This window comes from Chryseobacterium sp. KLBC 52 (genome assembly GCF_003347605.1).
GTDB lineage: Bacteria > Bacteroidota > Bacteroidia > Flavobacteriales > Weeksellaceae > Chryseobacterium.
The window spans coordinates 229848-345190 of record NZ_QDFZ01000003.1; the positions used below are offsets into that span (position 1 = coordinate 229848).

The 115343-nt window shown below is 37.6% G+C and carries 102 protein-coding genes (2 of these 102 cut by a window edge); 47 read left to right on the plus strand and 55 right to left on the minus strand.

The annotated features are described in order from the left end of the window. Positions 1-332, plus strand: partial view of a sulfurtransferase gene (locus DDF69_RS04365; RefSeq protein WP_114819693.1) — the end only. It extends 505 nt beyond the left edge of the window; 332 of the gene's 837 nt are visible here — the last part of the coding sequence; its start codon lies off the left edge, out of view; the stop codon is at positions 330-332. 51 nt (positions 333-383) lie between these two features. On the opposite strand, the gene DDF69_RS04370 is transcribed toward DDF69_RS04365, so the two are convergent. From DDF69_RS04370 to DDF69_RS04420, 11 genes are all read right to left on the minus strand, one after another. After that, entirely contained in the window at positions 384-710 is a 327-nt protein-coding gene (locus tag DDF69_RS04370) for an SUF system Fe-S cluster assembly protein (protein WP_034691980.1), read from the minus strand. Positions 711-713: 3 nt separating this feature from the next. Then, positions 714-1415, minus strand: coding sequence for a 3'-5' exonuclease (locus DDF69_RS04375; protein ID WP_114819694.1), 702 nt, complete (start codon positions 1413-1415; stop codon positions 714-716). 19 nt (positions 1416-1434) lie between these two features. Continuing rightward, a complete protein-coding gene (locus DDF69_RS04380; RefSeq protein ID WP_034691975.1) occupies positions 1435-1782 on the minus strand; it encodes a tRNA-binding protein in 348 nt (115 codons plus the stop codon). Then, positions 1779-2288: a hypothetical protein gene (locus DDF69_RS04385; RefSeq protein WP_114819695.1), complete on the minus strand. Its 510-nt coding sequence runs from the start codon at positions 2286-2288 to the stop codon at positions 1779-1781. Before DDF69_RS04385 ends, DDF69_RS04380 begins: the two co-directional genes overlap by 4 nt. A gap of 126 nt (positions 2289-2414) precedes the next feature. Further along, positions 2415-3425: a trypsin-like serine peptidase gene (locus tag DDF69_RS04390; RefSeq protein WP_114819696.1), complete on the minus strand. Its 1011-nt coding sequence runs from the start codon at positions 3423-3425 to the stop codon at positions 2415-2417. Between the two features lie 73 nt (positions 3426-3498). Beyond that, positions 3499-4344 (minus strand): caspase domain-containing protein, encoded by an 846-nt coding sequence (locus DDF69_RS04395; RefSeq protein WP_114819697.1) that lies wholly within the window; start codon positions 4342-4344, stop codon positions 3499-3501. A 263-nt stretch (positions 4345-4607) separates the two neighbouring features. Beyond that, positions 4608-5252 (minus strand): response regulator transcription factor, encoded by a 645-nt coding sequence (locus DDF69_RS04400; protein ID WP_114819698.1) that lies wholly within the window; start codon positions 5250-5252, stop codon positions 4608-4610. Continuing rightward, a complete protein-coding gene (locus DDF69_RS04405; protein ID WP_114819699.1) occupies positions 5249-6019 on the minus strand; it encodes a sensor histidine kinase in 771 nt (256 codons plus the stop codon). The genes DDF69_RS04400 and DDF69_RS04405 overlap by 4 nt, the downstream gene beginning before the upstream one ends. Positions 6020-6032: 13 nt before the next feature. After that, entirely contained in the window at positions 6033-6677 is a 645-nt protein-coding gene (locus DDF69_RS04410) for a hypothetical protein (protein ID WP_114819700.1), read from the minus strand. A 13-nt stretch (positions 6678-6690) separates the two neighbouring features. Then, positions 6691-7236 (minus strand): hypothetical protein, encoded by a 546-nt coding sequence (locus tag DDF69_RS04415; RefSeq protein ID WP_114819701.1) that lies wholly within the window; start codon positions 7234-7236, stop codon positions 6691-6693. A gap of 455 nt (positions 7237-7691) precedes the next feature. After that, positions 7692-8516 carry a universal stress protein gene (locus tag DDF69_RS04420; RefSeq protein ID WP_114819702.1) on the minus strand — a complete coding sequence of 275 codons (825 nt, stop codon included), beginning with the start codon at positions 8514-8516 and terminating at the stop codon, positions 7692-7694. Positions 8517-8745: 229 nt separating this feature from the next. On the opposite strand from DDF69_RS04420, the gene DDF69_RS04425 reads away from it, so the two are divergent. The 12 genes from DDF69_RS04425 to DDF69_RS04480 all read left to right on the plus strand — a co-directional run bounded on the left by DDF69_RS04425 (position 8746) and on the right by DDF69_RS04480 (position 26493). Then, on the plus strand, positions 8746-9864 hold the full coding sequence (locus tag DDF69_RS04425; RefSeq protein WP_114819703.1) for a sensor histidine kinase: 1119 nt from the start codon (positions 8746-8748) through the stop codon (positions 9862-9864). Then, positions 9861-10625: a LytR/AlgR family response regulator transcription factor gene (locus tag DDF69_RS04430; RefSeq protein WP_114819704.1), complete on the plus strand. Its 765-nt coding sequence runs from the start codon at positions 9861-9863 to the stop codon at positions 10623-10625. The genes DDF69_RS04425 and DDF69_RS04430 overlap by 4 nt, the downstream gene beginning before the upstream one ends. Positions 10626-10898: 273 nt before the next feature. Further along, positions 10899-12020 (plus strand): efflux RND transporter periplasmic adaptor subunit, encoded by a 1122-nt coding sequence (locus DDF69_RS04435; RefSeq protein ID WP_114819705.1) that lies wholly within the window; start codon positions 10899-10901, stop codon positions 12018-12020. 29 nt (positions 12021-12049) lie between these two features. Then, complete coding sequence (locus DDF69_RS04440) at positions 12050-15208, plus strand: efflux RND transporter permease subunit (RefSeq protein ID WP_114819706.1); 3159 nt, start codon at positions 12050-12052, stop codon at positions 15206-15208. Beyond that, a complete protein-coding gene (locus DDF69_RS04445) occupies positions 15195-16610 on the plus strand; it encodes an efflux transporter outer membrane subunit (protein ID WP_114819707.1) in 1416 nt (471 codons plus the stop codon). The genes DDF69_RS04440 and DDF69_RS04445 overlap by 14 nt, the downstream gene beginning before the upstream one ends. 256 nt (positions 16611-16866) lie before the next feature. After that, positions 16867-17445: a DUF4840 domain-containing protein gene (locus DDF69_RS04450; protein ID WP_114819708.1), complete on the plus strand. Its 579-nt coding sequence runs from the start codon at positions 16867-16869 to the stop codon at positions 17443-17445. Positions 17446-17500: 55 nt separating this feature from the next. Then, positions 17501-18115: an RNA polymerase sigma factor gene (locus DDF69_RS04455; protein ID WP_306595907.1), complete on the plus strand. Its 615-nt coding sequence runs from the start codon at positions 17501-17503 to the stop codon at positions 18113-18115. Beyond that, the gene (locus DDF69_RS04460) at positions 18108-19505 is read left to right on the plus strand and encodes an outer membrane beta-barrel protein (protein ID WP_114819710.1); all 1398 of its coding nucleotides are present in this window, start codon (positions 18108-18110) and stop codon (positions 19503-19505) included. The genes DDF69_RS04455 and DDF69_RS04460 overlap by 8 nt, the downstream gene beginning before the upstream one ends. Positions 19506-19544: 39 nt before the next feature. Then, entirely contained in the window at positions 19545-20507 is a 963-nt protein-coding gene (locus DDF69_RS04465; RefSeq protein WP_114819711.1) for a T9SS type A sorting domain-containing protein, read from the plus strand. A 452-nt stretch (positions 20508-20959) separates the two neighbouring features. Further along, on the plus strand, positions 20960-22495 hold the full coding sequence (locus DDF69_RS04470) for a YifB family Mg chelatase-like AAA ATPase (protein WP_114819712.1): 1536 nt from the start codon (positions 20960-20962) through the stop codon (positions 22493-22495). Positions 22496-22935: 440 nt separating this feature from the next. Continuing rightward, entirely contained in the window at positions 22936-26043 is a 3108-nt protein-coding gene (locus tag DDF69_RS04475) for a non-ribosomal peptide synthetase (RefSeq protein WP_114819713.1), read from the plus strand. A 159-nt stretch (positions 26044-26202) separates the two neighbouring features. Beyond that, a complete protein-coding gene (locus DDF69_RS04480; protein ID WP_114819714.1) occupies positions 26203-26493 on the plus strand; it encodes a hypothetical protein in 291 nt (96 codons plus the stop codon). A 219-nt stretch (positions 26494-26712) separates the two neighbouring features. Here DDF69_RS04480 and DDF69_RS04485 read toward each other — a convergent pair whose 3' ends face one another. The 3 genes from DDF69_RS04485 to DDF69_RS04495 all read right to left on the minus strand — a co-directional run bounded on the left by DDF69_RS04485 (position 26713) and on the right by DDF69_RS04495 (position 30834). Then, on the minus strand, positions 26713-27939 hold the full coding sequence (locus DDF69_RS04485) for a spondin domain-containing protein (protein WP_114819715.1): 1227 nt from the start codon (positions 27937-27939) through the stop codon (positions 26713-26715). Positions 27940-28072: 133 nt separating this feature from the next. Beyond that, positions 28073-28549 (minus strand): YdeI/OmpD-associated family protein, encoded by a 477-nt coding sequence (locus tag DDF69_RS04490; protein ID WP_114819716.1) that lies wholly within the window; start codon positions 28547-28549, stop codon positions 28073-28075. A gap of 80 nt (positions 28550-28629) precedes the next feature. After that, positions 28630-30834 carry a S46 family peptidase gene (locus DDF69_RS04495; RefSeq protein WP_114819717.1) on the minus strand — a complete coding sequence of 735 codons (2205 nt, stop codon included), beginning with the start codon at positions 30832-30834 and terminating at the stop codon, positions 28630-28632. Between the two features lie 86 nt (positions 30835-30920). Between DDF69_RS04495 and DDF69_RS04500 the strand changes: the two genes are divergently transcribed. Further along, positions 30921-31355 carry an META domain-containing protein gene (locus DDF69_RS04500; RefSeq protein ID WP_114819790.1) on the plus strand — a complete coding sequence of 145 codons (435 nt, stop codon included), beginning with the start codon at positions 30921-30923 and terminating at the stop codon, positions 31353-31355. A 103-nt stretch (positions 31356-31458) separates the two neighbouring features. Here the strand turns inward: DDF69_RS04500 and DDF69_RS04505 are convergent, their stop codons facing one another. The 4 genes from DDF69_RS04505 to DDF69_RS04520 all read right to left on the minus strand — a co-directional run bounded on the left by DDF69_RS04505 (position 31459) and on the right by DDF69_RS04520 (position 35740). Next, positions 31459-31875 (minus strand): hypothetical protein, encoded by a 417-nt coding sequence (locus DDF69_RS04505; RefSeq protein WP_114819718.1) that lies wholly within the window; start codon positions 31873-31875, stop codon positions 31459-31461. A gap of 6 nt (positions 31876-31881) precedes the next feature. After that, positions 31882-34404 (minus strand): beta strand repeat-containing protein, encoded by a 2523-nt coding sequence (locus tag DDF69_RS04510; protein ID WP_114819719.1) that lies wholly within the window; start codon positions 34402-34404, stop codon positions 31882-31884. A gap of 6 nt (positions 34405-34410) precedes the next feature. Continuing rightward, the gene (locus DDF69_RS04515; RefSeq protein WP_114819720.1) at positions 34411-34884 is read right to left on the minus strand and encodes a T9SS type A sorting domain-containing protein; all 474 of its coding nucleotides are present in this window, start codon (positions 34882-34884) and stop codon (positions 34411-34413) included. A gap of 148 nt (positions 34885-35032) precedes the next feature. Further along, a complete protein-coding gene (locus DDF69_RS04520) occupies positions 35033-35740 on the minus strand; it encodes a LytR/AlgR family response regulator transcription factor (RefSeq protein ID WP_228411921.1) in 708 nt (235 codons plus the stop codon). 195 nt (positions 35741-35935) lie between these two features. On the opposite strand from DDF69_RS04520, the gene hflX reads away from it, so the two are divergent. From hflX to DDF69_RS04565, 9 genes are all read left to right on the plus strand, one after another. Beyond that, on the plus strand, positions 35936-37159 hold the full coding sequence (hflX, locus tag DDF69_RS04525) for a GTPase HflX (protein ID WP_114819721.1): 1224 nt from the start codon (positions 35936-35938) through the stop codon (positions 37157-37159). After that, the gene (locus tag DDF69_RS04530; protein ID WP_114819722.1) at positions 37159-37794 is read left to right on the plus strand and encodes a DUF4919 domain-containing protein; all 636 of its coding nucleotides are present in this window, start codon (positions 37159-37161) and stop codon (positions 37792-37794) included. The genes hflX and DDF69_RS04530 overlap by 1 nt, the downstream gene beginning before the upstream one ends. Positions 37795-37814: 20 nt before the next feature. Further along, entirely contained in the window at positions 37815-39101 is a 1287-nt protein-coding gene (locus DDF69_RS04535) for a cation:proton antiporter (protein ID WP_114819723.1), read from the plus strand. Positions 39102-39109: 8 nt separating this feature from the next. Further along, positions 39110-39826, plus strand: a complete 717-nt coding sequence (locus tag DDF69_RS04540) for a DNA alkylation repair protein (RefSeq protein WP_114819724.1) — start codon at positions 39110-39112, stop codon at positions 39824-39826. Positions 39827-39959: 133 nt separating this feature from the next. Beyond that, a complete protein-coding gene (locus DDF69_RS04545) occupies positions 39960-40628 on the plus strand; it encodes a hypothetical protein (protein WP_114819725.1) in 669 nt (222 codons plus the stop codon). Between the two features lie 17 nt (positions 40629-40645). Further along, positions 40646-42664, plus strand: coding sequence for a hypothetical protein (locus DDF69_RS04550; protein WP_114819726.1), 2019 nt, complete (start codon positions 40646-40648; stop codon positions 42662-42664). Then, positions 42665-43903 carry a hypothetical protein gene (locus DDF69_RS04555; protein ID WP_114819727.1) on the plus strand — a complete coding sequence of 413 codons (1239 nt, stop codon included), beginning with the start codon at positions 42665-42667 and terminating at the stop codon, positions 43901-43903. 28 nt (positions 43904-43931) lie between these two features. Further along, a complete protein-coding gene (locus DDF69_RS04560; protein ID WP_114819728.1) occupies positions 43932-44270 on the plus strand; it encodes a DUF6122 family protein in 339 nt (112 codons plus the stop codon). Between the two features lie 66 nt (positions 44271-44336). Continuing rightward, positions 44337-45407, plus strand: coding sequence for a calcium:proton antiporter (locus DDF69_RS04565; RefSeq protein ID WP_114819729.1), 1071 nt, complete (start codon positions 44337-44339; stop codon positions 45405-45407). A gap of 98 nt (positions 45408-45505) precedes the next feature. Here DDF69_RS04565 and DDF69_RS04570 read toward each other — a convergent pair whose 3' ends face one another. Further along, a complete protein-coding gene (locus tag DDF69_RS04570; RefSeq protein ID WP_114819730.1) occupies positions 45506-45886 on the minus strand; it encodes a group III truncated hemoglobin in 381 nt (126 codons plus the stop codon). Between the two features lie 200 nt (positions 45887-46086). Here DDF69_RS04570 and DDF69_RS04575 point away from each other — a divergent pair, with 200 nt between their 5' ends. The 4 genes from DDF69_RS04575 to DDF69_RS04590 all read left to right on the plus strand — a co-directional run bounded on the left by DDF69_RS04575 (position 46087) and on the right by DDF69_RS04590 (position 49348). Beyond that, positions 46087-47079, plus strand: coding sequence for a hypothetical protein (locus DDF69_RS04575; RefSeq protein WP_114819731.1), 993 nt, complete (start codon positions 46087-46089; stop codon positions 47077-47079). 270 nt (positions 47080-47349) lie between these two features. Beyond that, a complete protein-coding gene (locus DDF69_RS04580; RefSeq protein WP_114819732.1) occupies positions 47350-48321 on the plus strand; it encodes an ion channel in 972 nt (323 codons plus the stop codon). Next, a complete protein-coding gene (locus DDF69_RS04585) occupies positions 48322-48810 on the plus strand; it encodes a YkgJ family cysteine cluster protein (RefSeq protein ID WP_114819733.1) in 489 nt (162 codons plus the stop codon). Positions 48811-49045: 235 nt separating this feature from the next. Then, entirely contained in the window at positions 49046-49348 is a 303-nt protein-coding gene (locus DDF69_RS04590) for a hypothetical protein (RefSeq protein ID WP_114819734.1), read from the plus strand. 43 nt (positions 49349-49391) lie between these two features. On the opposite strand, the gene DDF69_RS04595 is transcribed toward DDF69_RS04590, so the two are convergent. From DDF69_RS04595 to DDF69_RS04610, 4 genes are all read right to left on the minus strand, one after another. Beyond that, positions 49392-49760 carry an iron chaperone gene (locus DDF69_RS04595; protein ID WP_114819735.1) on the minus strand — a complete coding sequence of 123 codons (369 nt, stop codon included), beginning with the start codon at positions 49758-49760 and terminating at the stop codon, positions 49392-49394. 131 nt (positions 49761-49891) lie between these two features. Continuing rightward, the gene (gene gdhA / locus DDF69_RS04600; RefSeq protein WP_079243812.1) at positions 49892-51250 is read right to left on the minus strand and encodes an NADP-specific glutamate dehydrogenase; all 1359 of its coding nucleotides are present in this window, start codon (positions 51248-51250) and stop codon (positions 49892-49894) included. Between the two features lie 190 nt (positions 51251-51440). Further along, positions 51441-52550 (minus strand): DNA-processing protein DprA, encoded by a 1110-nt coding sequence (dprA, locus tag DDF69_RS04605; protein ID WP_114819736.1) that lies wholly within the window; start codon positions 52548-52550, stop codon positions 51441-51443. Between the two features lie 33 nt (positions 52551-52583). Continuing rightward, complete coding sequence (locus DDF69_RS04610) at positions 52584-53351, minus strand: rhomboid family intramembrane serine protease (RefSeq protein WP_114819737.1); 768 nt, start codon at positions 53349-53351, stop codon at positions 52584-52586. A 251-nt stretch (positions 53352-53602) separates the two neighbouring features. Here DDF69_RS04610 and DDF69_RS04615 point away from each other — a divergent pair, with 251 nt between their 5' ends. Further along, positions 53603-54529 (plus strand): DUF3078 domain-containing protein, encoded by a 927-nt coding sequence (locus DDF69_RS04615; RefSeq protein WP_114819738.1) that lies wholly within the window; start codon positions 53603-53605, stop codon positions 54527-54529. A 228-nt stretch (positions 54530-54757) separates the two neighbouring features. Beyond that, complete coding sequence (locus DDF69_RS04620; protein ID WP_114819739.1) at positions 54758-55681, plus strand: DUF3078 domain-containing protein; 924 nt, start codon at positions 54758-54760, stop codon at positions 55679-55681. Positions 55682-55753: 72 nt separating this feature from the next. Here DDF69_RS04620 and sufD read toward each other — a convergent pair whose 3' ends face one another. The 4 genes from sufD to DDF69_RS04640 form a co-directional block, all read right to left on the minus strand. Further along, on the minus strand, positions 55754-57061 hold the full coding sequence (gene sufD / locus DDF69_RS04625; RefSeq protein ID WP_114819792.1) for a Fe-S cluster assembly protein SufD: 1308 nt from the start codon (positions 57059-57061) through the stop codon (positions 55754-55756). Between the two features lie 159 nt (positions 57062-57220). Next, positions 57221-57964, minus strand: a complete 744-nt coding sequence (gene sufC, locus DDF69_RS04630; protein ID WP_114819740.1) for a Fe-S cluster assembly ATPase SufC — start codon at positions 57962-57964, stop codon at positions 57221-57223. Positions 57965-58204: 240 nt separating this feature from the next. Continuing rightward, a complete protein-coding gene (gene sufB, locus DDF69_RS04635; RefSeq protein ID WP_114819741.1) occupies positions 58205-59653 on the minus strand; it encodes a Fe-S cluster assembly protein SufB in 1449 nt (482 codons plus the stop codon). A gap of 83 nt (positions 59654-59736) precedes the next feature. After that, the gene (locus DDF69_RS04640; protein ID WP_027372006.1) at positions 59737-60066 is read right to left on the minus strand and encodes a HesB/IscA family protein; all 330 of its coding nucleotides are present in this window, start codon (positions 60064-60066) and stop codon (positions 59737-59739) included. Positions 60067-60278: 212 nt separating this feature from the next. Between DDF69_RS04640 and DDF69_RS04645 the strand changes: the two genes are divergently transcribed. Then, a complete protein-coding gene (locus tag DDF69_RS04645; RefSeq protein ID WP_114819742.1) occupies positions 60279-61217 on the plus strand; it encodes a GLPGLI family protein in 939 nt (312 codons plus the stop codon). Positions 61218-61229: 12 nt separating this feature from the next. Continuing rightward, positions 61230-62084 carry a GLPGLI family protein gene (locus tag DDF69_RS04650; protein ID WP_114819743.1) on the plus strand — a complete coding sequence of 285 codons (855 nt, stop codon included), beginning with the start codon at positions 61230-61232 and terminating at the stop codon, positions 62082-62084. 66 nt (positions 62085-62150) lie between these two features. Here DDF69_RS04650 and DDF69_RS04655 read toward each other — a convergent pair whose 3' ends face one another. The 13 genes from DDF69_RS04655 to DDF69_RS04715 form a co-directional block, all read right to left on the minus strand. Further along, positions 62151-63014, minus strand: a complete 864-nt coding sequence (locus tag DDF69_RS04655) for a neutral zinc metallopeptidase (protein ID WP_114819744.1) — start codon at positions 63012-63014, stop codon at positions 62151-62153. 65 nt (positions 63015-63079) lie between these two features. Further along, on the minus strand, positions 63080-65158 hold the full coding sequence (locus DDF69_RS04660; RefSeq protein WP_114819745.1) for an alkaline phosphatase family protein: 2079 nt from the start codon (positions 65156-65158) through the stop codon (positions 63080-63082). 169 nt (positions 65159-65327) lie between these two features. Continuing rightward, positions 65328-65846 carry a 6,7-dimethyl-8-ribityllumazine synthase gene (ribH, locus tag DDF69_RS04665; RefSeq protein WP_114819746.1) on the minus strand — a complete coding sequence of 173 codons (519 nt, stop codon included), beginning with the start codon at positions 65844-65846 and terminating at the stop codon, positions 65328-65330. A 3-nt stretch (positions 65847-65849) separates the two neighbouring features. After that, positions 65850-66557 (minus strand): tetratricopeptide repeat protein, encoded by a 708-nt coding sequence (locus DDF69_RS04670; protein ID WP_114819747.1) that lies wholly within the window; start codon positions 66555-66557, stop codon positions 65850-65852. A 228-nt stretch (positions 66558-66785) separates the two neighbouring features. Continuing rightward, positions 66786-67322: an adenine phosphoribosyltransferase gene (locus tag DDF69_RS04675; RefSeq protein WP_114819748.1), complete on the minus strand. Its 537-nt coding sequence runs from the start codon at positions 67320-67322 to the stop codon at positions 66786-66788. 3 nt (positions 67323-67325) lie between these two features. Beyond that, positions 67326-68522 (minus strand): hypothetical protein, encoded by a 1197-nt coding sequence (locus tag DDF69_RS04680; RefSeq protein ID WP_114819749.1) that lies wholly within the window; start codon positions 68520-68522, stop codon positions 67326-67328. Positions 68523-68638: 116 nt separating this feature from the next. After that, positions 68639-69655, minus strand: coding sequence for a hypothetical protein (locus DDF69_RS04685; RefSeq protein ID WP_114819750.1), 1017 nt, complete (start codon positions 69653-69655; stop codon positions 68639-68641). A gap of 117 nt (positions 69656-69772) precedes the next feature. Beyond that, entirely contained in the window at positions 69773-71104 is a 1332-nt protein-coding gene (locus tag DDF69_RS04690; protein ID WP_034691800.1) for a hypothetical protein, read from the minus strand. A gap of 8 nt (positions 71105-71112) precedes the next feature. After that, the gene (locus tag DDF69_RS04695) at positions 71113-71802 is read right to left on the minus strand and encodes a c-type cytochrome (RefSeq protein ID WP_034691797.1); all 690 of its coding nucleotides are present in this window, start codon (positions 71800-71802) and stop codon (positions 71113-71115) included. Position 71803: 1 nt separating this feature from the next. Continuing rightward, a complete protein-coding gene (locus DDF69_RS04700) occupies positions 71804-72325 on the minus strand; it encodes a DUF3341 domain-containing protein (protein WP_027371993.1) in 522 nt (173 codons plus the stop codon). Beyond that, positions 72312-73709, minus strand: a complete 1398-nt coding sequence (gene nrfD / locus DDF69_RS04705) for an NrfD/PsrC family molybdoenzyme membrane anchor subunit (RefSeq protein ID WP_034691792.1) — start codon at positions 73707-73709, stop codon at positions 72312-72314. The genes DDF69_RS04700 and nrfD overlap by 14 nt, the downstream gene beginning before the upstream one ends. A 25-nt stretch (positions 73710-73734) precedes the next feature. Then, positions 73735-76794 carry a TAT-variant-translocated molybdopterin oxidoreductase gene (locus tag DDF69_RS04710; RefSeq protein WP_114819751.1) on the minus strand — a complete coding sequence of 1020 codons (3060 nt, stop codon included), beginning with the start codon at positions 76792-76794 and terminating at the stop codon, positions 73735-73737. Between the two features lie 23 nt (positions 76795-76817). Then, positions 76818-78176, minus strand: a complete 1359-nt coding sequence (locus tag DDF69_RS04715) for a c-type cytochrome (RefSeq protein WP_047426932.1) — start codon at positions 78174-78176, stop codon at positions 76818-76820. A 184-nt stretch (positions 78177-78360) separates the two neighbouring features. Here DDF69_RS04715 and DDF69_RS04720 point away from each other — a divergent pair, with 184 nt between their 5' ends. After that, entirely contained in the window at positions 78361-78918 is a 558-nt protein-coding gene (locus DDF69_RS04720) for an SPOR domain-containing protein (protein WP_114819752.1), read from the plus strand. Between the two features lie 54 nt (positions 78919-78972). Here DDF69_RS04720 and DDF69_RS04725 read toward each other — a convergent pair whose 3' ends face one another. The 6 genes from DDF69_RS04725 to DDF69_RS04750 form a co-directional block, all read right to left on the minus strand. Then, complete coding sequence (locus tag DDF69_RS04725; RefSeq protein WP_228411922.1) at positions 78973-80250, minus strand: DUF6080 domain-containing protein; 1278 nt, start codon at positions 80248-80250, stop codon at positions 78973-78975. 74 nt (positions 80251-80324) lie between these two features. Then, positions 80325-81188: a T9SS type A sorting domain-containing protein gene (locus tag DDF69_RS04730; RefSeq protein ID WP_114819753.1), complete on the minus strand. Its 864-nt coding sequence runs from the start codon at positions 81186-81188 to the stop codon at positions 80325-80327. Between the two features lie 86 nt (positions 81189-81274). Next, on the minus strand, positions 81275-82816 hold the full coding sequence (locus DDF69_RS04735) for a protein adenylyltransferase SelO (RefSeq protein WP_114819754.1): 1542 nt from the start codon (positions 82814-82816) through the stop codon (positions 81275-81277). A gap of 75 nt (positions 82817-82891) precedes the next feature. Next, positions 82892-85270, minus strand: a complete 2379-nt coding sequence (locus tag DDF69_RS04740) for a transglycosylase domain-containing protein (protein WP_114819755.1) — start codon at positions 85268-85270, stop codon at positions 82892-82894. Positions 85271-85276: 6 nt separating this feature from the next. After that, positions 85277-85741, minus strand: a complete 465-nt coding sequence (locus DDF69_RS04745) for a gliding motility lipoprotein GldH (RefSeq protein ID WP_114819756.1) — start codon at positions 85739-85741, stop codon at positions 85277-85279. Beyond that, the gene (locus DDF69_RS04750) at positions 85734-87131 is read right to left on the minus strand and encodes a stage 0 sporulation family protein (RefSeq protein WP_114819757.1); all 1398 of its coding nucleotides are present in this window, start codon (positions 87129-87131) and stop codon (positions 85734-85736) included. The genes DDF69_RS04745 and DDF69_RS04750 overlap by 8 nt, the downstream gene beginning before the upstream one ends. 465 nt (positions 87132-87596) lie before the next feature. On the opposite strand from DDF69_RS04750, the gene DDF69_RS04755 reads away from it, so the two are divergent. From DDF69_RS04755 to DDF69_RS04775, 5 genes are all read left to right on the plus strand, one after another. Then, positions 87597-88835: an OmpP1/FadL family transporter gene (locus tag DDF69_RS04755; RefSeq protein WP_114819758.1), complete on the plus strand. Its 1239-nt coding sequence runs from the start codon at positions 87597-87599 to the stop codon at positions 88833-88835. 12 nt (positions 88836-88847) lie between these two features. Beyond that, positions 88848-90407, plus strand: coding sequence for a G-D-S-L family lipolytic protein (locus DDF69_RS04760; protein WP_114819759.1), 1560 nt, complete (start codon positions 88848-88850; stop codon positions 90405-90407). Positions 90408-90492: 85 nt separating this feature from the next. After that, a complete protein-coding gene (locus tag DDF69_RS04765) occupies positions 90493-91431 on the plus strand; it encodes a ribose-phosphate pyrophosphokinase (RefSeq protein ID WP_114819760.1) in 939 nt (312 codons plus the stop codon). A gap of 56 nt (positions 91432-91487) precedes the next feature. Continuing rightward, positions 91488-92135: a 50S ribosomal protein L25/general stress protein Ctc gene (locus tag DDF69_RS04770; RefSeq protein WP_114819761.1), complete on the plus strand. Its 648-nt coding sequence runs from the start codon at positions 91488-91490 to the stop codon at positions 92133-92135. A gap of 263 nt (positions 92136-92398) precedes the next feature. Next, the gene (locus DDF69_RS04775; RefSeq protein ID WP_114819762.1) at positions 92399-93619 is read left to right on the plus strand and encodes an aminotransferase class V-fold PLP-dependent enzyme; all 1221 of its coding nucleotides are present in this window, start codon (positions 92399-92401) and stop codon (positions 93617-93619) included. A gap of 57 nt (positions 93620-93676) precedes the next feature. Here DDF69_RS04775 and DDF69_RS04780 read toward each other — a convergent pair whose 3' ends face one another. Continuing rightward, positions 93677-93802 carry a GNAT family acetyltransferase gene (locus DDF69_RS04780; RefSeq protein ID WP_114819794.1) on the minus strand — a complete coding sequence of 42 codons (126 nt, stop codon included), beginning with the start codon at positions 93800-93802 and terminating at the stop codon, positions 93677-93679. A 137-nt stretch (positions 93803-93939) separates the two neighbouring features. On the opposite strand from DDF69_RS04780, the gene DDF69_RS04785 reads away from it, so the two are divergent. Then, positions 93940-94761 (plus strand): T9SS-dependent choice-of-anchor J family protein, encoded by an 822-nt coding sequence (locus tag DDF69_RS04785; RefSeq protein ID WP_114819763.1) that lies wholly within the window; start codon positions 93940-93942, stop codon positions 94759-94761. Positions 94762-94836: 75 nt separating this feature from the next. Here the strand turns inward: DDF69_RS04785 and hemE are convergent, their stop codons facing one another. From hemE to hemA, 4 genes are all read right to left on the minus strand, one after another. After that, the gene (gene hemE, locus DDF69_RS04790; RefSeq protein WP_034691752.1) at positions 94837-95868 is read right to left on the minus strand and encodes a uroporphyrinogen decarboxylase; all 1032 of its coding nucleotides are present in this window, start codon (positions 95866-95868) and stop codon (positions 94837-94839) included. 47 nt (positions 95869-95915) lie between these two features. Then, on the minus strand, positions 95916-96599 hold the full coding sequence (locus tag DDF69_RS04795) for a uroporphyrinogen-III synthase (protein WP_114819764.1): 684 nt from the start codon (positions 96597-96599) through the stop codon (positions 95916-95918). Positions 96600-96663: 64 nt separating this feature from the next. Then, positions 96664-97572, minus strand: coding sequence for a hydroxymethylbilane synthase (gene hemC, locus DDF69_RS04800; protein ID WP_034691748.1), 909 nt, complete (start codon positions 97570-97572; stop codon positions 96664-96666). Continuing rightward, positions 97559-98833, minus strand: a complete 1275-nt coding sequence (hemA, locus tag DDF69_RS04805) for a glutamyl-tRNA reductase (RefSeq protein ID WP_034691745.1) — start codon at positions 98831-98833, stop codon at positions 97559-97561. The genes hemC and hemA overlap by 14 nt, the downstream gene beginning before the upstream one ends. A gap of 405 nt (positions 98834-99238) precedes the next feature. On the opposite strand from hemA, the gene DDF69_RS04810 reads away from it, so the two are divergent. The 6 genes from DDF69_RS04810 to DDF69_RS04835 all read left to right on the plus strand — a co-directional run bounded on the left by DDF69_RS04810 (position 99239) and on the right by DDF69_RS04835 (position 105585). Beyond that, on the plus strand, positions 99239-100264 hold the full coding sequence (locus DDF69_RS04810; protein ID WP_002982450.1) for a rod shape-determining protein: 1026 nt from the start codon (positions 99239-99241) through the stop codon (positions 100262-100264). A gap of 28 nt (positions 100265-100292) precedes the next feature. Then, positions 100293-101147 carry a rod shape-determining protein MreC gene (gene mreC, locus DDF69_RS04815; protein WP_114819765.1) on the plus strand — a complete coding sequence of 285 codons (855 nt, stop codon included), beginning with the start codon at positions 100293-100295 and terminating at the stop codon, positions 101145-101147. Further along, positions 101140-101646 carry a rod shape-determining protein MreD gene (locus DDF69_RS04820; RefSeq protein WP_114819766.1) on the plus strand — a complete coding sequence of 169 codons (507 nt, stop codon included), beginning with the start codon at positions 101140-101142 and terminating at the stop codon, positions 101644-101646. The genes mreC and DDF69_RS04820 overlap by 8 nt, the downstream gene beginning before the upstream one ends. Continuing rightward, positions 101643-103688 (plus strand): peptidoglycan D,D-transpeptidase FtsI family protein, encoded by a 2046-nt coding sequence (locus DDF69_RS04825; RefSeq protein WP_114819767.1) that lies wholly within the window; start codon positions 101643-101645, stop codon positions 103686-103688. The genes DDF69_RS04820 and DDF69_RS04825 overlap by 4 nt, the downstream gene beginning before the upstream one ends. Then, entirely contained in the window at positions 103685-104914 is a 1230-nt protein-coding gene (gene rodA / locus DDF69_RS04830; RefSeq protein WP_114819768.1) for a rod shape-determining protein RodA, read from the plus strand. The genes DDF69_RS04825 and rodA overlap by 4 nt, the downstream gene beginning before the upstream one ends. Positions 104915-105003: 89 nt before the next feature. Further along, positions 105004-105585, plus strand: a complete 582-nt coding sequence (locus DDF69_RS04835; protein ID WP_114819769.1) for a pentapeptide repeat-containing protein — start codon at positions 105004-105006, stop codon at positions 105583-105585. 174 nt (positions 105586-105759) lie between these two features. Here the strand turns inward: DDF69_RS04835 and DDF69_RS04840 are convergent, their stop codons facing one another. The 4 genes from DDF69_RS04840 to DDF69_RS04855 all read right to left on the minus strand — a co-directional run bounded on the left by DDF69_RS04840 (position 105760) and on the right by DDF69_RS04855 (position 110965). Continuing rightward, positions 105760-106470 carry a C40 family peptidase gene (locus DDF69_RS04840; RefSeq protein WP_114819770.1) on the minus strand — a complete coding sequence of 237 codons (711 nt, stop codon included), beginning with the start codon at positions 106468-106470 and terminating at the stop codon, positions 105760-105762. Between the two features lie 339 nt (positions 106471-106809). Then, the gene (locus tag DDF69_RS04845) at positions 106810-109005 is read right to left on the minus strand and encodes a glutamine synthetase III (RefSeq protein WP_114819771.1); all 2196 of its coding nucleotides are present in this window, start codon (positions 109003-109005) and stop codon (positions 106810-106812) included. Between the two features lie 240 nt (positions 109006-109245). Further along, positions 109246-109650 (minus strand): hypothetical protein, encoded by a 405-nt coding sequence (locus DDF69_RS04850; RefSeq protein WP_114819772.1) that lies wholly within the window; start codon positions 109648-109650, stop codon positions 109246-109248. Beyond that, a complete protein-coding gene (locus tag DDF69_RS04855) occupies positions 109640-110965 on the minus strand; it encodes a hypothetical protein (protein ID WP_114819773.1) in 1326 nt (441 codons plus the stop codon). The genes DDF69_RS04850 and DDF69_RS04855 overlap by 11 nt, the downstream gene beginning before the upstream one ends. Before the next feature lie 171 nt (positions 110966-111136). Here DDF69_RS04855 and DDF69_RS04860 point away from each other — a divergent pair, with 171 nt between their 5' ends. From DDF69_RS04860 to DDF69_RS04870, 3 genes are all read left to right on the plus strand, one after another. Next, entirely contained in the window at positions 111137-112828 is a 1692-nt protein-coding gene (locus tag DDF69_RS04860; protein WP_076596443.1) for a DUF6909 family protein, read from the plus strand. A gap of 230 nt (positions 112829-113058) precedes the next feature. Beyond that, the gene (locus DDF69_RS04865; RefSeq protein ID WP_317048654.1) at positions 113059-113433 is read left to right on the plus strand and encodes a DUF1572 domain-containing protein; all 375 of its coding nucleotides are present in this window, start codon (positions 113059-113061) and stop codon (positions 113431-113433) included. Positions 113434-113636: 203 nt separating this feature from the next. Next, on the plus strand, positions 113637-115343 hold the 5' portion of the coding sequence (locus DDF69_RS04870) for a M1 family metallopeptidase (RefSeq protein ID WP_114819775.1). Its footprint extends 132 nt past the window's final position; only the first 1707 of its 1839 coding nucleotides appear in the window; the start codon lies at positions 113637-113639; its stop codon lies off the right edge, out of view.

The window sequence follows — 115343 nt, forward strand, 5'->3', positions numbered from 1 at the left end:
TTGTTGATGTAAGAGATGCTTATCGCTATAAAGGAGAATCTGAGCCTATTGATCTGATAGCAGGACATATTCCGGGAGCGATTAATATTCCTTTTTCTGAAAACCTCGATGAAAACGGAAACTTTCTGAGCCCGGAAATCTTAAAAGAAAAATACAGTAAGTTATTACAAAATAAGCCTGAACATCTGATCATTCATTGTGGTTCTGGAGTTACTGCCTGCCATACAATTTTAGCTCTGGACTATGCAGGATTTCCAATCCCAGCTCTGTATGTAGGTTCATGGAGTGAGTGGAGCAGGAGAGAAGGAAAGGAAATTGCAAAAGATATTTAAAAATAAAAACCCCGAAAATCATTCTTCGGGGTTTTATATTGTTAAGGGTAATTAAAGCATTCCCAGCTCAAACTTTGCCTCTTCGCTCATCATATCCTTATTCCAGCTTGGCTCGAAAGTAAGCTCTAAATCTACACTTTTTACGTTCTCTACTTCAGCCACTTTATCCTTTACCTCCTGAGGAAGTGTTTCTGCCACAGGACAGTTGGGAGTAGTAAGGGTCATTATAATTTTTACGTCAGCATCATCGGAGATCTGGACATCGTAAATCAGCCCCAATTCGTAGATATCTACCGGAATTTCAGGGTCATATACGGTTTTTAGTACACCAATGATTTCCTCACCAATGTCAGCAATTTGATCGTCTGTAAATTTCATTTTTTAATCTAGATTGATATTCCTTTTCAACAAATCTTCCTGACGCATGCGCCGGAAAATATTTGCCAAAGTTAAGACATCTTTTTCACAATAGTCAACAATTCTCTGCAAGTCTTTCTCTATGTAGTAAATTGATGAAACCATTGAGCCGTCAATATCATCCTTCGGAGTGGGAATACCAAAGACATGAGCCAGTAATTCCAGCGATACAAAACTCTTATAATCCCCAAATTTCCACAGTTCCATTGTATCTATATGGGGAACTTCCCAAGGTTTTTTTCCAAACATCTGAAACGGAGCGGGAGGCTGCATTCCATTGATAAGGTAGCGTCTGGCAATCCACGGAAAATCAAATTCTTTTCCATTGTGCGCGCAGAGAATCACATTGTAAAGTCTTGGGCTGTTGAAGATTTCTCCAAATTCCTGAAGCATTTTCTTTTCATCATGTCCGGAAAAGCTTTTTATTTTTAAGGTTTCATTCTTTTCAACCATTCCGATGGTGATGCAGATAATTTTTCCAAATTCGGCCATAATACCGGCTCTGTCATAAAATTCTTCTGCCGTGACATCGTCTTTTCTCTGAAATTTTGTTTTTTTATCCCACAGATACTGATCGGTTTCGGACAAATCTTCCCATGATCCAGCTTGCGGAACGGTCTCAATATCAAGGAATAAAACTCTTTCTAAGGGGATGTTCTGTATCATATGTGTTTTTGTTGGGTGTTTATCCTACCTGCATTCCATTTTTTGTAGGCAATGAAGGCGCTAAAAGAGTAACATCTTTTTTGTCCTCACCATATAATCCTAATACGAGACATTCACTGAAGAAATTGGCAATCTGCTTTTTAGGGAAATTGACAACCGCTAAAATCTGTTTTCCTACAAGTTCTTCTTTTTCATAAAGAGAAGTAATTTGTGCGGATGATTTTCTGATTCCCAGGTCTCCGAAATCTATTTCCAGCTGGTAAGATGGATTTCTAGCTTTTTCAAAATCATTCACAGAGATGATGGTTCCACACCTGATGTCTATTTTTTCAAAATCTGCCCAGGTAATATCTGGTTTTACTGTCATGGTAATTCGTTGATTAAATGTTCTACTTCTGTTTTCTGTTCTGCATATTTTTGTTGTAATAATGATCCTTCACCCATTCTTTTATAATATTCCAGGGCCTTTCCACCGAAGAATTTTTTATGAAAATCTGAAACTTCAGGAATCTGCGGAAAAACTTTGTGAAAAAGCATCTCATAATACGCCTGAAATTCCCTTTCATTTTTGTCTTCAATAACCTGTCCGGGAGCTTTCTGTCTTACATGAAGCATTTCGTGGGCAACCATATTCAGAACAAGGTTCAGGTCAAAATCAAATAAATTTCTTGGGATCATGACCGTTTGTGGCCCTCCCAGATCACCTTCTGCAGTGAGAAGCATTGAGGTAGGAGATAATTCCTGCCTAAATCCGAATCCTGCAAAGTTTTCATGTTCCAGATTAAAAGAATGGATCAGGTATTTAGCAGCATCCAAAATCTGATCATGTTCTTTATAAACTTCAAGGTGTAAATTGATCTGTTCGAAATTCATCTGAAATATGTTTTAAACAAATGTATTAAAATATTGAGAATACTGACTCAATTGGTCTGTTATTTTAGTTTACATAAAAAAGCCCACCCCGAAAGGCAGGCTCTTGATTGAAGCTAAAAAAATAAATTAAGGATGTTCATTTCTTGCTCTGATGACCAGATTGACTAAATCTGAGCCGCCACTTGCAAAATTATCGCTTGGATTATGCGCGCTTTGAGTAGCCACAGCATACGGAGAACCGTCCCAATATCCCCAAAAAGGACCTCCGCTTTGTCCAGGCCATATATCTGCTTTATGGCTCATGCTTTCGTTGTCATCGGCACTCCAGAAATCTCCATCCAATGCAATACCTGTTTGGTACGTAGGTCTTTGCGTTCCTGTAAGGTCTCCCGGATATCCTGCGTGAGTCCAGTAAGCTCCTCCATCCCATGAATCTGAGTAGGATTTTGAGCCTAGCCAACCTGTGCTGTTTCCGATAGGTCTGTCTAATACAATCACTACATAATCATATTGGATTTCTGTAGAATCGATGGTAGGGCCAGCTACTTTATACTTGTAATACGTTAAGGTACCCCAAGCCGTTCCGTAAGGAGCGCTTCCGTTGTAATACATTGGGGTGAATTTCAGCCACCCTGTTGTATTATTAGGCTGCCAGTCTACGATATGAGAACAGGTAAGAAGGTGTCTTGGTCCGATCATCACACCGCTTCCTGAACCTAAAGAACTTTCCACTCTTCCCACACATCTCCATGGATAGGCTGTAGAATTGTATACTTTTCTCTGATCGGCTCCAAAAATAGTTCTTGCATTTTCAGGAGTCAGGAAAGAATCTCTGTCAATGAATTTAGGTTTACGGTCTTTTTTAGGTTCCAGTTTTGGGTTGTATTCAAAATCAGCATGGGTAGGGTAGAAATGGTCGGTTTCCAGAGATCTGTTTTCTGCTGTTTTTTCATCCATAGGCATTCCTATTGTTTTCATCCCTTTAGGAAAAGTCCTTCCGTTGATGGTTTCCATAGCCGGAGCCTGGCTGAATAATTTTTCGATGGCTGACGGTTTTTCAGTTGATTTTGCTTTAACAGTTCTAAGTCTTAGAACTTCTTCAGCGGTCATTGGATTGTTGTTTTCGGTTTTTGACATGATTATTATTTTTAATCTGGTATATTCCTACTCTTTTGATGGCTTTTCGGATTCCGCCGTAATGGTTGTATGATTAAGTGAATATTTTTTGTGAAAATTCTGCTGTGATGCTTTCTGTTTGGTTGATCTGAGCAGCTCCCATAGCGGCTAAGGCGATAGCAACCTGTTTGTCAAGTGTTTTTCTGACGATATTTCCATTGGTTGCACGCAATATTTTACAGAAATGATAGGTGAAATACCCTCGAATTTGTCCGCTGATATTTCCTTCCATTGATACCTGATTATCTTTCGCCGCCGCCCATAACGTATGATTCATTCCGGCAACAGGTACAAGTGCTTTAGTAAGAACTGTTGATTTCTTTGAACTTTTAGAAGTTTCCATTTCACTGGCATATGTCAGATAAAATTCATCCTCAAGCATTGGAGGAATATAACGGGCTGTTTCGTTGAGAAAATCTGCTTCCAGTCCCAGATCCATTTTTCTGGTTCCTGTTCCGGAGTAACAGCAGTCGAAGATAACTTCCATATTCACTCCGGCTTTCAGTTTGCTGAGAACGGTTTTAAAATCATCATCACGAATCACTCCGTTATTGGCATAATCGTGCGGACAAATCGCTTCGTCAAGACCATCCAGTTCCAGATCTGATCCGATATTGGCCACTCTGGTTCCGTGTCCTGAATAATAAAAAACAAGAGAATCTCCTTTCACGCTTGTGCTGATCATGGATTTCAGATAGTTCAATATATTCGCTCTTGTAGCATTCTGATTGGTCAGGATTTTAATCTTTGCGGGACTAAAACCACAGATCACCAATGTATTGGCCATGTCTCTGGCGTCATTTACACAGCCGTTAAGATCCGGACCTCCGTATCCGATGGGTGCATAATCATTAATACCTACGATAAGTGCTTTTTTCATTGTATTAGTTTTAAAAATATTCCCTACTCTGTTTCGGCTTTTCGGGGGCTGCCTTTCTGTGTTTTTTTCTATGACAAAATTCCGTCATTCCGAAGGACAAAAACAGAGGAGAAAACCGTATTTTGAAAAAGGAAAAACACCTTTTTGTTTGTATATGAATGAGTTATGAAATAAAAAATCCGGCAGCTTGAAAAGCTGCCGGATACATAAAAAGAATGTAAAGATGTTTATTTTTTCAGGTAATAATAAGGTTAAAAATTAAATTAGCACAGATCATGTTTCAAGGCAAAAAGCACCAGACCCGCTCTGTTTTTTATATCCAGTTTCACAAAAACCGAATCTCTGTAGCCATCAATGGTTTTAGGACTCAGGCACATTTTATCCGCTATTTCTTTGTATGTGAGTTCGCTGCAGGCCCATTTGATAAACTCTTTCTCTCTTTCTTTCAGCTCTGAAAGCAAAGAAGCATTTTTGGCTTCTTCTGTTTTTACTTTTAATAGCTTTTGAGCCACAAAATCAGTATAAAAGCTGCCTTTCTCAAATACAGTTTCAATGGCCTGGAAAAGAATGGAAGGCTGCATGTCTTTCAGCAGATAGCCTTTTGCGCCCGCTTTTAACATTTTAATTAATATTCTTTCATCATCATCCATGGTAAGGGCAATGACTTTAATATCGGGATAATGCTCTGTAAGCCATTCTGTAGTTTCTATACCATTTTTATAAGGCATATTAACATCCATCAGGACTACAGCGGGTAATTCTGAAGCTTTCTCCACTCCTGCAATAAATTCTTCTCCATTGGGATGATTCATAATGACCCGATATTGAGTGTTTTCTGTGATCATATTCTCCAGTGCTTTGGAGATTAAGGTATGATCATCTACGATCGCTATGGGAATAGTTTTCATAATAAATTTTTATGATAGGTTATCAATGTTTGTGTTCCTTTATTAAGTTCTGAATGTATAGACAGTTCAGCGTGAATCAGTTTGGCTCTCAGTTCCATATTTTTTAATCCTGAACCATTCTGAATAATGCTTGTATCAAAGCCTCTGCCGTTGTCGGAAATGCTGATGTGTAATCTTTCACAGTCATCCTCCATTTGTATGGAAACATTTTTGGCTTTGGAGTGTTTCAGAATATTATTGATACTTTCCTGAATAATCCTGAAGAGGATCAGGCCATGTTTGGGAGAAATATCAATATCCTGTTTTTGAGTGATGAATTCTATTTTCAATAATTTTAGTTTTTTAATCCTTTTCACTTCTCTTTCAATGGATTCTGCCAGTCCGAAATGAATGATCTGTTCCGTGATTAATGTTTTAGAAAGATTTCTGATATCCTGTATACACTCGCCCAATAATTCATTAAGCTCAATCAGGTCTTCTTTTTCTGTATTTTTGAGTTTGGTAATCAGTTGGTTTTGACGTAAGCGGACTACAGAGAGTTTTTGTCCCAGATCATCATGCAGTTCCTGCCCGATATAATTAAGAGTCTGTTCTTTCATTTCTACCTGAGAAGTCGCCAGTTCCTTTTCAAACCGGAGATCTTTTTCTTTTTGCTCGATCAACAGACTTGTTTTTTTCCTGATAAAGACCACATAAATAAAGATCATTGTCAAAACAACGATGAATAAAGTAATCGTAAAGATGATGACCAGATTATTCTCTTCCATATCTGAAAAGCATTTATCTTATTCTTTCCTGTTTGTTCCAGAGTAAACCTAATATAAGTATCCCGTTACTGATCAGATTCAGCATAAATAAAATAAAGAAATAAATAGACTCTGAAACAGTAGTTCTGAAAAAAAGTATCGGAATACTTCCGATAAAAAATATCATTAGAGATACTGATATCCAGAAGGGTAAATAGTTTTTAATTTCTAATATTTTGTCAGAATTAAAGGTTTGATACAGGAACAAAATAATTGAAAACAGCAACAGAAGAATATCTACATAGAGCATATTAAAAGAAAAATGATGAAGCAGATCATCTTCCGTGTAAAACATCACAACAATATTGAGGACAAAAAGAACCAGGATGATGGTCTGTATCTTTTTGAGCAGCGGAACATACAATAATTGGTAATAATAGAATAAGTATAGAAAGAATACGATCATTAAAAAACCAATTACATAAAAAATGTCCGTAGGCAGATTGGTCAGCTTGAAATAGAAATAACAGGAAATATCAATCAGGGAAAACAACAGATATCCAATGATAAAAAATAAATTTTCCTTTCCGGTCTTTCTATATTTTATGATCATTAAAATCATCACTATAATGGATATGATCATCGATATCTGTTTCCCTGTTTCAATGTTCCAGTTCATATTTTTGTGTTTTTTAAGGCATTGTTTCAGATAACGTTTTTGGGGGTGGTGCCAGATTGGTCATATTCATAGATTCTATTGAAGTAACGTCTGTGTTTTCTTCGGTGGCGGCTGACCTGGCCATAGCCTTGTCCTTTTCTCTTTTTTGAGCGGTAGGAACGAGAAATATGGTTTGGTAACCTGCATATTCAGGTTTTGCCATTCTGTTTTTAGGATGATTCATTGGATATTTTCCCATGTAAATCCTGATTCCCGGATTTTTTAATTTTTGTTTTCTGGCATTTTCTTTTACATATTTAATATAGCCTTCCATATCTTCAAGCGAAAACCAGTACCATCGGGAATCGGGTTCACCGTTTCTGTACTTCATGAGAATTTCATGATTGGTTCTGGTGTATTCATCAAAAAGAACCCGGCCTTCACGATAACTGATCAGTTTCTTTTTATAACTGTTGCTAACGGGTTCTTTAGGAGGTTCGAAGCAGCTGATCAGACAAAAAGTCAAAATAAATGCTGCACAAAGCAGAGGTAAAATCTTAGTAAAAAAGGAAGTTTTCATTTTTATGGTTTTTAATTTTATGGAACAAAATTAGCGAACGGCACAACTATAAAAAAGAGGGAAAACACTGTTTTTATCCTTTACTAAATTTACGACTTTTTGATATTCAGATGAATAGAATATGATAGTTTGTTTTTGTTTTCAAAATAATATTCCAATTGTTTCCTTCAAAATAGAAAGATCTGTGTCTATGTTGATGGGCAGAATATTCCGAAATTGAATCAGAAATAAAACTCAAAACAGAAGTACGAAAATCATAATTTCAGGCTGTACTGGAAAACTATGATGAGGGATTAATAGCTTTGACAAAATAATCTGCAATGAACATTTTAAAAAGTACAATAAAAAACAGGACCGGAAATCTATTCCCGGTCCTGTTAAACAAGATTAAGTGTAAAATTTAGCCTTTAAAGGCAAAAAGGATAATTCAAATGCGAACAGATTTTTATTGATTCTTAATCTATGTTTAGGGGAATTGATAGTAATGGTAATTTATTCTTATACGCCATGATAGCCGTTTTGCTTCGATGAAACAGAGATTCCACAAGATTGTATTTATAGGGAACCATGGTTAAAAGGTCTGGCCCCGTCAGTTTTATTTCCTCTTCAATAGCTTTAATGACCTCAATGGATTGAATCATTTTAAAGCTATACTTAATGTCATCCAGATCATATCCGGAGTTCAGATCAATATCATGGATAACCTCAGCAAAATCTTCTAATCTTTCACTCACATTGAAGACTTCAATCTCTGCATTGAATTCATTAATAAAGTGGTAAATATCATTCATGGCAGACCAGGTCATGCTTTTGTGAGTATCATAAGCAAAAAGAATCTTTCGTATTCCTGCATATTCTATGTGGGCAGGAACAATGAGTATCGGTTTTTTAATCCTGTGAATGGCCCTTGTTACCCTGTTTCCTAAAAGCTTCTGTTCCAGAGTTTTTTCCGCCATTCCCATCACCACAAAATCACATTCGTAAAGTTGCATGCAGTTTTCAAGTTCTTCAATAAAATTGCCTGAGGCCAGATGATGCCCTGTTTCTATTGCATATAAAGCAGTAAGCTCTGTTGCTTTATCCTCCAGTTTCTTCTGATTTTTAAGCGTTTGAGTGTAGAAAAAATCAGCTGAAGACTGTGCATTCAAAGCATGGATAGAAACAGTTTGCAGATTAAAAAGGATAATCCTGTATTTATTTTCTTTAGCCATAGAAGCTGCATAATGAGTGGCGTTTTCAGCTTCCTGCGAAAAATCTGTGCAGACAATTATTATTTTCATTGTACCGGATTTAATACCACAAAACTATGATAGACAGGTATTCCCTTACTGTAAAAATGATGTGATGTTGCATAAAATGATGATGAACTGTCTTTTTCAGGTGATGAACCGTCACCTCCATTTGAACACTGCTATTTTACGTTTCATGTCCTGTTTTGGCGGTCTCGTCTAAAATGGACGATACTCATATAAAATCTATGTCTATATTTACATTCATAAAATCCCGGATATGAATAGGATTTCTGCCATCAGGAAAAATATAGTACGGAATAAGAAGATTCTTTCCACCATGAAAAGAAGGCTCGTGATCTGGGCACTGGCCGTGGTTACGTTCTGTGTTTTTTCTTACCTTATTGATCCCTTTGATCCCGTTTGGAAAGGATATCTGGACGCTCCGCTGAAGATGATTCTGGAAGATGCCACATGGATTGTCTTTTTTTCCATCATCATTTCGGAGGTAAGTATATTTATTGACAGAACACTCAATAAGTGGCTTCCCTGGAGAAACAGAACCGTAAAGCGATTATTTATCCAGTGTCTGCTTCAGATCGTAGGAAGTGTTTTGATTGTGATTATTATTAATGCAATCGTGGATGGCACTTCGGTCACATTACCTGAAATGGATTCCCGCAAAGAATATACACTGCTGGGGCAATGGATTGCAACCAATATTGTAATATCATTGATTATCAGTGCATTTAATACCGTAGATTATTTATTGGAAAACTGGAAAAAAACAGCAGTAGAAGCGGCTCAGCATAAACTGAGGGCTTCCAAACATAAACAGGCTGCGATGGCGGCTGAACTTCAGGCACTTAAACTTCAGATAGACCCTCATTTTATTTTCAATAACTTAAGTGTATTGTCAGAACTCATTCTGGAAGATCAGCAGCTAGGCTATGATTATTCCGAGAAGTTTGCGAGAGTATACAGATATCTTTTAGTCAATTCCAAAAAAGACATCATTGCCGTAGAAGAGGAGCTCAAATTTTTAGAATCCTATATCTTTCTGATTGAAAAAAGAATTGGTGAAGGAGTGGTATTCAAAATAGATATTGAAGAGGAATACAGATCCAGATTCACCCTTCCGCTGTCTTTACAATTGTTGGTTGAAAATGCCATTAAACATAACCAGACTTCAAAGGTGAATCCTCTGGAGATTCACGTTTATACAAGCCCTGAAGGAGAATTGATAGTTTCCAATACATTTCTGCCTCTAATCAATAAGCCGGATTCCTCAGGGGTAGGACTTACCAATATTGTTGCACGGTACGAAATCTTAGGATATCCTAAACCTGTAATCGAAAAAACAGAAGATAAATTTATTGTAAAACTCCCATTGATATGAAGATTAATAAAGTTTTAATCGTTGAAGACGAAAGACCGAATGCCGACAGATTAAAAAGACTGTTGTTGAAGTTAAGACCGCATATCGAAATCCTTTCTGTGGAAGACTCGATTACCTCTACAGTCCATTGGCTGGAAAATAATGTGGTTCCCGATGTTATCATGATGGATGTAAGACTTGCAGATGGACTCAGCTTTGAAATATTTAACAAACATGAAGTTAAAAGTGCTGTCATATTTACTACAGCATACGATGAATATGCAGTACAGGCATTCAAATACAACAGTGTGGATTATCTTTTGAAACCTATTGAAGAAGAAGAACTGGATGCTGCTCTAAAACGCTACGAAACCTTTATGGAATCTGTTCCGGTAGTAGGAACAGCCATTGAAGGACTGTTGAATTATATCCAGCCGAAAGACTACAGAAAACGTTTTCTGATCGCGCACAGAGACGGATATAAAACCGTTCTGGCAGAAGATATCCTATACTTTTACACCGAATTGGGAATCAGCAAGGCCATGCTGAATACCGGAGTAGTAGAAAATGTTCCGCAAACTCTGGAAGAGCTTGAAAAACAGTTGGATCCCAAATTCTTTTTCCGCGCCAACAGACAATTCATCATCCATATCAATTCCGTAAAACAGATTTTTAATCATTTTAACGGAAAATTAAAGCTTGAATTGAGGAAACAGCCTGATATGGAAGTTATTGTAAGCCGGGAAAAAGCTTCCATTTTCAAATCCTGGATGGATTATTAATTCTTTAAAAATATAAACGAGATTGCTTTTAGCCAAGGCAATCTTTTTTTTCGTTTTAATTGTGAAATACATTAGTTTATCCTTACTGATTTCACTCTTATTTCCACATGAAAATCTCTTTTTTACCATAATTACAAAGGAAAACAACTGTTTTCTTTTCATTTTTCCGATCGTACGTTTCACCTGCGATTAACGACACTTCACCCAACTTCTGAATGAATATCACTGTAAGATGAAGTTATTTTGCTCCTGTAAAATTTAAAAACCAATGTTATGAATTACAGAAAAGGATACCTGGTACTTTCCCTTACAGCTGCAGCGATATTGTACTCATGCGGTTCCGGGAGCGGCCAGGAAAATGCCCAGCAGATGCAGCAGGCATTGCCTACAGATTTTATCCAGGTAAAGTCCGGAGATGCAGACATATCAACAGGATATCCGGGAAGCATAGAAGGACAGGACAATGTAGATATTAAAGCGCAGGTGACTGGTTATCTGGAAGCAGTATATATCAAAGAAGGACAGTATGTAAGCAAAGGACAGACCCTTTTCAGAATCAATCCATCCGTATACAACGAACAGGTCAATACCAATGAAGCAGCCTTGAAATCAGCGATTGCAGCACAGGAAACCGCAAGACTTGAAGTGGAAAAGCTGAAACCTCTTGTAGAAGGAAAAGTAGTTTCCGATATGCAGCTGAAAACAGCACAGGCAAGTTATAAAGCAGCATCAGCACAGGTAGCACAGGCACAGTCATCCTTAGGATCATCAAAGATTAATGCCAATTTTACCTACATCAAAGCTCCGGTTAGCGGATACATCGGCAGAATTCCCAATAGAGTAGGAAACCTTATCAGTCCGTCAGATGCTTCTCCTTTGACAACACTTTCAAGCATCAACAGTGTGAATGTGTACTTTTCAATGAACGAAGCTGATTTTATTGCGCACAGCAGAGCATCAGCATCAGGAAATACAGCAGAAAATGTTGAGCTTATCCTGGCAGACGGCTCCACTTACTCTCTTAAAGGAAAACTGGAAAATGCCAGCGGGAATTTCGACAGAAATACAGGAAGTATCCAGATGAAAGCTGTTTTTCAGAATCCTGATAAATTATTAAGAGCCGGAGGAACAGCCAGAGTGATGATTCACAATGCTCTGAACGGAGTGATCAGACTTCCGAAAACATCAGTGAAAGATATTCAGGACAGGTTCTTTGTTTATAAACTGAATGGCAAGGATAAAGTAAAAATGACTCAGATTACCGTTTCAGGAAGTACCTCTCAGGATTACTTTATCAAAGAAGGCGTGAATGCAGGAGATAAAATTGCCATCAACAGAATTGATGCCCTTACAGATGGAGCGCAGGTGGTAGCGCATACCGTTCCTTTGAAATAGTTGTATAACCATTCTTAGAAAATTCAAAAATGTTAAAAAAGATAATAGACCGTCCGGTATTGGCGACGGTAATATCCCTTATCATCGTCATTTTAGGGATTATAGGATTAAACCAGCTGGCGGTGACCAGATTCCCGGACATTTCTCCGCCTACGATTACCGTTTCAGGATCGTATCCCGGAGGAAACAGTGAAACCGTGATCCGTTCTGTGGTAACGCCACTGGAAGAACAGATCAACGGGGTGGAGGATATGGAATACATGAAATCCACCGCAAGTAATGATGGTACCTTTTCCATCTCCATTATATTCAAACAGGGGGTGAATGCCGATCAGGCTGCGGTAAACGTGCAAAACAGAGTGCAACAGGCCACTCCGATCCTTCCGCAGGAGGTTGTGAGAATGGGATTGACCACCTCCAAGCAGCAGAACAGTATGGTGTTGATTTTCAATATCTATACCGAAGATAATAAACAGTATGATGAAACTTTCCTTCAGAACTATGCGAATATCAACCTTATTCCGCAGGTAAAAAGAGTAAAAGGGGTTGGGCAGGCCATGGTATTCGGATTGAAAGATTATTCCATGAGAATATGGCTGAACCCTCAGAAAATGTCATCTTACGGACTTGAACCGGCAGATGTTTCCAGAGCCATTGCAGACCACAGTTTGGAGTCTGCTCCGGGTAAACTGGGAGAAGAATCGGATGCCGCTTTAGAATATGTAATCAGATACAAAGGAAAAAAGAACAAGCCTGAACAATATGAAAATATCATTGTTAAAAATACAGGAAGCCAGGTTATTAGGTTGAAAGATGTAGCCCGTGTGGAATTCGGAGCGATTTCAAATACGGGAGATAACCTTTCCAATGGGAAAAATGCGGTTACTGTAGCGATCATGCAAACCACAGGATCCAATGCCAATCAGATAGAAATAGGGGTAAATAAAGCTCTTGATCAATTATCAAAATCATTCCCTCCGGGTATCAAATATACGAAGGTAATGAGTACCAAAGAAAGATTGGATGAAGCTACAGGACAGGTGAAATCTACTTTGATAGAAGCATTTATTCTGGTATTTATCGTGGTATTTATCTTTTTACAGGATTTCAGATCTACGATTATTCCGGCAGTAGCCGTTCCGGTAGCGATTATAGGTACCTTCTTCTTCCTTCTGGTTTTAGGATTTACGATCAACGTACTGACCCTTTTTGCGCTTGTACTGGCCATCGGTATTGTAGTGGATGACGCCATTGTAGTGGTGGAAGCTGTTCACAGTAATATGGAAGGAACAGACCTTTCAGGAAGAGAAGCTACCCACAAGGCGATGAGTGAAATTACAGGAGCGGTTATTTCTATTACATTGGTGATGTCAGCAGTATTTATTCCTATCGGATTTATGTCCGGTTCTGCAGGATTATTTTATAAGCAGTTTGCCTATACATTAGCCATCGCAATCATTATTTCAGCAGTTAACGCATTGACTTTAACTCCGGCTTTGTGTGCCGTGTTTTTGAAAAACAATCACGCAGGAGAAGGTAAAAAACCAAAAGGATTCGGGCAAAGATTTGCGGTAGCATTCAATGCTGGATTTAATAATATGACCAACCGTTATGCAAAAGGAGTACGCTTTTTAATAGGAAGAAAATGGATTGCAGGAGGATTAATCGTAGCTGTTATCGGGGTTGCAGGCTGGCTGATGTCAAGCACGCCTAAAAGTTTTGTACCAATGGAAGACGATGGATTCTTTATGTACACTTTAAGCATGCCTCCCGGGACAGCATTGACTAAAACTACGGAAGTTTCCAACAAGATCAATGACATTTTAAAAGGAGTAGAAGCCGTACAGGAAAATACTTCCATTACCGGATATAACCTTCTTAGTAACAGTGCAGGCCCCGCTTATGCGATGGGATTTGTTAAACTGAAACCTAAGAAAGAAAGAGGTGAAGTTCAGGATATCCAGGAAGTGGTAGATATGGCGAATGCAAAACTGGGAGTGATCAAAGAAGGAAGTGTGATGACTTTCAGAATGCCTCCGGTAGAAGGATACGGAATGACGAATGATGCCGAAATCGTACTTCAGGACCGTATGGGAAGAGATCCTCAGGTTCTTAAAGCGAAAGCAGATGAACTGATCGGCCAGCTTATGCAGGTTCCGGAAGTAGCATTTGCCTACACCATGTTCAGAGCAGACTATCCTCAGATGGAGCTTGAAGTGAATGAAGATAAAGCAAAGCAGCTGGGAGTAAGCATTTCAAATCTTTTGGGGACCGTTCAGACGTATTTCTCAGGAGACCAGTCTCAGAATTTCTCAAGATTCGGGAAGTTCTATAGAGTGAATATTAAAGCAGATGGAGTTTTCAGAATGGATGAGCAGGCGTTCAATGATATTTTTGTAAAGAATGAAAAAGGAGATATGGTTCCGGTAAACACATTGATCACTTTGAAAAAAGTCTACGGCCCGGAATCCGTTCAACGTTACAACCTTTACAACTCGTTAAATATCAACGTATCTCCAAAACCCGGAGTAAGTAACGGAGAGTTAATGGGCAAGCTGGAACAGACTTTAAGCAAATTACCTTCTGACTACAGCTACGAATGGACAGGATTGAGTTTGGAAGAAAAATCAGCTGGAAATCAGACGATTGCCATCTTTGGGTTGTGTTTACTTTTTGTATATCTGTTGCTGGCAGCTCAATATGAAAGTTATATTCTTCCTCTGGCCGTAATGCTTTCTATCCCAACGGGAATTGTAGGAGCATTCTTAGGAATAAAAGCAATCGGACTGGATAATAACATCTACGTACAGGTAGGACTGATCATGCTTATCGGGCTTCTCGCCAAAAACGCGATCCTGATTGTAGAATTTGCCATACAAAGGCGAAAAGCAGGTCTTTCGATTCTGGACTCTGCACTGGAAGGAGCAAAGGCGAGATTACGTCCGATTATCATGACTTCATTAGCCTTTATTGTGGGAATGATTCCATTGATGATTTCTTCAGGAGGAATGGCTTCAGGAAACAAATCCATCAGTACAAGTGCTGCCATGGGAATGCTGAGTGGAGTGGTTTTAGGAGTTTTCGTAATTCCTGTACTCTACATGTTCTTTCAGTATCTGGATGAGAAGTTCTCTACCAAAAAGAAGTATACTACAACAGAAAATCAATTGACAAATGAGCATATTTAATATAAAGAATTTCCTTATTTCAGGCGCAATGGCATCACTGCTGATGTCTTGTGCCGTAGGGAAAAAATATACAAGAACAGATCTTCAGATTCCCGAAACCTATAAAGAATCTGTACAGGTAACAGGAGATACGGTAGTACTGCCATGGAAGACTTTCTTCAAAGATCCTAAATTGATAGGCTTAATAGATAAAGCCCTATTAAGAAATAATGAAGTGAATGTGGCTTTGAAAAATATAGAACAGCTGGATCTGATTTATAAACAAGCTAAGCTGGGGCTGATGCCAACATTAGATCTTACAGCAGGTGCCAACAGAAGCTGGGCTTCCACCAATACGCTTAACGGCTCTTTGAACGAACAGTTTGTCGGAACAAAATATATGGATGATTTCAGTGCTGCACTGAGACTTTCCTGGGAAGTAGACATCTGGGGAAAAGCTAAAATGCAGAAAGAATCTGCTGCAGCAGAATATTTTGGGCAAAAAGAAAATTTAAATGCCATCAAAAGCAGAATCGTAGTTCAGGTGGCTCAGGCTTATTATAATCTGATCAGTCTTGATGAACAGCTGAAAATAGCTGAACAAAACATTGAGCTTAGTGACAATACGCTTAAAATGATGAATCTTCAGTTTACAGCAGGACAGATTAATTCATTAGCCGTTCAGCAATCGGAAGCGCAGAAGAAAACAGCCGAGCTGCTGATTCCTTTAGCGAAGCAGAATATTTCTATCCAGGAAAATGCTTTGAGTATTCTTTGTGGAGAATATCCGGCCAAAGTAGAAAGAGAAGGAAATCTGAAAACAATGATTCCTGAAAATAAACTGTCAGAAGGATTGCCCGCACAACTGCTGAGCCGAAGACCGGATCTGAAGATGGCAGAGTTTAACGTTATCAGTTTAAATTCCAAAACCGGATTAGCAAAAGCCGCCATGTATCCAAGTATCAGTCTGAGCCCGCAGATAGGAGTAAATTCCAATAAATTCAGCTCATGGTTTGATATTCCGGGATCTATTACCAAAGCAATTGCGGCCAATCTTGCTGCCCCGATTTTTCAGAAAAAGCAGTTGAAAACAGCTTATGACACCGCTTTAATTGAGCAGGAAAAAGTGGCCATCAATTTTAAACAGTCGGTAATGACTGCGGTGGGAGAAGTTTCCGATGCTATGGCGAAATCCAAAGGTTCTTCAGAAAGATTACAGCTTCTAGAACAGAGAACAGCGATTCTGGACAAAGGAATCAATGATGCGTTGAAGCTGTATAAAAGTGGTATGGCAACCTATCTGGAAGTCATCACTGCTCAGAATAATAAACTCCAGAATGATCTGGAAACCATCAATGTTACCCTTGAAAAACTAAATGCTGAGGTAGATCTTTACAGGGCACTTGGAGGTGGAGTACAATAAAATACAACTGGTCAATAATGAAAAGGAAGCTATGTCATGTAGTTTCCTTTTTGCTGTTTATATAAGATAGATAGAATTTCATTTTAATAACAGGTACGGAATTTGCAATGAGATGATGAAAATTTTATGTACACAATATCAATTGGTTATAGTTTTTTTTGTTTTTTTTCAGAAAAAGGATGCAAGATTTTCGGAAAACAGGATTTATATAGATGAGTACTCGAAAATAATTAATGTTTAACGAAAATGTAATGCAATGAAAAAATTGACAGTACCCCGATTTTTTATAACAGTTTTAATGGTTTTAGTAGGATTTACCCTATACTCTTGTAATGATAATGAAGGACCAGATATTCCACCTGTAAAAATGGAAGACCTGGCAGGCAACTATAAAGGAAAACTGATTATTGTACAAGGAAACAGCAAAAGAGAAGGAATAAAAGAATTCAAAGTAAAGAAAGATACCATCTCATTTGATGAATTTCCAGTGGCTGAAATTGTAAAAGCAGTAGTGAAAGATCCTGCAAAAGCAGAAGCCGCTTTAAAGACAATGGGAAAAGTAAAGTATGACCTTAAATATGCAGCAGTGATCAACACAGCAAATAATGTGATAGAGCTTACTTTAACCCCAAAAACGATGGAACTTCAGATTCCTGTAGACGGAGTTAATAAAAAGACCGTTGTGGAATTTGTTTCTAAGCAAAAAGGATATTATGTGGGATTGGATCAGACGCTTAGATATGCTTTCACCGCAGAAAAAATTACAGTAGACGGGACATTGGTTACTCCTTATGAAGTGATTGATTATAATTTCCCATTCTGTATAAAAAATTAATGAATAGATAGTATCATCAATGGATTGCACTTTATTAAAAAGATGCAATCTATTTTTGCTTGACAGTTTAACATCCCAGTGGGTACGCAGGCAGCAGCATTATATGGAAGAAAGTAAAGAACAGATTTTGGTAAAGCACCTTCTGAAAAAGGAAGAGGCTGCCTGGAAAGAGCTTTTTGGAGCTTATTCCAGAAATCTGTCCTACGTATGCTCCCGTTATCTGGCAGAAAAAGAAGATGTGCATGATGTGCTTCAAAACAGTTTTATTAAAATGTTCCGTTCGATAGAATCTTTTGAGTACAGAGGAAATGGTTCTTTAAAAGCCTGGATGACCCGTATCGCAGTTAATGAATCTCTAAAGCATATCAAACAGAAAGGTGACTTTAAATCTGCTGTAGAGGTAGATGATCTTGCGGACATCCCTAATGAAGAAGAACCGGATTTTGAAGAAATCCCACGTGATGATATTATGATGATGATAAGAGCTCTTCCGGATGGCTACCGGACTGTTTTTAACCTGTTCGTATTTGAGAAAAAAAGCCATAAGGAGATTGCCGGGCTGCTGGGGATTGCAGAGAATTCTTCCGCATCACAGTTTCACAGGGCAAAAGGTCTGCTGGCTCAGAAAATAAAAGAATTTAAAATGTCAATAAAAGCACAATATGAATAACGAATGGCTAAATAATCTGCGAAGCAGAATGGATGACCATGAAGAGGACGTTCCGGAAGGGTTGTGGGATGACATTAAAGATGAATTATTTTCTGGTGAAGAAAATAACAGCATTCCCGGATTTATTCCCGCAGTTCATGAAGGTGGAGAAAAGAAAAAAAAGGGAACAAATGCTGGAAACAGATCCATATTTTATCGCGTTGGAGGGATTGCAGCGGCCATTGCATTATTGTTTTTGCTGACCAAAATACTTCCCCGGAATGATGCCGGAAAAACTCTGTCTCATAAACCGGCAGATGTGAAAGGAGAGAAGGAAAAAAATTATGTAAAAACTACCGAAACTGAGGATATTTCAGGCAGTGAATTAAAATCAAAGACAGATGATTTTTTAGCTGAAAATATATTGAACACCGGTGCTCCCGAGATAACGATAATACAAAGACATGCAGATAATGGAGCAGAAAATCATGCCGGAAGTAATCAGAAGATAGAGGATGTCTTCAAGCTTCCGACAGCATTGGAGTCTTTTCAGCAGGAAAGTAAGATCGCCCAGAAAACAACGGTTATTGATGATACCGTGAAAGAAACGGTAAAAGAACAGGCTTCTGATGAGGTTCTTTTTAATCAGGAAAAACTAAAGGAGGTCTATGCTGAAAATACACAGCGTAAAGCCACCAAAACCAGAGATAAAAAGTCCTGGATGTTAGGCATGCTTACTGGTAATATGGGGTCCAATTCTGCAGAACAGCAGTTTCCGGGCTATGCTTCAATCACCGGAAAAGCGATGAATGTTGAGCAGGTATGGACTACTTCAGAATATCATGATGATCCTCTTACAGCCATATTGCTGGCCAATCAAAGTCAGCCGGTAGAAGCAAGGATAAGACATAAAGTACCGGTAACATTGGGGCTTTCTGTTTACTATAATTTGGGCAGGAGATGGGGAATAGGAACAGGGCTGAATTATACCAAGTTGTCTTCTGAGCTGCATTCCGGAAGTGAGAATAATTATATTAAAGGAGATCAGACGCTGCATTATATAGGAATTCCGGTACAGGTTAATTATAATGTCATTCAGAAAGGGAAATTTACAGGATACATTACAGGTGGGGCTTTGGTAGAAAAACCAGTGGCAGGAAATATTACAACAAGTTATGTTGTTGATGGTAAAATAAAGGAAAGCTCAAAAGAGCGTGTAGAGCCTAAACCTCTGCAGTTTTCTGTCAACACAGCTGTTGGCTTTCAGCTGAAACTTATTGATAAAATAGGAATTTATGCAGAACCGGGAATAGGATATCATTTTAAAGAAGAAACAGCACCCAATACCATTTATAAAGAAAAACCGCTTCATTTTAATATGAAATTCGGAATAAGAGTTCTGCTGGATTAATGCAGACCATTTTAAAACACCAAACTTAATAATTGATATATGAAAACAAAACTAATCTTTTTAGTGGTTTTATTATTCTCCATTCTGAATATAAAAGCACAGTGCACCCCTACAATTACCAGCGCCAGACTCGGGCAAAAATACCCGGGAACGATCTTATTCTGCGATACGGAAGATGAAATTCTTTCCACAACACAGACTTACGCAACGTATCAGTGGTATAAACAGGAATGGACATGGCAGACACCGAATAACAACCCATGGGTAGCCATTCCGGGAGCGACATCACAACAGCTGACCATTAGTGGTAATGACCAGCTGAATTATTTTAAGGTAGTGGTTTCGGAAGGAGACTGTACAGCAGAAAGTCCTACAGCATTTGCAGATGGTTTTGTATATGGACTGCCTGCAATGATGACTACTTATACTCCAGGTACATATGAAGAAAATATGGGAACAGTGAAGGTCTGCAACGGAGCGTCTGTACAGTTTGACAATATATTTCCTTTAGTGTATGGCAAACATACCTGGTTCAAATGTGTACCGGGAAGCAATCCGCCGGTAGCAGGAGATCCTTGTATTATTGCTGGTGTGGTAGGCGATACCTACGTTGCAACAAGCTCAGGGAAATATGGGTTTTATGCCTGTACGGAATATTGTCCGGATCAGTGCCAGATGTTAGATCCGTTTGCATTTGTTGAGGTGACTTTCGGGGACTGGGAATTCTGCAGCAATTTGGGAACAGGAGAAACAAAAATAAAAGATAATAATCTGAAAATTTATCCTAACCCTACGGCACAGCACCTTTATATCGGGAAAGAATCTGATAAAATCTATAAAGAAATTATGATTATAGATATGTCCGGAAAACTTGTTCTGAAGAAAAATGATCACAGATATAATCAGCCGATTGATGTAAGCGGTCTGGTACCGGGAAATTATATCATTGTTTCTAAGAGCACAGACGGAACAGAATATAAAAACAGATTTATAAAAAAATAATAGGATTATAAAATCTGAAGATGCTAACATATTGATTGTGGGAAGGAAGTATGGATGTCTGAGGAGGGATGTTCCTTGTATTGAAGAAGAACTAGAGTGATTTATTTTAATACTTTACGCTCATAGATACATTTCATCCTTGTTAATCTAATGACGGTCATAATTACCCCCAAAAAGGAATTTCCTCTTTCCGGCATCCGCTTCCTGACTTACAATTAATGTTCAGTAATTCAGATCGCATAATCTTTTTCGTTAGTTTTTAATAATGGTTGAGTCGGTACAAAGAAATTTGTACCGGTTTTTTTTTAATCACCCTGTCTCTTCAATAGAAAAATCCGAATAGATGTTTCGTTAAAAACTTTTTTTAAATATCTGCCTGGATAAAATGTTGTTAATGTAAAACCCATATTTTCAAAATACTATATTGTTTACTTTTACTTCAAAAACACATCATGCTGATCAAAATTTATGGAAGTGCCATTCATGGAGTGGCTGCACAGACCATTACCATTGAAGTGAATGTAGATACCGGAGGAGTAGGATACCATCTCGTTGGGCTTCCTGATAATGCTATTAAAGAAAGCAGCTACAGAATTTCTGCAGCCCTGAAAAATGTAGGATTTAAAATTCCCGGTAAGAAAATTACGATTAATATGGCTCCTGCGGATCTCAGAAAAGAAGGCTCTGCTTACGATCTCAGTATTGCTATCGGTATCTTAACCGCCTCAGATCAGATACTGGCAGAGAACGTTAAAGACTATATTATTATGGGAGAACTTTCTCTGGATGGAAGTTTACAGCCGATCAAAGGTGTTTTGCCCATTGCAATCCAGGCCAGGGAAGAAGGGTTTAAAGGAATCATTCTTCCAAAACAAAATGCCAGAGAAGCAGCCATTGTGAATGACCTTGATGTCTACGGAGTAGAAAATATCAGAGAGGTTATCGATTTTTTCAACGTAGGAAAAGCGCTTGAAAAAATAACACTGGATACCCGGAAAGAATTTCATGAAAAGATCAATGATTTTCCTTTTGATTTCTCCGAAGTTAAAGGTCAGGAAACAGCCAAAAGAGCGATGGAAGTTGCCGCAGCAGGCGGACATAATATTATTCTGATCGGACCGCCGGGAAGTGGGAAAACAATGCTGGCCAAAAGAGTTCCCAGTATTTTACCTCCATTGACATTGAAAGAAGCACTGGAAACAACAAAAATTCACTCTGTTGCCGGAAAAATAGGAACAGAAACATCATTGATGACTGTTCGTCCCTTCAGATCTCCACATCATACCATATCTGATGTTGCCTTGGTAGGAGGGGGAAGTTACCCTCAGCCCGGAGAAATCTCCCTTGCTCATAACGGCGTTTTGTTTCTGGATGAAATGCCCGAATTTAAGAGAACAGTGCTGGAAGTTATGAGACAACCTTTGGAAGATCGTGAAGTAACGATTTCAAGAGCCCGGTTTACGGTCAACTATCCGGCAAGTTTTATGCTGGTAGCTTCTATGAATCCCAGTCCAAGCGGTTTCTTTCCTGATGATCCCAATAATACCTCATCTGTTTACGAAATGCAGCGGTACATGAACAAACTCTCAGGTCCGCTATTAGATAGAATAGACATCCATATCGAAGTTCAAAAGGTAGAGTTTGAACAGCTTTCTGAGAAAAGAAAAGGCGAAAAAAGTAAAGAGATCAGAGACCGTGTACTCAAAGCAAGGGATATTCAGAACAAAAGATATCAAAACCTCAATATCAGCAGTAATGCCCAGATAGGTCCAAAGGAAATTGAAGCCTATTGTGAACTGGATGAATCTTCTTTCAGTCTCATCAAATTAGCCATGGAGAAATTTAATCTTTCGGCAAGAGCTTATGACAGAATTCTTAAAGTCGCCAGAACAATAGCAGATCTTGAAGGATCTGAAAATATTGTATCTCATCATATTTCCGAAGCCATACAATACAGAAGTCTGGACAGGGAATTCTGGAATGCCTGAGAGTATTCTATTTCATTGATTTAAAACTAAATACTAAGTTTTGTTTTCATAAGTTTAATTCTCACTAGTGAGATTAACATAGGAATTATGTAACACTTACATTAAAATATTATGTTAAGTTTGATTACCAAATTATTTAAAATAACATATTATGGAAATCAAATTCATAAATACTGCGTAGGAAGTGTACCTCACTTATAAAGGATAGACGAAAGATGTCTTCCTTCATTTTCGAATAAATTCATAACGTTTGAATGCAGAATACCGTCCCACAGATAGAAAGGTCGGTGCATACCCTGTATGCATTCAGTTTTGAGAAATTAATAAAGAAACACATTTAGTAATTAAACGGTGGTTATCCATCATGTCTTTACTTTTTAATTGTTTCTCCAGTTGAAATCCCACTTGCAAATTTTTAAACCAAACCAAATCAAATTATTATGTCAAACACCATTCCCTCATTAGAACCTTTGTCATTAGGTTCAGCTGTATTACTGTCATCCGAAGACAGAGAAAAACTTTTAAACCAATTCAATACAACCGGTTGGGACTATCATCATGAAGAAACCCTGGAATCTCTTTTCCGGAAGCAGGCAATCCTTCATCCTGATAAGACTGCTGCGGTTTATCAGGACCAGGAGATTACTTACGAAGAGCTGGACCAGAGAAGCAATCAGCTGGCCAACCTATTATTAAGCCGTGGTATCAAAGAAGGAAAATATGTTCCCATCTGGCTGGACCGTTCTTTGGAATGGATCATTGCAATACTCGGAGTTATCAAAACAGGTGCAGCCTATGTTCCGATAGATCCTGCTTATCCTGTAAAAAGAGTAGAATATATTCTTTCCGATACCTCTGCTGATCTTATGATTACCAATCAAACTCTTGAAGCACTTTTGTCAGAAACTGAAAAGAGAAAGGTATTTGATCTGAGCAATAAGGAAAATCTTGATTATTTATCATCAGAATATCCGGGGATTACTATTGATAAGAACGCTCTGGCATACACCATTTATACTTCCGGCTCCACGGGTAAACCCAAAGGGGTGATGGTGGACCATCAGGCTATACAACATCTGGTAACATGGCATAATCATCATTTTCATGTAGATCATAGCGCAAAACTGACTCTTGTGGCAGGGCTGGCATTTGATATCTCTGTATGGGAAATATGGTCTGCCCTCACTTCCGGAGCTGCCATTTTTATTGCTGATAATGAAGACAGAACAGATGCACTTGCTTTGCTTGATTATTATAGAAGAAATCAGATTACACATGGTTTTGTGCCTACTGTATTAGCTCCGTCTGTAGTTAATGACTCCCGTAATTATCATAATCTGAAACTGAAATATCTCTTTACCGCAGGTGAAAAGTTGAAACCAGTGCTTACTTCAGAATTAAGCTACGAGCTGGTAGATTATTATGGCCCCACAGAATGTACAGTTTACGCTACCTATAAAAAAGTGAAAGATAGTAACGGGAAATATGTTTCATCTATTGGCAGACCCATTGCCAATGCGAAAGCCTATATTCTGGGAGAAAATAAGGAATTGCTGCCCGTAGGAGCTGTGGGAGAACTCTGTATTGGAGGAAATCTTTTAGCAAAAGGATATCTTAATAACAAAGAACTTACAGATGCTAAATTCATCACCAACCCATTTAATGAAGCAGAGAAAATCTACTGCACAGGAGATCTTGCCAAATGGAATCCGGATGGTGATATTGAATTCCTGGGAAGGATTGATAATCAGGTGAAAATTCGTGGCTTCAGAGTGGAATTGGGAGAGATAGAACGTTCATTGGTTCAGCAGAATGGTATTAAAGAAGCTCTCATTCTTGGGAAAGAAACGGAAGGAAGCACCAAATACCTGATTGCTTTTGTTGTATTAGATCCTGGAGCAGTGGCAGATATTTCATCAGTCCGAAATGCATTGAAAGAAGAACTTCCGGGCTATATGATTCCTGCACAAATTATTTTTATAGATAAAATTCCGTTAACAGCAAATGGAAAAACAGATACCCGGCTATTAAAGGATCTGGCTGATAAAGAAGCAAAAGAATTGATTTCTTTTGAGCCACCCACCAACGAGACCGAAAGAATTATTGCAGATGTCTGGTCGTCTGCATTGGAACGCCCTGTTATCAATATCACGGATAATTTTTTTGATATTGGAGGAAACTCTCTGTTGGTTGCAACGGTGGCGGTTGCTTTGCAAAGAAAGCTGGATGTAAAAGTTTATCTGCGGGATATCTATCAGTATCCCACATTGCAGCAGCTTTCGGAAGTTCTTATAAACAGATCCAGAGAGGCAAGAGAAGCAATCCCTGCAGAAGATGTAGAACCATATGTAGAGCTTCAAAAAGATGTTTATCTTGCTCCGGGAACTGTTTTTGCAGGAGGTTTTGATCCTCAGCAGGTGGGAAATCCAGCTACTATATTTTTAACGGGAGCTACGGGGTTTGTAGGAATTCACCTGTTGCAGGAGCTTCTGGATACTACCAATGCTGATATTTACTGCCTTGTAAGAGCTCAGGATGAATTTTATGCAATGGAAAAAATTGACAGATGTTTTAAGCAATACCATATTCCTCGTCATGCAGAACAGAGATCAAGAATTATTCCTGTCATCGGAGACCTGGCTCTGCCGTCCTTAGGATTGTCAGAAGAAACATTTACAAAACTTGCAAAACAAACCGACTTGATTTATCACTCCGGAAGCTCAGTGAACTTTATTGAGCCCTATTCCTATATGAAAGCTCCCAATGTAGAAGGATTAAGGGAAGTCATAAAACTGGCAGGAGCTGAACGAACAAAATGCCTCGCCTTGCTGTCAACCATTTCCGTATACAGCTGGGGGCATCTGTTTACAGGAAAAACGGTAATGCTTGAATCTGATGATATTGAACAGAACCTGATGTCTGTAAGTAAAGATATTGGATATGTAAGAAGTAAATGGGTGATGGAAGCGGTTGCCGATTTAGCTGCAAAAGAAGGGCTTCCACTGATTACTTACCGCCTTGGATATGCCATGTGCCACAGTGAAACAGGGGCAAGTGCTTCTTACCAGTGGTGGTCCGGATTGGTGAAAAATTGTATAGAATTCAAATCTTATCCTGCGCTTACCGAGCTTAGAGAAGGTCTTATCACTGTAGATTATATGACGAAAGCCATGGCTCATATCACGAAAAATAAAGAGGCAATAGGTAAAAAATTCAACCTGATTGCCCGTCCGGAAAACAATCTTACTTTGGAAGACTTCTTTGGACTCATGAAAAAATATTATCCTTTCACACTCAAAGACCTTCCTTATAAAGAATGGAGAAAACAGTGGGAAGATGACAGCAAAAACCGTTTGTATCCATTGACGAGTCTTTTCAGAGATAATATGCATGAAGGCTTATCTACCGTAGAGCTTTACCAGAATACTTATGTATGGGATTGCTCCAATGTCATTCAGTACCTGGAGGGTTCTGGCATTGAGGAACCGGTGTTTGATAAGAAAATGCTGGATTCCTATTTACAATATCTTGGAATTCCGGTTGAATAGAATTTGATAATTGAAAAAGCCCGGACATATCCTGCCTGGGCTTTTAATTTTTTGTTAAACAAATGCGTCAAGTTTTGTCGTGGCTGAGAAAGATATTTGTATCAGGGTAATGAGAAAGACTTATCCCATTTTTAATTAAATGAAACCAAAGAAAAATAAATGAATACCATTATTGTATTGTCTAAAGATTTTGCGGCTAATGAAAGTGCTGTGCTAGATCTTAAATCCAGTGAATTTGTAAACTCTTTGACGGCTTTTACGTTTCAAAATAAAACAGGACAGTCTGCAAAGTTTCTATGGCAGGGAGATACAATCTATAACAGAGAAAAGGCAGGATATTTTAAAGAAGTAAATAATGATCTGGGAGTAAAGGTAAACCATTATGAAGGCTTTATAACTGTTACCAATGGAGGAGGAGAACAGCATCTGGAAGGAGCACTACAACTCTGAAAGAAATATTATATTACAAGTAAAAAAAGGCTGCCTCAAAAGTCAAATAATTTGGTTTTTGTCATTGACTACGTCGAATCTTCGATTTCTGACGAAGGAAGAATCTCATTGATAATCGTGATAATGAGATTCTTCACTACATTGATGAACTTCGTTCGCAGACTTTCAGTCTGTGTTCAGAATGACACTTTTGAGACAACCTCTTTTTTTATGTGAAGATTAATTAACGGTTACTTTAATCACATTCTGTACTGCAGGAACAGGATATTGGGTTCCTACTTTGGAAATAATCTTATTTTCACTTTGTGGAGTTCCGCCAAACAATGCCTGATGATTTCCCGCCCCCGGATATTGGTCAATACCCGTCCCGGAATCAAATAATGAGGTTTTTAAGCTGAGGTCTCCTTTAGTATTAGCATCAATGCTTTGTTCATTGGCATAGAACCAGTCATTGGAAAAACCAAACATGGTTGCATAGGCAATTTTATCACCTGGCTCAGCATTGAAGTTGGTAGTTACCTTACTTCCCGGAGCTACAGGAGCATTTCCTGCAACATATACTCCTTTTACATTAGGTAAAGATTTTAAACTGTTTTGAAGCCTGGCTGCATTTCCAAACTGTGCAATATCTTTCAGTCCCATTCCACTATCTAATTTGCCTAATTCATAAATTGGATTTTTATCACCACGGTAAACCACCACTAAAGCAGGAGAAAGCCCCGTCATAATTCCTGTATTGGCATTCAGTTTAGTCATCATTTTACTGATGTTTCCCATTTGAGCAATATCTGTGATCTCAGGATTCGATAAAGCATTAGGCGTAAAAAACGGCGCGCTGTTCAGCAGTTGAGAACCATTGTAGTTGGAAACCGCCCATACTCCGGGAGAAAAAGGAGTTTCGTTGGCCGTTCCGCCGGATGTATTGGTAATAGTAAGAGTGAACTGTGAAGTTACATCATTGTAAGCCAGATTAAGCTTCATAAGCTGTGATGCATTGACATTAGGAACCTGCATAATAGGCTTGCTTTCAGCTTGTCCTGTGATATCATCTTTGCTTCCGTTATCCCACAATCGGACACTTGAAGAAACATCTCCGGTAATAGCATTTCCATTGGAGTCAAACAGTTTGATACCTGGTTGTTGTGAAGCAAAAAACCAGTCTTTTGAAGCGCCGTACATGGTAGCAAACATTAAAGCCTGTGCTTTTCCTGCACTGAATGTAATAGAAACAGATTGACCGGGTAAAATAACGGGAGGCGTTCCCACCCCCTGAAAACTTCCGCTTTCTACAAAATCTTTAGGAGTCACCACATTTTCAAAAGTAATGGTTCTTTGAAAAGAGGAATTCATCATCATGTCGTCATTCGAATCACGGCATGAAGAAAGAGTAAATGCAGCTAGAGTAGCTGCTGCTAAAACTGATGTTCTGAAAATAAACTTGTTCATAAAAGTAAATTTTTTATAGTTATAAATTATATCTGTAACTATAGTCGGCTACTTTTTGAGATCCTGACAAAAAATATTTTCTTAATTCAGTTTTTTTTAAATGTATAGTTTCTGAGTATAAAAATTAAGCCAATTATATCCCCTTTTTCCCATCCAGAATCATCTGAACCATTTTTATTTTTCTGTTTTCTCTTGTTTCCGGTTTCCTGGCTTCTTCTATCCAGCGGATGTATTCCTTCCTGTGGGTGTAGCTCATTGCATCAAATAAAGCTTTTGCTTCAGGATTTTCCTTAAAAACAATGTCGATGTCATCTGCAATTTCAACCACTCTTTCCTCCTTATCTTCAATAAGAGATACGGAAACCTCATCTCCGAACGTTTTACCCAGTTTCTTTCTGATCTCCTGTGTCAGTCCTAAAATATGACAGTCGGATTTCATTTTGGTAAGGCTTCCACGATATTCTATCTTATCATCAAACAGGGCTTTTATCTTTACCTGTCCTTTTTTATGAAACAGCTCCTCTGTAGAAAAAGGAAATTCTACAAACGCAGCATTCATTGCTCCGTTTTGCTGAATAATGGCTGTGAATTCAATAGGTTTAAGTTTCATAATGAAATGTTTTAATAATCAAAAATAAAAAAACCGTGAAATTTACTTTCACGGTTTCAAAAATAGATCAAATGAGATACTTATTTTTTAACTTTCTTAGGCATTGTTGTAGTACCTGAGTTTTTAGTTTTTGTATCAGCAGGAGTGTTTGCGTCTCTTACAAGCTTCAATTCATCAACTATTCTTCTTGCCCCAGCAAACTTATCGATTGTCCAAAGAACGAAACGAACGTCTACATTGATGGTTTTCTGCCATTCAGGCTCGAATACGATATCTCCGCTTAATGCTTCACTGTTTCCATCGAAAGCAATACCAATAAGGTTACCATCTCCGTCAATTACCGGAGAACCGGAGTTACCACCAGTAATATCGTTGTTAGAAAGGAAGTTTACAGGCATATAACCTGCAGCATCAGCATACTGACCGAAATCCTTCAGATTGTAAAGATCAATCAATCTTTGAGGAAGATCAAATTCTTCATCACCTTTCTTGTATTTTCCAACAAGACCAGTCATATCTGTATAATAGTTATCCGTAATTCCGAAATAATTTCTGTCATTTCTGATAGGTAATTTATCTACAGTACCGTAAGTTAATCTCATTGTAGAGTTAGCATCCGGGTAGAATTTCTTCTCAGGCATAGCCTTCATCAAACCAGCCAGGAACAGACGGTTGTTTTTTGCAAAGTTGTCATCTATTTTTACAAATCTGTCTGTGCTTATCTTTTGATCAGCAACAATACCGTTAGCGGCTTTCCAAAGCGGATCAGCATCAAGTTTCAATGCATCGGGGTTCAATAAGAAGTTCGTTGCAGAAGTCTTATTGGCGAAGATTGAAGAATACGCCAAATTAGAAACCGTTTTAGCATCCAGCCCTAAAATAGTAGCAGAAGCAACTTCCGGGTTTTTAACTCTTGCCTGGTAAAGGCTGGTCATAGCAGCAAGCATTTCTCCTTCCAAAGCTGGATTGAAGTTTTCATAAGCAGCTTTGATAGCAGCTTCTGTTTTAGCTTTCATTGCTAATCTTCCCTGCATATCCTGAGCAGCATACGCTTTAAGAGCAGATCCTACCTGAGCAGCAAGGGTAATATATTTTGCATTTCTTGTAAACTGAGCAGCATAGTTTTTTTCAACATTTCTGTCAGAAACCTGCTTGTAGTATATACCGATATCTTCTAAAACACCATTGTATTGGTCGTTTCCAGGCATTGCAGCCCACTTATTATAAGTTTCCTCAATCTTTTGTTTGTCAGAAATAGTTCCGTTTTTCTCTACTGCATCGATAGTACCCTGTCTGTTTTTCCAGTAGTTGGCTACAGAAGCATATTGAGAAGCATAGTTAAGTTGAGTTGCTTTATCTTTGTCCATGTACTTTTTCATAACGTCCATGGCCATTTTAGAAGCTTCAACCCATGCCGGGTAATCTTTAGTTACCATCTGCTGAATTCCGTAAGAAGTCAGGTAACGGTTTGTTCTTCCAGGGTATCCCAAGATCATTGAGAAATCACCAGGCTTAATTCCTTTAAGAGAAACCGGAAGGAAATGCTTAGGCTTCAAAGGAGTATTGCTTGGAGAATATTCAGCAGGATTTCCTGCAGCATCAGCGTACACTCTGAAAACAGTGAAGTCTGCAGTATGTCTCGGCCACTCCCAGTTATCTGTATCTCCTCCGAACTTTCCTAATGATGAAGGTGGAGCACCTACTAATCTGATATCTTTATAATCCTGGTAAACGAAATAGTAGAATTCATTTCCGTTGAAGAAATCTTTTACTACTACCGTATATTTTCCGTTTTCAGAGTTTTCAGTCTGGATTGCTTTAGTTTCAGCATCAATCACAGCTTTTCTTTCTGCTCCGGTCATATTATTGTTTAGCTTAGAATTGATTCTTTGCGTAGCATCATCCATTCTTACTAAAAATCTTACATAAAGATCCTTTGCATTGAACTCGTCTTTCTGCTTCATTGCCCAGAAACCGTTCTTCAAATAATCTTTTTCTGGTGTAGAAGCCGCAGCAACAGCACCGTAACCACAGTGGTGGTTGGTGAATATAAGTCCTTTATCCGAAACAATTTCCCCTGTACAGAAACCACCGAAACTTACGATAGCATCTTTTAAGCTTGAATTGTTCACAGAATAAATTTCTTCAGGCGTAAGATGCAGACCTTCTTTTTGCATATCAACACCGTTAAGTCTTTTGATGAGCATTAGCAGCCACATCCCCTCATCCGCCCTCATCTGGGCAAAGCCCAATAAGAAAGTGAATAGTAGAAATAGTCTTTTCATTTTATAAAATAATTTTTGTGTCGCTAATTTACTAATTTTTACGAGATTCTGTCCCGGAATGGTATGAAAATGGGATGATAATCCGCATGAAAAAGATACTATTACCACTTTTTACAGTTTTACTTTTAGGACTTGTTTTAAATTGTTCTTCAGTTCCGGCTAAAGATCCCTTTCTTCAAAGGCAATGGATGCTTGTTTCTTTTGACGGCTTTTCAAAAGATCAATTAATAGCCCATAAGGCGGAAATGAATCTGACAGCCCAAAAGGTAAAGGGCAAAATTCAGGCGAGCGTGTATATGGGATGTAACCGGATGTCTTTTGTTTCGGAATTTAAAAAAGGCGGAAAAGTAAGCATTTCTAAAGGAGCAAGTACCATGAAAGCCTGTCAGGATATGAATCTCGAAACCTCTTTTCAGAGAAAAATTGAGACCATGACGGCTTATTCTATTGAAGGACATTTTCTTACCTTATCCGATGAACATGGAAATTCAATGAAATTTGTAGCGGCTGATTGGGATTAATGACTTCCCTTACCATACAAAAGTCCGCCTTGCAGCGGACTTCTTTGTTTGAAAAATCTAGTTTGGTTATCAGCTTTTTGAGGTTATTAGCCTTTGAGAGTCATTAGTTTTTGGGAATTGTTTTTTTTATTTCTTCCAGAGTTGCTGTGTTAGGCAGCCCGGTAACATTCATTTTTGTGTTCCTAGAATTTATAGTAGTATGATTTGCCTGTCTGTTGGGAATTGTTTTTTTTAGGTCTTCAAGACTAGCTGTATTAGGGAGAAGCTTTCCTGAATTGTCTGCTGCTTTAGACTTGGATTCCTGTTTTTTAACGGCAAGACCGTGATCAGAAGGTAGTCCGGTATTTACAGTGGTCTTTTCAGTACTTTCTTTAGCTTCCTGCATGAGTTTAGCCTGCTGTTCCTGTGCCTGTTTTACAACCAGTGTTTGATCTTCCTCTACTGGAGCTGCTTTTTTATTTTCCTGAGCATAGATCATAGTGCTTAAAAATAATAACGGGATAATGTATGCTATTTTCATGACGGTTTATTTTATATTGACTAATACTTGAATTTTTCCAATCTCTTTCTGGTCGTAATCCTGAAGCGCTTTTCCGATTACCTGTCCTATTTTCACTTTGTTAATATCTGCTTTCATGGCAACACCTGCTGTAGACGAAGTTACCAGAAGATCGCCTCTTTTTATTTTTCCGTTTTCAAGACATACTTTGGTTGGAATGACACCAATCACTCCCATTGGAGCCTTATCAGAAATATCAGTATCAATGTGTTCTTCCGTAAGCAGTACACCAGGTTTGGTAGCATAAACTCCTGCTACAAGACTGGAATAGGGGGTTGAAGATTTTTCAACGGTTCTGTCTGCACTGGTTGAGATGACAAGAATATCACCAGGTTCATACTGAGAAATACTTCCGTTTACATCAAACGCTTCTGCAACGTCAGCGCCACTGTTTTGAGTACCGCCGTTAAAAAATCCTTGTCCGGCAGAATTGATTCTGGCCACATTCACGGTACCCGGATTACCGGATTTAAACACCGCAATAGAACCGTTGCTATGGGTTTCTACTGTAAGAGGCGGGTTGGTATTGGCCGTATTAAAATTAACAAATCTTGCAGCCCGGCCATTACCGAAATTAGGAACCCAGGCAAAAATGGCATTTCCTGTTCCGTCTGCAGTGGTTTCTACACCATCTCCTGTATTGGATGCATTAGCGGTAATACCATTACCGTTACCGTCTGCGATGGCAATCAATGCGGGGCCATTTCCGGCAGGATTGCTTGCATGAAATAATCCGGCAAATCCTCCGGTTCCGGAAGATACTCCATAAATTCCTGCTGTGCCGAAGTTGGCAAACTGTGAATTGACTTCTCCTCTTACCGCAGCCGAAGTTCCGGTAACCTTATCTACCTTGAAATTCCCTGCAATACCGTTTCCAACAGTAGTTACAGTGATAACATCACTGGTATTGGCATCATTGAAAATATTAAATCGCCCGGCTCGCCCGGTAGCAAAAGAAGGAACCCACGCATAGAGAGCATTACCGGCACCATCAATATTGGTTTCAACTCCATTTCCATCTTTTCCTGCATTGGCGGTAATTGCGTTTCCGTTACCATCTGTCAGAGCGATCAGTGATGCTCCGTTTCCGGCAGGATTGGAAGCGTAGAATAGCCCGGCTCGTCCTCCGGTTCCGGATGAAACACCAAAAATAGCGGCAGCACCAAAATTTCCAAAAATAGTATTGACTTCCCCTCTTACGGCAGCTCCTACACTATTGGTATTATTGAGTACAAAAGAAGCAGCGTTGCCTTTGGTATTATCAGGGATGTTTCCATTTCCGTTAGATGCCACTTCAAAAGTGTTAGCATCAGTATTTGTATTGTTGAAATTTTCAAATCTTCCTGCACGTCCTGTACTGTTATTTAAACCTACCTGACCGTAAACACCTATACCAGTTCCCGATGTATTGGTAGCCACAAATCCTCTTACTCCATATCCGCCTCCATCATTACGGCCTACAACTGCCCCGGCAATATCACTGGTTGTTCTACCCACTATTGCTTCACCACCACCGTTGTTATCACCTACAACACCGGCGGAAGTTTGTGCAGAAGTTATCCCATGCAGCCCGAATCCGGCTCCTGTAGAACTTCTGACCCCGGCTCCGTTTCCCGAAGTGGTAACATTTACAACGGTACCATTTCCTACACTGGAAGCACTGAGAGCAACATTATTATTTGCATTATTAAAGATTGAAATACTGGCGGGAATTCCGTTATTACTGGTAGCGGTAAGACCTGTTCCTGTGTTACTGTTGGCATAAACCCCGGTTCCATTAGCACTGGCATTACCATATACCCCTAAACCATTTGGTGTTGTACCATATACTCCCCATCCACTACCAGCCTGGCTTCCATATACTCCAACGCCTAATCCTCCGGTACCATTATTGATCCCGCGGACTGCTGAAGAAAATCCTCCTGGTGCTGTGTTGGTAACCACCCCTCTTACGGCTGCAATATTTGAAGTAGTAGTGTTGTTATTACCTTCCAGAGAAGATCCGTCACCATCATTGGTTAACGAAAATAAAGAGGATGCATTATTTACTGTATTGGTATAGGGAATCATAAAGCTTCCTCCACCGCCTCCGGCAGATTTAGCATACAAAGCATAGGGTACACTTAGTAGCTGGCTTGTTCCTGCTATGGTATAGTTAGTTCCACCTGCCGGATCTGTTTCTGTTTTTAGATAATAGCTTGCGGAAGACCAGTCGATTGTGGCAAATGTGCCGGTAATGATTGTTCCGGTTCCTATTTCGAGACTAACAAGTCCGTTCGCATTGGTATTTCCGGTGAGTCTTTCAGAATAAACGGTAGCTCCGGCAGGAGATCCCTGTAATATGCTTACTTTCACGGCAACCCCCTGGTTGGCTAAGAGTTGCCCTGAACTGTTTCTCATGACAGCCTGGTAGCTCATTTTTTCCGGAGCCTGAGAAAGTCCCATAAAGAAACCTGTCAGAATCCAGAACAGTGATAATATTTTTTTCATGGCGTTTTATTTTTTTATGATTTTAAAGGTTTTGATATTTTCTCCATTTTGGGTAATCCTGATGATGTACATCGCAGATGGAAGTGAGGAGAAATTGAGCTCAGATTTTGATTGTGAAATCTTATCTTTTTTAACCAGTTTGCCCTGGGCATCGAATAGCTGATATTCGGATCCTTTGAAATTATTTGATGTAAAATCCAAATACAAATAATCCCTGAAAGGATTAGGGTAGAGCAAAATGCCGTTCTGTTCAGAGGAGGTTTCGAGAGTAGCAAGGGTGATGATTTCGTAGGGCTGCTGAAGGCCTTCCAGAACTTGTCCTGTTCCTTTTTCCAGATAGGTGGTCTGACCTACACTGTACGAAACAAAACCATTAACTGCTGATGCATCCGATCCCGCTGCTAAAACTGCAGATTGAGCGTGCAGTAGGGGGATGGTGAAGACAGACAGAATAATACAGTAGATAGATATTCTTTCCATGGATAACAGTTTTGGTGATTAATAGATGTGTTTTCTTGGGGAATTTGGGAAGACTAAATTACCACCTATCTCAATCCAATGACAGGAAAATAGACCAACGGCAGAAATAATCGACCAATGGCATTTTGCGAATGATTATGATTTGTTTTTAGGGATTAAAAAAAGAAAGATTATCCTTGTAGGTTCGGCCGATAGGGAGTTTGATCTGATGCGCAAGCTCTATTTCATGACAGCTCTTCCCCCGGATAAGATGTCGTGGGACGGCATAGCTTCTGTGTATTCTCACAAAAGACTCAAAAAAATTTTTTTGCAGAAGATTTCCCAGGGAATTTAAAATACAGTGGTTTTTTTCGAGAGTGATAATTCTGGTATAGTCTTTCAGGGCTTCCAGATAAAGAATATCTTTTATTTTAATCTGAAAAACATGTCCACTTTCTTTTATTTTGATACAGTTTTCTCCCACCATAGCATCATAGCATTCACATTTTTCCTTTACTTTCAAAAAATCAAAAAGTTTTTCCATAGAATAATGAAAACGCTCTGCGGTAAGTGGCTTGGTAATAAAATCCAGAGTATTAACCTCAAATGCTTCGGCAGCCAGCTCCGGATGTGAGCTTACGAAAATACACGCCGGTATCTTATGGGCTAGTTTGCGGAATTCATGACCACTCATGCCCTTTAAATTTGTTTCGGTAATCAGGAGATCAGCAGGAACGTCAAGATAGGGAACTGCCTTTTCAGCAGAGTCGAAGGTGGCAACAACTTCAATGTTTTGATATTGCCTGATATAATGCTGAAGAACCAGCCTGTCCAGTTCATCATCATCAATAATCATACATCTGATATGGGTAATCATGATAGTCCGGAGATTAGTTTTTTTGATTTAAATATTTAAAAATCAGAAATTTATTATATAAAGTTATTGATTTTTTGAATATAATTCACTGGTAAACTTAAATTTATATTAAAATATGTTATTAAATAAAAATTGATTTTGTTTTTTTTCCGAAAAATATTAACTTGTAAAAATCATAAACATAGACAGAACTTAATGTTAGAAAAGAAAGAACATAACTATGAGAAAGCTGTCCTGGTGGGTGTTATTACCCAAAATCAGGATGAAGAAAAACTGACGGAGTATTTGGATGAACTGGAGTTTTTAGCTTTCACAGCAGGAGCAACCGTTGAAAAACGTTTTACCCAAAAACTAACACAGCCTGATTCCAAAACCTTTATCGGAAGCGGAAAAGCTATTGAAATAAAAGAATATGTAAAAGAAAACGAGATCGGAACCGTAATTTTCGATGATGAACTCTCTCCTTCGCAGCTTAAAAACCTGGAAAGAGATATGGAAGTTAAGATCCTGGACCGTACCAATCTTATTCTCGATATTTTTGCCCAAAGAGCACAGACATCATATGCAAGAACTCAGGTGGAACTGGCACAATATCAATATCTTTTACCACGACTGACAAGAATGTGGACCCACCTTGAGCGTCAGAAAGGGGGAATCGGAATGAGAGGTCCCGGAGAAACGGAGATTGAAACTGACCGTCGTATTATCCGTGACAGAATCACATTGCTGAAAGAGAAACTGAAGACGATAGACAAGCAGATGGCTACCCAGCGTAACAACCGTGGGAAAGTGGTTCGGGCTGCTTTGGTAGGATATACCAACGTAGGGAAATCTACCCTGATGAATTCCATTTCAAAATCTGAAGTTTTTGCTGAAAATAAATTATTCGCTACACTGGATACCACGGTAAGAAAAGTGGTCATTGGAAATTTACCGTTTCTGTTGACAGACACCGTAGGATTTATCAGAAAACTTCCTACTCAGCTGGTAGAATCTTTTAAATCTACATTGGATGAGGTTCGTGAAGCTGATCTTTTGATCCATGTGGTGGATATTTCTCATGAAAGCTTTGAAGATCACATAGAATCTGTAAATCATATCCTGATGGAAATCAACGCGCATCAGAAACCAATGATTATGGTTTTCAACAAAATTGATGACTTCAGCTATGAGAAAAAGGATGAGGATGATCTTACCCCTTCTACCCGTAAAAATGTTTCTCTGGAAGAATGGAAAAAGACATGGATGGCAAAATCCAAGTATCCAACAGTTTTCATCTCTGCATTAACGAAAGAAAACTTCCCGGAAATGAAGAAAATGATCTATGATGAGGTCATGAAGATTCATATTTCGAGATTTCCATACAACGATTTCCTTTTCGAATATTTCGATAACGACGAAGAAGAAAGCAACAGTTAATGAAGTACCATTTTTTCCTTTTATTCATCCTGTTTTCGGTTTTTGGATTCAGCCAGAAATCAAAAATTGACTTAAAAGCTATTGAGAAAAGTCTCAGAACTTCCGATTCTCCGTACAATTATGAGAAGCTTATTTTCAAATTTAAAGGATATCCCAAGTCTCTGGACAGTATAGAATCTCAATATCTTTACTATGGAAGAAATTTTCGGAATGATAAAATAAGTACGTCCGATGAAAGCTTTAAAAGTCTCGTAGAAGCCTTTAAACAAAACAATTTTGCAGACTGTATCAAGCAGGGAAAAGCTTTATATGCTAAAGATCCTACTAACCTGGATGTGCTGCTGATTCTTCTCAGAGCTTATGATTCTGTAAAAGATGGTAATAATTTTATCCATCACCTTAACCAGTTCCGTACTCTTACTGATGGAATAAGAAATTCGGGAGACGGAAAATCCGAGAAAACAGCTTATATCGTCAATTCGGTAGGAGATGAGTATATTCTTCTCAATATTCTGAATATAGGGCAGGATTACACCAGAAGTTCAAAAGCTTCTAAAGATGCCATGTTTGACATCTGGGAAAAGGATGGGAAACAGATTTATATTAAAATACTCTATTTGGAACTCACCAATTAATCTTAAAATAAAAACACTTAGTGGAATTATATTATTCATTTTCAGCATTAATCGTATTAGCATCAATATTTGCCTATCTTAACTATAGGTTTTTAAAACTTCCAAGTACCATCGGAATTATGGTGATCGCCATTGTCGTATCAATTTTTCTGGTACTGTTTGGAGAGACGGTTCTTCCTAGAACTTTCGGACACCTTCACAATCTTATGAATGGTATCGACTTTACAGAAGTTTTGATGGGAGCCATGCTAAATTTTCTGCTCTTCGCAGGAGGAATTCATATTAATATTAATGACCTGAAAGAACAGTTCAGACCTGTAGTGATATTTTCCACAGTAGGTGTTGTGATTTCTACTTTTGTCGTAGGATTCGGAATGTTTTATCTGCTTCCGTATGTAGGGGTTAAACTTCCTTTTATCTATTGTCTTGTTTTTGGTGCCTTGATTTCTCCTACCGATCCGGTAGCGGTTCTGAGTGTACTGAAACAGGCCAATGTATCCAAATCACTGGAAACAAAAGTAGCTGGAGAGTCTCTTTTCAACGACGGTATGGCAGTTGTGGTCTTTACGGTGATTTTACAGCTGGCGATCGGAAAAGAAGTGGATCTGAGTGTCGAAACAATCGGATTGCTTTTGCTTAAAGAAGCCGGAGGAGGTCTTTTACTCGGAGTTCTGTTAGGATGGGTTACTTCAAGATTGATGCGTGAAGTGGATGATTATATTATTTCCGTATTAGTAACACTTTCTGTTGTCATGGGAGGGTATTTGATTGCCCGTCAAATGCATATTTCAGGACCATTGACGATGGTTGCAGCAGGATTGTTTATGGGAAATTTCAACAGAAGCTTCAAAATGAAATCAGTTACTCAGGACTATCTGATCAAATTCTGGGAATTGATTGATGAAATCCTGAACGCGGTACTATTCCTGTTCATCGGATTTGAACTTTTGATGATTAAAGATCTCAGACATTTCATGATTCCGGGCGTAGTTGCCATTGTGGTCGTTTTGTTTGCAAGATTTATTTCGATCTGGGGACCTACAAAATTTACTTCCCTGAGAAGAAGTTTCAGTCCGCAGACGGTAAAAGTTTTAGTTTGGGGAGGAATCCGAGGTGGAGTTTCCATTGCCCTGGCGATGTCTATTCCTAAAAGTGAATACAGTGAAATTATTTTAAGTATTACCTATTGCGTTGTCGTATTCTCCATCATTGTTCAGGGGCTTACCATTGCTAAGGTGGCGAATCCTAATAAGATTGCCAAAGAAGAGGAGGAGCAGGAAAATATTGCTGTAGAAGAAAACACTTAAATTGTCATATGAGCATTGTTAAAGAAATACAGGAAGCCCTCGCAGTTTTATCCATTCCTGAAAAGGCGGAATTTTTCCCAAGATTTTTCAAAACAGGAAAAGGTGAATATGGCGAAGGCGACTTGTTTCTGGGCGTAAAAGTTCCGGATCAGCGCTCTGTGGCCAAAGAATATTACTCAAAAATAAACTTAGAAGAACTCAGTACATTACTTTCTTCAAAATATCATGAGCACAGGCTGACAGCTCTTTTTATGCTGATTTCAAAGTTTGAGAAAACAAAAGATAAAGCAGTAAAAGAAGAAGTGGTCGCTTTTTATCTGGATCATCTTCCTTATGTGAACAACTGGGATCTGGTAGATTCTACCTGTTATAAAATTTTAGGCAGATATGCTTTTGAAAATCAGAAAGAAAATCTTCTTATAGAGCTTTCGAAATCTGAGGAAATGTGGCATAAGAGGGTCGCTGTAGTGGGGACCATGCATTATATAAAAAAAGGGTCATTTGATCTGACCAAAGAATTTGTTACCAGAAATCTGAAACATCCACATGACCTGATGCACAAAGCAAACGGATGGCTGCTAAGGGAAATGGGAAATAAAAATGAAGGTGAGCTGATCAGCTATCTGAATCAGTATTACAAAGAAATGCCCAGAACCTGCCTTCGGTATGCTATTGAAAAACTGGATGAAGATCTTCGCCAGGATTATCTTAAAGGGCGAGTTTAAAAAATAATATACGGAAAGAGTACCATATTTTCCCCTGAAAAAGTACCGGGAAACAGCTATTTATGCCCAAAATATCAAAGATTATAAGGATGTAAGGCCAGAATTGAGTAATTTTGTGCTTTTAAACCTAATCATGAAAAATTTTCTCAGATTATTTCTTCTATGTATCCCTTTGCTGTTCCTGACAAGCTGTTTTGATATTCTTGATAAAGTGAATATAAAAGCTGACGGAACAGGAGAGTATACCATTATTCTTAACGCCAGCAAGAGCAAAACACGACTTGCTTCAATTTCTAAAATGGAAACCATCAACGGAAAAAAAGTTCCTAAAAAGGCGGAAATTGAAAATAAAATCAATGAGGCTGCCAGAATTTTTAAAGGAACTCCCGGAATCAGTAATGTGAAAACCTCTATGGATTTTGATAATTATATCATCAAGCTGAGCTGTAATTTCAAAAAGATTGAAAACATCAATGCTGGTCTGGAAAAACTGAAAGCCCAGAAAATATTGGGTAAAATGGTTCCGACTCAGGTTTACAGTCAGAATCTTGAAAAAAAGACATTGGCAAGGAATAAAGTCAATACTTTCAAGGCTGACTATGATAAGATGAGTAAGGCCGACAAAGAGATTTTTACTGATGCAAAATATACTTCCATCATGCAGTTTGAAAATCCGGTGAAATCACAAACTAATGCTACTTATGTGCTTTCTCCCAACAAAAAGGCTCTTAAACTGGAAGCAGATATCCTGGATGTAATCCTTCAGAAAAAACAAATACAAAACACCATTCTTTTTCAATAAATTTCTAAACTATAGTCATGAAATCTATCTTTTTAAAAACGCAAACCACTATTTTCGTTCTCTTTGGCTTTACATTGATATTAGCCCAAAAAAGCATGAAAATTCCTTCCGATGCCGTATTTTATATGGAAGTCAACGGAAAGCAGCTTAACAATAAAATCAACTGGAATAAACTGAATCCTTTACTGCATGAGCTCAGCAAAAAGAGCAAAGAAAATCTTTCATGGACAGATTACTCCAAAACAGGAATCAAATACGATGCTGTTCAATATCACTATGCAAGTTTTAATGACTCCATTAAAGCCTATAATACCCATTTTATCATTGATAATAAGGACAAGTTTCAGGAGTTCATTAACTCTGTAAAGAAGAAAGGACAGGAAGTTTCCAGCAGAAAGAACTATTCTTATGTAGATATCAATGATGATGTTTTTGTGGCGTGGAACGGGAGTCGTGCTGTTCTGAGCATGATCAGCTATACAAAACCTTATAAGGATCTTTGGGCAGAGGAAGCAGTTGCAGACAGTACTGCTGTTGCAGTGGTTGACTCCGCTTACGCAGAGCCGGGAGATACAGTGTATACCGAAGAACCGGAAAAACCGTTTGATTATAAAGAAGAAATCAAAAATCTGAAGGATGATATCAAGTATCTGAAAGAAAGTATAAAAGATAACAACAACGAGATTGCAAGAATCCAGAAAGATATCAAATACCTGGAGAAACATCATAAATATCCTGCAGAAAAAGAAAGTGCTGAAAATTCTGAAAACGGAGAAGAAATGCCTGAAGATGCTTATGATGAGGAAGAAGAAAAGGCTTTCCAGAAAGAGCAGGATTCTATCCGCAGAGAAAACTTTATGGTTGTTAAAAAGAATGCAGAAGAACGTTTTGACCAATATTTCAGTTCAAATTTAGAAATTGAAGTCCCAAAAGAAATGCTGTTATTCAGAGATGCCAATTCTGATGTTTTTGTATACACAGACTATGGAAGAATCGTAAACGAAGGAATCTACGGAAAAATGACAAAGTATTACGGTTATGGACAGTTTTTCAAAAACATGTACAATTCCAACTATGCATACAATCTGTATTTTGATAAAGATAAAGTAAGACTGGTTAATAATTACCAGCACAGAAATGCTGACATTCAAAAGAATATTTCTGCCATTTATAAAGGGAAGAAAAACAAAAAACTGCTGGAACTTATCAATGAGAAAAGTGTTGGTTACTATGCCATGAATGTGAATGGAGCAAAATGTTTTGATATGATGTACAGCCTTCTTCAGAATTCCGGGGAAAATGAGTACAAAAAGGAAATGGAGCTGATTATGGAAACCATGAAAATTGTACTGGATGAAGAAGCGATTGCCAAAATTGCACCTGGAAACGGAATCTTTGTTTTGAATGAATTGAAGTCCAAAACCGTAGAATATACCGATTATGAATACGATGCTGATTTCAATGAAAAAGAAGTAAAGAAAACCAAAGAAATTGCTGTTCCTAACTTTACTTTTGCTTTTGCGACAGAGAATGAAGGCTATTGGAATCGTATTTTTGATATGCTGACCACCAATAAAAAGTTTTCTGAAAGATTCTCTAAAAAAGGAAATGTGTACACATTTAAGGAAGAAAAAAACGGCGGCTATGTTGATCAGTTGTTTTTTACTGTGAAAGATGGAGTGGTGTACCTGATGAGTGCTGCAGATAATAATTTACCGGTAAACCAATCTGATGTTTCCAGAAAATGGGCAAAAGACTCCGCTAAATATCCATTGTCCGGCAGATTGGATATCCAGAAGCTTCTAACAGGATTAGACAAAGAATTCAAAAGTCCGAAAGAGAGAAAAACATTAGAGGCCATCAAAAAAAATGTGGGTGAGCTGTATTATAAAACGGAAGTAAAAGGAGAAAGCATACAGACTGAGATGAATTATAACATCAAAGATTCTTCGGAAAACAGCTTAATGTATTTCTTTGATATATTCGATCAGGTTTTTAAAGCTAAGGAAACAGAAAAGAAGCCTCAAATTTTATAGATGAAGAAAAAGAAGATTATTGTCCCGTTATTTTTATTGCTTGCAGTTGCAGTATATTTTGTAGCTTTTCACAAAGATAAAAGCCTTCAGTATATTCCTGATAACGCAGATGCAGTCGTTTTAATCGATACGAAGAAATTAACGGGACAATACCTCTTCAGTTTAGCAACTCATCCTTCAAAATGGTCCGGAAGCAAAGCGAAGAGTAAAACCTCTGGTTCATTGAAAGATGCAGGAATCAGAATTCCGGATTTTCTACAGATATTCCATATTAAAGACACTAGATTCTCAGAATGGTACAGTGTTTTAGAGCTTAAAGATTCGCAAAAATTCATTACCTATTTAAAGAAACAAAATTTTGTCGCTAAAGGAAATAACCGTTTTCAGAAGGAACATTTTTTCTTTATGATAGAGGGAAATCACTGCATTGCGGGAACTTCTGACCTTGCTTTTGAAACCCTTCAAAAAAAGATTATTCAGAATTCTGTACGCCATGTTTGGGAGGCAGACCGTTTTATTCAAAATACGTTGGGAAGTATTTCATTCATTTCGGGAGAGAAAATTCAGAACTTTTCTATCGACTTAAATGATGATGAAATTGAGATTAAGAATAACTCAGATCTTCTGTCTTTTACTACAATTGCTTCAAAACTTAAGAAAGGAAATCAATTTCTGGAGCTGGAACTGGATAAGGAGAACATCAGAAACTTTACCCGTTTCCTTAATAAGAATATTGCAGATTCATCGCAGGCAACTTCTTTAAAAGCCACTGCAAATATTGAGCAGGTCAATGATACCATTATCAGTTATGAATATGATGATAACTTCAATGAAGTTGAAAAGAAGACCTTCCAGAAAATTACCCAACCGAATTATACCATTGATATTACAAGCAATGATCCCGAAAAGACCTGGGAATACTTCAAGTCTAAAAAGTGGATCAATAGCGAAAATCAATTCACAGCTATTCCTTTTCAACCCAATGAAATCAGCAGGAATCACAAAGGGATTATCATAAAATCAACCCGAAAACCATTACCATTATCTCCTCAACTCAAAGAAAATTATATGCTGATCAGGAATAATGCTCTGCTGTATTCTTCGTTGAAAACATTGAATAATACTGAGAAAAAGATTGTTTCTGACATCGATTACGTGTTGTATGGGAACAAGGGACAGAACTATTGGATAAAAATAAAAGCGAAGAAAGGAGAATTACCCTTAATTTTACGGTGGTAAGCATAGAACCCGAATAAAATTTTCATTAATGGCTCCATCAGACATCGCATTGCTCAAAACCTTTACTCATTATTTTTTGCATTTCGTTTTTCCAATCTTTATTGCATTGGTTTTTTATCGTAAAAATTGGAAAAAAGCATACTTTATTCTTCTCGCTACCATGCTGGTAGATCTGGACCATCTTTTTGCCAATCCTGTTTTTGATCCATCAAGAGAAAGTATAGGTTTTCACTTTTTACATTCTTATTATGCCATTGCGGTGTATTTTTTGCTGTTGTTCTTTAAAGGAAATATCAGGATTATAGGAATCGGGCTGCTGTTTCATATGTTTACAGATTATCAGGACTTTAACTTCTGGCCTCATTAAAATATTATTAATATTTTCTTTTGATATTGAAATTATTATAGATTTTTTGTATTTTGTAGTCACGATATGAGACTAAAAGAACTTTTACATTATACCTATATTTTTCCTATTCTGGCGGTAGGATACTACTTTTCCGGATTGATGGGAAGTGGTGTTCTTTATGATATTCTTGCCGGTGTTTTATTAATCGGAAGTGTTTTATCAGCAGTACATCATGCTGAAGTAGTAGCTCATAAAGTAGGGGAGCCTTTCGGAACGATCATCCTGGCACTTTGTATCACCATTATTGAAGTGGCACTTATCATCTCGCTGATGGTTGCCGGCGGAGATCAGGCGATCACGCTGGCCAGAGATACGGTTTTTGCTGCTGTAATGCTTATTCTCAACGGAATTTTAGGAATATGTATTTTGGTAGGCGGCGTTAAATATCACGAACAGTTCTTTGCAAGAACCTCTGCAACTACTTATCTGGTAAGTATTGTTTCTATTTTGATTCTTACCCTTGTTCTTCCCAATTTTACTTCAAGCGTCAACGGACCTTTCTATAACGAAGCACAGCTTATTTTTATATCCATAGCCTGTCTTGCCATTTATGGAGTTTTCCTGATGGTGCAGACTGTGCGCCACAGAAGTTATTTTATTGTTCCTGATGAGCATCCTGAAGAACATTATATTCCTTCATTGCCAAAAACGCTTATCAGCTTTGTCTTTCTGGTGATTTGTCTTGTAATTGTTGTACTTATGGCCAAAGGATTATCTGATACAATAGAAGGAATGGTACAAAGCCTTGGAGCTCCGAAATCCCTGGTGGGAGTGATTATTGCTGCCGTGGTTCTTCTTCCTGAGGGTGTTGCAGCGATCCGTGCGGCAAGAGCCAATCAAATCCAGTCCAGCTTAAATCTGGCATTGGGTTCTGCACTGGCAAGTATCGGACTGACAATTCCTGCAGTTTCAGCGGTATGTATTATGTATGATATCCCACTTGTATTAGGACTGGATAAAAAAGACATTATTCTGCTTTCTTTATCTGTATTTATCGTAATGCTTTCATTAAGCAGGGGTAAGACAAACGTTCTTTACGGAACGGTTCTGCTGGTGAATCTGGCAGCCTATATCTTTACAGTAATTGTTCCTTAAAAAGAAAAAGTACAAAATTATAAATCTGTTTTATCTGTAAAATATATCCAGGAATTTAACCTCGATATTCCATATTCCGTACCCTGAATCTCACATCACTACAACCTTCTCGCCAGCTCCATTTTGAAAGCCATAAGTTTGGCTATATTCTCGGATTTATAGATCGCCATGTCGGCATTTTCTCCTACGAAGTTTTCTTCAATAGTAGTGCGCCAAAGCAACAGCCATCTGTCAAAGTGTTTCTGTTCCATAGCCTGTATCTCATTAATAGGAAAATGTGCACCCATCGGGTTTCCTTTATAGGTCATCTGCCCAAAAAGAATAGATTCCCAGAAAGAATACATGGTAGGAAGATGTTTATCCCAATCTACTTTTGCAACATCATTAAAAAAGAACCCAATGGTTTCATCTTTAACAACTTTGTTGTAAAATGAATTGACAAGGTGTTCAATATCTTCTCTTGATTCAAGCTTTTTCATAGTTCAAAGTTAGTACAATTCGTATTAAAAATTTCAGTCGGGAAATTGATAAATTTCATGTAAACAGTATTTTAGAGCACAACATAAAATAATACAATGAAAAATTATGAAAGATTAAAATTTGATTAATTCGCAAAAAAACGCCTTAAAAGAATTCATTTTTTGTAAATTTAATTATTAAACACTAAAAAATTATTAAAATGATCAAAAAAATCAATTCTATTTGTATTCTCTTACTGATGTTTTCGGTATCATGTTCAAGAGATGAAGTGAGTACTATGAATGATGATTCAGAAAAAGTAAATTATTCTGAAGTAAAGAAATCACAATTGACTGAGGCGGAGATGCTTCAACAAGGCTGGAAAATTGTAGATGAGTTTAAATTGCCAGGTAACAATAGTTTGGGTGCGAACTCTACTTCGCCTGATGAAGAACGCGAAATCCCTTTCAAGGCAAATCACCTGAAAGATATGGGATATGATGTGAGCTATTCCGGAGAAAGAACAAGGTTAAAAAATGTTTTTGCGTATTCCGGCCAGGTTCCGGATGGAATTATATTTAATCCTGACCTTTCTGTAGATGGGGATACCCGTAATACAGCTCCAAATCCTAATGTTTCCATTGTTTTGGGAACTCCTGAGGTGACCATAAAAACTGACGGAATAGATTTACCGGATAATGCCTATACGACGGAGGCGATTAATAACGGAGACAGAGAAAGTGAAATTACGGTAACCTATTCTTATAAAAAAGGATATTCTACTTCCTGGAAGCGGACCGTTTCAGGGTCATTTGAGGTGGCAGCATCGGTCTCTGTTGATATTCCTTTAGTGGCAAAAGCTTCAGCAAGTACAAAAGTAGTTGTAGGAGGAGATACCACGGAAGGCACAGAAAATTCTGAAGAAATTACCGAAACCAGTAGCTACAAGACCATTGTTCCTGCCCATTCTAAAAAATCGATTTCTGTGCTTACAAAATTAAAAGGGTCATCTGTTGAATACTTTGTACCTATGAAATTAACCGGAAGATTGCAGGCCAATTTTCCTTCTCCGGTAGATGGACATTATTATTGGGCTTTTCCTATTGAAAGCTTTCCTGATTTTCTTACCAATATACATGGTGAGTCCGGGGTTGTAAAATCTGTCAGCAATGTAAGTGTTACGGTAATGGAATCACCGGCGCAAAGGATTTGAAACTACTTTAATGAAGATGGTATAAACAGCAGATATTTATAAATTCTGCTGTTTTTTGTGTTTTTAAGGTAATAAAATGTTCCATTAAAACCTGTGATGATCATCTGCAATTTTAATAATGAAGGATAAAAAAATGATTACTAAGAAGCATTGATATCTTAATGAATTCTATTCTTAACTTTGCTTTTATATGTTGAAAGAATGAGTTGGTCATTAAAGGCTTACGGATAGAGGACAATCATAATATAATAAAATCAAAATGATTACAAAATGACAGGAGGATTCAGAAAAAAGATCCGTCAGAAAAATGCGGAGAACAGCGGTTTCGGAACCAATGCATCCGGAAGATTTATCAATAAGGACGGCCTCCCGAATGTTCAGAGAACGGGGGTGAATGTTTTTAACAGGTTAAGCTGGTATCACACCATGCTGAATTTATCCTCATTTCGTTTTATTTCTTATTTGGTGATTGCTTATATTCTCATTAATCTGCTGTTTGCTATGATCTATTACCTGATTGGGGTAGAGCATCTTACAGGCATAGACAAGAGTGATTCGCTTAATGAATTTATTGATGTCTTTTTCTTCAGTTCCCAGACATTCACCACCGTTGGATATGGAAGAATAGCTCCGGTAGGATTTCTGGCCAGTCTTGTAGCGACTTTTGAAGCTTTTCTGGGATTGCTTACCTTTGCCATTGCAACGGGACTTTTTTACGGAAGATTTTCAAGACCTCGTGCCTATCTCAGATTTTCTGATATAGCAGTTATTGCTCCTTTTCAGGAATCTTCAGCATTAATGTTCAGGCTTGCTCCCTATAAGAATAATGCACTGACGGATGCAGACGTCATTGTATCAGTAGCCATTGAAGTTATGGAAAACGGAGTTGCCAAAAGCAATTTTTACAGACTTACGACACAGATGAACAAGATCAATACGCTGGCTCTCAACTGGACAGTGGTGCATAAAATTGATGAAAACTCTCCGTTTTACGGTTTTTCTGAAGAAGATTTTAAAAATACGGATATTGAACTTATCGTACAGGTACGAGCATTTGACGAAGTGTTTTCAAATACGGTGGTTCAAAGATCTTCGTATACTACAGGAGAAATTGTTTATGGAGCTAAATTTGTTCCGATGTATTATCCAAACAAAGAAAATCTCTCAACGGTACTGGATCTGGATAAAATTAACGAGTATAAAAAAGAAGAACTTCCGGAGTCCGTGAGAAACAAAGAATAAATGGATTTAGATTTTTATAAAAAACAGGCGATACAAAAGCAGAAAGAACACAAGAAATTTCTGGACGGATTAAAGAAAAAACCGCCCAGAAATCTCGATTATATAGTGCAGGAAACCCATGAGGAAGTTTTTGAAGAAATAAACTGTCTGCAGTGCGCCAATTGCTGCAAAACAACGGGTCCTCTCTATACCGAAAAAGATATTGAGAGAATTTCCAAACACCTCCGAATGAAGTCTGCAGACTTTGAAGCAAAATTTTTAAGAGTAGATGAAGATCATGATAAGGTATTGCAGAATCTTCCCTGTTTTTTTCTGAACAGCGACAATACATGCTCTATTTACGATGTAAGACCAAAAGCCTGCCGTGAATATCCGCATACAGACCGCAAGAAGATTTATCAGATCAATAATTTGATGCTGAAAAATACTGTTATCTGCCCGGCTGCATTTGAATTCGTAGAAAAAATGATGAAGAATGTGACGAAGTAAGCCTAAAGCGGGGAGCTGAATGATGGAAGCTGGAAGTTCTCGTCGTTGATCATAAAACGGTCATTTCTACTCTAAAAAACTTTCAGCCTCCAGCATCACTTTTCCAGCCAAACCATCCGAACCCATTTTTGCAAATTCCTCTTAAATAATTATAAAGTACGTTAAATAAGCTTTTTACACATAATTTTATAAATGATGCCTCGTTTAAGTTAAACAATCATTTAAATATTACATTATGAAAAAGTTATTTTTAACGGCAGCGTTTACATTAGTCGGAGTAATCGCAGTATCAGCACAATCAACACCACAAAAGCCGGCCGATACTTCTACTAATAACCCTGCGACCACTCAGACTCAACAACCGAATACGCAGACTACAAATCCATCGGATCCAAAGAATCAACAGGAAAAATCACCTGCCACAACAATGGAAACTGCACCTGCAACAGATCCATCAGTAAGTACAACGCCTACTGATGCCACTAAACCGGCAGATGCTCCTAAAGAAGAAAAGAAAGACAAAAAGAAGAAAAAGTAAAGCACTTTAGCAAACACTAGTCGGAATCCTGAAATATTGTATTTCAGGATTTTTTTTGTTCAATTTCTTCCACTCTGAACAATAGAATCTTATTGATCAGATTCAGTGGAAGATCTTGAGTGATGGGAAATTGAACGGCTCCTTTTGAAAATTTATATTTTCTTTCCTCAAAATCTTTTTCAAAATTATGGATGCCTTCAGCTCCGGGATAGAATCCGATATGCTTTTTATAGCCCGCAAAATAAATCAACGGTTTTCCTTTGTACCGGAAGGCTGGCATCTGATATCCGATATATTCTTCCAGATCCGGAACCTGAGAATGAATTGCTTTTCTGAGCTCAAGCAGTTTTTTCTGTACTTCAATTGGGAAAAGAAGTATATATTCATCAATATTTTTAAAGGTGTTTTGCATGATATAAAAATAAAAAAAGCACTGCATATAGCAGCGCTTTCTCCTTTCACTTTTTACTTTTTTCCCATTATCCCGGGAACAGGCTATATCAAAAAAGGTCGGGAGTTTTTCCCAACCTTTGTTTTTTTTTGTTACACAACTCCTTGAGCCAACATTGCTTCTGCTACTTTTACGAAGCCGGCAATATTTGCACCTTTTACGTAGTTTACATAACCGTCTTCGTCTTTTCCGTAGTCTCTGCAAGCTTTGTGGATACCGATCATGATTTCCTTTAATCTTGCGTCAACTTCTTCAGAAGTCCAGTTAAGACGGATTGAGTTTTGAGTCATTTCTAATCCTGAAGTCGCAACACCTCCGGCATTGGAAGCCTTACCAGGAGAGAATAATACTTTATTGTCTAAGAAATAGTTGATCGCATCAAGTGTAGAAGGCATGTTAGCTGCTTCAGTTACACAGACACATCCGTTTTCAACTAATTTTCTTGCATCATCTAAATCTAATTCGTTTTGAGTTGCAGAAGGGAAGGCAACATCACACTTCACATCCCAAGGACGTTTTCCGGCGTGGAACTCAGCAGATGGATATTTTTTAGCATAGTCTTCAGCTCTGTTGTTTCCTGAAGATCTAAGTTCTAATAAATAATCGATCTTTTCTCCGCTGATACCATCTTTATCATAGATATATCCGTCTGGACCAGAGATTGTTACTACTTTAGCACCTAGTTCAGTTGCTTTTTTGATAACTCCCCAAGCCACGTTTCCGAAACCTGATACTGTAACGATTTTATCCTGGAAATTTTGTCCGATCGTTTTAAGCATCTGCTCTGCGAAGTATACTACACCGTATCCTGTAGCTTCAGGACGGATTAATGAACCTCCGTAAGCAAGACCTTTTCCTGTAAGAACTCCGGTAAATTCGTTTCTGATTTTCTTGTATTGTCCGAATAAATATCCGATCTCTCTTGCTCCAACACCGATATCTCCTGCAGGTACGTCTGTCTCAGGACCGATGTGCTTGCATAATTCTGTCATGAAAGCCTGGCAGAAACGCATTACTTCCATATCAGATTTTCCTTGTGGATCGAAATCTGAACCTCCTTTACCACCTCCCATTGGAAGAGTTGTTAAAGAGTTTTTGAATACCTGTTCGAACGCCAGGAATTTAAGAACTGATAAGTTGACAGTAGGGTGGAAACGGATTCCTCCTTTGTATGGTCCGATAGCAGAGTTCATTTGAATTCTGAAACCTCTGTTAACCTGAATTTCTCCTTTGTCATCAACCCATGGAACTCTGAAAATAATAATTCTTTCAGCTTCAGCCATTCTTTCAAGCAGCTTCATTCCGGTATATTCTTTTTTAGTAGCAATGAATGGAATTACAGTTACGGCAACTTCTTTTACAGCCTGTAAAAATTCCGGTTCGTTAGGATTTTTTGCTTCAATTTTTGCAATAAACTCTTGGATTTTCTGGTCAATATTATATTGTTCCATATATTAAGGTTGAATATTATTGTCAACAAATTTAATTTTTTTTTCAAGATTCACAACACTATATTTTAACATTGTTAAAAATTAAATAATAATGTTTCGTAATATTATTAAATTGATAATTTGTGTTTAAATTTTATTAAAAATGAAATGTTATGTGTGAAATAATGCAGTATTAAGAAATCGTTAAATCTTAAATTGCGATGAATTGCCTCCCGGAATATGATTTTACTTTCCCTAAAAGTTCCAATTCTAAAATTATTGGTAAGATTTTGTGAGTGGGAAGATCAATGCTCTGTGCCAGATCATCTAAAGAAATCTGAGGTTGGTCTTTCACAGATTGGTATATTAAGTTTTGATTGTCAGATAATTGTGTGATGGTCTCGCTATAAGGAAATAATTCTTCCATTTTTTCTTTGGGATCATTTAAGCCAAGGAGTCCGATAAGATCTTTCAGGGTAGAAATAGCGGTTGCTTTATGATGGAAAATCAGTTGATTGCATCCCTGGCTGCAGCTGTCCGTAATCTTTCCCGGCAGCGCAAAAACATCACGGTTATAATCATTAGCAAAAGCTGCGGTGCTTACAGAGCCTCCTCCGAAACCGGTTTCTACTACAATTGTTGCCGGAGATATTCCTGCCACAATTCTGTTTCTCTGAATGAAATTTTCCCGGTCTGGTTTTCTGGAAGAGCTGAACTCCGTTATTAATGCACCTCCTTCCTGTAAAATTTTCTCAGATAGTTTTCTGTTTTTTGCCGGATATAAATATTGAAAACCATGGGCAAGAACAGCTACAGTAGGTTTTTTTTGACAAATAGACTGTTCGTGGGCTTCTTTATCTACTCCTAAAGCGAGACCGCTTATAGAGGTGTATTCTGAGGATTGTGTTGCTTCGAAAAAGTCTTCAATGAACTGCTTCCCATAAGCAGTCATATTCCGGGTTCCTACAATACTTACCTTAGGCTGGGCATCCTCAATATTCCCTTTTTGATAAAGAATAGCGGGAGCATCATTGCATTCATTAAGTAGGGAAGGGATTTCTTTAAGGTGTTTCAGCCTGATCTGAATATTATTTTTTTCGCAAAAATTCAATTCTTCTTCTGCGAAATTCAAATGAGACTTATTTCCAATATCTGAAACTGTTCTTTGTCCTATTCCTTCCAGCTTTTTATATTCTTTTCTGGCTCTTTTCCAGGCTTCCTGAGCGCTTCCGAAAGTACGGATAAGTTTATGAAAATGAATGTCGCCAATCTGGCTGCATTCGCGGAGAGCGATGGCATATAAATATTCTTCGGAATTCATGTGTGTTTTTTTTCAAATGTAATGAAATAAGTTTTATCTTTTTCTCAATTCATCCAGATGATCCCAGATATCATCTTTTTTCTTGTAAGGAAGTTCCATAAAATCCTCAGGGTGATTTTCCTTGTATTCCTGCCACAGTTTATCATCCTTTTCACTGTAATAATTCGGAAACTCCCAGATGAATTTTTTCTTCTTTTCGCCGACATTTTTAAAGGCAAACGCAATGATACTGCCTACTACAGCTCCTGAAAGATGGGCCTGCCAAGAAATTTTGCTCGGCTCCTGCATGTTGTAAAACAGTTCTTCGGGAAGCATTCCCCAAACCAAACTGCCATAATAAAGCACAACAAGCATTGAAATTGTGAGCAGCTTTGTGTTCCACTTGAATACCCCGCTGAAGAAAAGAAAAAAAGCGAGTACATAAACTACGCCACTGGCCCCGATGGTACAAGTGTACATATATTCACCAGTAAGGATATCAATAGGAGGAAGAAGCCATACCAAAAGTCCTGTTGCCAGCCAGCCGATGATAAAAACTTTATTGGCAACCAATGGATAAAACTGATACAGCAAAAACATAAGTGCTGCTATCGGAATAGAATTTCCTATAATATGATCAATATTTCCATGTAAAAGGGGAGAAGTAACTACCCCAAGCAATCCCTCGGGTAAGAGAGGAATAATGGCTCCAAAACAGCTTTGAAAAAAGCCCTGCATTTGTAAAAAATACCCGAACCACATCGCTGAAAGCATCAGCAATGGGTAAATAACCGCTCTTTTGGAAATTGCATTTTTGAACATATGGATTTTACGTCAAATCAAAAGCCAATAATAAATTTCGGAAAATTTGTCGATGAATTCGTTTCTACCGACCTGATTTTAAGACAAAAGGTATTAAATTTAACTTTTGAACTTATTATTTTGGCATTGATTTTATAGAAATATCTTGTTATGAGGTGATTCAGCATATTGAAATTCGATTCTTTTTAAAGCTGAACTTACCTTTAAAAAAAATTATATTAATATTTTTGCATTGAAAATTATTTAGAGTAATGAAGAAGTTTTTATTGATTCTTTCCTGTTTTATAGGAATATATGCAAGTGCACAAGAAGAATTGAAAAAAGATTCGGTAGTAGCAGACACCGTAAAATACTGGTCGGTTTTAGGAAAAAATACATTAATGATCAACCAGGCGGCCTTTTCAAACTGGGTAGGAGGTGGAGCCAATAACGTAGGATGGCTAGCCGGGATCAATTATAATCTGACCTATGAAAAAGACAAAGACCTTTGGGAAAATATCATCATTCTAGGGTACGGGCAGAATGATACAAAAGGCCTTGGGATCAGAAAAACACAGGATGTTATCAATATTTCTACCAATTATGGAAGAAAATTTTCAAAAAGCTGGTATTTCTCCTTAGGAGCTGGTTTGCAATCACAGTTTGCGGCAGGATATGAAGATGGGAATAATCCTGAAGCCAAAAAAATCTCTAATTTTATGGCACCAGGTTACCTGAACGTCGGGATGGGTATCACGTACAGACCCAATGATGATCTTACGGTAACTTTACGTCCTACCAACGCCAGGTGGACATTTGTATTGGATAAAGATCTTCAGACAGCAGGGAGCTATGGTTTAAAAAATGACGGAGATACTTCTTTATTGCAATTTGGTTTTCTGGGAACGGCAATGTATAAACTGAAAATAATGGAAGATATCTACTTAACGAATACTGCTTCTGTCTTTTCAAACTACCTCGATCATCCGGAAAGGCTGGTTCTTGCTTACGGAGCTCTATTGAATCTGAAGGTAAATAAATACATATCCTCCAATGTGACCGTAGATTTGCTCTACGATCATAATCAGATAGAAAAAACGCAGTTGAAGCAAACTCTCGGAATCGGATTTGCCTATACGCTGGCAAATGGAGTGAAACGTTCTGATCGGAAAGACAGCCAGTGGTGGATCAAAAAATAGTTTAGAATTCGTTTATTATAAATACAAACACTTCAGAAATGAAGTGTTTTTTTCTTTACGAAATTCTGTATTTTTAAGTTGACTTAAGTTTGGTGGGTAATTATTTCGTTTTCAAGTGGTTTATTTTCAATTTGTTATACGTCTGGTTTTAATTATGTTAAATTCATTTTAAAGTGAATTTTATGATGGCGTAAATTATTATTTATACATTTGTAATAAATCAACATTATGAAAAAACTTTTATTGATCAGTTCTATCTCTTTTGGGGCTGTAGCATTCGCTCAGGAGGCTAAGACAGAAGCTCCGGCATCAGACACCGTTAAAGCATGGTCTATTCAGGGACAAAATACATTAATGCTTAACCAGGCTGCGTTTTCAAACTGGGTAGGAGGTGGAGCCAACAACGTAGGGTGGCTTGCTGGTGTTAATTACAACCTTACATATGAAAAAGGGAAAGATCTTTGGGAAAATATCATTATCCTGGGTTACGGGCAAAATAATACGCAGGGAACCGGAGTAAGAAAGACTCAGGATGTTATTAACCTATCTACAAACTATGGTAGAGAATTTGCCAAGCATTGGTATTTGTCTGCAGGTGCAGGGCTTCAGACTCAGTTTGCTCCGGGTTATGAAGATGGAAATAATCCTGATGCCAAAAAGATTTCTAATTTCATGGCTCCCGGATATCTGAGTGTAGGAGCTGGGGTTACTTACCGCCCCAATGATAATCTTACCGTGACTTTACGTCCTGCGAATGCAAGATGGACTTTTGTATTAGACGATGATCTTCAGAAAGCGGGAACTTATGGTCTTAAAAATGATGGCGACTCTTCTCTTTTCCAATTCGGTTTCCTGGGAACAGCAATGTATAAGCTGAAAATTATGGAGAACATTACCTTGCTGAATACGGCTTCTGTATTCTCAAATTATCTCGACCATCCGGAAAGACTGGTTCTTGGATACAGCGGGGTTTTAAGCATGAAGATCAATAAATATATTTCTACCAACGTTACTCTGGACCTTTTGTATGATCATAATCAGATATGGAAGACCCAGTTGAAGCAGACTTTAGGCGTAGGATTGGCTTATAATTTTGATAACGGTAAGAAACGTTCAGAAAATAAAGATAACCAAAGCTGGTTGAAAAAATAAGACAGAAATACAATCTGTGATACAATAAAAAAGCACTTCAAATGAAGTGCTTTCTTTATCAATATATAAGTTTTAAAATTCTATATCAACTCCCAATTTCTCAGCTAATAGCTTGGAAATTTTCTCTTTTAGAGGTTCTATATCAATATTCTGCATAGCATCATTCGCGAAAGCATATAAAAGTAATGCCTGAGCTTCTTTTTTCGAAATTCCTCTGGCTCTCAGATAGAATAAAGCATCTTCATTCAATTGTCCTACTGTACATCCGTGAGAACATTTTACATCGTCTGCAAAAATTTCTAACTGAGGTTTTGTATCAATACTTGCCCCTTCGCTTAGCAATACATTGTTGTTTTGCTGATAAGCATTTGTCTTCTGAGCAATCTTGTCCACAAAAACTTTTCCATTGAAAACTCCGTGAGCATTCCCGTCAAAGATTCCTTTGTAGTTCTGGTAACTTTCACAGTTCGGGAAGTTATGGTGAACCGCTGTATGGTGATCTACCAACTGATCTTTCCCGATAATGGTGATTCCGTTCATGAATGAATTGATATTGGATCCATTATGAATAAAATCAAGGTTGTTTCTTACCAGTTTACCTCCGAAGGAGAACGTATTTACCGTTGTTAAACTATCTTTTTCCTGTCTTGCGAAAGTATTGTCGATAAGATAGGTTGTGTTGTTATCGTTCTGAAGTTTGTGCCAGTCAGCCTTTGCATTAGGGTAGGTAAAGATCTCCGTTACAGAGTTTGTTAACACATAAGTGCTGTCAAAATTGTGATGGCTTTCAATGACCTCTACTTTAGCTCCTTCTTCTACGATCAAAAGGTTTCTTGTATTGTAAAACGTGTTTTCTTCCTGGTTCTGAGAAATGTAAAAAACGTGGATTGGCTTTTCAATCACTACATTTTTAGGAACTTTAAGGAAGAATCCATATTTGCAGTAAGCAAGGTTCAGGTTCGTAAAAGCCTGTTCTTTGGAAGCAATCGTATTGAAATACTTTTCAAAAACCTCTTTATGCTTCTCATCATTCAATGCATAATTGAAAGAAAGGAATTCTACATTCTCAATAGAAACTTTAGATAACTCCTTGTGAAGCTTACCGTTTACAAAAACAATCCAATCAAAATTTTCTTCCCCAAGGTGCAGTTCATCAAACTGCTCTTTAGTGATATTGTGGCTCTCTTTCGGGAAGAAGTTGTAGCTTTTTTCCGTGATTTCCTTTAGATTGGTATATTTATATTCTTCGTCTTTTTTTGTCGGAAAACCAATGTTGGCAAATCTTTGAAGAGCTGCTTTTCTGCTTTCATCAAGAAACCTGTGACGAAGACTCTCCAAAAATTCATTATGGTTCTCTATAATTTGTTCTTTTAATGCCATTACTGGTATATCTGTGGTTTGCACCATTTTTTCTTTTTTTTTGAACTAAAATATTGTTATTCCGAGGAATAGGAATCCAATTTTTACTTTAGAGATTCATATTTGCTGCACTTCATAAATGGTTGCCATAATTTCAAATCTCAAATAGTAAATTTCAAATTAATTTAAAAGCCAGTCGTAACCTTTTTCTTCAAGTTCTAATGCTAAAGACTTGTCACCTGTTTTGATGATTTTTCCATCTGCTAAAACGTGAACGAAATCAGGCTGAATATAGTTAAGCAATCTTTGATAGTGGGTAATCAAAAGAACTGCATTTCCTTCATTTTTAAAGTAGTTCACTCCATCTGCAACGATTCTTAAGGCATCAATATCCAATCCTGAATCGGTTTCATCAAGGATAGCTAATTTAGGATTAAGCATCATCATCTGGAAGATCTCATTTCTTTTCTTTTCACCTCCGGAGAATCCCTCGTTCAATGATCTTGAAAGGAAATCTTTTTTGATCCCCAGCTTTTCAGACTTCTCGCGGATTAACGCAAGCATTTCTTTTGCCGGCATTTCTTCCAGTCCGTTGGCTTTTCTCGTCTCGTTCAAAGCAGCTTTGATAAAGTTCGTTACAGAAACTCCCGGAATTTCCACTGGATACTGGAAAGAAAGGAAAATCCCTTTGTGAGCTCTATCTTCAGGAGCATCTTCGCTGATGTCTTCTCCCTGGAAAAGAATCTCTCCACCAGTTACCTCGTAATCTTCTTTTCCTGCGATTACAGAAGAAAGGGTAGATTTACCAGCTCCGTTGGGTCCCATGATCGCGTGAACTTCGCCCGGCTTTATTTCAAGATTAATACCTTTTAATATTTCTGCGCCATCTTCAATTTTGGCGTGAAGGTCTTTAATTTGTAACATTCTTGCTAACTTTTGCTTTTTATAATTGTATGAGCTTCTTTCCTTTATATACACATCGTCTTTATATGGGATTTTTCCTCAATAGACGGACAGAAGCTTTTTATATTTTATGTTTATAATAATCTTCAATGAAGACTATAACTTATATTTCCCTTTAATGGTTGATCATCGGATAAAAACTCTGAAAACCTTGCCTTTAAATCAGTTTGTTTTTATCTGAAGGGTTCTTTTTTGATGATATTATCCTACAGAACCTTCTAATGAAATCTCTAGTAATTTCTGAGCTTCAATAGCAAATTCCATTGGAAGCTTGTTCAAAACTTCTTTGCTGAAACCATTCACAATCAGAGCAATGGCTCTTTCAGTATCAATCCCTCTCTGGTTACAGTAGAAAATCTGATCTTCTCCGATTTTTGAAGTCGTTGCCTCGTGCTCTAACTGTGCCGTAGGATCTTTGATTTCAATATAAGGGAAAGTATGAGCTCCACATTCATTACCCATCAATAAAGAGTCACACTGTGAGAAGTTTCTTGCTCCTTTTGCAGAAGGCATTACCTTCACCTGTCCTCTGTATGAGTTTTGTGATTTCCCTGCAGAAATACCTTTTGAAATAATCGTTGATTTGGTATTCTTTCCGATGTGGATCATTTTTGTTCCTGTATCTGCATACTGGTGGTTGTTGGTAACTGCAATAGAGTAGAATTCTCCGATAGAATTGTCTCCTTTAAGGATACAAGACGGATATTTCCATGTTACTGCAGAACCTGTTTCTACCTGTGTCCAAGAGATTTTTGCATTTCTTTCGCAAAGTCCTCTTTTCGTTACAAAGTTGAATACACCTCCTTTTCCTTCTTCATTACCAGGATACCAGTTCTGAACCGTTGAATACTTGATCTCGGCATTGTCTAAAGCAATAAGCTCTACAACAGCTGCGTGAAGCTGGTTTTCATCTCTTGATGGTGCTGTACATCCTTCAAGATAAGAAACATAACTTCCTTCATCAGCAACAAGAAGCGTTCTTTCAAACTGTCCTGTTCCTGCCTGGTTGATACGGAAATAAGTGGAAAGTTCCATAGGGCATTTTACCCCTTTAGGAATATAACAGAAACTTCCGTCAGAAAATACTGCGGAATTCAATGCTGCATAAAAGTTATCTCCTCTCGGAACTACTTTTCCAAGATATTTTCTTACTAAATCAGGGTGGTTTTTAATAGCCTCAGAGATGGAGCAGAAAATAATTCCTTTCTCTGCCAATGTATCCTGGAAAGTGGTTTTCACAGAAACTGAGTCCATTACGATATCTACGGCAACTCCGGAAAGTCTTTTTTGCTCTTCGATATTAATCCCTAGCTTTGCGAATGTCTTCAACAACTCAGGATCTACTTCGTCAAGACTTGCCAGTTCTGGCTTTACTTTAGGAGCAGCGTAGTAACGGATTGCCTGAAAATCTGGTTTTTCATATTTGATATTGGCCCATTCAGGCTCTACCATTTTCTGCCAGATTTTGAAAGATTCCAATCGCCATTCAGTCATCCATTCCGGTTCTTCTTTTTTAGCAGAGATCGCACGGATGATGTCCTCATTTAAACCAGTAGGGAAATCTTCATAATCAATCTTCGTTTCCCAACCGAATTCATATTTTTTATTTTCTAGATCGACTCTTAAATCGTCTTCTGTATATTTACTCATTACTTTTTTTTAGATTTCAGATTTTAGATTTCAGAATTCAGAATAGCTCTGAGGTCTGAAATCTAGGATCTAATGTCTTTTCTCTAAAGACTAAATGATTCCCCGCATCCGCATGTTCTGGATGCATTCGGGTTGTTAAAAACAAACCCTTTTCCGTTCAATCCTCCTGAATACTCAAGAGTTGTTCCTGCTAAATAAAGGATGGATTTTTTATCTATAATAATTTTAATGTTATTATCTTCAAAAATCTGATCTGTGTCTGTTTTTTGGTTATCAAACTTTAAAACATACTCTAAACCAGAGCATCCGCCGCTTTTCACCCCTACTCTTATATAATCTTCAGCAGGGTTAAAACCATCTTCCGTCATTAACTGGATGGCTTTCTCCTTTGCATAGTCTGATACTTTTATCATTGTATTTATTTAGAATGATTTAATGATGCAAAAATACAAACTAATTTCCGCAATCTCAAATCGAAGATATCTATTTTAATGATTCTGATATTAATAGCAATATCTGATAAGATAAATTATGTTAAAAAATGATAATTTTAGCCCTTCAATGTGAAGATTTCATTAAGGATTTAACCTTGAATCTTATTTTCGATCTATAAAGAAAATTGGTAATGAAACAAAAAATAATAGTTTTTTTTGTGTTGTTTTTCACCATTGTATCCTATGGACAAACTACCAGATTTGTTTATGAAACCTTGGTAAATCCGGATTCTATCAATCTGGTAAGTATGAAAAGCGAGAGAACTTTTCTGGATGTTAAAGGAGATCGTTCCTTATTCATCAGTGAAAATAAATTGAAAAGAGACTCTCTTTTTGCAGAATTAAGGTCAGAAATAAAAGAAAATAAAAAAGAGGAAAAAGATTTTTCAAAAATGGAAGGAAAAAAACATTTTGAACCTACATTTTTTGAATATTTCATTACCAAGACCATTCCGGATCAGAAAGTATATTATTATGAGAAGGCTTCCGGAAAACAGATTTATTACCAGGAAGACAGACCTGTCAAATGGGAGGTAACTAATGTTGTGGAGAAACAGAATGGATATTCCGCCCAAAAAGCAGTTGCCGGGTTTGGAGGAAGAGTCTGGACAGCCTGGTTTACCAAAGAAATTCCATTGTCTGACGGTCCTTACAAGTTTTCAGGATTGCCAGGACTAATTGTAAAACTGGAGGATGATAAAGGAGACTATAAATTTGATCTTGTGAAAAAGCTCACGATTAAAAATGCTTTTGAAGAACAGATACATTCTGATGCCAAGCAAAGTACAAGAATTAATTTCCATGGGGATAAAGCTGCTCTTGAACTGGAATTCGGTAAAAACAAAAAAGCGATGGCCGGAAATATGAATTTCGGAGGCGGAAAACATGGCGGCGGAATGAATGGGGGAGGAATGAGCGGTAGCGGAATGAGAGGCGGCGGCCACGGAGGTGGTGGAATGCACAGAGGCGGAATGGGTGGAGACAATCAGGGAATGCCGATGTCACAAGGCCCCTCTGTAGAAACTCCTTCTTTTACCAATACAGTACAGAACCCAATTGAATTAAAATAAATAAAAATATAAATGAAAAAATTAGGTATTATCGCATTGGCACTCTTCATACAGAATGTTTCTGCACAGACTAACAGGTTTGTGTATCAGGTGACTATGAAGCCTGATGCTGAAAATAAAACAGATATCAAGACTGAAAATGCTTATCTGGATATTTCTCCGGAAAAGTCAGTGTTTTATTCTGAAAACAGAATCAAAAGAGACTCTATTATGCAAAAAGCATTTCAGGGTGGAGGAGGAAGAGGAAGTATCAACAGAGATCAGATGGAAGGATTGAGAACGAATATCAGCTATTCCATTGAAAAAGATAAAACAAATCAAAAGACCTATTTTAAAGACAGAATCGGACGAGATCTCTATTCTTATGAAGAAGACAGACCTCTGAACTGGAAAATTGAATCAGAAACGAGAAAAATTGGTGAATACAAAGTTCAGAAAGCTGAAACCGATTTTGGAGGAAGAAAATGGACCGCATGGTTTACCACAGATCTTCCTTATCAGGACGGACCTTATAAATTCGGAGGACTTCCGGGACTGATTGTAAAAGTGGAAGATGATAAAGGAGATTATTCTTTTGATCTCATGAAAAACTATAAAATTGCTGAGTTTCCGACGTTGAACCAGTTTGGAAATACTTTAAAAGTAAAAAGAACAGATTATTTAAAGCAGCAGCAAAAGTTCAAGACTGATCCAATGTCATTCATGAGTCAGAGTGCAGTTGGTATCAGCGCTCCGATGAGAGTAGGTGGAGGAGGAAGGGGCCCTGGAGGCGGAGGGAATCAGAATCCTGCCGATATGAGAAAGAGAATGGAGGAAAGGGTAAAAGAAGAAGCCAAGAAAAATTCTAATCCAATCGAATTGCAATAAACAAAAAATGCGGTCTTAAGCTAAGACCGCATTTTATTTTATATCATTACAATAATTGTAGTAAAACTATTTTAATAATTGGTTGAAAGTATCACCCTGTCTGATGTCTCCGGTGTTATAACCTTTCATAAACCATTCTTTACGTTGTGCAGAGGAGCCATGGGTAAAGCTTTCCTGGTTCACATATCCCTGTGCTCTTTTCTGAATATTATCATCTCCAACGGCTTCTGCAGCATCTATGGCAGATTCTATGTCTCCTGGTTCAAGAATGTGTTTGCTGTCATTGGTTCTTTTTGCCCAGACTCCTGCATAGAAATCAGCCTGTAATTCTGTAGCAACAGATACTCTGTTCATTTGTTCTTCAGAATATCTCCCACTTCTTCTTAAAGCATCCACTTTTTGAGTAGTTCCTAAAAGAGTTTGTACATGATGTCCTACTTCGTGGGCAAGAACATACGCTACAGTAAACTCAGTTACCTTAGCTCCGAATTTTTGCTGAAGCTCACCAAAAAAGCTCATATCCATATAAACTTTCTGATCGGCAGGGCAGTAGAATGGTCCCATAGCAGACTGCGCTGTACCACATGCTGAAGAAGTTGTATTTTCAAAAAGAACAATACCTGGGTCAGTATAAGTCATACCATTTTCTTTAAATATTTGAGTCCAGGTCTGGCTATTCCATGCATCCATCATCTTTACCATTTCTCCAATCTGCTTTTCACCTGTAGTCAGTTCTCTTTGCTCTCCGGAATTTCCTGAAGGCTGCATGCCGCCAGAATTCAAAATACCGGATGGGTCACCTCCCAAAAAGAACACGATGGCTGCTATAATTAATGTTCCGAGTCCGCCTCCTACAATCATGCCTCCACTTCCGCCTCCTGAACCACGGCGGTCATCAACGTTTCCGCCTCTGTCGTCTGTCCATTTCATATCAATAAATTTATGGGTTAATTTAAATATTTTACACCAGATTATAAGCGAAAATATTTAGATATTTATCTGTTGAGTTGTTTTGTTTTGAGCCAGTAAGAAGTAGACTGATAGGCTGATACGGCATCATCTACCAGTTTCTGATCTGGATCTTTTAATAATTTTTCGTTGTAATACAGTTTAAATTCCGGTTTCAGATCACTTTTTTCCAGTTCCAAAGAATATTGTTTTACCTTTTTTACCGGCGAAATAATGGTCAAACGCTCACCTTTGATAAATCCAAGATCCTGATAGGTTGCCACATACGCTTTAGGCTGGAATTCCTGTCTGAAGACATCCTGACCTAGAAACTTAGATTGATAACTGAAATTTAATAAGCCCATAAGCGTAGGCATTACATCTATCTGAGACATCAGTGCATCAAATTTCTGAGGCTGAATAAATCCTTCAGAGAAGATCATAGCTGGAATTCTGTATTTATCCATCGGAAGTTCTGTTTTCCCGGCGCTGGATGCACAATGGTCTGCAATGATAACAAAAACTGTGTTTTTATACCAGTCCTGTTTCTTAGCCATATCGAAGAACAGCTTAAGAGAGTAGTCTGTATATTTTACACCACCTTCACGGGATTTTGCCGTTCCCGGAATATCAATTCTTCCGTCAGGATATGTAAACGGTCTGTGGTTGGAAACCGTCATCCAGTGATTGAAAAACGGCTTTCCTGACTTGGCTTCAGCATTCATTACCTGAATTGCTTTTCTGGCCATATCTTCATCAGCAACACCCCAAACATTGGCAAAAGTGATTTCTTCAGGTTTAAAGTTGTTTCTATCTACGATACCATAGCCGTTTCCTCCGAAGAAGTCCTGCATATTATCGAAATAGCTGTATCCGCCATATAAAAATTTGACATCGTATCCTTTAGACTTGAAAACACTTCCGGTCGTGAATTTATTCTTATTGTCATCTCTTTTGATAACACTTTCTCCTGCAGTGGGAGGAATACACAATGTCAAGGCTTCCAGTCCGCGTACCGTTCTGTTTCCGGTGGCATACAGATTGGTAAACATTAATGATTTATCAGCAAGGCTATCCAGAAAAGGGGTGATTTTTTGTGTATTACCATAATGCTCCATGAAATCAGCAGAAAGACTCTCGATAGAGATCAATACTACGTTTTTCTTCACTTCCGGTTGTTCTGCAACAACAGCTCTTGATAAAGTGTGTTGTGGATATTGGCTTAAGAAATTATTTTCGGCCTGCTGTTGGTTAATCTGCGAGTAAAACTGGAAATAATCCAGCTCATTATGGGTAAATGCCCAGTAGAACTTAGGAAGTCCGTTAGCTTCAATTTCGTCTGCGAAAACATTGTCAGATTTGATCTGCATCAAAGACGGTATTGCCAGTGCACTCAACGCGCAAAGTACCATAAAACTACCCAGAAGAACCATTTTTTGTTTAAAGTCCGGAAGTTCCAGCAATTCATCTTTTGTTTTCTTATAAATGAACCACGTGATGGTAAGGGTAACAAGCATGATGGCAGAAAACAATGGAATTACAGGGTAACTTTCCATGATATTCCCAATCACTTCATTGGTATAAATAAGATAATCTACAGCAATAAAATTATAACGAACTCCAAATTCATTATAGAAGAAGTATTCACTTACTCCGTTGAAAATGATCAGAAGAACGTATAATAGTAATGTGATGAAATACAATGTATTACGGATCTTGATTCTTTGTGTAGGAAGAAACAGCATCAATCCGAAGAAAAGCGTTTTTATTCCTACGAAAACAAGGGCAATTTCCATGATAGAACCTCCATACTGCTTGAAAATATTGTTCGGAACAAGCCAGATATAAAGGAAGAATAGAACTAATGCTCCCAAAATAAGGTAACCGTAAGGTTTTTTATATTTTGAATTGGAAAGAAAGAGGAAGTACAGGGCAAGAATAGAGCTGGCCAATATGAAAACAAAAACGTCATTCACCAGGCCTATCAGCAAAACTTTTACAACTTCAAAAAATCCAAAGCTAGCGGTAGTAATAGGATGAAAAAAGAATACTGTTCTTATTATCAAGGAAATAATAAGATAGAAGATTCCTAAATAAAGGAAGGGTTTTATTTTTTTTAAAAACATGTATTGTCTGTCTTTATTAATTTTCACAAAGATAGTTTTTGTAGGGAACTTTTGACGGAAAAAAAGAAAAACATCCTTTTTATTAATAAGATTTAAGAATTATTTATATACTGATAAAAAAAGGACTATTAAAAAATAGTCCCATTATATTGTTGAAATAAATTATTGATTAAGAGTGTCCGAAACCGATATTTCCTTTTTTATCAGATAATTTCTTTTTGAAATCAATCATTCTAAGAGCTGTTACAGCTGCTTCTACCCCTTTATTTCCAAGATCTCCACCGCTTCTTGCAATAGATTGTTCTTTGTTATCATCCGTTAACACACAGAAAATTGTAGGAGTATCCGTCATGATGTTACAGTCTTTGATTCCCTGTGCTACTGCGGAACATACATAATCAAAATGAGGAGTTTCCCCACGGATCACACATCCGATAGAGATTACTGCGTCATATTTTCTCTCTTTGCAAAGCTGCATGCTTGCATAGCTTAATTCGAACGCTCCCGGTACAGGGAAAAGTTTGATGTTTTCAGGCTTTACTCCTTCTTTTGCAAGGATTTCCAAAGCTGCATCACGAAGATTGTAAGTTACAAAATCATTCCACTCAGAAAAAACAATGCCGATAGAAAAATCTTCGGCATTCGTTATATGAAGTGGCTTGTAATCGGATAGATTAACTGTTGCCATTTTTTAATAATATTTAGTCATTTCAATATAAGAATCAGACATTCCGTTGTCGTAGTCCTGATATTTTTCATCAATTGCAGAGAAGTATTTTTTAGCTTCTGCATTTTTCTTTAATCCTAATGCAACAATACCTGCTTTTCTTGTGAAATAATATGTTGTATAAGGATCATCAGATGCTGATGCCGCCTGATCCAGTAAACCTAAAGCCTCATCGTTTTTGTTAAGACCTGATTTTGCATCTGCCATCGCACCATATTTCATTGCCATTAAAGTTTTGTTTTTGGAAGAGAATTTATCCAAAAGATCATATGCTTCCTGGAACTTTCCTTCTTTAAATTTTAATAGCCCGGCATTGTAAGAAGAAAGTTTACCGATTTCAGTAGAAGAATATTCATTAGCTGTCCCTATAAAACCAGGATTAGCAGCAGATTTTCCACCTAAAGCATCTTTATCTTTACCTTCAGCAAGGTTTTTCTGAGCAGCAAGGAAACTTTTTACAGCTTCAGTGTTCTTTGGAGCAATTACAAATTGCTTATAAGCAAAGAATCCTAAAACTCCCAAAATCAAAGCTCCAAATATAAAACCAAGCGGCTTTGAATATTTTTCAACAAATCTTTCAGTGTTTAAAGCCTCTCTGTCAAGGTCTTTAAAGAACTCAACTGTTTCTTTACCTTCTTGCTCGTTCTGAGCACTCTTTCCCAATTTTGCCATAAGTTTTTAAAAATTGAAATGCAAATTTAATTGTTTCTGAGAGATTTACAAAATACTTTGTGAGTATTATTGATGAAATCTTGTGAATTGTTAATCGTGGATGGTGAATTTATTAAAAAAAGATGCTTCGACAGGCTCAGCATGACACTTCTAATCTTACAGTAAATTATTAGCCATTGTCATGCTGAGCGGAGTCGAAGCATATATCTTTATTTTGTTAGGTCAATCTTAATACCCTAAAATATGGTAGATCTCTGCACCGAATTTTTTCAGTTTTTCATCACCATTCAAGCCTTGTAAGCCGATAAGAAAACTAAACTGTGAAACAATTGCGCCTTGTTTTTCTACCAACTTGGCAGCGGCCTCAGTAGTTCCTCCTGTTGCTAAAAGGTCATCGTGGATTAAAACTCTTTGGCCAGGTTTTAACTGTCCTTCACGGGTTTCAATAATGGCACTTCCGTATTCCAGATCGTACTTTTCTGAAATAACAGGTGGCGGAAGTTTTCCTGCTTTTCTGATTAAGATGAAGGGTACTTCCAGTGCTACAGCGATAGCGATTCCAAAAAGGTATCCGCGGCTTTCAATTCCGCATACTGCATCAATTTTTCCTTTACTGAACGCTGCAAGATCTGCAATAACGTCTTCGTAAAGTTTTGGGTTTAAAAAGATGGGTGAAATATCCTTAAACTGTATTCCGGGAATCGGAAAATCCGGGATATTTTCAATTGTTTCTTCTAATTTTTTGATCAGTTCTGCTGAAGCCATTTATTAATTGATTTTATAGCTGGAAATTTTCCAGTCTCCATTTACATTTTTAAGCCCGAAAGTTACTTTTAAAGAAGTTGTCTTCCCGCTTTTATCCGTTACATCATAAGTAGCATTCACACTGGCACTGTTTGCGGTAGTACCATTTGTTGTAATGTTTTTTACGCTTACATTTTTCACAGATCCGAAACCTGAGGTCGGATTGGAGAAAGATTCATAGCTTCCCCAGCTTGGATTGCTGGCTGTTTCGTATGCTGCTTTTAAGTTTTGAGAACTTACACTGTTCAGGAACTTACTTACTGTATTTTTAGGATCTGCAGTCGGTTGCTTTGGAGCAGCCGGTGTTGCAGGAGTAGCTGTAGGATCAGTTGTTGCACCAGGCGTTGCTGTCGGATTGTTTGGATCCACCACTGCACTTGGTTGTTCCGGCACTGCGGTTGAATCAGTTTTTGGAATGGCAGGAACTTTTAAGGCTGCTGCATTGACATCAAGACCGATTTTAGACATTTTGAAAGTCTTGGCAGTTGTTTTTACAGAAACCGTGATATCGATTTTGTTATCCACTACTTTCGCAGCAGGAATAGATGAGAACTTTAAATTGAATCCTTTAAAATTATTGTCCTGCATCAGGTTTTTAGCAGTAGCCAATCTTACCCCGTTACTGAAGACTTCAAGAGTTGCTTCAAGGCCTGCTCCTGTGAAAGATACAGGGTTTCCGGCTGCATCTACAAGTCTTGGAACAATCTGGATAGCTGTAGGAGCTCCGGTTCCATCATCTCCCGTAGGTCTTGTCACAAGGCTTAGTGATCCTGCTTTCACATCATTAGGATCGCTTTCTTTAGCTTTATCATCCCCGAAGATATTCATTTCTCCAAGTGATGGCGGGGCAGTACTTGCCCATTCTATTCCGTTTTTCTGAGCCACTTCGTCAGCCAAAGACATGATTTCAGGAACTTTCTTCCCGTTAATCAGTTTTCCAAGGGCTTTTAGCTCATTGATATCACCGTCTGCCTCTACTCCAAATGTCTTAAGGATATAAAGAGCCTCATTAAACTTAATCTGCTTAATGGTAGGTAAACTGGAGGTCATATCATTGATACTTGACTGCAGTGTTTTAGTATTCGTAGCATCTACATGATCTTTCTTACATGCTGTAAAAAGCAACAGACTGAAAACAAGTAGAAAAGAAAACTTTTTCATTTTTATTTGGTTTGTTGCAAATTTAATAAAACCTTTATTAATACTGGATTTTATTTTTACTTTATGTTTTATGGCTTGTTTTATTTCTTTTTCACAGTAGCCATAATCCTATATTTTTACTTTTTTTGAGGTTGTTCTTTTAAGTCTCCCTTGAAAAAATTGCTGAAGATGGTCTGCATGTTGGGGAATGATGGATCCTGCCAGTAAGAAGTTTGGTAATTACTGTTTTCTTTATCAAATTTTACTTTTTCAATATCATTGTCGTTATTGAAGCTAAGTTCTGTAGGATAGAAATTGGTGTAAACGGCAATCTGATTATATTCGGGTTCACTTTTATGTTTAAGCTTAACAAAAACAAGTTCATTGTATTCCAGGAAATCTTTCAATGTCTTTTCTGATCCTTTCTCAAACGACATGTTCAAAATGGTTCTGATATCATAAAATCTATATCCGAAGAATGAAAATTCTTTTTCCTGAAGTGCTCCACCTGTCACTTCGATCTGATCTTTACGATCACCTTTCAATTCTCTGATGATATTTCTTTTTGTTTTATATTCTTCCGGATTTCCTACATTTTTAAGTTTTGGAATCTGTAGAGAATTTCCATAATCCCATGATGAAGTTTCTTTCTTCTCGTTTTTAGGTTCTGTCAATCTGAAAACCCTGTACTGTTCAACATGGGTGCTTTTTAGTTTTTTTGTTTTGTTGTCAAAAATATAGGTTACAATTCCGTCGGTATAACTATTCAGTTTATTATTTACGGTCACGTAAGCATTAAAATTTCCTTTGATAAAAATATACCTGGCAGGTTTATTATTTTTGATGACTACGGTTTCAATCTCTTTTACCTGATCATTAATTTTTATTACGGATTGATCAAAGTCTGCATATGATAAAGTGGCCACCGGAAAATTATTATAGACAATCTGAAACTTTTCCTGGGAGGGAGACAATGATTGTTTGTCAATCTTACCTTCAATATCTGAGTATGCCAGAATAGTTCCATCTTTCCCAAATACTGAAACTCTGGGAAGGGGAGTATTGCTTTTTTCAGAAACAAAGGTGATGGTCTGTGCCTGACTAAAACTAAAGAGAAAGATGAAAAGCGTGTAAAGGAAAAGTTTTGTTTTCATAATAAGATTTTGTTTTAGTTGTTGATCTCATGATAGAGATCAGTTATTTCATATGCATAAAAAAAGACTGATCGTTTTAACAATCAGTCTTTTATCATTTTATTTTGTTACAAGTCCTTAGAAAGGATACTCATAAATTTCAGATTCGTGTAAGAATGGGTTTCCTGTAGGAATCAACTTCAGTTTAGATAAAGCTGAAAGTACAGTAAACATAAATAATCCAGCTACGAATAGGATTGCTCCAAGGATTAACAGGAATACTTCAGGAGTGTTCCAGTATGGTCCTACTGTTCCTGGCATTACCATGTTGAAGTAATCTAAGATGTGTCCTAAGATTACTACTACTGCCATTGTAGTAACTACTTTGTAGTTTCTCTTGATGCTGCTGCTTACTAATACCAATAGTGGTAATAAGAAGTTGATGATCAACATCGGTAAGAAAGTAGGAGAGTAGTGTTGGAATCTACCGAAGAAGTAGTTAACCTCTTCCGGAACGTTTGCATACCAGTACAACATGAACTGAGCGAACCATGTATATGTCCAAAGCATACTTGTAGCGAAAAGGAATACTCCTAAATCGTGTAAGTGGTTATCATTGAACTGTGGTAAGAAACCATTTTTCTTAAGGTAAACACTTAATAGAATGATTACAGCAATACCACTTGAAAGGCAGCTAACCATTGAATACCAGATATACATTGTAGAATACCAGTGAGGGTCAATAGACATCAACCAGTCCCAAGCCCAAGCTGCAGAAGCAAATCCGAAGAATGCGATATATCCTACTGCCCATCTGTAAAGCATTTGGTACTCTACTTTAGACTTCGTTTCATCTACTTTCTTAGACTGAGCTTTTAATTTCCAAGCGAAGAAAGAAGCACCAATCACATAGATTAAAGTTCTTACTGCGTAGAAAGGAATATTTAAGAATTTTTTCTTTTCGAATAAGATCACATCAAAATGCGGAGAATCCGGGTTTGTCAATTCAGGGTCCATCCAGTGGAATAAGTGACCATTATGAGTGATGTTTAAGATCATCAGGATTACTAAGATTGCACCACCGTAAGGGATATAAGAAGCAATAGCTTCCATTACTCTTGTAATGATGATTGGCCATCCTGCGTGGGCAGCGTGCTGAATAGAATAGAAGAATAATACGCAGCAGCTTACTCCAAAGAAAAATACAGCTACAAAATGTATTGCTGCTAAAGGCTGGTTGTGTACCTGCAATGTAGCGTGCTCTAGGTGAGCCGCGTGATCCTGAGGTCCAACCATTTCACTTGAGTGTGTAGGAGCAGTATGACCTGAAGCATGAACAGCTTCCATCATTTGTTCTATTTTCTCAGTAGAAATTCCTTTGTTCAAAAAGAAACCAATACCGAAAAGAACTAAACCTACAACAAGAAGTATTATAGAAGTTGATTTTAATTTTGGTGAAAAACTATACATTTCTTTTCTTATTTTTTAGTTTCGGTAGTCGTTTCAGTTGTTGCTGGTGCCGCCGCTGTAGCTGCCGCCGGTGCTGCTGCTCCTTTTTTGAAAGCACTCATCACATACATTGCTACTCTCCATCTGTCTCCTGCGTTCAATTGTCCCGCATAAGATCCCATGGCATTTCTACCGTTTGTTAATACATAATGAACAGATCCTACAGTAATTTCTCTGTCAGCATAGTTTGGTACTCCAGAGAATGCTCCACTTTGAACGATAGGTCCTTGTCCATCACCTCCTGTACCATGACATGCAGCACAAGTATGATCAAACAATATTTTACCTCTTTCAAGATCCTTAGCTGCATTAGCTGGGTTCAAAGGAGATGCTGTAAGTTTTTTAGATGCTTCATACCCTGCGTTGTACTCGTCAACATTCTTAGGTAATAAGCTTTCTTCAAAAACTCCGTCTTTATTCTGAGGAACTGATCCTTCTACAGGAGAAAGACCTGTTGCACCATTATTTTTAACAAAAGCAGGAATTTCATTTTCATGATCTGAATAAGCGTCCTGAGCTTTCATCAATGGATCATAAGCTACCGGAAAATACATGTCCGGGAAATATACCAATGGAGTGTTCTCCTTCGGTCCGCAAGAGTTAAGTAAAACTGTTGTTAAACCTAAAACCGCTGTAATTTTTAATACATTCTTTTTCATTTTAAGCGTCTTTAACAGTTATTTCTTCAACTCCAGTTTCAATAAGCAACTGTTTTACAGATTCTACATCTTCAGTTACAAATTCCATCATGAATTTATCGTCAGTAGTTCTTGGATCCGGGTTCTGAGCTGGAGCTCCTGGATACATTTTGTTTCTAACTAGGAAAGTTAAAGACATCATGTGAGCAGCACAGAATACCATTAATTCGAACATTGGAACTACGAATGCCGGCATGTTGTGTCCCCAGTCAAAAGCTGGTTTACCACCGATATTCTGAGGCCAGTCGTGATTCATCACGTACCAGGTAAGAGTAGCACCGATCGTTACACCATAACAAGCATAGATGAAAGCAGCATCAGAAATTCTGGTTTTCTTTAAACCTAAAGCTTTGTCTAGTCCGTGAACCGGAAACGGAGTATAAACTTCGTTGATTGCGATTCCTTTATCGTTGAATGCTTTAACGCCGTTCATTAAATCGTCGTCGTCAGCATAAAGTCCGTATACAATTTTAGTGGTGCTCATCTCCTTCTTTTGCTTTATAAGTTTCACCTGAGATTTTCAAAATCGATTTTAATTCAGCCTGTGCAATTACAGGGAATGTTCTTGCATATAATAAGAATAATACAGAGAAGAATCCGATTGTTCCTAAGTATACACCCACATCAATGATCGTTGGCTTAAACATTGTCCATGATCCTGGTAAGTAGTCTCTTGAAAGGTTGATAACGATGATATCAAAACGCTCGAACCACATACCGATGTTGATGATTAACGCAACAATGAATGTCCAGATAATGTTCGTTCTTAGTCTCTTGAACCAGAAAGAAGCAGGAATAACAAGGTTACAGATGATCAATGACCAGAATGCCCACCAGTAAGGTCCTACAGCAGCACCCGGAGAAAGATATGTGAAATCTTCGAATCTAGATCCTGAGTACCATCCGATGAAATATTCCGTTGCATAAGCTACAGTTACCATACCACCAGTTAAGATGATTACGATGTTCATAATTTCGATATGATACATTGTAATATACTCTTCTAAGTGACACACTTTTCTTGCAACCAACAATAGGGTCTGTACCATTGCAAATCCTGAGAAGATTGCACCGGCAACGAAGTAAGGAGGATAGATTGTTGAGTGCCATCCTTTAATTACTGAAGTTGCGAAGTCAAATGATACGGTTGTGTGTACTGAGAATACAAGTGGAGTTGCCAAACCTGCAAGAACCAAAGAAAGTTCTTCGAATCTTTGCCAGTGTTTTGCTTTACCACCCCAACCGAATGCAAGGAATGTATAAATTTTCTTAGTCCAAGGAGTTTTAGCTCTATCTCTGATCATTGCAAAGTCAGGGATTAGTCCCATGAACCAGAATACAGTTGATACTGAGAAATACGTAGAGATCGCAAATACGTCCCAAAGTAGAGGAGAGTTAAAGTTCCCCCAAAGAGAACCGAATTGGTTTGGTAAAGGGAATACCCAGTATCCAACCCAAACTCTACCCATGTGGATTACAGGGAAGATTGCTGCCTGTACAACCGCAAAGATCGTCATCGCCTCTGCAGATCTGTTTACAGACATTCTCCATCTCTGTCTAAATAATAATAATACTGCGGAGATTAGGGTCCCGGCGTGACCGATACCTACCCACCATACGAAGTTGGTAATATCCCAACCCCAGTTAATAGTTCTGTTAAGCCCCCATGCTCCAATACCTGTCCCGATAGTGTAAGCGATACAGCCGAATCCATAGAGGAATAGAACTAGTGCAGCATATAATGAGATCCACCATAATTTACCTGCTCTTTCTTCGATAGGTCGTGCGATATCTTCTGTAATATCGTGATAAGTTTTGTGACCAATAATTAGAGGTTCCCTTATCGGAGCTTCGTAATGTCCTGACATTTTTTACCTATTTATTATTTAAACTTTATTTTTCTACTCTGTTTCTTACTTTAGTGTGATAGAACACGTTTGGTTTTGTTCCGATCTCCTCTAGTAAATAATATCTTCTGTTAGATGCATATTGCTCTCTAATTGAAGAATCTTTATCATTCATGTCTCCAAATGTCATTGCTCCGGTAGAACAAGCTTTAGAACAAGCAGTCTGGAATTCTCCATCCTTCACTCTTCTTCCTTCTTTCTTAGCCTCAAGAATAGTATTCTGAGTCATTTGGATACACATTGAACATTTCTCCATTACCCCTCTAGTTCTTACAACTACATCCGGGTTAAGTACCATTCTTCCTAAATCGTTGTTCATGTTGAAATCGAACTTGTCATTTAGGTTATACGTAAACCAGTTGAAACGTCTTACTTTGTACGGACAGTTGTTTGCACAATATCTGGTACCGATACATCTGTTGTAAGCCATATGGTTCTGACCTTGCTTACCGTGTGAAGTAGCCGCTACCGGACATACAGTTTCACATGGAGCGTGGTTACAGTGCTGACACATTACTGGTTGGAAGATTACATCCGGGTTGTCTGCAGGGTGGTTTAATGCACCTCCGTCTCCGAAAGCAGTACCGTACAATTCTGGTACAGCCATTCCTTCTTTCAATCCTTCGTAAACTTCTACTTTCTGTCTTGAAGAGTAGTAACGGTCAATTCTTAACCAGTACATATCTCTGGACATTCTTACTTCTTCTTTACCTACTACAGGAACGTTGTTTTCTGCCTGACAAGCAATGATACATGCTCCACAACCCGTACAAGAGTTCAAGTCGATAGATAAGTTAAAGTGAGGACCATCTGTATCATCAAAAGCATCCCAAAGGTCGATTTTTCTCGCTGGAAGTGCTCCGCTGATTGTGTGGTATTCCAAAGGCTTGTTCCATCCTTTGTGCTCATCATCAAAAGCAACGTTAATGAATTCAGCTAAAGGAACTTCCTTCGCGATTTCATAACGACCCATTAATGTATTTTGAAGCTGGATCCCAGCGAACTCGTGATCTTCTCCTGTCTTTTCAATTTTAACACCTGAAAGAACAAGGTTAGAACCGTCAAATAAAGGATAAGCATTTACACCAGTATCAGCAGTTGCTCCTGAGTTTTTCTTACCATAACCAAGTGCAAGACCTACAGATCCTTCAGCTTGTCCTGGTTGTACGAATACAGGAACATTTTCTATTTTAACTCCGTTTACAGTAAGGTTTACAATAGAACCATCTAGCTGCATTCTCGCGTTAAGATCGTTGTCAATTGCAAATTTCTCTGCATCTTTAGGAGAAATTGTAAGGTAGTTATCCCAAGACATTCTTGTGATTGGGTCAGGTAACTCTTGTAACCAAGGGTTGTTTGCCTGAGTACCGTCTCCCATTGAAGTCTTAGTGTATAATACTAATTCTAATTCAGAAGCTTTAAAGTTTCCTAGTTCAGCAACAGCCTGAGCAGCGTTTCCACCTGTATAAGCTAAAGTAGTTGCATTTGTAGAAGCGTTGATACCATTATACAATGCTTTGTTGAAAGAAGTACCACCTAAAAGAGAAGCAGAGCTTGCTTTTAAATAATCGTAGTAGTTGTTTGCTGCATTGTTTTTACCATTCTTCCAAACCAATAGAGATTCTTCAATCTGTCTTGATTTGTAGATTTTCTGAATTGTAGGCTGCATTAATGAATATACACCAGTCTGTGGTTCGATATCTCCCCAAGACTCTAGCCAGTTCGCTACCGGAATGACAGCTTTCGCTGCTTTGTACATTTCATTTTTCTTATCTGCTACAGCTACTACGTAAGGAACTTTTGATAAAGATTTTTTGAAATCTTCTCCTTTTGGATGAGAGTAGATAGGGTCTACGTTGTTTGTAATCAATACACCAACTTGTCCACCGTTTACCCATCCTAAGAATTCCTGGTATTTAGCACCGTCGAATTCTTTAAGGAAGTTGGCCTTACCTGTGAAAGCTACTGAACCTAATTTCTGGTTGATTAAGTGTGCTAAAACCTGTGCTCCTTTAGAACCGTCAGCGAAAACAACAGCTTTGCTTCCTTTTGCTTTCAATTCGTTAGCAATTTCAGTAGCTGTCTTATCAGTAGTACCGCCACCTACGATTGCATTGTAAACTTCCACTAAAGTTTTGTTTACAGCACTTGGTTTTAATCTGTATCTTGAGTCAGCGTTAGCACCAGTTAATGACATATTAGACTCCACCTGGATGTGTCTCAACATGTTTGCTCCTGGTTTTCTAGCTGCTGCATAAGAAGTCTCTAAGCTTGAAGCGTTATAATCTCCTAAGAAATCAGCCTGGAAAGAAACTACCAATTCAGAACCGTTAAGGTCATAAACAGGTAATGCTCTTTGTCCGAATACTTCCTGAGCTGCATCTAATCCTGCAGAGTAAGGGAAAGCATCATAAGTTACTAATTCAGCTGTAGGATATTTAGCTTTGAATTCAGCGAATAACTTTTTGAAAGTTGGTGAAGCAAAAGAGTGTGATAAAACCACAATCTTTTTGCCTGACGCTTTAGCTTCTTCCAACCCTTTGATAACGAAACTGTCTACTTTATCGAAAGTTTCATCTTTACCGTCTAGTTTAGGCTGCTTTACTTTATCGTTATCATAAAGAGAAAGTACACTTGCCTGAGCTCTTGCGTTAGTTTTACCTAAATCGCCACCAGCCGGGTTTGGTTCAATTTTGATAGGTCTACCTTCACGGGTTTTTACTAAAACACTAGCAAAGTCAAAACCGTCAAAATAGGTTGAAGCGTAATAATTAGGGATTCCCGGAATAATGTCATGCGGTTTTACCACATAAGGAATCGTTTTGATTACCGGAGCTTCGCAGGCAGCTAATGTAACTGCTGCTGTAGAGAACCCTAGTAATTTAAGGAAATCTCTTCTTGAAGTACTAGATCCGTTTTTCTCAGCATCTCCAAGGAAATCTTCTACCGGAATTTCTTCCTGAAACTCTTTCTGAGCCAGCTTATTATTCAAAGCCGGATCTTTAAGTTCATGAATACTTCTGAATTGTATTTTGTTTGAAGCCATTTATACTTCTAATTTTTTAGTTATTAATAATGACATTTACCACACTCAAGACCTCCAATTGCATCTACAGTGATCTTACCTCCATCTTGTGGATATTGTTTTTTCAACTTGTCATGTAGATTTTTGAAGTACTCTTTATTATAACCGTTGTTCATATCAACTTCAGTCGTTCTGTGGCACTCGATACACCATCCCATAGTAAAGTCGTTTGCCATTTGAACAACATTCATTGTATCAATTTTACCGTGACAAGCTTTACATACAACATCAATTTTGTTGTTAGGATTCTTTTTGTTGAAAGAATTGATGATCGCCTGTTCTCCAGCAATTACGTGCTGAGAGTGGTTGAAGTAAACGAAGTCTGGCATGTTGTGGATTCTTGTCCATTCAACCGGCTGTGTTTTTCCTGTATACTGTTGTTTTGCAGGATCCCAACCTGTTGCAGCGTAGATCTTCTGGATTTCTCCGTCATAGAATGCCTTGTCTTTTCCTGGCTCCATGTAGTGATCTGCGTTGTATTCAGAAATTGTTCTGTGACAGTTCATACAAACGTTCATAGAAGGAATCTCAGATACTTTTCCGTATTTAGCACTAGAGTGACATAACTGACAGTCAATTTTCTGTTCTCCAGCGTGGATTTTGTGAGAGAAGTAGATAGGCTGTTCAGGTTTGTACCCTTTGTAAACCCCGATCCACATTAACCAGTTCCATACTCCGTAAGCGGCTAAAATAGCAAGGATTGCCAATAAACCTTTACCAATGAAGTGGAACTTCTCGTACATTTCACTGAAAGAACGAACTCGTGTTTCATTAAGTCCGGCTAAATCTTCAGACTGACCCAGTTTTACCAATTGTCTTAGCTTAACCAAGATCCAAACCAGTAAACCTGCGATCGCTAAAAGTGAAATGATGACAACGTTTGTTGTAGTTTTGTCTGCAGGAGCTGCCGCAGTAGCGTCAGTTGCAGGAGTTGCTTCCGGTTTTTTCTCCTCCGGAGCAGGAGGGTTAGTTGTGAAAGCTAAAATGTCGTCAATATCCTTATCTGTAAGATTTGGAAAGACCTGCATTTCAGTCTTGTTAAACTTTTCAAAAATCTCATTGGCGTATTTATCCCCAGAAGCTCTTAGAGCTTTGTTGTCTTTGATCCACTTGTGAAGCCAATCTTTGTCTACACCACCTTCTGTCTTTACACGTTCTACAACCCCTTTTAATGGTGGTCCTACAACTTGTTTGTCCAGCGCGTGACATGCAGTACAATTCGCTTTGAAAAGTTTCTCTCCGTTTTTAGGATCGCCGTCTTGCCCGTAAAATGAAGCACTGGTTGATAGCAATAAGCCTATTGCGATCAACGTTTTTTTATAATGCTTTCTCCAACTAATCATTTAAATTATCTTATGTTAGTAAATTATTGAACATTCAATCAATTCCGCAAAAATAATATTTTTAACAGGAATTTAACGGTATATCGAAAAGGGAAAATATCATTTACGTTTAATTTGTATTGATTCTAAATAACCAGTTTGGTATAGTTTTTTAATTTGTATAAATTTGCGGAAACAAGTTTAAATGAGAAATCTAATCAAAATATTTTCGATATTATCATTATTTGGATTTTATAATATTGAAGCACAACAAGTTGTTAAAAAGGATACCCTGTCAGGAACAGAGCTTGTTATGACAATGGATTCCAAAATAAATGCTGCTTTGGAAGGAATTGAAGGGAAGTGTGCGAAAGTTGCCCCAACAAATTCTTCTAAAGATTTTAGTAATAATGACAGTGGAATTTCTACAGGAATAACAACAAAACCACCCAAGATCTTTGTGCCGAGCAGAGAACTTACCAATGCAGAAATCTGTAAGAAAAATCCTAGAATTTTAGGGTTCAAAATTCAGATTACAACGGTGAAAAGTAATGAGGAGGCTAATGAGGTGAAATCTTATTTCAGAAAGAGATTTCCAAATCTGAAAGTGGAGACGGATGCTTCTTTAAGACCTAATTATAAAATTTTAGCCGGAAGTTACTTTACAAAACAAAGTGCTGCCAGTGATCTTTCCAGAATCAGGGAATATTTTAAATCTGCAGTAGCAGTACAGTATAGAATTTTCTGTGCTGAAGCAAAATAAGAAGAATTTATTTTGACATAAAAAACAAAAAGCTGAGAAATCTCTCAGCTTTTTTTATTGATAATATTTTTCCATAAACCAAAAGAATTCTGTCATTCTAAAGATATTATTGATCAGCAGATAAGTAAATAATATGGCCACAATGAATGTTAAAAATGACATCATTTTCGGTGATGATCTGTACGCAAAAAAGAGCCATCCTACAAGCAAAGGGTAGGCAAAAACAAAATGTCCTCCATAGATGTAGGAAGTATGAAGACCAAACCTCATCACGCAATGGATCATGATGTCAACTAAAAAAGAAATTACGATTACCTGAACCCATTTATTTTTAAAGTTTTTAAAATAACTCCAACTTATCAGGATTAATAATATTGCTACGAAAAAGTAAGGAATGGCAGAGGAATAAAGGTCCATATAAAGTCCTTTGAAATTGAATCCTTTCATATTATGCTTGTCTGACATGATGAATCCGGGAAAAAGAATATTGCCTCCAAAGAAGAAGGAAAGAATCATATCCCATGTCGGCATCGATTCTACATTGGAAAACTTTTCATATTGCTGATTGGTTTTTGAAAAGATATTCTGATATTTAAAATCAATTCTGTTCAGATAAAGAAGTACAAAACAGATAACAGCTATTGCTACTCTTAGAACTGCATTTCCGAATTTCTTCCAGTTGGTAAAAATACCTTTTTCAAAAATAAGAGGAATGAAAACTTTTACAAAGTTGGTAATAGTAAGCCCTCCGATAGTAATCCCTGCCAATGATAAGGCGGTTGCTGGTATTTTCTCTTCTTTCCTCAGTTTGATTGCCGCATAGTAGTTGTATAGCGATAGTAATAATAAGGTATAGGTAAAGTTCTCCGGCGTAAAAGACAAGATGATATTAGTGGAAAAAGCCCCAAAGAATAGGATGATTAAAAGGCTTAACCATACAGGTAGCTGAATGATATTCTTTATATATTTAAATACCTGAATAATGTTCAATGTAATGATAATATTACTGAGCCATGCCAGGGTAAGCCTGAAATTAGCGTCCATTTTTCCTCCTGAAATAAATAATGAAAATTCTCTTACCCAGTTAAAAAAATAGTAGGATAGAGGGTGTCTTTCAAAGCTGCCTCCGGTCATAAGGATTGATTTGTTATCGAAACTGAAGTAAGCATCCCATGGAATCCTGCTGTCAAAAATAATCCTGTAATGAAGGGCAATATAAGATCCCAGAATTCCATAGCAGGCAATGAAAAACAGGAATACTGCCAGCTCAGTATATGTAGATGGGAAAACTAGTTTAAGAAAATTGATAAATTTTGTTTTGATAAAAGACACGGGTCAAATTTTTTGCAAAAGTAAAATAAAAAAACCACCAAAATTGGTGGTTGTACAAGTTTGTATAAACGTTGTTATTGTTTGATGACTTTTTCTGTTTTGGAAGTTCCGTCTGAAAAGTCTACTTTTAATAAATAGGTTCCTTTGGGAAGGGAAGAGATATCTGTAGTTTCAGAATTGTTTGTACTTATAGTTTTACCTGAGATATCAATTACAGATGTTGTTTTGATTTTTTTATCTGTTTTAATGCTGACTGTGCCTTTTGTAGGATTCGGATAAACTGAAAGGTTATCCGCTTTTGTTTTTGAAATTTCAGCTGTACCAAGAGTTCCGTTAGCGATAACCTGTACATCATCAATAGAAACCGCATCTGCATCATTGGCAACATACTGGAACCGTATTTTTACGTTAGCCTGCCCTACATATGCAGCAAGACTTTTCTGTACAGTAACCGTATTATAAAAATCCGTATCAATATTACCATCACCGTCATCGGTAAAACCAGGTTCGCTGTCTTCATTCCAGAGAGTGGTCCAGCTGGTTCCTCCGTCTGTGGAAATTTGTGCCAGCAGGTTTCCCTGATTAAGACTTATCATATATCCCCAGCCAACTTTTACTTTGAAGCTAAAGGTAGGGCTTGTAGCTCCAACCAGAGTGAAGGTTGGGCTTACAAGATTTGCGGTATTGGCTCCGGATATCCAGTCAATCGTAGCTGAATTGTTTCCAGCGATAGTAAATCTTGTTTTTAATTCAATTGAAGAAGCGGAACTGCCGGAAAAAACATTGCCTGTTAAGTCCCATGCTCTGGATGCATTGGTGTTTGATTTTGTCCATCCTGCAGGAGGGAATGTTGCTCCTTCAAAATTTTCCGAAAGTAAAGTCTGCGCATTCCCCAATATAGAAGAGGCTAAGAACATGAATAGTAATTTTGTTTTCATTTGATTTACGTTTAAAGTTGTAAGTAAATGTAATGAAAAAATGAAAATAATTACTTGTTTTTTAATTATTTATAAATATTTGTTAATTATGAGCTGCATGAAAGAGTGGAGCATCCGGCTGTATCATCGTATCCGGCCGGTCTTTTTACACAGAACTCAGGATACATTTCCTGATATGGATTTTCTAGAGCTTTAGTGAGTTTTTCCAGCATCTCTTTTTTGCCATTGCTGATCTCTTCAATACATTCATAGAGAAGATAATTTCGGAGGATAAATGCTGGATTTGTTTTTTCCATCATGGCTAAAGAGTCTTCTCCCGAAATAGAGTTTAAAGCTTTTCTCGCTTCATAGCTTTTGATGAAACTATTTAGCTTTTCCAGCTTTTCTTCATTCAGAATAATATAAGAGACATCTTTAAAATGTTCTGATATATTTGTGCTTTGGTTTATTTTTTTCAGTTGATTGAAAAACAAGGTGTAATCCAACTGAAGTTCCTGCATAAGACCCTGCCAGTTGGTGAAAAACTCTTCATCTTCTTTTCTCAGCTGATCAAAACCGAACTTTTTACAGAGCATCTGGTCGTGAGCTTCCCAAAAATAAGTTCCGAAATTATTTAAAGTATCTTCTAAAAATTTTTCATCTTTGATTAATGGATGAAGAGCATTGGCCAGCTGCCAAAGATTCCATTGAGCGATCTGTCCCTGTTTCCCGAAAGCATATCTTCTTCCCGGAAGGTCTGTTGTGTTGGGTGTAAAATTCAAATCATATTCGTCCATCATGGAATAGGGGCCGTAATCAATCGTTAATCCGAGAACGGACATGTTGTCTGTATTCATTACTCCGTGTACAAAGCCTACTCTGAACCATTCAACCATCAAGTCGGCAGTCCGGGTACATATATTTTCAAAGAAGTCTCTGTATTTTTTGTCGTCAGTTGATGTAATTTCCGGATAGTAGTTTTCAATGGTAAAGTCGGCAAGATCCTGAAGATTGTCATATTCTCTTTGAGCCGACATGAGTTCAAAATGTCCGAAACGCAGAAAACTTTCAGCAGTTCTGATGACCACTGCCCCTTTTTCAAGTTGTGGATTACCGTTGTACATAATGTCTCGCATTACGTCTTCACCTGTCAAAGCCAGGCTAAGCGCTCTTGTCGTGGGGATCCCTAAATGATACATGGCTTCACTCATCAGATATTCGCGTACAGAAGACCTTAATACGGCTCTTCCGTCAGCATGTCTGGAGTAGGGAGTTGCTCCGGCTCCTTTCCATTGAATCTCGGTCTTTTTTCCTGCTTCATTGGTAATTTCACCGGCAAGGATGGCTCTTCCGTCTCCAAGTTGTCCTGCCCAGTTTCCAAACTGATGTCCTGCATAAGCCGTGGCATAGGTTCGAACGTTTTCCGGAAGGTTATTTCCCACCAGAAAGTCCAGGTCTTTGTCATCATATTTTCCCAAGCCTGTTTCCTCTGATAATGCTTCGTTAAAAGCTATCAGTTCAGGTTTATCAAAGCCTGCAGGTTTAATGGTGGCAAATAAAACCTTTGGAGTGTTTCTCTGCATAGGGTTGTTTGAAAAATCACCGGGAAAAGTTTCAATAAATGGCTGTCTGATGCGTTCGATATTCATCCTTCAAAGGTATTAATTATAAAAGAAAAGACCTTCCAAATTATTGAAAGGTCTTGTGTATTTCTAAAAGAGAATTTATTTATTGAAATCTACTTCATCATTAGAATGAAGATTTTCATTGATGTTGTCCTCTTTCTTTTCTGTTGGTTTTTTTGGAGTAGGATCTACAGGTCTTGGATTTTTGATTTCGTCAATGGTCTGAAGGCTTCCGTCATCTCCATATCCGCCGCTTAATCCTTTAAGGTTTGAACATCCGTCTTTCCAGTCTGAAGGTTTTACAAACTTGTCATCAGGAGTTACTCCCAAACTCTTGTCTGCCCATACTTTCTTCATGAAAATTGCCCAGATCGGTAGTGCCATTCTCGCACCCTGACCTTCACCCGTTCCAAAGAAGTGGGTGGCTCTGTCTTCCCATCCAACCCATGCTCCGGTTGCCAGTTTTGGTGTAATTCCCATAAACCATCCATCAGAGTTGTTCTGAGTTGTTCCTGTTTTAGCAGCAATTTCTACTGCTTTTGAGATTCCTCTTCTTCCCAATTCTCCGGAAGCAGTTCCGTATTGTGCAACACCTTTCATCAATTCAATCATGGTGTAGGCATACATTGGGTTCATGACTTCTTTCGGCTCTACGTTTACTTCCTTGATAACTCTACCATTGGCATCTTCAATTCTCCAGATCATCTCTGGTTTGTTGTAGTTTCCATAGTTGGCGAAAGTACTGTATGCACCTAACATTTCGTAAATCGTAATGTCTGATGAACCTAATGCGATGGTATTGTTTCTAGGAATGTCTTCTGTTACCCCCAGATCTCTTGCTGTCTGGATTACAGCGTCTACTCCTGTCATTTCGATAAGTCTTGCAGCAACAGGGTTTTGAGAGTGTGCCAATGCATCTTTTAAAGTAAGCATTCCACCTCTTCCCGGTACATGCCATCCGTTATGATCATAAGTTCCGTTAGAAACGGCGGAACAAGGTGTCATTCCCAGTTTCATAATAGCAGTAGCATATACGAATGGTTTGAATGTAGATCCTACCTGTCTCTTACCTTGCTTGATGTGGTCATATTGGAAATGCTGCCAGTCGATACCACCTACCCAGGCTTTGATTTCTCCGGTTCCCGGAACCATAGACATCAAACCTGCCTGTGCAATTTGTTTATGGTATCTGATAGAATCCCATGGAGACATTTCCACCTCTTCTTCTCCTGCCCATGTGAATCGCGAAGTTTTAATAGGTTTTTTGAACTCCATCATGATAGAATCCTCTGGCATTCCATCTGCTTTCAGCAATTTGTAACGGCCGGTTCTTTTCATTGCCTGAACCATTACATCCTTGATTTGTTTATCATTAAGATAGTAGAAAGGTCTGTTCTTTCTTCCTCTCTGTTCAGCATCAAATCTCTTCTGAAGATCTGTTAAGTGTTCTTTGATTGACTCTTCAGCATATTTCTGCATTTTAGAATCAAGAGTAACATATATTTTTAAACCGTCCTTGTATAGGTTTAGTTTTTTACCGGTTTCTTTTTCATGAGCTTCAAGATATTTATCAATCTCTTTTCTCAGATAAAACTTGTAATAAGCAGAATATCCATCCGTGATGCTTTTGATAGGGTGGAAGTCTACTTCAATCGGAGTACTGGCTGCTTTTTCATAAGTTGCAGCATCAATATATCCGGTTTTCTGCATTTGATCCAATACGACATTCCTTCTTTCTTTAGCCTTTTCAGGGTATCTGTAAGGATTGTTTTTTCTTGGGTTTTCAAGCATTGCTACAAATGTTGCAGCTTCTGGTAATGTAAGCTCAGAAGTCTTTTTGTTAAAGTAAACTCTGGAAGCCATTTCAATACCATTAGCATTGAAAAGGAAGTCGAACTTGTTGAAATAAAGAGTGATAATTTCTTCTTTGGTGTATCTTTTCTCAAGACTTACTGCCACTACCCATTCTTTCAGTTTCTGGAACGCTCTCTGAACTTTATTCTGAGAAGCATTTCCTGTGAAAAGAAGTTTGGCCAGCTGCTGGGTAATGGTAGAACCTCCACCACGTCCACCACCATAGGCTACGGCTCTGGCAACGGAATATAAATCGATTCCTGAGTGTTCTTTAAAACGCTCATCTTCTTTAGCCTGTAGAGCATAAATAAGATAAGGAGGAAGGTCTTTATAAACAATTGGCTGAGTCTTTTCTTTTTCGAATTTACCCAAAGTTACTCCGTCTGAAGATATGATCTCAGAAGCAACAAAGATATCCGGGTTTTCAAGTTCTTTTACATCAGGCATTTCCCCAAGGAATCCTTGAGAAACCGAAAAGAAAAGTCCTGAAATTCCCAGAACTACCGCAATGAGTCCGATCCAAATAAACGAAACCCATTTTCTCCAGGAGGTATCTTTCTTTTTCTTGGGAGGCAGAGGAAATGTTTTCCCCTTATTTCCTGCATTTTTTTTGTTTTCTTCCATTTATGGTTACGGTTTAGCCGTTTCTATTTTTACCCCAATATCCTCAATTCCCGGAAGGTTGTCATTTCTCATCGCCTGGATAAGACCGATTTCATATTTTCCTTTTCCCGGAAACTGGTAATTTACTTTATATTGAAACAAAGTTTCCTTCGTATCACCAAACCCTGTACCAAGCCACTCTCCGTTGGGTTTTGCCAGTACATAATTCAAGGTATCTGTTTCCTTTTTTTTGTTCTGGAGATTGGTGAAATTCACTATAAACCTTATATTGCTGTAAGGATAATTGTTGTTATTTCTTACAACAAATATAATATTTTTAGGATTCTGCGGATCTGAAACTTCAAGATTAAATTTTTGTTCACTTTTCTTATTCCATTTGTTATCAACGGAATTCATGATGACATCTCCTCCTGAGGAAGAGTTGCAGCTAAAGAAAAGGATAAGTGAAAGTAATCCTAAAATTTTATGCATTGTTATCTTTTTTTGGAGGATATTTCTTTTTGAATTTCTTCTTGTTTGGATTGTTGCTCTGTGGTTTTTTATCAGTCTCAGAATTATTCACTGCTTTTTCCACAGGCGCTTTTTGCTGTGGGTGCTGTTTTTGAGGTCTTGGCTGATTGGCGGATTGAGCATTTGGGTTTTCGTTTTTTTCAGATCTTTCCGATTTATCTTGTCTTTCCGGTCTGTTTCTTTTTTGTCCCTGCCCGTGCCCTTGTCCTTGTTGTTGGTTGTTCTGCTTGTTTTGGTTATTTCTGTTTCTGTTTCCTCTGTTTTTCTTCTCAAAACGATCCACATTGTTTTCCTGGATCAGGTCTATTGTGTGAGAAGAAGTTTCCGGCTGTTTCAAATCTTCAAGAGGAAGTGTTTTTTCTCCTCTTTTGTTTTTTGAAATCAACTTTTTAACAAGGTCAATATCGAAATCATACCATGCAATTGAACTGTCTACATAAGCAAACCACATTTTCTTTTTGAAAACGTCAATTTTTATGCAGAATGCTTTTCCCTTTTCTGTTTCCAAAGTAGTTGAAGAAGAAGGGAAGTTGCTTAATGCATCCAGGTAACTGTCAAGCTCATAGTTAAGGCAGCATTTAAGCTTACCGCATTGCCCTGCCAGTTTCTGAGGATTGATACTCAGCTGTTGATATCTTGCAACATTGGTGTTTACAGATCTGAAATCTGTAAGCCATGTAGAACAGCAAAGTTCACGTCCGCAAGACCCGATTCCTCCTACTTTGGCTGCTTCCTGTCTGAAACCGATTTGTTTCATGTCGATTTTAGTACGGAATGCTCCGGCATAATCTTTAATCAACTGTCTGAAATCTACTCTGTTGTCAGCTGTGTAATAAAAGGTTATTTTTGAAGAATCACCCTGGTATTCCACATCGGTAACTTTCATTTCAAGGCCTAATCTTTGTGCAATTTTTCTTGCTTCAAGCTTTACGCCGTCTTCTTTTTTTCTTGCTTCCTGCCATACCTCAAGATCTTTTTGGTTGGCCTGTCTGTATATTTTGAGTGCCGATTCTTCAGAAAACTTTTTCTTTTTCATCTGAATCTTTACTAATTCTCCCGTAAGGCTTACTACGCCTACATCGTGTCCCGGACTTGATTCTACTGTAATTACGCTACCTATATGTAAAGGAATATTATTTACATTCTTATAAAACGATTTTCTGTCATTTTTAAATCTAACTTCTACAAAATCACACCTGTTTGGTGCCGGATTGTTGATGTTAGAAAGCCAGTCAAAAACACTTAATTTATAACTATTCCCGCAGGTATTTACATTTTCACAGCCATTTGCGGTTTTTTTAGGGCCGCAAGAATGTGCAGAATCGCCGGATGTTTTACATCCACAACTCATATTTTCTATTATTTATAATCTGCAAATTTATGTATTTTTATCTTTATGCAATTCTAAAATACTCAAATAACCTGAATTCGGGATAAAACATTTTCAGGTTTTGAGTAAGAATGAACCTTAAAAAGTGGATAAGACCTGTTGTAATGCCATAAAAGACGGTATTTTTTTAAATGGAGTGTTTGTATTCCATCCCTGTTTACTTTAACATTTATTATTATTTTACTCTCCAGAGACTGCTTTTTAATGGCTTATTGTTTGGTATTAAACATTTGTTTAAAATTAAACATGGTTTAATATCCTTTCTGATTATGTTTTTAAACCATTAATAATGATTGTTTTGTATTTTATTTACCTTCAGGTATTATTTTAAACATAGTTTTCTTTTGGTATATTGTTTAAAATATTGGGAAATATTAACAGACGTATTCAAAATAATTTTATATTTGGCTTATATAATAATAGTCTATGAAAAAAATATTAGTATCAACTGCTTTATTGGCGGGAGTTCTATCTTACGCAGGAGGCTTCAGAGTTTCCCTGCAGGGGGTAAAACAATTGGCAATGGCGCATACTAGTGCTCATGCCGAAGACGCGAGTGTGACATTTTTTAACCCGGCGGGTATGTCATTTATCCCTTCCAAACTGAGTGTAGTGGCAGGAGGATTTGCAGCAAGTAACAAGGTTACTTTTCAAAACTTCAATACTTTACAAAGTACAGAGACAGATAACCCTGTAGGAACTCCTTTCTATGCCGCGATTACTTATAGACCGATAGAAAAGCTTACCGTGGGTCTAAGTGTAACAACGCCTTTTGGAAGTACAATTAAGTGGCCGAATGACTGGGAAGGTAAAGAAATGGTTCAGAAATTAGAACTGAAAAGTTTCTACTTCCAGCCAATGGTTTCTGTAAAACTAGCTCCATGGGTATCTTTTGGTGCCAGCTATATCTATGCAAAAGGAGTTGTAGACTGGGATAAAGCAGTAACACAATTTGGAGGGCAGGTAAATATCAATGATAAAAAAGCTAGCGGACACGGATATGGTTTCGGTTTCTACTTCAGACCTGATCCGAAATTAGATGTAAGTATTGCTTACCGTTCAGCAATAGATATGAAAGCTAAAAATGGTACAGCTACTTTCCAATTCCCTTCTCAATCTATCTATAATCAGTTGAAACTAAATGCTGCCGGACAGGATGGGTTCTCTGCAACACTTCCGTTGGTGGAAGAATACACCATTGGTTTAACTTATAAAGTGACACCGAAATGGCAGGTTTCTGCAGACTTTAACTATCATGGATGGGAAAGATACAGCAAACTTACTTTAGATTTCGAGAATGCTCCTATTGGAAACAATCCATCGGATCCTACTATTCTTACAAATCCTAAGAACTTCAAAAACTCCAAAACCTTCAGATTGGGAACTCAATATGCATTTACCAATATGATCTATGGCCGTTTGGGAGCTTATTATGACGAAGCGCCATATACTACAAATAACTTTATTCCGGAAACACCTTCATATGACACTTATGTGGTAACAGGAGGGATAGGTATCAAGCTGAAACAATTCGGAGTGGATATTGCCGGAGGATATGCAATGCCTCAATACAGAAATGTAGATAATGCTAACTTAGGTTTCTACGGACAGTCGAAAGCAACAGCATTCTACTTAGGTCTAGGTTTATCTTATAATCCATTTTAATTTTAGAAGACTATGAAAAAAATTATAATATCGACAATTGCAGTTTCTGCACTTCTTTTTACAGTAAGCTGTAATACGGATTTCGATACGGATGTGAAAGATATCCAGGTAACAAAAGGTGACGCAGATTTTACGAAATATATTTCACTGGGAAATTCACTTACTTCGGGATATCGTGACGGAGCTTTGTACAGCAGCGGTCAAAATGAATCTTACCCCAATATGATTGCAGGACAAATGAAACTTGCAGGTGGAGGAGATTTTAAACTGCCATTGATGCCTAATGATGTAGGTGGATTTAACAATCTTCCGGGATTTCCTGGGAAATTGAACCTTCAGGTAGTTAACGGATCTCTGTCTCCGGTGCCGAGTGCTCCGGCAGCAGCACTGGATGTTCTGTCTGGTGGAGGTACTTATAATAATATGGGTGTGCCTGGTGCAAAATCATTCCATCTGGTAGCTCCAGGATATGGTAGCCAGGCAGGTCTTCTAACCGGTACGGCTAATCCTTATTTTGTAAGATTTGCTTCTTCTGCTACGACAAGTGTATTGGCTGATGCTATGGCTCAGAAAGCTACATTTTTCTCTCTTTGGATAGGGAATAATGATGTACTGTCTTATGCTACCAACGGAGGAACAAACTCTCAGACTGTAGGAGGTGTTACAACTTATACAGCAGCTACAGTTCAGACAGGAAATACAAATCCTACCACTTATAAATCAAATGATATTTCCGATCCTGCGCTTGTTGCCGGGTCTATCAAGGCAGTTTTAGATGGTCTTAAAAGTGTAGGAACAACAAAAGGAGTTATTGCTAATATTCCTTCTGTTACTTCAGTTCCTTTCTTTACGACGGTGCCTTATAACCCTTTGACACCTGCTCTTTTAGGTTCAAATCTGACAACTCTTAATACAAGTTTGTACGGTCCTTTAAAGCAGGCACTTACTGCTTTTGGAGCTGGGGATAGAATTAATTTACTTTCTGCAACAGGTCCAAACCCTGTTTTAATTAAGGATGTTGCTTTGACAGATTTATCTGCACAGCTTACAGTTGCTTTAACTCCGGCTTTAGGAGCGCCAACAGCTGCTGCTTTTGGACAAATCTTTGGCCAGGCAAGACAGGCTACGGCAGATGATTATATTTTGCTTACGACGAGTTCTGTAATTGGAAGTACTGCAGCAGGTGTTCCTGCTCCGGTAAATATTTACGGAATTTCTTATCCATTACAAAACCAGCATGTATTAACAAAAACAGAAGCTGGCTATGTGAAAACAGCAACAACTGCCTATAATGCTTCTATCAAATCACTTGCTGATTCCTATGGATTGGCTTTTGTAGACGCAGCTGCTAAAATGTTGGAACTGAACGGACAATCCGGTATTTCATTTGACGGAGTAAAATATACTGCGAAATTTGTAACAGGAGGAGCTTTCTCTTTGGATGGAGTTCACCTTACAGGACGTGGATACGGTATCGTTGCTAATGAATTTATCAAGTCTATCAATGCTAAATATAGATCTACACTTCCGCAGGTAGACCCGAACAAATATTCAGGAGTTAAATTCCCTTAATAATTGATAAAATAAAAACTTAGAAACCACAAGAGTAAATCTTGTGGTTTTTTTTTAAATTTGCAAAATCTTTTAAAAAGTAAAAATGGCCGATCAGTTAAGTTATCTATTTTGTACAAGAACCAGCAGGGACTTGGCAGAGAAAATTGCCCAGAATTATGGGAAAGAATTAGGAAAAATCAACTTTCAGGAGTTCAGCGACGGGGAATTTGAACCTGTTTTGGACGAATCTGTAAGAGGAGGAAGAGTTTTCCTGATTGGATCTACATTCCCTCCTGCAGACAATCTTTTGGAGCTTCTTCTAATGATTGATGCAGCAAAAAGAGCTTCTGCAAAGAGCATCACCGTAGTAATTCCTTACTTCGGACTTGCCAGACAGGACAGAAAAGACAAACCAAGAGCACCGATCGGTGCTAAACTCGTTGCGAACCTTCTTACAGCAGCAGGAGCAACAAGAGTGATGACGATGGACCTTCACGCGGATCAGATCCAGGGATTCTTCGAAATTCCGGTAGATCATCTGTATGCTTCCAGTATTTTTGTAGATTATATCAGATCTTTAGATCTTGATAATCTTACCATTGCTTCACCAGATATGGGAGGGGCAAAAAGAGCGAAAAACTATGCCGGTCACTTAGGCGCTGAAGTAGTAATTGCTTACAAGGAAAGAAAAAAAGCAAACGTTGTAGAAGAAATGTTCCTTATCGGGGATGTAACAGGTAAGAATGTGATCCTTATTGATGATATGATTGATACTGCAGGTACACTTTGTAAAGCTGCAGATATCTTAATTGAAAAAGGAGCAAAAACAGTAAGAGCTATGGCTACTCACGGAGTGCTTTCTGGAAAGGCTTACGAGAATATTGAGAACTCAAAACTCCTGGAAGTTATTGTAACTGACTCAATTCCTGTTAAAAATAATTTGTCATCTAAAATAAAAGTGCTATCTTGCGCCCCGTTATTTGCGGACGTTATGACCATGGTACATGAGCATAAATCAATTAGCAGCAAGTTTGTTATTTAATTGATTTTAAGCAAATTACAAATTAAAATTAGAACAATTTTTTAAATTTTTTATAAATGAAATCTATTACAATTCAAGGTACAAAAAGAGAAAGCGTGGGCAAAAAGTCTACAAAAGCTTTACGTGATGCTGAATTAGTTCCTTGTGTTGTTTATGGAGGTGAAGCACCTTTGAACTTCTCTGCTGAAGAGAGAGCTTTCAAAGGATTAGTATACACTCCTGAAGCACACACGGTATCTATTGAAGTTGACGGAAAAACAATTCCAGCTGTTCTTCAGGATATTCAGTTTCACCCGATTACTGACAAAATTCTTCACATCGACTTCTATCAGTTATCTGACGATAAGCCAGTGATCATGGAGGTTCCTGTAAGAATTACCGGACGTTCTAAAGGTGTTGTAGCTGGTGGTGTTTTACGTCAGTCTTTCAGAAAGCTAAAAGTAAAAGCTATTCCTGCTAACCTACCTGACGAAATCGTTGTAGATGTTACTCCATTAAGAATTGGTAACAAACTTTACATCGGTGGTATCAAAACAGAAGGATATTCTTTCATGCACCCGGACAACGCAGTAGTAGTTGCTGTTAAGATGTCTAGAAATGCAATGAAAGGTGGTGCAGCTGCAATGGATGATGATGATGAGGAAGAAGTTGCAACTGAAGAAGGTGCAGCTCCTGAAGCAGCAGCTGAAACTGCAGCAGAATAAGAATTGCTTATTTAAACAATATAAGAACCCGTCAGTTTTGGCGGGTTTTTTATTTGATAGCCTGTCTCAGCTGAAAGAACTGAGCAACTTAAAGGTTGCTTTCAATTTCATCTTTTCGCTTTATTGTCTTTCTTCACCTTACACTATCGAATATTTCTATCAACTGACAATGATCAGTACCCAACCTCATGCTTCCTTTCGGAAAAAAAGCCGTAAATTTGAAGAGTTCTAAATAAGACCGTTTTAATTTAAAAAATAAATAAATGTTTGACATTCAGGAAATAAGAAGCCAGTTTTCTATATTGGACAGAGAAGTGAACGGTAAGCCCTTGGTTTATCTGGATAATGCAGCTACATCCCAAAAGCCAAATTCAGTTTTGGAAGTCTGTCACGCATATTATACAGAACTTAACGCGAATGTTCACAGAGGAATTCACACACTGAGCCAGCTGGCTACAGAAGAGATGGAGCTTTCAAGAAGAAAGATTCAGAAATTCATCAATGCTGAACATGACTTTGAAGTAATTTTTACAAAGGGAACAACAGAAGGATTGAACCTCATCGCTTATATTTTAACACAGAAATTGCAGAAGGATGATGAAATCATTATTTCATATCTGGAGCACCATTCCAATATTGTTCCATGGCAGATGCTTTGTGAAAGAACCGGAGCAAAACTTCGAGTGATTCCGATTGATGAGAACGGAATCCTTCAGATGGATCAGTTTGATCAGTTTTTAAGCGAAAAAACGAAAGTTGTCTCTGTAAATCAGGTTTCCAATGCATTAGGTATTGTAAATCCAATTGAAGAGATTATTGCCAAAACAAGAAAGAATACCGACGCTTATATTGTAATAGACGGTGCTCAGTCTGCACCGCATTTCAATATTGATGTTCAGAAAATGGATTGTGATTTCTTTGTATTCTCAGGTCATAAAATGTATGCTCCGATGGGAACAGGTATTTTATATGGGAAACGCGAAATATTAGAAGCTTTACCCCCTTTTCATGGAGGAGGAGAGATGATTGCAACCTGTTCTTTCGATGGTACCACTTATGCAGGTCTTCCATTCAAATATGAGGCGGGAACACCTAATGTAGGTGGAAATATTGCTTTAGGAGCTGCTGTTGATTTCATGAATAAAATAGGTCATACCCACATTCAGAATCATGAAAATGCTTTATTGGAATATGCACAAAGACAGCTTTTGGAAATAGATGGTATTAAGATCTATGGTGAAAAAGCAAAGAGAACAGGTGTTGTTTCCTTTAATTTAGAAGGAGTGGGAATTGCCTCCGATGTAGGAATGATTCTTGATAAATTGGGAATTGCTGTAAGAACGGGCCACCACTGTACACAGCCTATTATGAACTTCTTTAATATTGCCGGAACGGTGAGAGCAAGTTTTGCTGTTTATAATACGTTCGAAGAAATTGATGCCCTGGTGGAAGGTGTTAAAAAAGCACAGAGAATGTTGAGCTAATCAATATTGCATGTCAATTATATAAAATTAAAAGCAGCTGTTGAGCTGCTTTTTTTATTAGTCTGTTGGAACACAATAGCATCTGCCATCAATAATAACCTGGTAATAACCGATTGCGCATTCAAGGCAGATTTCTCCTCCTGCCATAATGCTTTTCATCTTTTCTTTGTTTAGTTTTTTCATATGATGTGATTTAAAGGTTAAACATAAAATTCTGATCTTTTTCAATAATTTCATGTAATGTATTGATTTTGTATATAATTATTGATGTTTTGTGGAAAATATTTCGCTAATTTTATATAAACATCAAATACTTTATTATGAAAAAATTCTTTATTCTATTATTAGCCATGTGTGGTCTATGTGATGCACAGGTTTTTTCTGAAAACTTCAATGGTAATGCTTTACCCGCCGGGTGGACGGTAGAGAATCCGGATAACTCTTTTAACTGGAATGTGGGTGCACAGAATGGTTTCGCAGGCTTTCCCGATGGGGCGGCTTTTTTTGATGATGATGATGCAGGACCAGCCGGAGTGAATGCAAATGCAAGATTGATTTCTCCTGTAATTAACCTGACGGGAGTAGTAAACCCAAAGCTCTCGTTTAATTATGCCAATATGATTGATAATCTGGATTCTACTTTAAAAGTTGAAGTTTTCAATGGAACTTCCTGGATTCAGGTTTTTACTTTTTCAGGTGACGCGGGAGTATGGGATCTTGATTTTAATACCTTTACATTTGTAGTGACGAGTTATGATACTGCTGCCAATATAGATCTGACACCCTATGCTAACGCGGCTTTTAAACTAAGATTTGTTTACGACGACGCCGGAGACTATTCTTACGGTGTTGTAGTAGATAATGTGGTGATTACAAGTGGTGCTTTGGCAACCTCAGAGGTTTCGTATACTGATCATATTGATGTATATCCGAATCCGGTTAGGGGAAATCTTTATATTAAGCAGGATTCTCAAAATAAGATAGAAAAGGTAGCTGTAGCTGATATGTCAGGGAAGCTTGTGAAAACATTTGACAAAGCATCTGATTCCTATGACCTATCAGGTCTGCCAAAAGGAGTCTATATTATAATAATCAGTAATCATGATGGGAAAGTTGTTAAGAAGAAAGTGATGAAGGAATAATCATTGAAAAACAGATCAAACAAAAACCCTTATAGCATGCCTATAAGGGTTTTTTATATTTTCAAAAAAATAATCTTATACATTCGGTTTCCAGTCAACCACTGCTCTGATGAATGCTTCAGCATTTTCCACAGGAACATTCGGTAGAATTCCGTGACCTAAATTAGCAATGTATCTGTCTTTTCCGAAACGGTTGATCATTTCATTTACCATTTTCTTAATGGTTTCAGGGGTTGAATGAAGTCTTGCAGGATCAAAATTCCCCTGTAGCGTCATCGTATGGTTTGTCAAAGTTCTTGCGAATTCCGGCTTAATAGTCCAGTCAACTCCAAGAGCAGAAGCCTTAGACATTGTCATATCTTCCAGGGCAAACCAGCATCCTTTTCCAAATACCACAACATGAGTAAGCGGGCTTAATGCTTCAACAATCTGATTGATATACTGCCATGAGAATTCCTGATAATCTGTAGGAGAAAGCATTCCTCCCCAAGAATCAAAAACCTGTACAGCAGAAACTCCTTTTTCTACTTTTCTCTTTAAATAAGCGATTGTAGTATCTGTGATTTTCTGTAATAATAAATGTGCTGCTTCAGGCTGTTGGAAACAGAAAGATTTTGCAATATCAAAAGCTTTACTTCCTTTTCCTTCTACACAGTAACAAAGAATAGTCCATGGAGAACCGGCAAAACCGATCAACGGAATATCATTGTCCAGCTTCTGAAGCGTAAGTTCAATAGCATCAAAAACGTAACCTAAAGTGTCATTCACATCTGGAGTTTCAATATTCTGAACCTGTTCCATTGTTCTGATAGGAGTATCTAACCATGGACCCACAGATTCTTTCATTTTGAAATCAATTCCCATTGCCTGTGGAACTACCAGGATATCAGAAAACAGAATCGCGGCATCCAAAGGAAATCTGCGGATAGGCTGCAGAGTGATCTCAGCGGCAAGCTCCGGGGTCTGACATCTTGTAAAGAAATCATACTGATCTCTTAAAGCAATGAATTCCGGCAGATATCTTCCAGCCTGCCTCATCATCCAGACAGGAGGTCTTTCAACGGTTTCTCCGCGAAGTGCTTTTAAATATAGGTCGTTTTTTATCATAATCTATTCTAACTAATATTACCGGCAATGTTTCGGTAACAGATATTCTAAATTCTACTTCCGATTTCTTTTCTGATCAATGCAAAGATGGATGTCAATGTATTTTCTTCAGAAGTAAAAATTTCTTCCTGCGTATAATTTCTCAGCTCACCTGAAGTAGTTTCGCCAATTGAAAAAAGCTTCATGCCTTCCAGAGAATTTCGCCTTGCAAAACTACGAACTCCGCTCGGACTAAAAAATACTGCAGCATGATATTTTTCAGTTATTACAGGATTGATTTCCTCAGTATTATAAATGGTAACTTTTTTGTACTTAATGTTTTGTAATGGAAGGTCTTTGTCCAGAACATTGATGGCAAGATTGCCGCAGAAGTGCAGGAACTGCTCGTGCTGGCACTTCCCGATAATGAATCTGGAAAGAGTTTCAGCATTTTTCAGTACCTTAAATGTTCCAAAACCATGTTTCCTCAGCTCTCTTTTGGTCTTTTCTCCTACACAATAGATCTTGTTATAATTTTTGGCTGTAAAATTCTCATTGGGTTTGAATCTGTTTTTAAAAAAAGCAGCAACTCCATTGGTACTGGTGAAAATCAGAGAATAATTTTTCAGCTCAAAAGGACTGATCATGATTGGTTTGGTCTTAATTACCTCAACACATTCAACCAAAATATCCTCTCCTAATTCTTTGGATATAATCGTCTGGTCTATATTTTTGGTAAATAAGATTTTCATGTCTGTAAAATTAAGAAAATGAAAAAGTGTGGCTAAAGGAAGGTAAAAATGTAAATCTGAACTATCAGATCTGGCTTTTGATTTCTGCCATTAATTCTTTTCCTCCGTTTTCAAGAACAACTTTTGCAAACTTTTCTCCAAAATTCTCTGTTGGAGTGTACACAAAGTTCTCATCTACAGCAATGCAGTTTTTTCCATCCAAAGAACAAAGTGCAGCTTTGAAACGGATCTGATCGCCGATGATTTCTGCAAAAGCTCCGATAGGTGCAGTGCAGCCTCCTTCTAGAGTACTCAGGAAGTTTCTTTCAATCTCTACACAGATTTGTGTCTGTTGATGATTGATCTGTCTTACAATTTCGTTTATTTCCGGTTTGTCAGTATGTCCGGCTACAGAGATTACCCCTTGTGAAGGCGCAGAAATCATTAACGGAAGCATTTCGTAATCAATTTCCATTTTCATTCTTTTGATGCCTGCCAAAGATAAAATCGTAGCATCGAAATCTCCATCTTCCAGTTTTTGAAGTCTGGTCTGAATATTTCCACGGATATCCGAAAAATCAGTCGTCGGATAATTTCTCAGCCAGAAAGCTCTTCTTCTCAAACTGCTGGTAGCAAGTTTAAGCTCATGGAATTCTTTATTCCTTGCAGATTCTTTTCTGATCAGGATGTCCTGTGGATAATCTCTTTCCAGGTAAGCGATCATCTCAATATTTTGAGGCAATTGAGTGGGAACGTCTTTTAAAGAATGTACGGCAATATCAATTTCATCATTCAGTAGGGCAATATCAAGGTCTCTTGTGAAAACCCCGGTAATTCCTAAAGAATAAAGCGGTTGATTAAGATTCTTATCGCCAGAAGATACGATAGGAACAATTTCCGTTAAATAATTGTTGTTCTGAAGGTGCCTCGCAACCTCTCTAGCCTGCCAAAGTGCAAGTGCGGAATTTCTCGTTCCGATTCTAATGCTTTTCATTGAATTCGTTGTTTGGTTGTTCAACTAATATTTCGTGCATTAATTTACTAATTTCTTCGGCTTTTAAAGGATTATCGATGATATATTTTGCAAAACGGTTGGTAATTTTCTGGATCATTTTATCAGAAAGTTCCATGTCCGTGATGTTTATGTATTTATTCTTTTTGTAAAAATTATGCATTTCATTGCGTTCCATGTTCTTCAGAACTGCTTTGAAATGATGAATATTGGGTGCCAGCTTTCTCTTTTTCTCCCACTCAATAAAGTCTTTCATCAGTTCCTTAATGATTTTTTCAGCTTTCGGGATTTCTCTTTCTCGCTGTTGAATCGTTTCCTGAATCTGTTTTGAAAGCTCATCTACGTCAATCAGTGTTACGTTTTTATTTTCGGTAACATTCTTTTCAACGTTATGAGGAATAGAAAGATCAATGATTAATGTTTCCTTTCCATTCGGGAAATGAGACTGGTTGACAATAGGATGTTTGGCTCCTGTTGCCACAATAAGAATATCTGTGTTTTTTAATTCCTGGTCAAAATCAGAATAATCAACGTGAGGAATATTATATTTTTGGGAAATCTTTTCAGCTTTCTCCTGAGTTCTGTTGGCGATTTTAATTTTCGGCTGGTAGACATGTTTTACCAGATTTTCAACGGTATTCTGCCCTATCTCACCTACACCCAAAAGAAGAATGTTTTTTTCAGTAATTCTTTTCTGGCTGTTTAAAATATAATGAACTGCAGCATAAGAAACAGAAGCTGCTCCATTGGAAATGCCCGTTTCATTTTTTATTCTTTTCGAAATCTGAATAGCCGCATTGATGGCTCTTTCCAGATAAGGGTTTGAATTTTGTCTTTCTTTTTTGAAACGGCTGTATGCTTTTTTTATCTGCCCGATAATTTCAAAGTCTCCGATAATCTGACTTTCAAGACCTGCCGCTACTCTGAAAAGATGAATCAAAGCTTCCTCTTTGGTAAGAATATTGGCGAACTGAAGAAAATCTGTAAGCTGTACTCCAATGGTTTTGCAGTACTCTTCAGCGACTAAAAGGTAATTGGGAGATGTGGTATAAATTTCGGTCCTGTTACAAGTGGAAACAACAAATGCATCACCCAGGTCTTCCTGATGGACTCTGGAAACAAAATTTTTGATGTTCTCATCAAAGAATGCAAACTTTCCTCTCGTTTCTACGTCGGCTTTCTCGTAGCTTATTGAAAGCACGGCAAAATTTGACGTCCGATGAATGTTGGAATACTGTAACATAAGCAGTCGCAAATTTACGATTTTTTTAATTAACCTCTCTCAGATAGTGTATATGATAATTATCGTAAAAAACTATAAAAGGAAAGAAAAGGACGTTTCTGGCAGAAAGACAAAACGGTACAATGATAAAATTCCATGTTGGAAAATAATTTTTGGCGTTTCTAGGTTTTTGTTTTGATCTTCAATGCCGTATTTTTTTAGTCTTTTTACCCTTTTGTAATTACCCTTTTTTGCCTATTTAACACGCCATTAATTTTAGTTGAAATCAAACTCTGTAAATATCTAAATTGAAAGTTAATAAAGAATTATAAATTTTAATAAAATTTTAACCAAATTAAGTTGTTGGGAAATTTCTTTAGTACTGTTAAATTTATATCTTTGTAAACTTAAAATCAGAAGAAAAATATGAGTTTATTTGATATGTTTACGCAAGAAATTGCGATAGACCTTGGAACTGCTAATACCCTAATCATCCATAATAATAAAATTGTTATTGATCAACCTTCAATTGTTGCAATTGAACGTTCATCGGGTAAGCCGATTGCCGTCGGAGAGCAGGCCAAGCATATGCAGGGTAAAACTCACGAGGATATCAAGACTATCCGTCCATTGAAAGATGGGGTTATTGCTGATTTCCACGCTTCTGAACATATGATCAAGGAATTCATCAAAAAAATTCCTGGAATCAAAGGTAAATTCATTCAGCCAGCATTACGAATTGTAATCTGTATCCCTTCTGGTATTACTGAAGTTGAAAAAAGAGCGGTAAGAGATTCTGCTCAGAAAGTAAACGCAAAAGAAGTAAGATTGATCTACGAACCAATGGCAGCAGCAATTGGGGTAGGGATTGACGTTCAAAAGCCTGAAGGAAATATGATCATCGATATAGGTGGTGGTACTACGGAAATTGCTGTTGTAGCTTTAGGAGGTATCGTATGTGATAAATCTGTGAAGATTGCAGGAGATGTTTTTACCAATGATATTGCTTATTACTTAAGAACTCACCATAACCTTTATATCGGAGAAAGAACTGCTGAAAGAATCAAAATTGAAGTAGGTTCTGCAGTAGAAGATCTTGATGTAGATATCGAAGACATTCCGGTACAAGGTAGAGACCTTATTACAGGTAAGCCTAAAGAAATTATGGTTGGATACAAAGAGATTGCCCGTGCATTAGATAAATCAATCATCAGAATTGAAGATGCCGTAATGGAAACATTATCTCTTACACCACCGGAATTGGCTGCTGATATTTACAAAACAGGTATTTATCTTGCTGGAGGAGGAGCGCTATTAAGAGGTCTTGCGGACAGAATTCACAAGAAAACAGGTCTTCCTGTATTTGTAGCTGAAGATCCGTTGAGAGCTGTAGTTCGCGGAACAGGTATTGCCCTTAAGAATATGGACAAGTTCAATTTCTTAATTAAATAATTTTAACTTTTTACGACTTTATATCTGAATGGGATTTTTGCTGAGATTATTTTCGAAGAATACTCTTTTCGTCTTCTTTATATTCCTGCAAATTATTGCTCTGGTTTTGATATTCTCAAGAAATGCCATGCAGAGATCCTGGGTTGCGGGCCAAACGGCTGCGTTCAATTCCTGGGTTTCCGGATATATTGATGAAGGAGTTTCTTATCTGAAGCTAAAACAGATCAATGAAGATCTTGTGGTTCAGAATAAAGCCCTAATGACTGAGCTCTATGGAAAAGACGGAGGGAAAAACCCCGTTTTTAAAAGAGTTCATGATACCATTGGCGGAGGGCAGATCTATACTTTTGTTGATGGAGAGATTGTTTTCAACAGTATCAACAGAAGAAACAACTATTTTACAATCAACCGCGGCCGTAGAGATGGAGTCTTTCCTCAAATGGGAGTGATGGCACCAAGAGGCATTGCGGGAATTGTAATCAATTCTACAGATAGTTATGCATTGGTTCAATCCGTGTTAAGTGTTAACAAGATCAGAATTAATGCAGCACTTAAAAATTCAGGGTATTTTGGTACTTTAACATGGAATGGAGATAACTCCAGGGTAATGCACCTGGCGGATATTCCGAAATATGTTGCCTTAAAAGTAGGAGATACCGTCGTTACAGATGGTAAATCTGCTATTTTTCCTAAAGGAGTTACCATTGGTACCATTGCAGGATATTCTGTAGACAATAAAACCGGCTTCTGGGATATTTCCGTTGAGCTGAGTGAAAAAATGGGAGCGTTGAATAAAGTGTATGTAGTGAAGAATCTTAAGAAAGCAGAAGTGCAGAAGATTCAGGACACTATGCAAGCTGTAATAAAAAAGGAAAATGATTAGCAGGACTTTATTTACCGATATATTGATCATGATCTTTCTTGTTGCATTACAAATATTTGTATTGAACAGGATTACGCTTTTCGGGAAATATACTCCGGTATTATATCCTGTGTTTGTCATGTTCTATCCGTTTTTCAGAAATAAATTTCAGTTCCTGGCATTGAGCTTTTTGATAGGGCTGGCTATTGACGGTTTCCTTAATTCATGGGGGATCAATGCATTTGCAACAACGTTAATCGCCTATTTCAGAACGTTGATCTTCAGGACTTCCACAGATACGTCTACGGACTTTTTCTCATTCCAGTCCCTTCAATGGGCGCAGTTTTTGCTGTTTTTATTTTCAAGTATTTTCCTGCATCAGCTTTTAGTACAGTATATCGAGTTCTTTAAGTTTAGCAGGTTTTTTGAAATATTATTTAATGTGTTGGTGACAAGTGTAATTTCATTTATCTTTATAGTCATCTACGCATTAATATTTAAAATCAAACAAAAAGTTTGAACACACGTTATTTAAAAATTTTTTCCATACTCGTTATCATCGCCCTTATTTTTGTGGCGAGGCTTGCTTATTTGCAGTTGTTTACAGACCGTTATGCCTTAAACGCGGCCAATACCTCCATTAAAACAGAATATGTTATTCCACAGCGTGGAGTAATTTTTGATAGAAATGGTAAAATCATGGTAGGTAACCAGCCTGCTTATGAAATTTCATTTACCCAGGCATTGATGAAACCTGATTTTGATACGCTGGCTTTTTGCAGTTTAATGAAAATTACAAAGCAGGATTTTATCAATAAAATCAATGTGATCAAAAAGGAAAAATATTATTCCAAGCTGACCCCGATGACTTTCATCAAAGACCTCAGCAGAGAAGATATTGCAAGAGTTCAGGAAATTATTTTTAAGTATCCCGCATTTAATATTGTATCAAGACCTCAGCGTCAGTACGAAGTTTCCACATCCGGAAACCTTCTTGGATATACCAGTGAGGTAAATGAAAGAGATATTAAAAAAGATTCTCTCTACTATTTACCGGGAGATTTCATTGGGAAAACAGGGGTTGAAAAATCCTACGAAAAAGAACTCCGGGGAATAAAAGGAGTGAAGTATATCCAGAAAGATATCAGACTCAGAAATATCGGCTCCTATAAAAACGGATCTTTGGATAAAGATGTGATTACAGGTAAAGATATTACTTTAACCATTGATTACGATCTTCAGAGAACAGCAGAAGAAATGCTTGTCAACAAACACGGTGCAATTGTCGCTTTAGATCCTAATAATGGAGAAGTTTTAGTGGCTGCAACCGGTCCGGATATTGATCCAAACCTTTTTACCGGACCTAATAAATCAAAAAACTTATACGCCCTTTCAAAAGATACGCTTTACGAAAATAAACCTACTTTTGATCGTGCTTTACAGGCGGGATATCCTCCGGGATCAACGTTTAAATTGTTGACAGCTCTAGCTGCTATGCAAATGGGAGTAATGGATGAAAAAACTATTTTCCCGTGTGGAGGAGGATTCTTCTATAAAGGAAAAAGAATTAAGGGTCATGGTGGAGCAGATCCGCTTATTCCTTCCATTCAGGTTTCCAGTAACTGTTTTTTCACCTACGCCTTTATTGCCATTATCAAAAAATATCCTGGAAACCCTTCAAAAGGTGTTGATGAATGGAAAAAAATCATGAGCAGTTTTGGAGTGGGAGAGTTTTTAAATAATGATTTTGCCGTTGGGGCAAGAGGTAGAATACCTTCCGGAGATTTTTACGAAAAAAGATTTAAAGCCATCATGAAGGCAAGCGGTTCTCAGAGAACTGATTTTAAAAACTGGGATGAAATGTCCACCGGTGCTATTTATAACGGAATGGGGCAGGGTGATGTTTTGGTAACTCCTATTCAGCTGGCCAATTATGTAGCTGCTATTGCTAATAAAGGATGGTATTATACACCTCATATCGTAAAAGGAATTGACGGAAAACCTAATCCTGACCCGAGATTTAAAGTGAAACATAAAACTCTGGTAGATCCAAAGCACTTTGAACCTGTACTTAAAGGTATGGAAGCTGTAGTGTTGAGAGGAACAGCAAGAGGACTGAAATCCAATGACTTTACACAATTGGCAAAAACAGGAACAGCACAGGTTCCACAAGGGAAGGATAACTCTATTTTTGTATTGATTGCGCCTGCTGATAAACCCAAGATTGTTGTAGTAGCCGTAATGGAACATGCAGGATTTGGTGCTACATGGGCAGGGCCGGCCTGTACCGTGATTGCTGAGAAATATATTACCGGCGATTTGAAAAGAGAAAATCTTTACAAAAAAATGATTACCTCGAGTTTCATGCCTGAATATAAAAGACAATGGATTGCAGATTTGAAACGCAAAGGGCTATATGTTGATCCTAAACCTGATTCCATCAAACAAAAAAGAATAAAGGATAGTCTGGAATTGGTAAAACAACAAAAGGCTAAGCTGCAAAAGAAAATAGAAGAGGACGCTAAAAAGAATAACACTGCTAAAAAACCTGTAAAGCAATGAAATGGACAGAAGGAATAGATAAACTGGGCCTTGGGCTGTATTTCCTGCTTTGCATTTTTGCCATTGCAAATATTTACAGTGTAGACCAGAAACTAGGAGAGAAGCAATTGGTTTTTTTCTGTATTTCTGTATTTGTAGGGCTTGTTATATTCGTAGGAAGAAGCAAATTCTTTGAGAATATGGCTGGTATTATTTACATTGGTGGAGTTTTACTTTTGATAGGTCTTTTCCCGTTTGGTAAAGAAATTCTGGGCCAGAAAAACTGGTATAAGTTTGGAAGTTTTACGATGCAGCCCGTTGAGTTTGCAAAAATAGGTACCGCCTTGATGCTCGCCAATTTCGTTTCAAGCCCGGATTTTAATATTAAAAATAAAAAATCTATCTGGACTGCCCTTGCTATTATAGGAATTCCGGCCGCAGTCGTTCTGGCTATTCCGGATGTAGGTTCTATGCTTGTGTTCATCGCATTTTTCATCGCATTATATAGAGAAGGATTGAGTGGTCTTTTATTCGGTATCGGATTTATTTTTGCCGGAGTTTTTCTGATTTCCCTGGCTATTCCTCCTATTTATGTTGCGATTGCAGTTTTAGTGATTGCCGGAGTTCTGATTGCTATGAATTATCATAGAATGTCATGGGATGTGATTTCTATTTCAGGGATTGCAGGTTCTATCCTTATATTGTGCGGACTGGCTTTCGGGTCACCTTATATTTTAGAAAAACTGCCAAAACACCAGAGAGAAAGAATTGAGGTTCTTTACAAGGGTGAAAAGGCATTCAGAGATACTTCAGGATACAACTTATTATATTCAAAAACTGCCATCGGATCAGGCGGAATCTGGGGGAAAGGATACCGTGAAGGATCCGTTACCCAGGGGAAATTCGTTCCCGAACAGGAAACAGATTACATATTTTGTACCGTAGGAGAAGAATGGGGCTTCGCAGGAAGTGCAGTTCTTATCCTGTGTTACATGGTCTATATCGGAAGAATCTATTATCTGGCAGAACAGCAGAAGTCTACTTTTAACCGGGTGTTTGGATATTGTTTTGCCTCTATCCTGCTGATGCACTTTTCAATCAATCTGGGGATGGTTATGGGGCTTTTTCCTACCGTAGGGATACCCCTTCCTTACTTCAGTTATGGAGGAAGTTCTTTATTGGCTTTCTCGATGATGACTTTTATCTTCTTTAAACTTAATTATTCAGATAAGAATAGTTTGGTGTAAAAGAGGGAGGTTGGAAGCTGGATGATGGAAGTTTATCATTGTTCTGCTGATCACTCGTCTTCAAAATCAACTTCATCAACACATTTTTTATGAAACAATCCTATTTCTCAGACGAAGATTTCGAGAGCAAAGACTTCACGCAACTTCCTTTAGAAAAAAGTGAGTACGAAAACTGTACGTTCAGAAACTGTAATTTTGAATACGGAAATCTGTCCGGCTTCAGCTTTACCGATTGTGAGTTTATCGAATGCAATCTCAGTATGGTAAAATTGGTAAAAACAGCTTTTCATGAGGTTGTTTTCAAAGAATGTAAAATGTTCGGTCTTCAGTTTAATGATTGTAATCCGTTCGGACTCTCTTTCAAATTTGATGGAGGTTCTTTGAATAATTCAGTTTTTTATCAGACATCCATTAAGAAAACGCTTTTCAAAAATACCCAATTAATTGAGGTTGATTTTAGTGAATGCGATTTGTCAAATGCAGTCTTTAGCAACTGTGATCTGTCAGGCGCTGTTTTTGACGCTACAAACCTCGAAAAGGCAGATTTCCGGACATCGGTTAACTATTCGATAGATCCGGCTTTAAATAAGCTTAAAAAGGCCAGGTTTTCACTTTCTGAAATCTATGGGCTATTGTATAAACTGGATATTGAAATTGATAAGAACAGTTGATATCCGCAGTTGTTTAACAATTGGCATATTAAAATATCAATATTGAATCGATAGGAGCGGGTTTTAACCTGCTTTTCTCTTCTCTTGGATTGTGTTGAAATAGCCCAATTAAAGTATATAAAAAAGCCATCAGATGTCTGATGGCTTCATTATTTAAATCAATTATTTATAAAATTAAAAATTTGCGGGTGTAGGAAGAGTAGCTGCTGCTAAGTTATTGTAAGCTTCTCCTTCTTCGTTGATCACTCTTTTTGCGAATCTGAATTTAGGACCCCAATAAGAATCATTCAGTGAAGAAATCATTACTCCTTTTGATGTTGCTGCGTGGATAAATTTAATCTCACCCTCTTCAGTAACACTTTCTACAATACCTACGTGAGAAATTCTTCTTCCGTGAGAAAAGAAGATTAAGTCTCCTTTCTGTAGCTCTCCTTTTTCAATTCTTTCCCCTTCCTGAGCCTGAGAAGCCGCTACTCTAGGTAAGCTAAGACCTGCTGCTGCTCCGAATACAGAAAGAACAAAAGCTGAACAATCGATACCGTTTCTGGTTGTTCCTCCATATCTGTAAGGAGTTCCAAGGTATGTTTCAGCTTCTTCAAGGATACCGTCAATGGTTTTATTATGTTTGATTGCTTTTGCAATCTCAGAATTCTTAACTGCTTTTTTAGCACTAGCGATAGATGCAGCCTTTTCCGCAAGGAAAGAGTCGATAAGTTTTTGCTTATCCTGCTCCATTTTTTTATTATCTATAGAAGCTAGTTTGGCATCTGTTTTGTATTCTTTTGTGTAAGTTGCTGGTTTTGAAACCACATAATTTGTAGCGCACGATTGCAATGAAACTGTAGTAACTATAGCAACTAAATAAAACAAAACTCTTTTCTTCATATATATTTGATTATCCGTGTTAAAAAGGAATATTTATTTTCAAAAGCATTACAAAAGTAGAGATTCCGAGCAAAAGACCCCTGATATGATAATTGTCAGGATCTTATTTTAACACATTTTAACATATAATTTACATATGTTAAAGAAAAATAAACCGCAACAGCCTGTTTTTGGTAAGTGTGCGGTTTTTTTTATTAAGATTCTTTAACAAACCTAATCGACTTTCTTCTATATATCAGGGTTTATGATTTAAAACTCTAATTTTCAGTATTGTTAACAAAACAAAAAAATTCCCCGGAAAACCGAGGAATTTAAACTAATATGGAACTTTACAGGACGTTATTTTGTAAACAACATTTCTCTGTATTTTGTCATCGGCCAAAGCTCATCGTCCACCATCATTTCCAAAGCGTCAGAAGCTTCTCTGATTGGGTCGAATAATGGTTTTACTTTATTACAATAGCTTTCTGCCTGTTTTTGGCTGTCTGAGATACCTTTTGCAGTTTCTCTGGCTTTTAGAAGTTCTTCAACCCCAAGTTTAATTTTAGAAACATTTTCAGAAATGCTTGTAATTAAACTCATCTGTTCTTTTGCCAAAGATTTGAACTCTTTATCACCGAAGATTTCTTTAAGACCTTTTACATTTTCAATTAATCTGTTCTGATAATTTAATGCAGAAGGAATGATGTGGTTTCTTGCAATATCACCCAACACTCTTGATTCGATATCAATTACTGTTGAATATTTCTCTAATTTGATTTCGTTTCTCGCTTCTACTTCTCTGTGGTTGAAAATTCCCATTTCTTCATACAGATCTAAGAACTTTTTATCCATTTCCTGTTTTAAAGCTTCAGGAGTGGTTTTAAGGTTGTTTAATCCTCTTTTCTTAGCTTCTTTCGCCCAGTCATCAGAATATCCGTCTCCTTCAAACATAATGCTTTTACACTGCTTGATGTATTCTCTCAATACGTTGAAGATGGCTTCGTCCTTCTTAAGGCCAGTTTCGATTAAAGCATCCACTTCTTTCTTGAAATCGTTAAGCTGTTTCGCAGCAATTGTGTTCATTACCGTCATAGACTCTGCACAGTTTGCTGAAGAACCTACCGCTCTGATCTCAAATTTATTTCCTGTAAATGCAAAAGGAGAAGTTCTGTTTCTATCTGTGTTATCTAATAGAATTTCAGGAATCTTTCCAACTACATTTAATTTTAATTCTGTTTTTTCTTCCGGAGATAGTTTTCCGTTGGTTACCTTTTCAAGTTCTTCCAATACGCTGAACAACTGACTTCCGATAAATACGGAGATGATTGCAGGAGGAGCTTCATTGGCACCAAGTCTGTGGTCATTGCTTGCAGAAGCGATACTTGCTCTTAAAAGATCTGCATATTCGTGAACCGCTTTAATCGTGTTAACAAAGAATGTTAAGAACTGTAAGTTTTTCTTAGGATTTTTTCCAGGGCTTAAAAGGTTTTCACCAGTATCTGTTGCTAAAGACCAGTTGTTATGTTTTCCGCTTCCGTTTACTCCAGCGAATGGTTTTTCGTGGAAAAGAATATGGAAGTGGTGTTTGTGTGCTACTCTTGCCATGATGTCCATCAACAAAGAGTTGTGGTCTACAGCAACGTTTACTTCTTCAAACATTGGTGCAAGCTCGAACTGGTTTGGAGCCACCTCGTTATGTCTTGTTGTTGCAGGAATACCCAATTTCATACATTCGATTTCAAGCTCTTTCATGAAGTTCATTACTCTTGTAGGAATAGAACCGAAATAATGGTCATCCAATTGCTGTCCTTTTGCAGGAGAATGTCCTAATAAGGTCTTGCCTGTTAATACAAGATCCGGACGAGATTGGTATAATGCTGAATCAACAAGGAAATATTCCTGCTCCCAACCCAAAGTAGGAGTTACCTTCGTTACGTTTTTGTCAAAATACTGCATTACATTAGTAGCCGCTTCATCTACAGCATTTAAAGCTCTCAAAAGAGGTGCTTTGTAATCCAGTGTTTCTCCTGTATAAGAGATGAAGATGGAAGGGATGCATAATGTAGTTCCCATAATGAATGCCGGAGATGTAGGGTCCCAAGCTGTATAACCTCTTGCTTCAAAAGTATTTCTGATACCTCCGTTAGGGAAAGACGATGCGTCTGGCTCCTGCTGGATAAGCATGTTTCCACTGAATCTTTCAATGGCTCTACCTCCTTCGATTGGAGTGAAGAAAGAATCGTGCTTTTCTGCAGTAGTACCTGTTAAAGGCTGGAACCAGTGCGTGTAGTGGGTTACGCCTTTGCTCATTGCCCAGTCTTTCATGGCTACAGCTACCTGGTCTGCAATATGTCTCTGGATCTTAGTTCCTTTTTTAATCGCATCCATGATAGAACCGAATGCTTCTTTTGTTAAATATTCTCTCATGGTTTCTTCTGAGAAAACATTTTTACAGAATAGTTCTGATAATTTCGCAGGGATCTCAACTGAGTTGTCTTTTCTGAAATCCTTAAATGGAAGGGTTTCTAATGCTTTGAATCTTAAGGTTGACATAATTGGGTTGATTTTTTACAGGGCAAATTTACAAAAAAAATGAATTGAAAACATTTTACCCCTAAAAAAAACAGGGGTGTTTTGAAAATTTATATAATTCAAACAAATGTTTAGCGTTTTTTAAGAGGGGCGTGTTGGCTCCTATTTGGAATATTGCTTAAGTAGAGACACAAATTGCGCAATTTGTGCAAAAAAATCTATGTGTATGTACACCAAATAAATATACAAAATTATTTTAAACTAATTTTTGAGATTCTTTCTGAAAATAAATAAAAAGATAGGCAGAAAAATAAAAAATGAATAAAGAAAGGGTTTAAAATAATCCATATCATAAATATCAAATACATAGAACAAAACGTGAGTTCCAAAAGTTATGATAAGATAAGGGATTACTTTTTTAGAAGAAATTACTTTGTTTACAAAGAACATGACAAGCATTTGAAGGAGAATTACCAAAGGAAACTTATCAAATAATCCATAAATTCCTGCAAAAGGGGATATTAAAATTGATTTAATAATTTGGGTAAGGTCTGGTGCTTCATCAAGCTGAAACAAAAAAAATAAAGCTCTAACAGGAAAATATATAAAGATATGGCAAATCCATATTTTCCAAAAAAGAGAAATTCTGCTTAATTTATTTTTCATAAGGTTTAATAATTTTTACAATTTCATTATTCACGGTTCCATCAGAATTTAGTTTGCCTTTAAATCCATACCATTTTGGTTTATGCTTGTATAAATATAGCATTAATAATGGTAAGTCTATTCTAAATTGTGAATCTGTTACTTTAGCATTAGGTGTAAAATCATCGAATGCCGGAACAATGTCATTAAACCAACTGATTGCCTGAGCTCCGGCTCCATGCCATCCCCCCTGAGGGTCTTTGTCTGCCATATTCTGAAATCTGGATATAGTAGATGAACTTGTTTTTCCATAAATAGGCGGTGCGACAACCCCTTGCTCATGTTGGATAAATTCTTTATCCCAGAGGTAAGCGGCGTCTCCCTTTAAAGGAGTTTTAGCATATTGACCATACATAAGCTCATGAAATTTGGTTATTGCAAAATCACAGATCCCTAAATTTAATTCATTTAAAATAGTTTCAACATCATTTGCTAGAAAACTATTCCCTCCTTCCAGTGAGTTTGATAATGCTTTTACCAATCCCTTAGCGCCTTTGCACCATTTTACATCATGCCCGAATCGATTTTTGATATTCCAGTCCACGCCTTCATAAAAATCATAAATTTGTTTGAAAGGCGCAAGCCTTCCTGGTATTTTGTGCTCAATAATATAAGAATAGGCTCTTCTCCAGGTATCATTATTTTCTGCCCTGTCTTTTGTCAGCCATGAACCATCCTGTCCCTTCCAGTCTTCTATTTTTATAGCTTTGTTTCGTAAAGCAAGTTTGTATGTTTCATAATCGGGAAATTCTCCTCCGATATATTTTTCTACAGAATTTTTGTTGGTGAGGAAATCATACATCAGCTGAGGAAAATTATTACCAACATAATTCTTGGGAAGGAGTATTTTAATTTTGCCCCCATCAATATTAATGTATTTTGAATGATGTATGGCAGAATCAAAGTATTTTACTCTAGAAGATCCTTCTACAATTTCTATAACAAGTGGATTGATGTTTTGCTCCACATCTTTTACTCCTGCATAGTTGAAAAGAATATTAATTACCGGAAATATTTTTCCTACAATAAAGACTCTTTCTTTTGGGAAAATATCTGTAGAATAATCAGATAACTGAATGGGCTTAATATATTTTCTGTAATGATTTGCATTACGAATCTGAAAAAGAGTTTTTACCGTATTAAGTTCTGTTTTATTGAGAAAGAGAACATCTGCTTCTTCCTTGTCTTTTACTGTTAATATTTCCTGTTCTGCAAGACTTGAAATACTCATCGATGGATATTGGGTATGTAACCCTAATCTTTTTGGATAGCTCATCTGTATATGTTTTAATATGAATATGACAAACTTAGCCTTGGAAGACGCCAAATCTCGACGTATTAAAAACAAATAGGCAGCAGCCTGAAGGATATGTTTTTAAACGACTTGTTAAAAGACAGTTAAAATAAAGTGGGCAAAGATTTTGTATATTTGTGTGAAATTTATTTTATGACAAATTCTAGAGCAAGAGAAACCACAGAGGCTATTGAAAGACTATATATCTCTATGAGACACCTATTTTATAGAGGATTTTTCAAGCCGGGCGGAGTTTCAGGAGAGAGTATCAGAAGTTTGTTGAAGACCATCAATCCGGAAATCTACGGAACCATGAATATTCCAAGCAAATTGGAATTGGACGGTTTGATGTATGTACTGGACAGACTTCCGGAAGGAATTGAAGAATGTGCTTTTATTCATCTTACATCTGATGAAGGGTTTGATAAAGGAAGTTTCGAACCTATTGTTCCCAAGAAAAGAAGAAGAAACTGTTATAGAATAGACGAACACCAGATGAATATTGAGGTTCTTTTGGGCCGTTCCGAAATTTATGACATTCTTACCCACCTTACCTTCCTTTTTATAGAAGCTGATAAAATCCGTAATCTGGCATTCATCCAGGACGAGAACTGGAAGCCGACACGTGCCTTCAAAATTATTGAAGAAGTGGTGAAGGGAGAAAAGAAATTCAGCAGAAAAGAAAAAGAAGTGGCACTTATTCATCTTTCTTCTTTAATAGGAAGATCTTTTGATGAAACTTTAAGAGCTTATAATACTTTTGGCGATGATCACAACCCTGACCGTCTGTTCAAAATCATTTACAACTTAGCAAAAGTAAGTCTTGATGATGCAAAAGGAAGCAGAGAAAGAGAGATTCATTTCAGTTCTATATTAAAAGAAAGAGTAGGTCACCACTATTTTGGAGAAAAATGGGCCAACAAAGTGAAAGAAGTTTTATTTGAAAACAATCTTCACATGCGTCCGTTACATATTATTTCAGCCAATATGCACTCGGTGAAAAATATGCTGTATGCTAATAATGCCCTTAAAAAGAAGCAGCACCACGAGGTGGATTATAAACTGTACGAAGAGATTTCAAATAAGAAAGAACTTCGTGATAAAGTTTTAAAATATGCTTTGGAGGAAGGGATGATTCATATTGCAGATAAGAGTGGAAGTAATATTGATGTTCAGATCATAGACCTCAGCAAAACAGACCTGAAAAATACGCCATTTGCAGACTGCAAGTTCGGAGGAGATGATGTAGTAATGGTTTTTGACTACGCATTCGGAGAGCAGGCTTTCGAAGTAATGGATGAATTACTCAGACCTTTTGAGCATAAAGGAGAAGTGTATATGATGCATGTAAAATCTGTTTCCATTATGGGTAAAGCAGGTATTCTTACGGGAGAGAAAGGTGATATCATGATTCCTACTTCCCATATCTTTGAAGGAACAGCAGATAATTATCCTTTTGAAAATGCTTTAAAACTTGAAGATTTTAAAGATGATGAATTAAAAGCTTTTGAAGGACCAATGATTACTGTTTTGGGGACTTCTCTTCAGAATAAAGATATTCTATTGTACTTTATGAATACTTCATGGAAAGCAATTGGTCTTGAAATGGAAGGAGCACACTATCAGAAAGCCATTCAGGTAGCATCCAAGATCAGACACCATATTTCACCGGATCTTTTTGTCATGTATGCTTATTATGCATCGGATAATCCGTTGGAAACAGGAAGTACATTATCTTCAGGAGGGTTGGGTCTTACAGGGGTAAAACCAACCTATCTGATTACTTTAAGAATCCTTGAAAAGATTTTAAGAAGTGGAAAAAAAGAAGCTTCTGCTAAAAAATAATTGTAATTCAATATTATAATATCAACCTCAGATGTATTTTGCATTTGAGGTTTTTTTGTGTTTGAGAAAATTAAAGAGCCTTGTCAAGGTTTTAAACCTTGACAAGGCTCTTTATTGTGTATCTTAGAAAATAAAGATGTTCAGTATCACAATTATCAAAAAGATTCAGAGAGGTTCTGCTCGATGGTTTCTGGATCGCCAATACCAATTTTAAAGATCAGCTTTCAGAGGTGAGCTGGGAGCAGGCGGTAGCAAAAGTAGATGCTTTAAATACCATTGCGATGCTCACTTTTCACATTGATTATTATATTGCAGGAATTGTCAATGTCTTTGAAGGTGGAGCTCTTGAGATCAAAGATAAATTCAGTTTTGATCTTTCTCCCATAGAATCTCAACAACAATGGGAAGATTTGTTGAATAAACTCTGGAGAGATTCTGAAAAATTTGCTGTATTATTAGAACAGATGCCGGATTCCAAACTGGATGAGGTTTTCGTTGATGAAAAATATGGAACTTACCGAAGAAATATCGACGGAATGATTGAACACAGCTACTATCATCTGGGGCAGATTACTTTAATTAAAAAACTTTTGAAAAACAGCTGAAATTACATATCCTATCCTCAAAAAATATCCTTGTCAAGGTTTTAAACCTTGACAAGGACTGTTGCAAAACACTCAAAAAAGAATTTAACCATCCGTATTAAAATCCATCTAAAACCATAACAAACAGAATAAAAACCTCAAAATAACTCCTATTTGAGGTTCTTAGTTAAATTACCTACCTTTAAAAAAAAATAAAATTTTAAATGAGAAAATCGGCTGCAATCATTTTTGCGTTTATCATTTCACAATTTCAGGCTCAGCAAGGAGCTTATTATCAGCAGGCTGCGAAGTACAAGATGGATATTGATGTCAATGCTGAAAAATTTACCTATCAGGGAAAACAAACTTTAGAATACACCAATTATTCTCCGGACGAGCTGAATGTGGTTTATTTCCACTTATACTGGAATGCTTTCAAACCAAATTCTATGATGGATCAGAGAGTGGCTTCACAAGGGAAAAATGGTGATGGAAGACTGCAGAAAGATGGGATTTCAAGACTTGCTTCCATTCCTAAAGATCAGGAAGGAACTCAAAATATTCACTGGATTAAACAAAATGGGAAAGACCTTAAATTTGAGGTTCAGGAAACCATTATGAAAGTATATCTGGCAGAACCTATCAAGCCAAATTCTACGACTACATTTACCATGGATTGGGATGCTGTAATACCTCAGCAGATCAGAAGAAGCGGAAGAAACAATAGAGAAGGAGTGGATATGACCATGACCCAGTGGTATCCTAAAATTGCGGAGTACGATTATGACGGCTGGGCCACCTTCGATTATCTGGGAAGAGAATTCCATGCGCCGTTCTCCGATTTTGATGTTACCATTAAGATCAACAAAGATTATGTCGTAGGAGCAGGAGGAATTCTGGAAAATCCAACAGAAGTAAAAGGCTACGATGCCAATGCCAAAATAAAAACAGAAAAAGACAAAAAAGCAATCTGGAAATGGACAGCAAAGAATATTCTTGATTTTGCATGGAGTGCAGACAGAGATTATTCTGTAGAAAGCTTTAATGTTCCGGAAGGTCCGAAAGTATACCTGGTTTATCAGAAAAATGATAAAACGAAAGCCTGGGGTGAATCTCAGCCTTATATTACGAAATATTTCCAGATCATGAATGCTCACTTCGGGAAATATGTATATCCTACCTATGCCTTTATCCAGGGAGGAGACGGCGGAATGGAATACGGGATGTGTACCATGATTTTAGGGGAAGCTAAAAGTGTTAAAGATTTGATGGGCTTAATGGCTCACGAAGGAGCTCATTCATGGTATCAGCAGATGCTTGCTACGAATGAATCTGTACGTCCGTGGATGGATGAAGGTTTTACAAGCTATGCGGAAGGATATACCATGTATCAGTTATTCCCTGAAGATCTTCCGAATCCTTTTGTTGAAAGATTAGATGCCTACAGAAACTTTGTTAAAAAAGGAATTGAAGAACCTGCCGTTTGGTTGGGAGACCATCATGATAACGGTACTGCTTATACTTATGCATCTTATGTAAAAGGGGAATTGTATCTGGTGCAGCTTGGATACATTATGGGGGAGCAGAAACTAGCAGAAACCTTAAAGCAGTATTATGATCAATGGAGCATGAAGCATCCTTCAGACAGAGATTTCCTTCATATTGCTCAGAAAGTTTCGGGGATGGATCTGAAATGGTTCCATAACTATTGGATCAATACCACAAAAACAATCGATTACGGAATTAAGGATGTGAAATATGATGCCAAGTCTACCACCATTACCTTAGTCAACAATGGCCAGGTTCCGATGCCAATTGATTTTGGAGTGATGACTGCGGATAAGAAAGTAATCACTTATCAGATTCCAATGAATATGACGCATACATGGAAAGAAAAGGATGTGTATGGAGAGTTTAAAACAATGCCTTAC

Bases quoted from the DNA above. Each gene is read 5' to 3' on its own strand.
- DDF69_RS04370 (WP_034691980.1), bottom strand. From the start codon at position 710: ATGAAATTTACAGACGATCAAATTGCTGACATTGGTGAGGAAATCATT.
- DDF69_RS04375 (WP_114819694.1), bottom strand. From the start codon at position 1,415: ATGATACAGAACATCCCCTTAGAAAGAGTTTTATTCCTTGATATTGAG.
- DDF69_RS04380 (WP_034691975.1), bottom strand. From the start codon at position 1,782: ATGACAGTAAAACCAGATATTACCTGGGCAGATTTTGAAAAAATAGAC.
- DDF69_RS04385 (WP_114819695.1), bottom strand. From the start codon at position 2,288: ATGAATTTCGAACAGATCAATTTACACCTTGAAGTTTATAAAGAACAT.
- DDF69_RS04390 (WP_114819696.1), bottom strand. From the start codon at position 3,425: ATGTCAAAAACCGAAAACAACAATCCAATGACCGCTGAAGAAGTTCTA.
- DDF69_RS04395 (WP_114819697.1), bottom strand. From the start codon at position 4,344: ATGAAAAAAGCACTTATCGTAGGTATTAATGATTATGCACCCATCGGA.
- DDF69_RS04400 (WP_114819698.1), bottom strand. From the start codon at position 5,252: ATGAAAACTATTCCCATAGCGATCGTAGATGATCATACCTTAATCTCC.
- DDF69_RS04405 (WP_114819699.1), bottom strand. From the start codon at position 6,019: ATGGAAGAGAATAATCTGGTCATCATCTTTACGATTACTTTATTCATC.
- DDF69_RS04410 (WP_114819700.1), bottom strand. From the start codon at position 6,677: ATGAACTGGAACATTGAAACAGGGAAACAGATATCGATGATCATATCC.
- DDF69_RS04415 (WP_114819701.1), bottom strand. From the start codon at position 7,236: ATGAAAACTTCCTTTTTTACTAAGATTTTACCTCTGCTTTGTGCAGCA.
- DDF69_RS04420 (WP_114819702.1), bottom strand. From the start codon at position 8,516: ATGAAAATAATAATTGTCTGCACAGATTTTTCGCAGGAAGCTGAAAAC.
- DDF69_RS04425 (WP_114819703.1), top strand. From the start codon at position 8,746: ATGAATAGGATTTCTGCCATCAGGAAAAATATAGTACGGAATAAGAAG.
- DDF69_RS04430 (WP_114819704.1), top strand. From the start codon at position 9,861: ATGAAGATTAATAAAGTTTTAATCGTTGAAGACGAAAGACCGAATGCC.
- DDF69_RS04435 (WP_114819705.1), top strand. From the start codon at position 10,899: ATGAATTACAGAAAAGGATACCTGGTACTTTCCCTTACAGCTGCAGCG.
- DDF69_RS04440 (WP_114819706.1), top strand. From the start codon at position 12,050: ATGTTAAAAAAGATAATAGACCGTCCGGTATTGGCGACGGTAATATCC.
- DDF69_RS04445 (WP_114819707.1), top strand. From the start codon at position 15,195: ATGAGCATATTTAATATAAAGAATTTCCTTATTTCAGGCGCAATGGCA.
- DDF69_RS04450 (WP_114819708.1), top strand. From the start codon at position 16,867: ATGAAAAAATTGACAGTACCCCGATTTTTTATAACAGTTTTAATGGTT.
- DDF69_RS04460 (WP_114819710.1), top strand. From the start codon at position 18,108: ATGAATAACGAATGGCTAAATAATCTGCGAAGCAGAATGGATGACCAT.
- DDF69_RS04465 (WP_114819711.1), top strand. From the start codon at position 19,545: ATGAAAACAAAACTAATCTTTTTAGTGGTTTTATTATTCTCCATTCTG.
- DDF69_RS04470 (WP_114819712.1), top strand. From the start codon at position 20,960: ATGCTGATCAAAATTTATGGAAGTGCCATTCATGGAGTGGCTGCACAG.
- DDF69_RS04475 (WP_114819713.1), top strand. From the start codon at position 22,936: ATGTCAAACACCATTCCCTCATTAGAACCTTTGTCATTAGGTTCAGCT.
- DDF69_RS04480 (WP_114819714.1), top strand. From the start codon at position 26,203: ATGAATACCATTATTGTATTGTCTAAAGATTTTGCGGCTAATGAAAGT.
- DDF69_RS04485 (WP_114819715.1), bottom strand. From the start codon at position 27,939: ATGAACAAGTTTATTTTCAGAACATCAGTTTTAGCAGCAGCTACTCTA.
- DDF69_RS04490 (WP_114819716.1), bottom strand. From the start codon at position 28,549: ATGAAACTTAAACCTATTGAATTCACAGCCATTATTCAGCAAAACGGA.
- DDF69_RS04495 (WP_114819717.1), bottom strand. From the start codon at position 30,834: ATGAAAAGACTATTTCTACTATTCACTTTCTTATTGGGCTTTGCCCAG.
- DDF69_RS04500 (WP_114819790.1), top strand. From the start codon at position 30,921: ATGAAAAAGATACTATTACCACTTTTTACAGTTTTACTTTTAGGACTT.
- DDF69_RS04505 (WP_114819718.1), bottom strand. From the start codon at position 31,875: ATGAAAATAGCATACATTATCCCGTTATTATTTTTAAGCACTATGATC.
- DDF69_RS04510 (WP_114819719.1), bottom strand. From the start codon at position 34,404: ATGAAAAAAATATTATCACTGTTCTGGATTCTGACAGGTTTCTTTATG.
- DDF69_RS04515 (WP_114819720.1), bottom strand. From the start codon at position 34,884: ATGGAAAGAATATCTATCTACTGTATTATTCTGTCTGTCTTCACCATC.
- DDF69_RS04520 (WP_228411921.1), bottom strand. From the start codon at position 35,740: ATGATTACCCATATCAGATGTATGATTATTGATGATGATGAACTGGAC.
- hflX (WP_114819721.1), top strand. From the start codon at position 35,936: ATGTTAGAAAAGAAAGAACATAACTATGAGAAAGCTGTCCTGGTGGGT.
- DDF69_RS04530 (WP_114819722.1), top strand. From the start codon at position 37,159: ATGAAGTACCATTTTTTCCTTTTATTCATCCTGTTTTCGGTTTTTGGA.
- DDF69_RS04540 (WP_114819724.1), top strand. From the start codon at position 39,110: ATGAGCATTGTTAAAGAAATACAGGAAGCCCTCGCAGTTTTATCCATT.
- DDF69_RS04545 (WP_114819725.1), top strand. From the start codon at position 39,960: ATGAAAAATTTTCTCAGATTATTTCTTCTATGTATCCCTTTGCTGTTC.
- DDF69_RS04550 (WP_114819726.1), top strand. From the start codon at position 40,646: ATGAAATCTATCTTTTTAAAAACGCAAACCACTATTTTCGTTCTCTTT.
- DDF69_RS04555 (WP_114819727.1), top strand. From the start codon at position 42,665: ATGAAGAAAAAGAAGATTATTGTCCCGTTATTTTTATTGCTTGCAGTT.
- DDF69_RS04560 (WP_114819728.1), top strand. From the start codon at position 43,932: ATGGCTCCATCAGACATCGCATTGCTCAAAACCTTTACTCATTATTTT.
- DDF69_RS04565 (WP_114819729.1), top strand. From the start codon at position 44,337: ATGAGACTAAAAGAACTTTTACATTATACCTATATTTTTCCTATTCTG.
- DDF69_RS04570 (WP_114819730.1), bottom strand. From the start codon at position 45,886: ATGAAAAAGCTTGAATCAAGAGAAGATATTGAACACCTTGTCAATTCA.
- DDF69_RS04575 (WP_114819731.1), top strand. From the start codon at position 46,087: ATGATCAAAAAAATCAATTCTATTTGTATTCTCTTACTGATGTTTTCG.
- DDF69_RS04580 (WP_114819732.1), top strand. From the start codon at position 47,350: ATGACAGGAGGATTCAGAAAAAAGATCCGTCAGAAAAATGCGGAGAAC.
- DDF69_RS04585 (WP_114819733.1), top strand. From the start codon at position 48,322: ATGGATTTAGATTTTTATAAAAAACAGGCGATACAAAAGCAGAAAGAA.
- DDF69_RS04590 (WP_114819734.1), top strand. From the start codon at position 49,046: ATGAAAAAGTTATTTTTAACGGCAGCGTTTACATTAGTCGGAGTAATC.
- DDF69_RS04595 (WP_114819735.1), bottom strand. From the start codon at position 49,760: ATGCAAAACACCTTTAAAAATATTGATGAATATATACTTCTTTTCCCA.
- gdhA (WP_079243812.1), bottom strand. From the start codon at position 51,250: ATGGAACAATATAATATTGACCAGAAAATCCAAGAGTTTATTGCAAAA.
- dprA (WP_114819736.1), bottom strand. From the start codon at position 52,550: ATGAATTCCGAAGAATATTTATATGCCATCGCTCTCCGCGAATGCAGC.
- DDF69_RS04610 (WP_114819737.1), bottom strand. From the start codon at position 53,351: ATGTTCAAAAATGCAATTTCCAAAAGAGCGGTTATTTACCCATTGCTG.
- DDF69_RS04615 (WP_114819738.1), top strand. From the start codon at position 53,603: ATGAAGAAGTTTTTATTGATTCTTTCCTGTTTTATAGGAATATATGCA.
- DDF69_RS04620 (WP_114819739.1), top strand. From the start codon at position 54,758: ATGAAAAAACTTTTATTGATCAGTTCTATCTCTTTTGGGGCTGTAGCA.
- sufD (WP_114819792.1), bottom strand. From the start codon at position 57,061: ATGGCATTAAAAGAACAAATTATAGAGAACCATAATGAATTTTTGGAG.
- sufC (WP_114819740.1), bottom strand. From the start codon at position 57,964: ATGTTACAAATTAAAGACCTTCACGCCAAAATTGAAGATGGCGCAGAA.
- sufB (WP_114819741.1), bottom strand. From the start codon at position 59,653: ATGAGTAAATATACAGAAGACGATTTAAGAGTCGATCTAGAAAATAAA.
- DDF69_RS04640 (WP_027372006.1), bottom strand. From the start codon at position 60,066: ATGATAAAAGTATCAGACTATGCAAAGGAGAAAGCCATCCAGTTAATG.
- DDF69_RS04645 (WP_114819742.1), top strand. From the start codon at position 60,279: ATGAAACAAAAAATAATAGTTTTTTTTGTGTTGTTTTTCACCATTGTA.
- DDF69_RS04650 (WP_114819743.1), top strand. From the start codon at position 61,230: ATGAAAAAATTAGGTATTATCGCATTGGCACTCTTCATACAGAATGTT.
- DDF69_RS04655 (WP_114819744.1), bottom strand. From the start codon at position 63,014: ATGAAATGGACAGACGACAGAGGCGGAAACGTTGATGACCGCCGTGGT.
- DDF69_RS04660 (WP_114819745.1), bottom strand. From the start codon at position 65,158: ATGTTTTTAAAAAAAATAAAACCCTTCCTTTATTTAGGAATCTTCTAT.
- ribH (WP_114819746.1), bottom strand. From the start codon at position 65,846: ATGGCAACAGTTAATCTATCCGATTACAAGCCACTTCATATAACGAAT.
- DDF69_RS04670 (WP_114819747.1), bottom strand. From the start codon at position 66,557: ATGGCAAAATTGGGAAAGAGTGCTCAGAACGAGCAAGAAGGTAAAGAA.
- DDF69_RS04675 (WP_114819748.1), bottom strand. From the start codon at position 67,322: ATGGCTTCAGCAGAACTGATCAAAAAATTAGAAGAAACAATTGAAAAT.
- DDF69_RS04680 (WP_114819749.1), bottom strand. From the start codon at position 68,522: ATGAAAAAGTTTTCTTTTCTACTTGTTTTCAGTCTGTTGCTTTTTACA.
- DDF69_RS04685 (WP_114819750.1), bottom strand. From the start codon at position 69,655: ATGAAAACAAAACTTTTCCTTTACACGCTTTTCATCTTTCTCTTTAGT.
- DDF69_RS04690 (WP_034691800.1), bottom strand. From the start codon at position 71,104: ATGTATAGTTTTTCACCAAAATTAAAATCAACTTCTATAATACTTCTT.
- DDF69_RS04695 (WP_034691797.1), bottom strand. From the start codon at position 71,802: ATGAAAAAGAATGTATTAAAAATTACAGCGGTTTTAGGTTTAACAACA.
- DDF69_RS04700 (WP_027371993.1), bottom strand. From the start codon at position 72,325: ATGAGCACCACTAAAATTGTATACGGACTTTATGCTGACGACGACGAT.
- nrfD (WP_034691792.1), bottom strand. From the start codon at position 73,709: ATGTCAGGACATTACGAAGCTCCGATAAGGGAACCTCTAATTATTGGT.
- DDF69_RS04710 (WP_114819751.1), bottom strand. From the start codon at position 76,794: ATGGCTTCAAACAAAATACAATTCAGAAGTATTCATGAACTTAAAGAT.
- DDF69_RS04715 (WP_047426932.1), bottom strand. From the start codon at position 78,176: ATGATTAGTTGGAGAAAGCATTATAAAAAAACGTTGATCGCAATAGGC.
- DDF69_RS04720 (WP_114819752.1), top strand. From the start codon at position 78,361: ATGAGAAATCTAATCAAAATATTTTCGATATTATCATTATTTGGATTT.
- DDF69_RS04730 (WP_114819753.1), bottom strand. From the start codon at position 81,188: ATGAAAACAAAATTACTATTCATGTTCTTAGCCTCTTCTATATTGGGG.
- DDF69_RS04735 (WP_114819754.1), bottom strand. From the start codon at position 82,816: ATGAATATCGAACGCATCAGACAGCCATTTATTGAAACTTTTCCCGGT.
- DDF69_RS04740 (WP_114819755.1), bottom strand. From the start codon at position 85,270: ATGGAAGAAAACAAAAAAAATGCAGGAAATAAGGGGAAAACATTTCCT.
- DDF69_RS04745 (WP_114819756.1), bottom strand. From the start codon at position 85,741: ATGCATAAAATTTTAGGATTACTTTCACTTATCCTTTTCTTTAGCTGC.
- DDF69_RS04750 (WP_114819757.1), bottom strand. From the start codon at position 87,131: ATGAGTTGTGGATGTAAAACATCCGGCGATTCTGCACATTCTTGCGGC.
- DDF69_RS04755 (WP_114819758.1), top strand. From the start codon at position 87,597: ATGAAAAAAATATTAGTATCAACTGCTTTATTGGCGGGAGTTCTATCT.
- DDF69_RS04760 (WP_114819759.1), top strand. From the start codon at position 88,848: ATGAAAAAAATTATAATATCGACAATTGCAGTTTCTGCACTTCTTTTT.
- DDF69_RS04765 (WP_114819760.1), top strand. From the start codon at position 90,493: ATGGCCGATCAGTTAAGTTATCTATTTTGTACAAGAACCAGCAGGGAC.
- DDF69_RS04770 (WP_114819761.1), top strand. From the start codon at position 91,488: ATGAAATCTATTACAATTCAAGGTACAAAAAGAGAAAGCGTGGGCAAA.
- DDF69_RS04775 (WP_114819762.1), top strand. From the start codon at position 92,399: ATGTTTGACATTCAGGAAATAAGAAGCCAGTTTTCTATATTGGACAGA.
- DDF69_RS04780 (WP_114819794.1), bottom strand. From the start codon at position 93,802: ATGAAAAAACTAAACAAAGAAAAGATGAAAAGCATTATGGCAGGAGGA.
- DDF69_RS04785 (WP_114819763.1), top strand. From the start codon at position 93,940: ATGAAAAAATTCTTTATTCTATTATTAGCCATGTGTGGTCTATGTGAT.
- hemE (WP_034691752.1), bottom strand. From the start codon at position 95,868: ATGATAAAAAACGACCTATATTTAAAAGCACTTCGCGGAGAAACCGTT.
- DDF69_RS04795 (WP_114819764.1), bottom strand. From the start codon at position 96,599: ATGAAAATCTTATTTACCAAAAATATAGACCAGACGATTATATCCAAA.
- hemC (WP_034691748.1), bottom strand. From the start codon at position 97,572: ATGAAAAGCATTAGAATCGGAACGAGAAATTCCGCACTTGCACTTTGG.
- hemA (WP_034691745.1), bottom strand. From the start codon at position 98,833: ATGTTACAGTATTCCAACATTCATCGGACGTCAAATTTTGCCGTGCTT.
- DDF69_RS04810 (WP_002982450.1), top strand. From the start codon at position 99,239: ATGAGTTTATTTGATATGTTTACGCAAGAAATTGCGATAGACCTTGGA.
- mreC (WP_114819765.1), top strand. From the start codon at position 100,293: ATGGGATTTTTGCTGAGATTATTTTCGAAGAATACTCTTTTCGTCTTC.
- DDF69_RS04820 (WP_114819766.1), top strand. From the start codon at position 101,140: ATGATTAGCAGGACTTTATTTACCGATATATTGATCATGATCTTTCTT.
- rodA (WP_114819768.1), top strand. From the start codon at position 103,685: ATGAAATGGACAGAAGGAATAGATAAACTGGGCCTTGGGCTGTATTTC.
- DDF69_RS04835 (WP_114819769.1), top strand. From the start codon at position 105,004: ATGAAACAATCCTATTTCTCAGACGAAGATTTCGAGAGCAAAGACTTC.
- DDF69_RS04840 (WP_114819770.1), bottom strand. From the start codon at position 106,470: ATGAAGAAAAGAGTTTTGTTTTATTTAGTTGCTATAGTTACTACAGTT.
- DDF69_RS04845 (WP_114819771.1), bottom strand. From the start codon at position 109,005: ATGTCAACCTTAAGATTCAAAGCATTAGAAACCCTTCCATTTAAGGAT.
- DDF69_RS04850 (WP_114819772.1), bottom strand. From the start codon at position 109,650: ATGAAAAATAAATTAAGCAGAATTTCTCTTTTTTGGAAAATATGGATT.
- DDF69_RS04855 (WP_114819773.1), bottom strand. From the start codon at position 110,965: ATGAGCTATCCAAAAAGATTAGGGTTACATACCCAATATCCATCGATG.
- DDF69_RS04860 (WP_076596443.1), top strand. From the start codon at position 111,137: ATGACAAATTCTAGAGCAAGAGAAACCACAGAGGCTATTGAAAGACTA.